General features: G+C 70.6%; 107 protein-coding genes, 2 tRNA genes and 1 pseudogene. 61 read left to right on the top strand and 49 right to left on the bottom strand.

From position 1 onward, the window contains the following. Nucleotides 1-76 precede the first annotated feature (76 nt). The 5 genes and pseudogenes from recQ to FJ657_RS02520 all read left to right on the top strand — a co-directional run. Nucleotides 77-1,912, top strand: a pseudogene (gene recQ / locus FJ657_RS02540) (DNA helicase RecQ); the annotation flags it as partial. 484 nt (nt 1,913-2,396) lie between these two features. Then, a complete protein-coding gene (locus FJ657_RS02535) occupies nt 2,397-3,104 on the top strand; it encodes a lysophospholipid acyltransferase family protein (RefSeq protein ID WP_141162098.1) in 708 nt (235 codons plus the stop codon). 524 nt (nt 3,105-3,628) lie between these two features. Further along, nucleotides 3,629-4,570 carry a homocysteine S-methyltransferase family protein gene (locus tag FJ657_RS02530; protein WP_141162686.1) on the top strand — a complete coding sequence of 314 codons (942 nt, stop codon included), beginning with the start codon at nt 3,629-3,631 and terminating at the stop codon, nt 4,568-4,570. 64 nt (nt 4,571-4,634) lie between these two features. Further along, on the top strand, nt 4,635-5,507 hold the full coding sequence (gene ypfJ, locus FJ657_RS02525) for a KPN_02809 family neutral zinc metallopeptidase (protein ID WP_141162097.1): 873 nt from the start codon (nt 4,635-4,637) through the stop codon (nt 5,505-5,507). A 194-nt stretch (nt 5,508-5,701) separates the two neighbouring features. Further along, nucleotides 5,702-7,852, top strand: coding sequence for an acyl-CoA dehydrogenase family protein (locus tag FJ657_RS02520; RefSeq protein WP_141162096.1), 2,151 nt, complete (start codon nt 5,702-5,704; stop codon nt 7,850-7,852). Nucleotides 7,853-7,908: 56 nt separating this feature from the next. Here the strand turns inward: FJ657_RS02520 and FJ657_RS02515 are convergent, their stop codons facing one another. After that, nucleotides 7,909-9,381 carry a phytoene desaturase family protein gene (locus FJ657_RS02515; protein ID WP_141162095.1) on the bottom strand — a complete coding sequence of 491 codons (1,473 nt, stop codon included), beginning with the start codon at nt 9,379-9,381 and terminating at the stop codon, nt 7,909-7,911. A gap of 117 nt (nt 9,382-9,498) precedes the next feature. Further along, nucleotides 9,499-10,224, bottom strand: a complete 726-nt coding sequence (locus FJ657_RS02510; protein ID WP_141162094.1) for an SOS response-associated peptidase — start codon at nt 10,222-10,224, stop codon at nt 9,499-9,501. Between the two features lie 275 nt (nt 10,225-10,499). Here FJ657_RS02510 and FJ657_RS02505 point away from each other — a divergent pair, with 275 nt between their 5' ends. From FJ657_RS02505 to FJ657_RS02485, 4 genes are all read left to right on the top strand, one after another. Beyond that, nucleotides 10,500-11,906 (top strand): flavin monoamine oxidase family protein, encoded by a 1,407-nt coding sequence (locus FJ657_RS02505; RefSeq protein ID WP_141162093.1) that lies wholly within the window; start codon nt 10,500-10,502, stop codon nt 11,904-11,906. 160 nt (nt 11,907-12,066) lie between these two features. After that, the gene (locus FJ657_RS02500; RefSeq protein WP_141162092.1) at nt 12,067-12,939 is read left to right on the top strand and encodes a universal stress protein; all 873 of its coding nucleotides are present in this window, start codon (nt 12,067-12,069) and stop codon (nt 12,937-12,939) included. Between the two features lie 175 nt (nt 12,940-13,114). Next, entirely contained in the window at nt 13,115-14,947 is a 1,833-nt protein-coding gene (locus tag FJ657_RS17160) for a ParB-like protein (RefSeq protein WP_255447166.1), read from the top strand. A 165-nt stretch (nt 14,948-15,112) separates the two neighbouring features. Then, complete coding sequence (locus FJ657_RS02485) at nt 15,113-17,047, top strand: glycoside hydrolase family 13 protein (RefSeq protein ID WP_141162091.1); 1,935 nt, start codon at nt 15,113-15,115, stop codon at nt 17,045-17,047. 46 nt (nt 17,048-17,093) lie between these two features. Here the strand turns inward: FJ657_RS02485 and treZ are convergent, their stop codons facing one another. From treZ to FJ657_RS02465, 4 genes are all read right to left on the bottom strand, one after another. Continuing rightward, nucleotides 17,094-18,998, bottom strand: coding sequence for a malto-oligosyltrehalose trehalohydrolase (gene treZ / locus FJ657_RS02480; protein WP_141162090.1), 1,905 nt, complete (start codon nt 18,996-18,998; stop codon nt 17,094-17,096). Nucleotide 18,999: 1 nt separating this feature from the next. Further along, nucleotides 19,000-21,468, bottom strand: a complete 2,469-nt coding sequence (locus FJ657_RS17275; RefSeq protein WP_255447090.1) for a malto-oligosyltrehalose synthase — start codon at nt 21,466-21,468, stop codon at nt 19,000-19,002. Next, the gene (glgX, locus tag FJ657_RS02470) at nt 21,465-23,711 is read right to left on the bottom strand and encodes a glycogen debranching protein GlgX (RefSeq protein ID WP_141162089.1); all 2,247 of its coding nucleotides are present in this window, start codon (nt 23,709-23,711) and stop codon (nt 21,465-21,467) included. The genes FJ657_RS17275 and glgX overlap by 4 nt, the downstream gene beginning before the upstream one ends. 314 nt (nt 23,712-24,025) lie before the next feature. After that, nucleotides 24,026-24,370, bottom strand: a complete 345-nt coding sequence (locus FJ657_RS02465) for a hypothetical protein (protein ID WP_141162088.1) — start codon at nt 24,368-24,370, stop codon at nt 24,026-24,028. A 284-nt stretch (nt 24,371-24,654) separates the two neighbouring features. Here FJ657_RS02465 and FJ657_RS02460 point away from each other — a divergent pair. Continuing rightward, nucleotides 24,655-24,726: transfer RNA gene (locus tag FJ657_RS02460), tRNA-Thr, on the top strand. A 44-nt stretch (nt 24,727-24,770) separates the two neighbouring features. Beyond that, a tRNA-Met gene (locus tag FJ657_RS02455) sits at nt 24,771-24,844 on the top strand. A 338-nt stretch (nt 24,845-25,182) separates the two neighbouring features. Here FJ657_RS02455 and FJ657_RS02450 read toward each other — a convergent pair. The 9 genes from FJ657_RS02450 to FJ657_RS02410 form a co-directional block, all read right to left on the bottom strand. Then, a complete protein-coding gene (locus FJ657_RS02450) occupies nt 25,183-25,512 on the bottom strand; it encodes a hypothetical protein (protein ID WP_141162087.1) in 330 nt (109 codons plus the stop codon). Nucleotides 25,513-25,906: 394 nt separating this feature from the next. Continuing rightward, entirely contained in the window at nt 25,907-27,076 is a 1,170-nt protein-coding gene (locus FJ657_RS02445) for an acetyl-CoA C-acyltransferase (RefSeq protein WP_141162086.1), read from the bottom strand. Continuing rightward, on the bottom strand, nt 27,073-27,747 hold the full coding sequence (locus tag FJ657_RS02440; protein WP_141162085.1) for a 3-oxoacid CoA-transferase subunit B: 675 nt from the start codon (nt 27,745-27,747) through the stop codon (nt 27,073-27,075). The genes FJ657_RS02445 and FJ657_RS02440 overlap by 4 nt, the downstream gene beginning before the upstream one ends. After that, entirely contained in the window at nt 27,744-28,496 is a 753-nt protein-coding gene (locus FJ657_RS02435; RefSeq protein WP_141162084.1) for a CoA transferase subunit A, read from the bottom strand. Before FJ657_RS02435 ends, FJ657_RS02440 begins: the two co-directional genes overlap by 4 nt. Nucleotides 28,497-28,528: 32 nt before the next feature. Then, the gene (locus FJ657_RS02430; protein WP_141162083.1) at nt 28,529-29,305 is read right to left on the bottom strand and encodes an SDR family NAD(P)-dependent oxidoreductase; all 777 of its coding nucleotides are present in this window, start codon (nt 29,303-29,305) and stop codon (nt 28,529-28,531) included. Beyond that, nucleotides 29,302-30,126, bottom strand: coding sequence for an HpcH/HpaI aldolase family protein (locus FJ657_RS02425; RefSeq protein WP_219995846.1), 825 nt, complete (start codon nt 30,124-30,126; stop codon nt 29,302-29,304). Before FJ657_RS02425 ends, FJ657_RS02430 begins: the two co-directional genes overlap by 4 nt. After that, nucleotides 30,123-31,034: a cupin domain-containing protein gene (locus tag FJ657_RS02420; protein ID WP_219995845.1), complete on the bottom strand. Its 912-nt coding sequence runs from the start codon at nt 31,032-31,034 to the stop codon at nt 30,123-30,125. Before FJ657_RS02420 ends, FJ657_RS02425 begins: the two co-directional genes overlap by 4 nt. 23 nt (nt 31,035-31,057) lie before the next feature. Beyond that, a complete protein-coding gene (gene kce, locus FJ657_RS02415; protein ID WP_141162081.1) occupies nt 31,058-31,990 on the bottom strand; it encodes a 3,5-dioxohexanoate:acetyl-CoA acetone transferase in 933 nt (310 codons plus the stop codon). Continuing rightward, complete coding sequence (locus tag FJ657_RS02410) at nt 31,990-32,907, bottom strand: DUF6282 family protein (protein ID WP_141162080.1); 918 nt, start codon at nt 32,905-32,907, stop codon at nt 31,990-31,992. Before FJ657_RS02410 ends, kce begins: the two co-directional genes overlap by 1 nt. A 175-nt stretch (nt 32,908-33,082) precedes the next feature. Between FJ657_RS02410 and FJ657_RS02405 the strand changes: the two genes are divergently transcribed. The 7 genes from FJ657_RS02405 (at nt 33,083) to FJ657_RS02375 (ending at nt 40,751) form a co-directional block, all read left to right on the top strand. Continuing rightward, nucleotides 33,083-33,877, top strand: coding sequence for an IclR family transcriptional regulator (locus FJ657_RS02405; RefSeq protein WP_141162079.1), 795 nt, complete (start codon nt 33,083-33,085; stop codon nt 33,875-33,877). An 82-nt stretch (nt 33,878-33,959) separates the two neighbouring features. Further along, nucleotides 33,960-34,778: an ABC transporter permease gene (locus FJ657_RS02400; protein ID WP_219995844.1), complete on the top strand. Its 819-nt coding sequence runs from the start codon at nt 33,960-33,962 to the stop codon at nt 34,776-34,778. After that, the gene (locus FJ657_RS02395) at nt 34,775-35,650 is read left to right on the top strand and encodes an ABC transporter permease (protein ID WP_141162077.1); all 876 of its coding nucleotides are present in this window, start codon (nt 34,775-34,777) and stop codon (nt 35,648-35,650) included. The genes FJ657_RS02400 and FJ657_RS02395 overlap by 4 nt, the downstream gene beginning before the upstream one ends. A 12-nt stretch (nt 35,651-35,662) precedes the next feature. Next, nucleotides 35,663-36,802, top strand: a complete 1,140-nt coding sequence (locus FJ657_RS02390) for an ABC transporter ATP-binding protein (RefSeq protein WP_141162076.1) — start codon at nt 35,663-35,665, stop codon at nt 36,800-36,802. A gap of 89 nt (nt 36,803-36,891) precedes the next feature. Further along, nucleotides 36,892-37,974: an extracellular solute-binding protein gene (locus FJ657_RS02385; protein WP_141162075.1), complete on the top strand. Its 1,083-nt coding sequence runs from the start codon at nt 36,892-36,894 to the stop codon at nt 37,972-37,974. A gap of 120 nt (nt 37,975-38,094) precedes the next feature. Then, nucleotides 38,095-39,327, top strand: coding sequence for an iron-containing alcohol dehydrogenase (locus FJ657_RS02380; RefSeq protein ID WP_181408835.1), 1,233 nt, complete (start codon nt 38,095-38,097; stop codon nt 39,325-39,327). Continuing rightward, nucleotides 39,324-40,751 (top strand): NAD-dependent succinate-semialdehyde dehydrogenase, encoded by a 1,428-nt coding sequence (locus FJ657_RS02375; protein WP_141162073.1) that lies wholly within the window; start codon nt 39,324-39,326, stop codon nt 40,749-40,751. The genes FJ657_RS02380 and FJ657_RS02375 overlap by 4 nt, the downstream gene beginning before the upstream one ends. Nucleotides 40,752-40,805: 54 nt before the next feature. Here FJ657_RS02375 and FJ657_RS02370 read toward each other — a convergent pair whose 3' ends face one another. Next, entirely contained in the window at nt 40,806-41,579 is a 774-nt protein-coding gene (locus FJ657_RS02370; RefSeq protein ID WP_141162072.1) for an IclR family transcriptional regulator, read from the bottom strand. Nucleotides 41,580-41,869: 290 nt separating this feature from the next. Here FJ657_RS02370 and FJ657_RS02365 point away from each other — a divergent pair, with 290 nt between their 5' ends. Beyond that, the gene (locus FJ657_RS02365; protein ID WP_141162071.1) at nt 41,870-42,520 is read left to right on the top strand and encodes a hypothetical protein; all 651 of its coding nucleotides are present in this window, start codon (nt 41,870-41,872) and stop codon (nt 42,518-42,520) included. Next, nucleotides 42,517-42,762 (top strand): GNAT family N-acetyltransferase, encoded by a 246-nt coding sequence (locus FJ657_RS02360; RefSeq protein WP_141162070.1) that lies wholly within the window; start codon nt 42,517-42,519, stop codon nt 42,760-42,762. The genes FJ657_RS02365 and FJ657_RS02360 overlap by 4 nt, the downstream gene beginning before the upstream one ends. Nucleotides 42,763-42,875: 113 nt before the next feature. On the opposite strand, the gene FJ657_RS02355 is transcribed toward FJ657_RS02360, so the two are convergent. Both FJ657_RS02355 and FJ657_RS02350 read right to left on the bottom strand, forming a co-directional pair. After that, nucleotides 42,876-46,832, bottom strand: a complete 3,957-nt coding sequence (locus FJ657_RS02355; protein WP_181408834.1) for a carbohydrate-binding protein — start codon at nt 46,830-46,832, stop codon at nt 42,876-42,878. A gap of 117 nt (nt 46,833-46,949) precedes the next feature. Continuing rightward, the gene (locus FJ657_RS02350) at nt 46,950-47,591 is read right to left on the bottom strand and encodes a TetR/AcrR family transcriptional regulator (protein WP_141162068.1); all 642 of its coding nucleotides are present in this window, start codon (nt 47,589-47,591) and stop codon (nt 46,950-46,952) included. A 101-nt stretch (nt 47,592-47,692) separates the two neighbouring features. On the opposite strand from FJ657_RS02350, the gene FJ657_RS02345 reads away from it, so the two are divergent. The 5 genes from FJ657_RS02345 (at nt 47,693) to FJ657_RS02325 (ending at nt 53,893) form a co-directional block, all read left to right on the top strand. After that, entirely contained in the window at nt 47,693-49,069 is a 1,377-nt protein-coding gene (locus tag FJ657_RS02345; RefSeq protein ID WP_141162067.1) for a GH1 family beta-glucosidase, read from the top strand. A 34-nt stretch (nt 49,070-49,103) separates the two neighbouring features. Continuing rightward, entirely contained in the window at nt 49,104-50,333 is a 1,230-nt protein-coding gene (locus FJ657_RS02340) for a sugar ABC transporter substrate-binding protein (protein ID WP_141162066.1), read from the top strand. Beyond that, on the top strand, nt 50,326-51,258 hold the full coding sequence (locus FJ657_RS02335; RefSeq protein ID WP_141162065.1) for a carbohydrate ABC transporter permease: 933 nt from the start codon (nt 50,326-50,328) through the stop codon (nt 51,256-51,258). Before FJ657_RS02340 ends, FJ657_RS02335 begins: the two co-directional genes overlap by 8 nt. 128 nt (nt 51,259-51,386) lie before the next feature. Further along, complete coding sequence (locus FJ657_RS02330; RefSeq protein WP_181408833.1) at nt 51,387-52,172, top strand: carbohydrate ABC transporter permease; 786 nt, start codon at nt 51,387-51,389, stop codon at nt 52,170-52,172. Next, the gene (locus tag FJ657_RS02325) at nt 52,169-53,893 is read left to right on the top strand and encodes a beta-galactosidase (RefSeq protein ID WP_141162063.1); all 1,725 of its coding nucleotides are present in this window, start codon (nt 52,169-52,171) and stop codon (nt 53,891-53,893) included. The genes FJ657_RS02330 and FJ657_RS02325 overlap by 4 nt, the downstream gene beginning before the upstream one ends. Before the next feature lie 96 nt (nt 53,894-53,989). Here the strand turns inward: FJ657_RS02325 and FJ657_RS17270 are convergent, their stop codons facing one another. Further along, on the bottom strand, nt 53,990-54,574 hold the full coding sequence (locus FJ657_RS17270) for a glycoside hydrolase family 76 protein (protein ID WP_255447165.1): 585 nt from the start codon (nt 54,572-54,574) through the stop codon (nt 53,990-53,992). Between the two features lie 881 nt (nt 54,575-55,455). Here FJ657_RS17270 and FJ657_RS02315 point away from each other — a divergent pair. Continuing rightward, nucleotides 55,456-56,343, top strand: a complete 888-nt coding sequence (locus FJ657_RS02315; RefSeq protein WP_141162061.1) for an ROK family protein — start codon at nt 55,456-55,458, stop codon at nt 56,341-56,343. Between the two features lie 16 nt (nt 56,344-56,359). On the opposite strand, the gene FJ657_RS02310 is transcribed toward FJ657_RS02315, so the two are convergent. Together FJ657_RS02310 and FJ657_RS02305 are read right to left on the bottom strand one after the other, a co-directional pair. After that, nucleotides 56,360-58,141 (bottom strand): class I mannose-6-phosphate isomerase, encoded by a 1,782-nt coding sequence (locus FJ657_RS02310; RefSeq protein WP_255447089.1) that lies wholly within the window; start codon nt 58,139-58,141, stop codon nt 56,360-56,362. A gap of 163 nt (nt 58,142-58,304) precedes the next feature. Beyond that, nucleotides 58,305-59,363 (bottom strand): LacI family DNA-binding transcriptional regulator, encoded by a 1,059-nt coding sequence (locus tag FJ657_RS02305; RefSeq protein WP_141162060.1) that lies wholly within the window; start codon nt 59,361-59,363, stop codon nt 58,305-58,307. Between the two features lie 107 nt (nt 59,364-59,470). Here FJ657_RS02305 and FJ657_RS02300 point away from each other — a divergent pair, with 107 nt between their 5' ends. Genes FJ657_RS02300 through FJ657_RS02290 form a run of 3 tightly spaced genes read left to right on the top strand, consistent with a single transcriptional unit; the run spans nt 59,471 to nt 62,441 of the window. Then, nucleotides 59,471-60,709, top strand: coding sequence for an ABC transporter substrate-binding protein (locus tag FJ657_RS02300; RefSeq protein WP_141162059.1), 1,239 nt, complete (start codon nt 59,471-59,473; stop codon nt 60,707-60,709). Further along, nucleotides 60,709-61,623, top strand: coding sequence for a carbohydrate ABC transporter permease (locus FJ657_RS02295; RefSeq protein ID WP_141162058.1), 915 nt, complete (start codon nt 60,709-60,711; stop codon nt 61,621-61,623). The genes FJ657_RS02300 and FJ657_RS02295 overlap by 1 nt, the downstream gene beginning before the upstream one ends. After that, nucleotides 61,620-62,441 carry a carbohydrate ABC transporter permease gene (locus FJ657_RS02290; protein ID WP_255447088.1) on the top strand — a complete coding sequence of 274 codons (822 nt, stop codon included), beginning with the start codon at nt 61,620-61,622 and terminating at the stop codon, nt 62,439-62,441. Before FJ657_RS02295 ends, FJ657_RS02290 begins: the two co-directional genes overlap by 4 nt. 72 nt (nt 62,442-62,513) lie before the next feature. Here FJ657_RS02290 and FJ657_RS02285 read toward each other — a convergent pair whose 3' ends face one another. The 3 genes from FJ657_RS02285 to FJ657_RS02275 all read right to left on the bottom strand — a co-directional run bounded on the left by FJ657_RS02285 (nt 62,514) and on the right by FJ657_RS02275 (nt 69,232). Beyond that, nucleotides 62,514-65,591, bottom strand: coding sequence for a glycoside hydrolase family 38 N-terminal domain-containing protein (locus FJ657_RS02285; protein WP_181408832.1), 3,078 nt, complete (start codon nt 65,589-65,591; stop codon nt 62,514-62,516). A gap of 139 nt (nt 65,592-65,730) precedes the next feature. Next, nucleotides 65,731-66,735, bottom strand: coding sequence for a Gfo/Idh/MocA family protein (locus tag FJ657_RS02280; RefSeq protein WP_141162056.1), 1,005 nt, complete (start codon nt 66,733-66,735; stop codon nt 65,731-65,733). Between the two features lie 64 nt (nt 66,736-66,799). Beyond that, complete coding sequence (locus tag FJ657_RS02275; protein ID WP_141162055.1) at nt 66,800-69,232, bottom strand: MMPL family transporter; 2,433 nt, start codon at nt 69,230-69,232, stop codon at nt 66,800-66,802. A gap of 132 nt (nt 69,233-69,364) precedes the next feature. Between FJ657_RS02275 and FJ657_RS02270 the strand changes: the two genes are divergently transcribed. The 10 genes from FJ657_RS02270 to FJ657_RS02225 all read left to right on the top strand — a co-directional run bounded on the left by FJ657_RS02270 (nt 69,365) and on the right by FJ657_RS02225 (nt 75,137). Next, entirely contained in the window at nt 69,365-69,964 is a 600-nt protein-coding gene (locus FJ657_RS02270) for a TetR/AcrR family transcriptional regulator (protein ID WP_255447087.1), read from the top strand. Nucleotides 69,965-70,012: 48 nt separating this feature from the next. Continuing rightward, nucleotides 70,013-71,092 (top strand): spore photoproduct lyase family protein, encoded by a 1,080-nt coding sequence (locus FJ657_RS02265; RefSeq protein WP_141162053.1) that lies wholly within the window; start codon nt 70,013-70,015, stop codon nt 71,090-71,092. 68 nt (nt 71,093-71,160) lie between these two features. Beyond that, nucleotides 71,161-71,724 (top strand): MarR family winged helix-turn-helix transcriptional regulator, encoded by a 564-nt coding sequence (locus FJ657_RS02260; protein WP_255447086.1) that lies wholly within the window; start codon nt 71,161-71,163, stop codon nt 71,722-71,724. 107 nt (nt 71,725-71,831) lie between these two features. Then, on the top strand, nt 71,832-72,344 hold the full coding sequence (locus tag FJ657_RS02255; protein ID WP_181408831.1) for a MarR family winged helix-turn-helix transcriptional regulator: 513 nt from the start codon (nt 71,832-71,834) through the stop codon (nt 72,342-72,344). Between the two features lie 67 nt (nt 72,345-72,411). Beyond that, nucleotides 72,412-72,606 carry a hypothetical protein gene (locus FJ657_RS02250; protein WP_141162051.1) on the top strand — a complete coding sequence of 65 codons (195 nt, stop codon included), beginning with the start codon at nt 72,412-72,414 and terminating at the stop codon, nt 72,604-72,606. Beyond that, complete coding sequence (locus FJ657_RS02245) at nt 72,603-72,851, top strand: hypothetical protein (protein ID WP_141162050.1); 249 nt, start codon at nt 72,603-72,605, stop codon at nt 72,849-72,851. The genes FJ657_RS02250 and FJ657_RS02245 overlap by 4 nt, the downstream gene beginning before the upstream one ends. Continuing rightward, nucleotides 72,848-73,255: a hypothetical protein gene (locus FJ657_RS02240; RefSeq protein WP_141162049.1), complete on the top strand. Its 408-nt coding sequence runs from the start codon at nt 72,848-72,850 to the stop codon at nt 73,253-73,255. Before FJ657_RS02245 ends, FJ657_RS02240 begins: the two co-directional genes overlap by 4 nt. Before the next feature lie 31 nt (nt 73,256-73,286). Further along, a complete protein-coding gene (locus tag FJ657_RS02235) occupies nt 73,287-73,556 on the top strand; it encodes a GlsB/YeaQ/YmgE family stress response membrane protein (protein ID WP_141162048.1) in 270 nt (89 codons plus the stop codon). Nucleotides 73,557-73,950: 394 nt separating this feature from the next. Then, nucleotides 73,951-74,916 (top strand): LLM class F420-dependent oxidoreductase, encoded by a 966-nt coding sequence (locus FJ657_RS02230; RefSeq protein WP_141162047.1) that lies wholly within the window; start codon nt 73,951-73,953, stop codon nt 74,914-74,916. Next, entirely contained in the window at nt 74,916-75,137 is a 222-nt protein-coding gene (locus FJ657_RS02225; RefSeq protein ID WP_141162046.1) for a hypothetical protein, read from the top strand. Before FJ657_RS02230 ends, FJ657_RS02225 begins: the two co-directional genes overlap by 1 nt. A 44-nt stretch (nt 75,138-75,181) precedes the next feature. Here FJ657_RS02225 and FJ657_RS02220 read toward each other — a convergent pair whose 3' ends face one another. From FJ657_RS02220 to FJ657_RS02200, 5 genes are all read right to left on the bottom strand, one after another. Beyond that, the gene (locus FJ657_RS02220; RefSeq protein WP_141162045.1) at nt 75,182-75,655 is read right to left on the bottom strand and encodes a hypothetical protein; all 474 of its coding nucleotides are present in this window, start codon (nt 75,653-75,655) and stop codon (nt 75,182-75,184) included. 80 nt (nt 75,656-75,735) lie between these two features. Next, nucleotides 75,736-77,118 carry a bifunctional PIG-L family deacetylase/class I SAM-dependent methyltransferase gene (locus FJ657_RS02215; protein ID WP_141162044.1) on the bottom strand — a complete coding sequence of 461 codons (1,383 nt, stop codon included), beginning with the start codon at nt 77,116-77,118 and terminating at the stop codon, nt 75,736-75,738. Next, nucleotides 77,115-78,194, bottom strand: a complete 1,080-nt coding sequence (locus FJ657_RS02210; protein WP_255447085.1) for an acyl-CoA dehydrogenase family protein — start codon at nt 78,192-78,194, stop codon at nt 77,115-77,117. The genes FJ657_RS02215 and FJ657_RS02210 overlap by 4 nt, the downstream gene beginning before the upstream one ends. Then, nucleotides 78,191-78,940, bottom strand: coding sequence for a glycosyltransferase family 2 protein (locus tag FJ657_RS02205; RefSeq protein WP_255447084.1), 750 nt, complete (start codon nt 78,938-78,940; stop codon nt 78,191-78,193). Before FJ657_RS02205 ends, FJ657_RS02210 begins: the two co-directional genes overlap by 4 nt. Nucleotides 78,941-79,078: 138 nt before the next feature. Then, nucleotides 79,079-79,960 carry a manganese catalase gene (locus FJ657_RS02200; RefSeq protein WP_141162043.1) on the bottom strand — a complete coding sequence of 294 codons (882 nt, stop codon included), beginning with the start codon at nt 79,958-79,960 and terminating at the stop codon, nt 79,079-79,081. A gap of 237 nt (nt 79,961-80,197) precedes the next feature. Between FJ657_RS02200 and FJ657_RS02195 the strand changes: the two genes are divergently transcribed. Both FJ657_RS02195 and FJ657_RS02190 read left to right on the top strand, forming a co-directional pair. Beyond that, nucleotides 80,198-80,401, top strand: coding sequence for a hypothetical protein (locus tag FJ657_RS02195; protein WP_141162042.1), 204 nt, complete (start codon nt 80,198-80,200; stop codon nt 80,399-80,401). Between the two features lie 10 nt (nt 80,402-80,411). Continuing rightward, nucleotides 80,412-81,491 carry a carboxylate-amine ligase gene (locus FJ657_RS02190; protein ID WP_141162041.1) on the top strand — a complete coding sequence of 360 codons (1,080 nt, stop codon included), beginning with the start codon at nt 80,412-80,414 and terminating at the stop codon, nt 81,489-81,491. Nucleotides 81,492-81,614: 123 nt separating this feature from the next. On the opposite strand, the gene FJ657_RS02185 is transcribed toward FJ657_RS02190, so the two are convergent. Then, on the bottom strand, nt 81,615-82,553 hold the full coding sequence (locus FJ657_RS02185) for a helix-turn-helix domain-containing protein (protein ID WP_181408830.1): 939 nt from the start codon (nt 82,551-82,553) through the stop codon (nt 81,615-81,617). A gap of 208 nt (nt 82,554-82,761) precedes the next feature. Here FJ657_RS02185 and FJ657_RS02180 point away from each other — a divergent pair, with 208 nt between their 5' ends. The 5 genes from FJ657_RS02180 to FJ657_RS02160 all read left to right on the top strand — a co-directional run bounded on the left by FJ657_RS02180 (nt 82,762) and on the right by FJ657_RS02160 (nt 86,327). Then, a complete protein-coding gene (locus FJ657_RS02180) occupies nt 82,762-83,238 on the top strand; it encodes a hypothetical protein (protein WP_141162039.1) in 477 nt (158 codons plus the stop codon). Then, nucleotides 83,235-84,404, top strand: coding sequence for a zinc-dependent alcohol dehydrogenase (locus tag FJ657_RS02175; protein ID WP_141162038.1), 1,170 nt, complete (start codon nt 83,235-83,237; stop codon nt 84,402-84,404). Before FJ657_RS02180 ends, FJ657_RS02175 begins: the two co-directional genes overlap by 4 nt. Beyond that, nucleotides 84,401-85,201, top strand: a complete 801-nt coding sequence (locus tag FJ657_RS02170; RefSeq protein WP_369407392.1) for an MBL fold metallo-hydrolase — start codon at nt 84,401-84,403, stop codon at nt 85,199-85,201. The genes FJ657_RS02175 and FJ657_RS02170 overlap by 4 nt, the downstream gene beginning before the upstream one ends. 59 nt (nt 85,202-85,260) lie before the next feature. Continuing rightward, nucleotides 85,261-85,737, top strand: coding sequence for a hypothetical protein (locus FJ657_RS02165; protein WP_141162037.1), 477 nt, complete (start codon nt 85,261-85,263; stop codon nt 85,735-85,737). A 263-nt stretch (nt 85,738-86,000) separates the two neighbouring features. Continuing rightward, nucleotides 86,001-86,327: a DUF7882 family protein gene (locus FJ657_RS02160; protein ID WP_369407391.1), complete on the top strand. Its 327-nt coding sequence runs from the start codon at nt 86,001-86,003 to the stop codon at nt 86,325-86,327. Between the two features lie 47 nt (nt 86,328-86,374). On the opposite strand, the gene FJ657_RS02155 is transcribed toward FJ657_RS02160, so the two are convergent. Beyond that, on the bottom strand, nt 86,375-86,599 hold the full coding sequence (locus FJ657_RS02155; protein ID WP_141162035.1) for a hypothetical protein: 225 nt from the start codon (nt 86,597-86,599) through the stop codon (nt 86,375-86,377). A 211-nt stretch (nt 86,600-86,810) separates the two neighbouring features. Here FJ657_RS02155 and FJ657_RS02150 point away from each other — a divergent pair, with 211 nt between their 5' ends. From FJ657_RS02150 to FJ657_RS02140, 3 genes are all read left to right on the top strand, one after another. Then, nucleotides 86,811-87,122 (top strand): DUF7882 family protein, encoded by a 312-nt coding sequence (locus FJ657_RS02150; RefSeq protein ID WP_141162034.1) that lies wholly within the window; start codon nt 86,811-86,813, stop codon nt 87,120-87,122. Between the two features lie 105 nt (nt 87,123-87,227). Next, nucleotides 87,228-88,589, top strand: a complete 1,362-nt coding sequence (locus FJ657_RS02145; RefSeq protein WP_141162033.1) for an ABC transporter substrate-binding protein — start codon at nt 87,228-87,230, stop codon at nt 88,587-88,589. A gap of 138 nt (nt 88,590-88,727) precedes the next feature. Further along, complete coding sequence (locus FJ657_RS02140; protein ID WP_141162032.1) at nt 88,728-89,684, top strand: helix-turn-helix transcriptional regulator; 957 nt, start codon at nt 88,728-88,730, stop codon at nt 89,682-89,684. Nucleotides 89,685-89,703: 19 nt separating this feature from the next. On the opposite strand, the gene FJ657_RS02135 is transcribed toward FJ657_RS02140, so the two are convergent. Continuing rightward, nucleotides 89,704-89,910: a hypothetical protein gene (locus FJ657_RS02135; protein WP_141162031.1), complete on the bottom strand. Its 207-nt coding sequence runs from the start codon at nt 89,908-89,910 to the stop codon at nt 89,704-89,706. A gap of 260 nt (nt 89,911-90,170) precedes the next feature. Between FJ657_RS02135 and ctaD the strand changes: the two genes are divergently transcribed. The 3 genes from ctaD (at nt 90,171) to FJ657_RS02120 (ending at nt 92,799) form a co-directional block, all read left to right on the top strand. Continuing rightward, on the top strand, nt 90,171-91,880 hold the full coding sequence (ctaD, locus tag FJ657_RS02130; protein WP_141162030.1) for an aa3-type cytochrome oxidase subunit I: 1,710 nt from the start codon (nt 90,171-90,173) through the stop codon (nt 91,878-91,880). Beyond that, nucleotides 91,880-92,170 carry a hypothetical protein gene (locus FJ657_RS02125; RefSeq protein WP_141162029.1) on the top strand — a complete coding sequence of 97 codons (291 nt, stop codon included), beginning with the start codon at nt 91,880-91,882 and terminating at the stop codon, nt 92,168-92,170. Before ctaD ends, FJ657_RS02125 begins: the two co-directional genes overlap by 1 nt. A 167-nt stretch (nt 92,171-92,337) precedes the next feature. After that, on the top strand, nt 92,338-92,799 hold the full coding sequence (locus FJ657_RS02120; RefSeq protein WP_141162028.1) for a hypothetical protein: 462 nt from the start codon (nt 92,338-92,340) through the stop codon (nt 92,797-92,799). Nucleotides 92,800-92,806: 7 nt separating this feature from the next. Here the strand turns inward: FJ657_RS02120 and FJ657_RS02115 are convergent, their stop codons facing one another. The 7 genes from FJ657_RS02115 to FJ657_RS02085 all read right to left on the bottom strand — a co-directional run bounded on the left by FJ657_RS02115 (nt 92,807) and on the right by FJ657_RS02085 (nt 101,487). Then, complete coding sequence (locus FJ657_RS02115; protein WP_141162027.1) at nt 92,807-93,691, bottom strand: carbohydrate ABC transporter permease; 885 nt, start codon at nt 93,689-93,691, stop codon at nt 92,807-92,809. Continuing rightward, a complete protein-coding gene (locus tag FJ657_RS02110; protein WP_141162678.1) occupies nt 93,688-94,611 on the bottom strand; it encodes a carbohydrate ABC transporter permease in 924 nt (307 codons plus the stop codon). Before FJ657_RS02110 ends, FJ657_RS02115 begins: the two co-directional genes overlap by 4 nt. Before the next feature lie 190 nt (nt 94,612-94,801). Beyond that, a complete protein-coding gene (locus tag FJ657_RS02105) occupies nt 94,802-95,899 on the bottom strand; it encodes an FUSC family protein (RefSeq protein ID WP_141162026.1) in 1,098 nt (365 codons plus the stop codon). Then, nucleotides 95,896-98,379: a phosphoketolase family protein gene (locus tag FJ657_RS02100; protein ID WP_141162025.1), complete on the bottom strand. Its 2,484-nt coding sequence runs from the start codon at nt 98,377-98,379 to the stop codon at nt 95,896-95,898. The genes FJ657_RS02105 and FJ657_RS02100 overlap by 4 nt, the downstream gene beginning before the upstream one ends. 14 nt (nt 98,380-98,393) lie before the next feature. Further along, the gene (locus tag FJ657_RS02095) at nt 98,394-99,569 is read right to left on the bottom strand and encodes an alcohol dehydrogenase catalytic domain-containing protein (RefSeq protein ID WP_141162024.1); all 1,176 of its coding nucleotides are present in this window, start codon (nt 99,567-99,569) and stop codon (nt 98,394-98,396) included. Nucleotides 99,570-99,608: 39 nt separating this feature from the next. Beyond that, on the bottom strand, nt 99,609-100,970 hold the full coding sequence (locus tag FJ657_RS02090; RefSeq protein ID WP_141162023.1) for a hypothetical protein: 1,362 nt from the start codon (nt 100,968-100,970) through the stop codon (nt 99,609-99,611). Nucleotides 100,971-101,031: 61 nt separating this feature from the next. Further along, complete coding sequence (locus FJ657_RS02085) at nt 101,032-101,487, bottom strand: SRPBCC family protein (RefSeq protein ID WP_141162022.1); 456 nt, start codon at nt 101,485-101,487, stop codon at nt 101,032-101,034. Between the two features lie 232 nt (nt 101,488-101,719). Between FJ657_RS02085 and FJ657_RS02080 the strand changes: the two genes are divergently transcribed. Continuing rightward, complete coding sequence (locus tag FJ657_RS02080) at nt 101,720-102,553, top strand: glucose 1-dehydrogenase (RefSeq protein ID WP_141162021.1); 834 nt, start codon at nt 101,720-101,722, stop codon at nt 102,551-102,553. A 10-nt stretch (nt 102,554-102,563) separates the two neighbouring features. Here FJ657_RS02080 and FJ657_RS02075 read toward each other — a convergent pair whose 3' ends face one another. From FJ657_RS02075 to FJ657_RS02055, 5 genes are all read right to left on the bottom strand, one after another. Then, nucleotides 102,564-102,740: a multidrug transporter gene (locus tag FJ657_RS02075; protein ID WP_141162020.1), complete on the bottom strand. Its 177-nt coding sequence runs from the start codon at nt 102,738-102,740 to the stop codon at nt 102,564-102,566. 110 nt (nt 102,741-102,850) lie between these two features. After that, a complete protein-coding gene (locus FJ657_RS02070; protein ID WP_141162019.1) occupies nt 102,851-103,168 on the bottom strand; it encodes a PRC-barrel domain-containing protein in 318 nt (105 codons plus the stop codon). Then, a complete protein-coding gene (locus tag FJ657_RS02065; protein ID WP_141162018.1) occupies nt 103,155-103,550 on the bottom strand; it encodes a hypothetical protein in 396 nt (131 codons plus the stop codon). The genes FJ657_RS02070 and FJ657_RS02065 overlap by 14 nt, the downstream gene beginning before the upstream one ends. Then, nucleotides 103,547-104,773, bottom strand: a complete 1,227-nt coding sequence (locus tag FJ657_RS02060) for an NRAMP family divalent metal transporter (RefSeq protein WP_141162017.1) — start codon at nt 104,771-104,773, stop codon at nt 103,547-103,549. Before FJ657_RS02060 ends, FJ657_RS02065 begins: the two co-directional genes overlap by 4 nt. A gap of 16 nt (nt 104,774-104,789) precedes the next feature. After that, the gene (locus tag FJ657_RS02055) at nt 104,790-105,206 is read right to left on the bottom strand and encodes a hypothetical protein (protein ID WP_141162016.1); all 417 of its coding nucleotides are present in this window, start codon (nt 105,204-105,206) and stop codon (nt 104,790-104,792) included. 203 nt (nt 105,207-105,409) lie between these two features. Here FJ657_RS02055 and FJ657_RS02050 point away from each other — a divergent pair, with 203 nt between their 5' ends. Beyond that, complete coding sequence (locus tag FJ657_RS02050; RefSeq protein ID WP_141162015.1) at nt 105,410-105,694, top strand: hypothetical protein; 285 nt, start codon at nt 105,410-105,412, stop codon at nt 105,692-105,694. Between the two features lie 13 nt (nt 105,695-105,707). Here FJ657_RS02050 and FJ657_RS02045 read toward each other — a convergent pair whose 3' ends face one another. Beyond that, nucleotides 105,708-106,325 carry a DUF2231 domain-containing protein gene (locus FJ657_RS02045; RefSeq protein WP_141162014.1) on the bottom strand — a complete coding sequence of 206 codons (618 nt, stop codon included), beginning with the start codon at nt 106,323-106,325 and terminating at the stop codon, nt 105,708-105,710. 118 nt (nt 106,326-106,443) lie between these two features. Here FJ657_RS02045 and FJ657_RS02040 point away from each other — a divergent pair, with 118 nt between their 5' ends. From FJ657_RS02040 to FJ657_RS02025, 4 genes are all read left to right on the top strand, one after another. Beyond that, nucleotides 106,444-106,875, top strand: coding sequence for a DUF6098 family protein (locus tag FJ657_RS02040; protein ID WP_141162013.1), 432 nt, complete (start codon nt 106,444-106,446; stop codon nt 106,873-106,875). A gap of 51 nt (nt 106,876-106,926) precedes the next feature. Continuing rightward, a complete protein-coding gene (locus tag FJ657_RS02035; protein ID WP_141162012.1) occupies nt 106,927-107,253 on the top strand; it encodes a hypothetical protein in 327 nt (108 codons plus the stop codon). Next, nucleotides 107,250-108,053 carry an alpha/beta fold hydrolase gene (locus FJ657_RS02030; RefSeq protein WP_141162011.1) on the top strand — a complete coding sequence of 268 codons (804 nt, stop codon included), beginning with the start codon at nt 107,250-107,252 and terminating at the stop codon, nt 108,051-108,053. Before FJ657_RS02035 ends, FJ657_RS02030 begins: the two co-directional genes overlap by 4 nt. Before the next feature lie 72 nt (nt 108,054-108,125). After that, nucleotides 108,126-108,437: a hypothetical protein gene (locus FJ657_RS02025; RefSeq protein ID WP_141162010.1), complete on the top strand. Its 312-nt coding sequence runs from the start codon at nt 108,126-108,128 to the stop codon at nt 108,435-108,437. Between the two features lie 195 nt (nt 108,438-108,632). Here the strand turns inward: FJ657_RS02025 and FJ657_RS02020 are convergent, their stop codons facing one another. Beyond that, entirely contained in the window at nt 108,633-108,842 is a 210-nt protein-coding gene (locus FJ657_RS02020) for a hypothetical protein (RefSeq protein ID WP_141162009.1), read from the bottom strand. A 177-nt stretch (nt 108,843-109,019) separates the two neighbouring features. Between FJ657_RS02020 and FJ657_RS02015 the strand changes: the two genes are divergently transcribed. From FJ657_RS02015 to FJ657_RS02005, 3 genes are all read left to right on the top strand, one after another. After that, nucleotides 109,020-110,072 (top strand): NAD-dependent epimerase/dehydratase family protein, encoded by a 1,053-nt coding sequence (locus FJ657_RS02015; protein WP_141162008.1) that lies wholly within the window; start codon nt 109,020-109,022, stop codon nt 110,070-110,072. A gap of 67 nt (nt 110,073-110,139) precedes the next feature. Continuing rightward, complete coding sequence (locus FJ657_RS02010; protein ID WP_141162007.1) at nt 110,140-110,478, top strand: DUF3140 domain-containing protein; 339 nt, start codon at nt 110,140-110,142, stop codon at nt 110,476-110,478. 443 nt (nt 110,479-110,921) lie between these two features. Continuing rightward, on the top strand, nt 110,922-111,377 hold the full coding sequence (locus FJ657_RS02005; protein ID WP_141162006.1) for a hypothetical protein: 456 nt from the start codon (nt 110,922-110,924) through the stop codon (nt 111,375-111,377). 81 nt (nt 111,378-111,458) lie between these two features. Here the strand turns inward: FJ657_RS02005 and FJ657_RS02000 are convergent, their stop codons facing one another. From FJ657_RS02000 to FJ657_RS01990, 3 genes are read right to left on the bottom strand one after another with little or no spacing between them, the layout of a single operon-like run. Next, nucleotides 111,459-111,887 (bottom strand): GNAT family N-acetyltransferase, encoded by a 429-nt coding sequence (locus FJ657_RS02000; protein WP_141162005.1) that lies wholly within the window; start codon nt 111,885-111,887, stop codon nt 111,459-111,461. Continuing rightward, nucleotides 111,884-112,069: a hypothetical protein gene (locus FJ657_RS01995; RefSeq protein ID WP_141162004.1), complete on the bottom strand. Its 186-nt coding sequence runs from the start codon at nt 112,067-112,069 to the stop codon at nt 111,884-111,886. Before FJ657_RS01995 ends, FJ657_RS02000 begins: the two co-directional genes overlap by 4 nt. Before the next feature lie 20 nt (nt 112,070-112,089). Beyond that, nucleotides 112,090-112,536 (bottom strand): phage holin family protein, encoded by a 447-nt coding sequence (locus FJ657_RS01990; RefSeq protein ID WP_141162003.1) that lies wholly within the window; start codon nt 112,534-112,536, stop codon nt 112,090-112,092. Nucleotides 112,537-112,608: the final 72 nt, after the last annotated feature.

Raw genomic sequence — 112,608 nt, 5'->3', positions numbered from 1 at the left:
GGCGCGCGGGCGCACCCCTCCCCATCGCCGGGGTCCGCGGCGGCGCACGTCGGTGCGGCTCCGTAGAGTGGATGCCATGACGATCGCCGCCGGAACCGCCCCTCTCGAGGTGCTCGAGCGGGTCTTCGGATACGACGAGTTCCGCGGGCAGCAGGCCGCGATCATCGACCGGCTCGTGAGCGGCGGCGACGCCCTCGTGCTCATGCCCACGGGCGGCGGCAAGTCGCTCTGCTACCAGATCCCCTCGCTCGTCCGGCAGGGCACCGGCGTCGTCATCTCGCCGCTCATCGCCCTCATGCAAGACCAGGTGGATGCGCTCTCCGCCGTCGGCGTGCGCGCCGAGTTCCTCAACTCGACCCAGCTGCCGGATGAGCGTCGCCGCGTCGAACAGGCGCTGCTCGACGGCGAGGTCGACCTGCTCTACCTCGCGCCCGAGCGGCTGCGCATGGAGTCGATGCTGGGGCTGCTCGACCGCCTCGACATCGCCCTCTTCGCGATCGACGAGGCGCACTGCGTCTCGCAGTGGGGCCACGACTTCCGGCCCGACTACCTGCAGCTCTCGGTGCTGCACGAGCGCTGGCCCGCGGTGCCGCGCATCGCGCTCACGGCGACCGCGACCGAGCAGACCCGCCACGAGATCGCGCAGCGACTCGACCTCGGCGAGGCCGAGTGGTTCGTCTCGAGCTTCGACCGGCCCAACATCCAGTACCGCATCGAGGCGAAAGACCGTCCGGTGCAGCAGCTGCTCAAGCTGATCCGCTCCGAGCACCCCGGCGACGCCGGCATCGTCTACTGCCTCTCGCGCAAGTCGGTCGAGTCGACCGCCGCCGCGCTCGTGGCCGAGGGGATCCCGGCCCTGCCGTACCACGCGGGTCTCGACGCGAGCGTGCGCCAGCGCAACCAGGCGCGGTTCCTGCGCGAAGACGGCCTGGTCATGGTCGCGACGATCGCCTTCGGCATGGGCATCGACAAGCCGGACGTGCGCTTCGTCGCCCACCTCGACCTGCCCAAGAGCGTCGAGGGCTACTACCAGGAGACCGGTCGCGCGGGCCGCGACGGTCTCAAGTCGACCGCCTGGCTCGCCTACGGCCTGCAGGACGTCATGCAGCAGCGCCGCATGATCGACGACAGCGAGGGCGACCGCGCGCATCGCCGCCGCATGCAGGCGCACCTGGATGCGATGCTCGCCCTCTGCGAGACGATCGACTGCCGTCGCGTGCAGCTGCTCGACTACTTCGACGAGAAGACCCAGCCCTGCGGCAACTGCGACACCTGCCTCGCCCCGCCGGAGTCGTGGGACGGCACGGTCGCCGCGCAGAAGCTGCTCTCGACCGTCGTGCGGCTCGATCGCGAGCGCGGGCAGAAGTTCGGCGCCGGGCAGATCATCGACATCCTGCTCGGCAAGAGCACCGACCGCGTGCGTCAGCAGCGGCACGACGAGCTGAAGACCTTCGGCATCGGCACCGAGCTGAGCGACACCGAGTGGCGCGGGGTCGTGCGCCAGCTGCTCGCCCGCGACATCCTCGTCGTGCAGGGCGAATACGGAACCCTCGCGATCGGCGACAGCGCCCGCGGCGTGCTCGACGGCTCGGAGACCGTGCGCCTGCGCCGCGAGGCGCCGAAGGCCGCGCGCGGTCGCGGCGGTTCGGGAGCCGGTGGCTCCGGTGCGCGGCGCGGTCAGGTGCAGGAGCTGCCCGAGGGCGCCCGCGACCTCTTCGAGACGCTGCGCGAGTGGCGCGCCGCGACCGCCCGCGCCCAGGGCGTTCCCGCCTATGTCGTCTTCAACGACGCCACGCTGCGCGGCATCGCGCTCATCAAGCCGACCTCGCGCGACGAGCTCGGCGAGATCAGCGGCGTCGGCGAGAAGAAGCTCGACACCTACGCGGAGGCGGTGCTCGCCGTCGTCGCCGGCGACCCGGTGCCCGAGGGCGCCGGGGCAGAGCCGGCTGAGACGTCGGTCGCAGCCGCGGCCGGATCGGCCGCTTCGGCGCCGGCCGGCTCGGCCGCTGCTGGGACCGGCTCCGCGGCCGCCTCTGCTGCCTCTGGGGCCTCGGCTGCTCGCGGCGCATCGCCGGTCGCGACGACCACCCGGCGCTCCGGTCCCGCATCCCGCTCGACCTCGCGCCCGAGCAGCGGCGGCCGCGGTCCGACCCGCCCGAACTCGGCCGCCCCGGCCTTCGCCGACCAGGAGCCGCCGCCCTTCTTCGACGAACCGCCCTACGACCCCGAGTTCGACGAGCCGCCCTTCCCCGACGACGGCCGCTGACGTCGAGCCCGGCTGAGCAGGCGCTCGAGTCGGAGGATCGCGACGATCCCGGCCGCGCATCCGCCACGCCATATTCCGTTATCCGTATGTGTCATCGACCGAACCGGTCCGGCTGTGACAGGCTGAGGCGATGCTCGCCTCCGCCGCCCGCCGCATCGCCGGCCCACTCGCCAAGGCGGGCTTCCGCCCGAAGGTCGAAGGCAAGCGCAACGTGCCGAAGCGCGGCGCCGTCATCCTCGCCAGCAACCACCTCTCGTTCATCGACAGCGTCGTGATCACCCTCGTCGCGCCGCGCATGGTCTCGTTCCTCGCGAAGTCCGACTACTTTACCGGCACCGGCGTCAAGGGCTGGTTGAGCAAGGTCTTCTTCAGCGGCGTCGGCGCCGTCCCCGTCGAGCGCGGCGCCGGAGCGGCCGCGCAGCAGGCGCTGGATGCCGGACTCGCGATCCTCGAGAAGGGCGACGCCTTCGCGATCTACCCCGAGGGCACCCGCTCGCTCGACGGCAAGCTCTACAAGGGGCGCACCGGCGTCGCCTGGCTCGCGCTCACCGCCGGGGTGCCGGTCGTGCCCGTCGGCATCGTCGGAACCGACGAGCTGCAGCCGGTCGGATCCAACCGCATCCACCGCGCCAAGGTGACCGTGCGCTTCGGCAAGCCGCTCGACCTCGCGCACTTCGGGCCGGCCACCTCGGGACGCGCCCGCCGTCAGGCGACCGACGCGATCATGGCCGAGATCCAGAAGCTCAGCGGCCAGGAGCTCGCCGGCCGCTACAACGAGAGCCCCGCCGCGAACGTCGTCGAGCGCGTCAAGCGCGCCCTCCACCCCGAGCGCCTCTAGCTGGCCCGTTGCCCCCAGCCCGCCGTCGCTCGTCGCTCGTCAATACTGTCTCCCGGCGCCCCGAGCCCGCCGCCGTTTCGCGGATACTGGCGCCTCTCAATGCGGATACTGGCGAGGCGATAGGCCAGGTCTCCCCGCGGCCCCGCCACCGCGCCCGGACAGTATCCGCGTGACCCGGGCTGCGCGGGATCGTGGCCGCGCTCGCCTCCGCGCCAGCCCGCAGCTCTTGGCTCCGCCCCGCGAACCCCGCGCAGCGGATACTGGTGTCCAGCGAGCCGATACTGGCGAGGCGACGGGGGGACGCGCTCTGCGGCCGCGCCGAGACGCCCCAGCAGTATCCGAGGCCCCCGGCATCCGCCGCGCGCCCTCGCGTTCACCGGGCTGCCCCAGCATCCTCCCGAGTCGCTGTCGACAGGCACTCAGGTCTTGTGGCGCGTGCACCGACAGGTCTACGTTCTGCGCTGATGGGCACATCCGCCTTACCCGTGTGACGGACGCCCGAACCCGTTCCCGTGGAGGCGGCCGTGCCGTTCCGTATTCCGCGCACCGATCCCGGTGCCGTCACGCTGACCGACGGCGGGCTCGAGACCGACCTCATCTACAACGCCGGACTCGACCTGCCCGACTTCGCCGCATTCCCGCTGCTCGACGACGAGCACGGACGCGACGCCCTCGCCGCCTACTTCCGTCTCGCGATCGAGACGGCCCAGGATGCGCACACCCCCTTCAGCCTCGACACCGTCACCTGGCGGGCGAACCCCGACTGGGCCGCTCGCCGCGGCTACGCCGGTGCGGAGTTCGAGCGGATCGTGCGCGATGCGGTCGAGTTCGCGCGCGACCTGCGCGACCAGGCCATCGACGACGGGGCGCGGCATCCGATCCTCGTCTGCGGCGTCGTCGGGCCGCGCGACGATGGTTACGCGCCCGCCACCCTCATGACCTCCGCCGAAGCGCGCGACTACCACCGGCGGCAGATCGCCGTCTTCGCGGATGCGGGGGTCGACTACGCCGCCGCCATGACGATGGCCTACCCCGCTGAAGCGATCGGCATCGTCGAGGCGGCGCAGGCCGAGGGGCTTCCCATCGCGATCTCGTTCACCGTCGAAACCGACGGCCGACTGCCCGCCGGCCAGACGCTGCGCGACGCGCTCGCCGAGGTGGATGCCGCCACCGACGGCGGTCCCGCGTACTTCGGGGTCAACTGCGCGCATCCCGACCACCTGCCCGACGGCCTCGACGAGGAGTGGGGCGGGCGCCTCGCCGTGTACCGCGCGAACGCCTCGCGACGCAGGCACGCCGAGCTCGACGCCCTCGACGAGCTGGATGCCGGCGACCCGGCCGAGCTCGGACGTCTCGTCGGCGCGCTGCATCGCCGCCTTCCCGGCCTCACCGTGCTCGGCGGATGCTGCGGAACCGACGACCGCCACATCCGCGCGATCGCCGAGGCGGTGCTGCGCCGCGACTGAGCCCAGAGCTGAGCGTCGCCGGATCGCAACCCCGCGCATCCGCGCTCGGCGCTAGCCTCAGCGCATGACCTTCGATCCGAACTCGGATATCAGCAAGGGCCGCGTGAGCAAGCGCGGGCGCAACGCCGGGATCGGCGTCGGCGCGGGCGCTGGCGGTCTGGTCATCATCGCCCTCCTCATCCAGGCGTTCACCGGCGTCGACCTGACCGGTCTGCTCGCCGGCGGAACCGGCACGAGCGGCGGCGGCGCGACCTCCGACGAGAGCGCCCTGAGCTGCACCGCCCAGCAGGCCAACGATGACACCGAGTGCCGGGTGCAGGGCGCGGCGGCGTCGCTGCGCGAGTACTGGCCGCAGCACGTGAAGAACGCGACCGATCCGAAGATCATCATCTTCGAGGGCCAGACGAACACCGGATGCGGTGGTGCGACCTCCGCGGTCGGCCCCTTCTACTGCCCGGCCGATCAGCAGATCTACCTCGACACCTCCTTCTACGACCAGCTGAAGTCGCAGTTCGGCTCGACCACCGGGCCGCTCGCGCAGCTGTACGTGATCGGGCACGAGTGGGGTCACCACATCCAGCACATCACCGGCATCACCGATGGCAAGGATCTGCGCGCGACCGGCCCGTCGAGCGACAGCGTGCGCCTCGAGCTGCAGGCCGACTGCTTCGCCGGGGCCTGGCTGGGCGCGGCGGCGCAGGGCGACGACCGCGTGCTCGAGCCGCCGACGCGCCAGCAGATCGACGATGCGCTGAACGCGGCGGCGACGGTCGGCGACGACAACATCCAGGAGAAGACGCAGGGTCAGGCGACGCCGGAGAGCTGGACGCACGGCTCGAGCGCCGCGCGCCAGAAGTGGTTCCTGACCGGGTACAACGGCGACCCGCAGTCGTGCAACACCTTCGACGTCAGCGCGGCGCAGCTCGGCGACAGCTGACCCGTCTCGCGTCATCCTCTAAGGGCTTTCGCCCAGCTTTGTGGATCTCGCACAACCGTGCCGCGACCGTCCGACGGCGCGTTCGTGAGGTCCGACGACGATTCGCGCCACGGCCGCGACCCCGGCCTACCGTGGCGCAGACAAGGTGAGCGGAGCTGCTGGGAGCCTCCGCGCCCGATCCCGGAGGAACCAGCATGAGCGTCATCGACGAGCCCGCGACCGAAGCCCTTCCCGCCGGCGGAGCAGCCGACACGAAGTCCGCGAGCGACAAGGCCGCGGCCGAGAAGGCCAAGCACGACAAGGCCGACAAGCACGGCAAGACCGGCACGGTGGATGCGGGCCGCATCGACACGGTCTGGCTCGGCGAGTACCTGCTCGGCAAGTGGGCCGATGACCGCCGCACGAGCCGCGAGCAGCTCAAGGACGAGCGCTATCACCGCATCGACGGCCTGACGATGGCCGACCACCGCGAGCGCACCCTCGGCCAGCTGCATCAGCTCGTCGCCGACAAGGCCGTGCACCGTGCCTTCCCGAAGCACCTCGGCGGCGAGGACAACCACGGTGGCAACATCGCCGCCTTCGAGGAGCTGCTGCTCGCCGATCCCTCGCTGCAGATCAAGTCGGGCGTGCAGTGGGGACTGTTCGGCGCCGCGATCCTGCACCTCGGAACCGAACGCCACCACGACGCCTACCTGCCGAGCGCGATGTCGCTCGAGATCCCGGGCGCCTTCGCGATGACCGAGACCGGACACGGCTCGGATGTCGCCTCGATCGGCACGACGGCGACCTACGACCCGGAGACGCAGGAGTTCGTCATCCACACCCCGTTCCGCGCGGCGTGGAAGGACTACCTCGGCAATGCGGCGAAGGACGGCCGGGCGGCGGTCGTCTTCGCGAAGCTCATCACGCAGGGCGTCGACCACGGCGTGCACGCCTTCTACGTGCCGATCCGCGATGCCGACGGCGCGTTCCTGCCGGGTGTCGGCGGCGAGGACGACGGACTCAAGGGCGGACTCAACGGCATCGACAACGGCCGCCTGCACTTCGACCACGTGCGCATCCCGCGCCTCGACCTGCTCGACCGCTACGGCCAGGTCGCCGAGGACGGCTCCTACACCTCGCCCATCGCGAGCCCCGGCCGCCGCTTCTTCACGATGCTCGGCACGCTCGTGCAGGGTCGCGTCTCGCTCGACGGCTCGTCGACGCTCGCCTCGAAGGTCGGTCTGACGATCGCGCTGCGCTACGCGAGCGAGCGTCGTCAGTTCGCGGGCGCGGATGCCGAGAACGAGGTCGTGCTGCTCGACTACCAGCGCCACCAGCGCCGCCTGCTGCCGCGTCTCGCCGAGACCTACGCGATGTCGTTCGCGCACGAGCGTCTGCTCGAGAAGTTCGACTCCGTGTTCTCGGGCAAGGGCGACACCGACGAGGACCGGCAGGATCTCGAGACCCTCGCCGCCGCCCTCAAGCCGCTGAGCACCTGGGCCGGCCTCGACATCCTGCAGGAGTGCCGCGAGGCCTGCGGCGGCGCCGGCTTCCTCGCCGAGAACCGCTTCACCCAGCTGCGCGCCGACCTCGACGTCTACGTGACCTTCGAGGGCGACAACAACGTGCTGCTGCAGCTCGTCGCGAAGCGCCTGCTCGGCGACTACGCCGCGAAGCTGTCGAAGGCGGACGCGGGCGACATCGCCGGCTTCGTCGCCGGCCAGGTCGGGGATGCTGCGCTCAACCGCTCGGGTCTGCGCAAGGTCGCGCAGGCGGTCGCCGACTTCGGCTCGACCGCCCGCTCGGTCGGCATGGTTCGCGACGAGGCCTCGCAGCGTCAGCTGCTCACCGATCGCGTGCACACCATGGTCGGCGAGGTGGCGCTGCGACTGCGTGGCGCATCCAAGCTGTCGGCGGAGGCCGCGGCCGAGCTGTTCAACGCGAACCAGGACGAGCTGATCCAGGCGGCCCGTGCGCACGCGGAGCTGCTGCAGTGGGAGTCGTTCACGGATGCGCTGGGCTGGGTCGAGCACCCCGGCACGAAGCAGAAGCTCACCTGGCTGCGCGACCTCTTCGGCTTCACGCTGATCGAGAAGCACCTGGCCTGGTACCTGATGCACGGGCGCCTGTCGGCGTTCCGCGCGCAAGCGATCACCGATTACATCGACGACCGTCTGCTGCCGCGCCTGCGCCCGCACGCGCTCGACCTGGTGGAGGCGTTCCAGCTCGCGCCGGAGCACCTGCGGGCGCCGATCGCGACGGGCGCCGAGGCCGCGCGGCAGGACGAGGCGCGCGATTACTACGCCGCGCTGCGCGCCTCGGGTGAGGCGCCGACGCCGGAGAAGTCGCCGAAGAAGCGCTGATCACAGGGACGACGCGACGGCCGCCGAGCGTGCGGGCCGTGGATCGGCCCGCGGGCTCAGCGCGAGAACGGCGCCGTGCGGATGCCGAAGTGGTCGCGCAGGGCGGTCGCGGCGGCGTACCAGCCGTTCATGCCGTGCGTCGACGGCCCGGGCGGGGTCGCCGCCGAACCGAGGTAGAGGCCGGCGACGGGCGTGCGCCACGGTGCGCGCGACAGCACGGGGCGGGCGATCAGCTGCGGAACGGTCACGGCGCCGCCCATCATCTCGCCGCCCGGGTCGTTCGGGTTCTCGACCGCGAGCTGTGCGGCCGAGCGGTGCGCGCTCGCGAGGATCGTGTCGCGGAAACCCGGGGCGAAGCGCTCGATCTGCGCCGTGATCGTCTCCGTGAGGTCGGCATCCGATCCGGCCGGAACGTGCGTGTACGCCCAGACCGTGTGCTGGCCCTCGGGTGCGCGCGAGGGGTCGATCACGGTCGGCTGGGTCAGCAGCACGTAGGGGTTCGAGGGGATGCGGCCGGCCGCCACCTCGGCCTCGGCCGCCCCGATCTCGGCGCGGGTCCCGCCGAGGTGCACGGTCGGGGCGGCGCCGACCCGCGCATCCGACCAGGGGATCGGCGCACTCGTGGCGAAGTCGACCTTCGCGACCCCGTCGCCGCGGCGGTAGCGGCCGAGCGCGCGGCGGTAGCCCGCGGGCAGCTTCTCGCCGACATACGAGGCGAGGAACTCGGGGCTCGTGTCGAGGATCGTCACTCGGCTCGGCTCGACGTCGGAGGGGCTCGCGACGTGCTCGCCGAGGCGGATGGTGCCGCCGCGCCCCGTGAAGTCGGCGGCGAGGGCGTCGGCGATCGCCTGCGAGCCGCCGATCGGAACCGGGTAGCCGACCGTGTGACCGAAGGCCGCGAGCAGCAGGCCGGCGCCGGCCGCGCCGAGCGTGTTCAGGCGGGCGACCGTGTGGGCCGCGGTGCCGGCCGAGAGCGCGGCGCCGGCCTCGGTCGCGAAGCCCAGGCGACCGGGAGTCGCGCCGCGGCCCTGCGCATCGACGCCGCCGAAGGCCGCGAGACGCAGCGAGCGGATGCCGAACAGCGTCGCTGCGGTCGGGTCGCTCGGCCAGCGCAGCAGCGGGCCCCCGGTGAGCGTCTGCACGCCGGCGAAGTGCTCGACGAGCGGGCCGACGAAGCGCCGCCATCCGGGTCCGTCAGCGCCGAGTTCGTCGACCGTGCGGTCGAGATCGAGGTAGGCGAGCGCGGCGTCGCGGCCGTCGAGCGGATGCGCGTACGACACGTCGGGGATCGCGAGCGGCACGCGCTGCTCGAGTCCCCAGGCCCGGAAGAACGGCGACGCCAGCGCGCCCGGGTGCACGGCCGAGCAGACGTCGTGCACGAACCCCGGCAGGGTCAGCTCGGCCGACGACATGCCGCCGCCGACGCGGTCGGCGCGCTCGATCAGCTGCACCTCGAGGCCCGCCGCGGCGAGCGTGACGGCGGCGGCGAGGCCGTTCGGTCCGGCGCCGACCACAGTCGCGTCGATCATGCCTGTGCTGCTCCCCGGGTCGTGCGCGACGCTGCGTGATCGCGTCGCGCTTCCAGAGTAGACGTCACGTCCTGCCGGGCGGATGCGGGCGGCGGCGGGCGGCGACCGGTGGCCGCGTCAGGCGGGGTCGATCAGCGTGCGGTCGGCCGGGTCGACGGCGCGGGAGTTGTTGACGCGGCGGTCGACCTCGTGGGTGCGCACCGTGCCGGCGACCTGCTCGCTCGAGGCGAGCAGGGCATCCACCAGGGCGTCGGTCTCGGCGCCCGGCGTCAGCTTGGCGGGGCTCAGCCACTCGTCGCGCAGCTCGGGCGTGACGAAGGCGGGCATGCGGTCGTGCACCTCGCCGCTCGCATCGCGGGCCTCGCGGGTGATGATCGCGGCCGAGAGCTGCCACTCGCCGTCGACCTTGCGCACCGTGCACAGGCCGGCCGCGGCGAGCAGCGGCGCGCCGGCATCCGTGCCCGGCTCGGCTCCGGCGTGGATGAACCAGGGCGTCTTCGCGTTCTTCTCACCGGTCCACTCGTAGTAGCCGCGCATCGGAACGATCACACGGTGCGCGGCGAAGGCGCCCTTCCACATGCCGTTCGTCGCGACGGTCTCGATGCGGGCGTTGAACTGGGGGCGCGTGTGGCTCGTGATGAACGAGGGATGGAAGTCCCACGCCGCCGCCTCGACCGTGCGGGTGATCTGCCCGTCGCGGTGCGCGCGCTCGCGCACCACCGGGATCGCCTCGGTCGGCGCGATCGAGTACGACACCGACCAGTCGCGGAAATCGTTGCCGTCGAGCACGAACTCCTCGATGAGGTCGTTCGTCTCCTTGTCCATCGCGAAGCGCCCGCACATGCGGGCAGGCTACGCCGGGCCGCCGACATCGGGCCGTCGGCGCGGGATGTCGGCGGCGGTCGATAGGGTGGAGTCGCCGGACACTGATTCCGCATCGATTGTCGATCAATCGATACTCATTTCGCAGTCAAACTTGGAAATCACGACGGAATGCGTCATAATCGACGCTGAGCGCGGCCGTGTCCCCGTCCGGTCACGCCGCCCCAACTGCTCGCTCCGACCGCCCCGTGCGATCGGGCCGGCGGCCGCATCCACCCCGTCCGGAGGAACCCCACATGGCCAGCGCGAACCGCATCGAGCGCGACGTCGTGATCATCGGCGCCGGAGCATCCGGCCTCACCGCCGCGAACGCCCTGCGCGACGCCGGCCACAGCGTGGTCGTTCTCGAGGCCCGCGACCGCGTCGGCGGCCGCCTCTGGACCCGCGAGATCGACGGCGCGACCCTCGAGATCGGCGGCCAGTGGGTCTCGCCCGACCAGGACGCGCTCATCGACACCCTCGCCGAGCTCGGCCTCGAGACCTACTCGCGCTACCGCGAAGGCGACAGCGTCTACGTCGCCGCCGACGGCACCCGCACCCGCTTCACCGGCGAGATCTTCCCCGTCGCCCCCGAGACCGCCGCCGAGATCGAGCGCCTCATCGCGCTGCTCGACGGCCTCGTGGCCGAGGTCGACCCGGCCGCCCCGTGGGATCACCCGCGCGCCGCCGAGTACGACCAGGTGTCGTGGAAGCAGTGGCTCAGCGAGCAGACCGATGACGTCGAGGCGCGTGACAACATCGCGCTCTACATCGCCGAGGCGATGCTGACGAAGCCCTCGCACGCCTTCTCGCTGCTGCAGGCGCTGCTCATGGCGGCCTCGGCCGGCAGCTTCAGCCACCTCGTGGATGCCGACTTCATCCTCGACAAGCGCGTCGTCGGCGGTCTGCAGCAGGTTCCGCTCAAGCTCGCGGAGCGCCTCGGCGACGATGTCATCCTCAATGCGGCCGTGCGTCGACTCGAGTGGACGGGTGGAGCGGATGCCTCGGGTGCCGACGGCACGCCGATCCAGGGCGTCGTGGCCTACGCCGACGGCGGGATCGAGGTCGCCGCGAAGCGCGCGATCGTCGCGCTGCCGCCGAACCTGTTCGAGCGCATCGACTTCCAGCCCGCGCTGCCGCGCCTCGTGCAGCAGGCGCACCAGCACCTCTCGCTCGGCCTCGTCATCAAGGTGCACGCCGTCTACGCGACGCCGTTCTGGCGCGAGCAGGGCCTCTCGGGCACGGCATTCAGCCCCTATCGGATCGTTCACGAGGCCTACGACAACAGCTACGACGGCGACCCGCGCGGCACCCTCGTCGGTTTCGTGAGCGACCAGAAGGCCGACGACGTGTTCTCGCTGCCGGCCGAGGAGCGCAAGGCGCGCATCCTCGCCTCGCTCGCCGACTACTACGGCCCCGAGGCGCTCAGCCCCGAGGTCTACTTCGAGTCGGACTGGGCGGCCGAGGAGTGGACGCGTGGCGCTTACGCCGCGAGCTACGACCTGGGCGGACTCAGCCGCTACGGCGCCCACCAGACGACACCGGTCGGCCCCATCCACTGGTCGTGCAGCGACTTCGCGCCCGAGGGCTACCAGCACGTCGACGGCGCGATCCGCCTCGGGCGCACCACGGCGGCGGCGATCGCGGAGCAGCTGCGCGGCTGACGCGCGCGCGGCGCCGTTGCGCGGCGCGAGATCACGGGCGCGGGCGGGTCTGACGACTCCGCCCGCGCCTCTCGCATGACCGGCTGTGGACGACGGTCGGCACGTCCGCGCGTTTCGCGGGAAGATCGTCCTGACAACGCGGAGCAGGGAGCGATCACGGATGCGGTTCATCGTCGGGTACACGAGCACGCCGACCGGGCGGGACGCCCTGGCGCTCGGCATCCGGCTGGCCCGCGCCGCGCGCGCCCAGCTCGACCTCGTGCTCGTCGTCAATCTGCCCGAGCGCGAGGCCGGCGACGGGCCGGCCGATGACGAATACAGCCGCAAGCTGCGCGCGACGGCGCAGCAGTGGCTCGACGACGCGGCCCGCAGCATCCCCGCCGGCGTCGAGTTCGCGACGCACCTCGTCGACGCCGAGTCCTTCGCCGAGGGGCTGCTCGACGCGGCCCGCGACCTCGGCGCCCGCTTCCTCGTTATCGGCGCCGCGCACGGCGGACTGCTCGGGCGCATCGCCGCCGGCAGCGTCGCGGGCGCTCTGCTGCACTCGGCCGAGGTGCCGGTCGTGCTCGCCCCGGCCGGATGGGCCACCCGCCCCAGCGCCGTCGACGAGCCGATCAGCCGCATCAGCTGCGCGATCGGCGCCCGCGTCGGCGCCGCCCACCTGCTCGACGAGGCGCTCGGCGTCGCGCGCCGCGTCGGAGCCCCGCTGCGGCTCGTCTCGCTCGTCGGCCTCGACCAGGAGGACGGCACGGCCCGCCCCGACGCGCTCGAGGCGGGCCGCCGCCACGCCGAGACGCTGCTGCAGGCCGCGACCGAGCAGCTGCCCTCCGACATCGAGGTCAGTACGGATGTCGCGGTCGCCGGCGGCGTCGAGGCCGCGGTCGCCGCGATCGACTGGGATCCGGCCGAGGTCGTGCTGCTCGGCTCGAGCCGTCTCGCCTCGCCGCGTCGGCTCTTCCTCGGCTCCACCGCCGCGCAGATGCTGCGCGAGCTGCCGGTGCCGGTCGTCGTGGTGCCCAGCGCGGCGCGCTGAGGCGCACCACTCGCGCCGCACGCAATCCGCCGAGCCCGCCCGCCCGAGCGTTCCCCGCGCCCCGCGCGTTCACCTTCGCGACACCTCCCGTCCGCACGGCCTCGGCACAGTGGCTGACATCCCCAGCCCAGAGGTGCGCCCGCGCACCCGGACCGAGAGAGAGCCCGTGCTGCGCATGCTCATCCGCGCCGGCGGAGCCGCCGCGATCGCGACCGCCGTCGGCGGCGCCGCCCTGATCGCCCCGGCGCCCGCCCTCGCCGCCCCGACCACCGATGTCCCCGCCGCATCCTGCGCGGCCGGCGGCGTCACCGACCCGTACCTCTGCTCACCCGTCGGCAGCCTGCTCGATGTGCGCATCGGCGACGTGCACCCGACGCAGCCGTCGCTCGGCACCGACGAGGTGTACTACAAGCTCGGCCGCTACGAGAAGGGCAAGACGAGCCAGGACACCTACGGCAAGCGCTTCGGCGACTGGTGCGAGGCCAACGGCCAGACCGACGTCGCGACCGCGCAGCCGACCGCGACCCTGCGCGACGCCTCGACCTTCACCTGCGAGACCCCGCTCGGCTCCGAGACGGCCGACTCGAAGGCCGCGATGAAGACCGTCGTGATCGGCCCCGGCGGCATCCCGTATCTCACCGACGGACACCACACGCTGACCTCCTTCGCCGAGACGCTCGACGGCGGCCTCGACCTGCACGTGCGCCTGCGTGTGCTCGGCAACCTCAGCGGCCTCAGCGACGATCAGTTCTGGTCGACGATGAAGGAGAACAAGTGGGTGTGGCTGAAGGATGTGAACGGCGACGACATCCAGCCGGTCGACCTGCCCTCGAGCGTCGGGCTCGCGAACTTCGACGACGACCCGTACCGCAGCATCCTCTACTTCGGTCGTGACATCGGCTACAGCGCCAACGGCGAGATCCCCTTCCAGGAGTTCTACTGGGGCGAGTGGCTGCGCGGCCGCACCGACATCGATGTGAAGGCCTGGAACCAGGACGACCCGGCGGCGACGCTCGCCCTCGTGAAGCAGATCACGAAGGCGCAGACCGCGCTCGCCGACGACGCGGTCGTCGCGGGCGGCTTCACCGCCAAGCAGCTCGGCAAGCTCGCCGCCTGGAACGACGGCAAGAAGGAGACCGGCGGCGAGTTCGCGAAGCTCTCGAAGCCGATCACCGACGACAAGCCCGGCAAGGTCGCCCACATGGCGAACTACCGCGCCGATCGCCGGCCGCTGACGGCTCCCGCCGTGCCGGCGGCGCCGAGCCTGACGCCGGGCGAGACCCGACGCGACGCGCTGGTCGGATGGACGGCGCCGACCTCGGGCCGACCGCTCGAGTACACGGTCACGCTCACCGGCGGCGCCACGCCGCAGACCGTGACGGTCGACGGGGATGCCACGGCTCACGTCTTCAGCTCGCTCAAGCCCGGCAGCTACACGGCGACCATCACCGCGACGAACAAGGTCGGCACCTCGGCCTCGTCGAGCGCGTCGCCGCCGCTCGTGGTCGCTGACGAGACGGACCCGACCGACCCGGCGACCGGCGACGAGAAGCTCGTCGTGACCGGGTCGCTCACCGCCAGCGGACGCGTGACGATCGACGGCACCGGCTTCCGCGCCGACGCCGTCGTGACGCTCGAGCTGCACTCCGACCCGGTCGTGCTCGGCACGGCGACGGCGGACGCGCAGGGCGCGCTGAGCCTCGCCGCGACCATCCCGGCGTCGACCCCCGCGGGATCGCACACGGTCGTCGCGCTGATCGACGGCACCCAGGTCGCCGGCCAGGCCGTGCAGATCGCCGCGGCCCCGGCCGCCGGAGCGGGCGCCGGTTCGGCGGGAGCCGCCGCGGGCGACCCGGCCGCGCTCGCCTCGACCGGCGTCGACAGCCTGCCGGCCGCGGCGCTCGCCGCGCTCGCCCTGGCCACGGGCGTCGTGCTCATGCTGCTGCGTCAGATCCGCCGCACCGGACGCCGCCCCGGCGCCGCCGGTACCGCCGACACCGAGTCCTGAGCCCTGCTCTCAACGCCCGGCTGAACCCCGAGAAGCACCACCTCACCGCAGGGATGCGCGGCTCGACCTCCTCGTGAGGCTCGGGCCGCGCATCCCTGTCGCGTTCCCCCATGGTCCGCGCCCGGGCGTCACGGGCGCGAAACCTGAGCGGGCTAGCCTCGGGGCATGCTCCAGCCCGCGCTCGAACCGCACCACGACGGATCCCCGCTCTACGTCTCGAGCGGGCATCCCGAGCTCGGCGAGGTCGTGCGGGTGAGGGTGCGCATCCCGCGGGCGTGGGGGGATGCGCGGCGCGTGCTGACCCGCTCGAACCCCGACCACGAGCCGCGGTTCACCGAGGCCGAGATCGTCGCCCGCGACGACGACGCCGTCTGGTGGGAGGCCGACCTCACGGTCGAGAACCCCATCCACGGCTACCGCTTCCTGATCGAGCGCGCCGACGGCACCGCCTGGTGGCTGAGCGCCCGCGGGCTCTCGCGCACCGAGGCGCGCGACATGAACGACTTCCGGCTCGTGAGCTACCCCGAGCCACCGGAGTGGGGTCAGAGCACCGTGCTCTACCAGGTGTTCCCCGACCGCTTCGCGCGCAGCGAGCTCGCCGACCGCCGCGACCTGCCCGACTGGGCCGAGCCGGCCGCGTGGGGCGACGAGGTCATCCATGTCGGCCCGTCGACGGCGACGCAGTTCTTCGGCGGCGACCTCGACGGCGTGCGCGAGAAGCTCGACCACCTCGTCGGCCTCGGCGTGACGATGATCTACCTCACCCCCGTCTTCCCGGCGCGGTCGAACCACCGCTACGACGCCTGGTCGTTCGAGGAGGTCGACCCGCTGCTCGGCGGCGACGAGGCGCTCATCCGCCTGGTCGAGGCCGCGCACGAACGCGGACTCAAGGTCATCGGCGACCTGACGAGCAACCACTCGGGGGATGCGCACGAGTGGTTCCGCGCCGCGCACGGCCAGCCGGGTGCCGCCGAGAGCGACTTCTACTACTGGCTCGACCCCGAGCAGCAGGGCTACGTGTCGTGGCTGGGCGTGCCGAGCCTGCCGAAGCTGAACTGGCACTCGCGCGAGCTGCGGCGGCGCTTCATCGAGGGGCCGCGCTCGATCGTCGGCCGCTGGCTCGCGGAGCCGTACAGCCTCGACGGCTGGCGCATCGACGTCGCCAACATGACCGGGCGCTACCTGGATGACGACCTCAACCAGGAGGTGCGCCGCATCATCCGCCAGACGATGATCGACGTGAACCCCGACACCCTGCTGCTCGGCGAGTCGACGAACGACGCCGCGAGCGACTTCACCGGCGATGCCTGGCACGGCGCGATGACCTACGCGAACTTCACGCGTCCGCTCTGGAACTGGCTGCGCGAACCCGGCTCGCCGGCGCCCGGCGGCATCAATGTGACCCTCGGACGCACCGAGGATTTCAGCGGCCTCGAGTTCTGGGACCAGCACCGCCGCTTCACCGCCGAGCTTGCCTGGCGGGTGCGTCTGCACACCATGAACGCGCTCGACACGCACGACACCCCGCGCTTCCTCACGCACGCGCGGCCCGGCGCCGTGCCCGTCGCGTTCGGTCTCGCGGTGACGCTGCCGGGCATCCCGGTGGTGTTCGCGGGGGATGAGTTCGGCCTCGTCGGCGACGACGGCGAGCACTCGCGCACGCCGCTGCCGTGGGATCGTCTCGCCGAGGCGGCGGGCTCGATCGACCTGTACTCGGCGCTGATCGGACTCAAGCGCGCGCATCCGGCCCTCAACGGCGGCGGGCTGCGCTGGCTGCACATCGGCGACGACGTGCTCGTCTTCGCGCGCGAGACCGCCGACGAGACGGCGCTCGTCGCAGCGGCCCGGGCGGATGTCGTGGTCGAGCTGGCGGCGGGGTCGCTCGGGGCGGCGGTCGGTGACGTCGAGCGTCTCATCGGCGAAGCCGCCCTCGACATCGGAGCGGACGGCGCCGCCCGCATCCACTCGACCGGCATGTCGTTCACGGCCTGGCGCCTGCCCGGTGTCGCGCTGCCCGCGTTCCGCCGCCCCGGCGACGACGCCGAGACGCTCGCCGGCTCCGGCGACGTGACCCCCGAGCTCGCGCCCGAGGTGTTCTGAGTCGACACCTCGGGGCTGACCTGCCTGGGCCGGTGTCGGCTGGGGGCTACTCCGCCAGACGGATGAGCGCCGCCGAATCCGGGGGCAGCGCGAGCACGCCCTCGGCGGTCGCGACGACGTCGTCGGAGGTGCGGAACAGCAGCTCGTCGGCCGGCAGCGTGAACTCGCCGAGTCCCAGGTTGACCGCGACCACGAGCGAGCGGATGCGGATCGCGAGCGTGCGCGCCTCCTCGTCCACCGTCGCCGAGAGGTCGGCGAAGGTCGTCGTGCCGAACTCCGGCAGCTCGTGCCGCAGCCGGATCAGCTCCCGATGCGCCGCCAGCAACTCGCGATGGCCGGGCCGGTCGAGCTCGGTCCAGTCGAGGTTCGAGCGCTCGAAGGTCTGCGGATCCTGCGGGTCGGGCACGGCATCCGGATCCCATCCCATCTTCGCGAACTCGGCGATGCGGCCCTCCGCGGTCGCCCGGCCGAGCTCGGGCTCGGGGTGCGCGGTGAAGAACTGCCAGGGGGTGGATGCGCCCCACTCCTCGCCCATGAACAGCATCGGCGTGAACGGCGACAGCAGGTTCAGCACGGCCGCGACCGCGAGCCGCCGCGGCGAGAGCGTCGCCGTCAAGCGGTCACCCTCCGCCCGGTTGCCGATCTGGTCGTGATCCTGCGCGAAGGTCACGAGGGATGCGGTGGGCAGCTGCGCGGGGATCGGCCGGCCGTGCTCGCGCTCCCGGAACGACGAGAACGTTCCGTCGTGGAAGAAGCCCCGCGTCGCGGCCTTCGCGAGCGCGCCGAGCGGAGCGAAGTCGGCGTAGTAGCCGGTCGTCTCGCCGGTCAGCGCGACGTGCACGGCGTGGTGGTAGTCGTCGGACCACTGGGCGGTGAGGCCGTAGCCGGTGGCGCTGGTCGCGCCGGAGCCCGCGTCGTCGCCCGAGCCACCGCCGGAGCCGCCTCCCGCATCCGCCCGCGCCTCGAACATGACCGGGTCGTTGAGGTCCGACTCGGCGATCAGCGTGACCGGGCGCCCGAGCGCGTCGCTCAGCGCATCCGCCTGCGCGCCCAGCTCGGCCAGGATGTGCGGCGTCTGCTGATCGACGAGGGCGTGCACGGCATCCAGCCGGAGTCCGTCGACGCCGTAGTCGTCGAGCCAGAGCCGCGCGTTGTCGAGGATGTAGTCGCGCACCTCGACCTCGTCGAGATCCACCGAGTCGCCCCAGGTGTTGCGCGCGCCGTCGCGCAGGTACGGGCCGAAGCGCGGCAGGTAGTTGCCGCTCGGGCCGAGGTGGTTGTAGACGACGTCCTGGATGACGCCGAGACCGCGCTCATGCGCCGCGGCGACGAAGCGGCGGTAGGCCTCGGGGCCTCCGTAGCTGTCGTCGACCGCGAACCAGGCGACGCCGTCGTAGCCCCAGTTGTGCACGCCGTTGAAGCCGTTGACCGGAAGCAGCTCGACGAAGTCGATACCCAGCTCGACCAGGTGGTCGAGGCGCGCGATCGCGGAGTCGAGGGTGCCCTCGGGCGTGTAGGTGCCGATGTGCAGCTCGTAGATGACGGCGCCGGCGAGGGGGCGTCCGGGCCAGCGCTCGCCGCGGTGGCGGCCGGTGGGCGTGTGCTCGTGCTCGCGGGCGAGCTCGAAGGCGGTCGGATGCGCGGCCACGACCTCGCTGAGCGCGTGCACGCCGTCGGGCAGGCTGCGTCCGCGCGGGTCGGGGAGCGGGGTCTCGTCGTCATCGAGCAGGAAGCCGTAGCGGGATCCCTCCGGCAGCCCGGCGCCATCCCACACCCACCAGCCGGCGGCGCTGCCGGAGCGGATGCCGAGGGCGGCGGCCTCGGCCGCATCCAGTCGCCGCATCGGCTCGACCGCCCCGTCGAGGTGCAGCCGCACGCGGTCGGCTCTCGGAGCCCAGACCCGCGGCCGGAACCCGGCCACGCCGATCGCGGGCTCGATCGCTTCACTCATGTCAGTCCTCCTCGAGGCGGGCGAGCAGCGCGACCGGGTAGGTCGCGAGCAGGTCGGCGAGCGGGATCGAGCCGCCGGGGTACTCGCGGCCCGTCAGCAGGTCGACGAAGGGCGAGCTCTCGACGATCACGGTCGTGTCGCCCCAGCCGCCCGCCGCCGCCAGACCCAGCGGCAGGCGCGTCGCGACCGTCACGGCACCGCCGCGGTCGAAGGCGACCACGTGATCGGCGGCCGAGCCGAGCGCCGGAACCGCCACGTAACGGTCGAACAGCTCGGGCCGGTCGCGCCGCAGCCGCAGCGCACGCGAGGTGACGAGCAGCTTGGCGGCGCCGCTCTCATCCACCTCCGGCAGCAGCCCGGCGTCGAGCTCGGCGAGCATGGCGCGGCGCGAGGCGAAGTCGACCGGACGGCGGTTGTCCGGATCCACGAGCGACCGCTCCCAGCCCTCGCTGCCCTGGTAGACGTCGGGAACACCGGGTGCGGTCAGCTGGATGAGCTTCGCGGCGAGCCCGTTCGCGTAGCCGGCGACACGCATCCGCTCGACGATCTGCTCGACATCCGCCGCGACCTCCGCGTCGTCGAACACGTCGTCGACGAGGGCGTGCAGTCGGTCCTCCCAGCGCTCGTCGGGGTCGTTCCAGCTGGTCGAGACACCGGCCTCGCGGGCCGCCTTCTCGGCGTAGCCGTGCAGCGCTTCGCGCTCACGCGGCCAGGCGCCGACGATCGACTCCCAGAGCAGGCCCTCGAGGGCGCCGTCGTCGAGGTTCCGGTGCGCGCGCCGGCGCTCGATGAACGCCGTCCACTCCTCGGGGATCTCGCTGATCACGGTGATGCGCGCGCGGGTGTCCTCGCCGCGCTTCGTGTCGTGCGTCGAGAGGGTCGTCATGGATGCCGGGAACGCCGCCAGCCGGGTCTGCTGCCGCTGGTGGAACTCGTCCGCATCCAGCGAGAACTCGCTCGGATCGGCGCCGACCTCGGTCAGCGAGGCGAGCCGCGAGGTGCGGTAGAACGCCGTGTCTTCGACGCCCTTCGCCATGACCATGCCCGAGGTCTGCTGGAAGCGGATGGCGACCGCGCGCTCGGGGTCGGCGAGCGCGGACTGCAGCTCGGCGATCGGCGCGGCGAGGTCGGGGCGGCGCTGCAGTGCGGTCGCGACGGCGTGCTCGAGGTGCTCGGCGCCGAAGGGCAGGTAGCTGCGGTAGACGGGGAAGCAGGCGAGCAGCTCGGCCATCGCGTCGACGAGCTGCTCGGGCGTGGAGCCAGTTCCGTGGCCGCGTCGCGGATACTGCTCAGCAGTCGCATCAGCCGCCAGGGTGGGCTGCGTCGCGCTCTCGCCAGTATCGGCGTCGCTCGCGCCAGTATCCGCGCCGCGCGCGCCCTCGCGCTCCGCGAGGTGCTCGCGCACGAGGCGCCGCACCTCCGAGCCGAGGATGCCGTCGGCGATCGAGCGCTTCGTCGCGTGGATGAGGTCCGTCCAGCGGATGCGACCGCCGCGGCGGATCGCCGCATCGAGCCGGTCGAGGGCCGGCCGCCCGGCCGGGTCGACGAGCACCCGATCGATCTCGGCGAGCGCGTCGTAGCCGGTCGTGCCGGCCGCCTTCCAGAACGGCGGCAGGCTCTCGCCGTGCTCGAGGATCTTCTCGACCAGCACGTAGGCGTCGCCCGTCGCGGCGGCCAGCGCATCCAGGTAGCCGCCCGGATCGCGCAGCCCGTCGGGGTGATCGACGCGGATGCCGTCGACGAGTCCGTCGCGCACCCAGCGCACGATCTCGACGTGCGAGTCGTCGAACACCCGCTGGTCTTCGACGCGGATCGCGGCGAGCTCGTTGACGGCGAAGAACCGTCGGTAGTTCAGCTCGTGGTCGGCGCGGCGCCAGTCGATCAGCTCGTAGCTCTGGCGGTCGTGCACGCTGACCGGATCGGCGCCGTCGTCGGCGGTGCCGGGCGCGATCGGGAAGCGGTGGTCCCAGTAGCGCAGCTCGGGCTCGCCCGAACCCGAGCCGCTCGCGCTCTCGACGCGCAGCGCGCCCGACGCCGCCGCCTCGGCCAGCGTCTCGCCGAGCACCGGGATGCGCAGCTTCCCGTCGCCGTAGTCCCAGTCGATGTCGAAGGCGTCGGCGTGCGCCGAGGCGCGGCCGAGCCGCAGCACGTCCCACCACCACACGCTCTCGACCGGCTTCGACACCCCGACGTGATTCGGCACGATGTCGACGAGCACCCCGAGTCCGCGCTCGCGGGCGGCCGCGGCCAGCGCATCCAGCCCCGCCGATCCGCCGCGCGGCGCGTCGACGCGGGAGTGGTCGACCACGTCGTAGCCGTGCATCGACCCCGAGGTCGAGGCCAGCAGCGGCGACAGGTAGAACCAGTCCGCGCCGAGCTCGTTCAGATAGTCGGCGAGCTCCGCCGCATCCGCCAGCGTGAGCTCCGACGAGATCTGGAGTCGGTAGGTGGATGCGGGGATCCGGCTCATTTCTGCGGCGCCTCCTCGGCGGAATCGGGTGCGGTGCTGGCGGCGGCGGTCACGGCGTTCTCGCGCGCCGCGTTCTCGCGCTGCGCCGAGCGCGCCGACAGCGAGGCGCTGACGGAGTCGTCGCTCACCGGCTCCTCCTCGTGCTCCTGCAGCACGACGAGGGCGTGGGCGCCGAGGTCGAAGGTGTCGCCCGAGCGCAGCACGCCCCGGTCGACCCAGCCCTCGTGTCCGGCCGTGTCGACCACGACATCCCAGCCGCCGGCCTCGTCGCCGGGAACCGTGATCGTGACCGGCTCGGTGTGCGCCGAGAAGTAGACGAGGAAGCTGTCGTCGACGATGCGCTGGCCGCGCTGGTCGACGCCGCGGATGCCCTGCCCGTTGAGGAACATGCCGATCGTGCGGCCGAAACCGGCCGACCAGTCCTCGGGCAGCATCGCGGTGCCGTCGGGCTTCAGCCACTCGACGTCGGGCAGCGGCTCGCCCTCGCCGCGGCGCACCGGGCGTCCGTCGAAGAAGCGGCTGCGCCGGAAGGTCGGATGCTCGCGGCGCAGTCGGGCGAGTGCGGCGGTGAACTCGATGAGCGGCTCATCCGCGTCGTCCCAGTGCACCCAGCTCAGCTCGCTGTCCTGCGCGTAGACGTTGTTGTTGCCGTCTTGCGTGCGGCCGAGCTCGTCGCCGTGGGCGATCATCGGCACGCCCTGCGCGAGCAGCAGCGTCGCGAGGAAGTTGCGCTGCTGCCGGGCCCGCAGCCCGAGCACGGCCGGGTCGTCGGTGGGTCCCTCGACGCCGCTGTTCCACGAGCGGTTGCTGCTCTCGCCGTCGCGCCCGTCTTCGCCGTTGGCGTCGTTGTGCTTCTCGTTGTAGCTGACGAGGTCGCGCAGGGTGAAGCCGTCGTGCGCGGTGTGGAAGTTGATGCTCGCGACCGGGCGGCGCCCGTCGTCCTGGTAGAGGTCGGCCGAGCCGGTGATGCGCGACGCGAACTCGCCGAGCGTCGAGGGCTCGCCGCGCCAGAAGTCGCGCACGGTGTCGCGGTACTTGCCGTTCCACTCGGTCCACTGCGGCGGGAAGTTGCCGACCTGGTAGCCGCCGGGCCCGACATCCCAGGGCTCGGCGATGAGCTTCACCTGCGACACGATCGGGTCCTGCTGCACGAGCTCGAAGAAGGTCGACAGCTTGTCGACCTCGTAGAACTCGCGGGCGAGGGTGGAGGCGAGGTCGAAGCGGAAGCCGTCGACGTGCATGTCGGTCACCCAGTAGCGCAGCGAGTCCATGATCAGCTGCAGCGTGTGCGGGTTGCCGACGTTGAGGCTGTTCCCGGTGCCGGTGTAGTCCATGTAGAACTTCTTGTCGTCGTCGACGAGCCGGTAGTAGGCGGGGTTGTCGATGCCGCGCATCGAGATCGTGGGGCCCTGGTGGTTGCCCTCGGCCGTGTGGTTGTAGACCACATCCAGGATCACCTCGATGCCCGCCTCGTGCAGCGTGCGCACCATCTCCTTGAACTCCTGCACCTGCTGCCCGAGCTCGCCCGAGCCGCTGTAGCCGGCGTGCGGCGCGAGGAAGGCGATCGTGTTATAGCCCCAGTAGTTGCTGAGGCCCTTCTGCTGCAGGGTGTCGTCGTTGACGAACTGGTGCACGGGCATGAGCTCGATCGCGGTGGCGCCGATGCGCTTGAGGTGGTCGATGACGGCGGGATGCGCGATGCCGCCGTAGGTGCCGCGCTGCTCCTCAGGCACCGACGGGTGCAGGGCGGTGAGCCCCTTGACGTGCGCCTCGTAGATGACGCTCTCGGCGTAGGGGCGCTTCGGCTGGCGGTCGCCGCGCCAGTCGAAGAAGGGGTTGATGACGACGCCGAGCATCATGTTGCCGGCCGAGTCGTCGTCGTTGCGCTCGTCTTCGTCGCCGAAGGTGTACGAGAACATCGGCTGGCCCCACGCGATGTCGCCGCAGGTGGCCTTGGCGTAGGGGTCGAGCAGCAGCTTGTTCGGGTTGAAGCGCAGGCCCTGCTCGGGATCCCATTCGCCGTGCACGCGGTAGCCGTAGCGCTGGCCCGGCTGCACGGTGGGCAGGTAGGCGTGCCAGACGTAGGCGTCGACCTCGCGCAGCCGGATGCGCTCCTCCTCGCCGTTCTCGTCGATGAGGCAGAGCTCGACCTTCTCGGCGGCTTCGCTGTAGATCGCGAAGTTCGTTCCGCTGCCGTCGAAGGTCGCACCCAGGGGGTAGGGGGTGCCGGGCCAGACCTGCATGAGGGCCTTCCGCTGTGGTGGTGGATGCGGCGCGCTGCGGTGGTGCGGTGCTGTCGTACGGTGCAGGCGACGCCGTCGGGGCGTGAAGTGCTGGTGGTGCGGTGTCGTGCGTCGTTCACGCTACCGGCGGGCTCGCCGGTTCGGGAGGGCGCGGGGTACGACGCCGAGGGCGGCCGACGCGCGGCCGTTCCGGGTCGGGGTGCGCTGGCGCTCGACCTCGGGACGGTCGCGCGTCGGTGCGCTGGGTGGTGCGGGTGGTGCTGGTGCTTCGGCCGGTGCGCTGCGCGGGTGCGGCTCTCGCCGCATCCGCCTCGTCAGCCGGCTCGGCGCTCGCTGAAGTCGTCGGGGATCTCGTCGATCGCCTCGCCGAGTTCGCGCAGAGCCGGCCCGAGAGCGTGGAACTGCCCGACCTCGACGGCCCAACCGTACGACGAGCCGCGCAGGGCGACCCAGAGGGTGCCGGCGGCCTCGATGAAGCCGAGGATGCGGTCGCCGCGCGAGACCTGGTACACCGTCGCGGTCAGCGGGGTGACGACGGTACGTCCGGCGGAGCCGAGCGAGGGGTGGTCGGGGATGTCGATCTGCTCAGGGGCGGTCTTCGCGGTGGCGCTGGCCTGCGCGCCGCTCGTGGCTGGTTCCTGCGTCTGGGCGATGGTCACGATGAGCCTCCCGATTTGCTCGCTATCGAATTACTAGCTTGTCTAACTACTTAGGCCGGTCGCGGCAAGGGATTGACGCACACCTCTAGCCAGTGCTCAGACTCGCGACATCGGGGCGTCATCCGGGTTCATCGGGGCGTCACCTGGCGACGTCGGGCGTCACCTCGACGCGGCCTCGCGCGTCGGGCATCCACCCGTGATCGGGGGCGCGAGGAGTGGTTCGAAAGGACCGCCGGGCGATGCTAGAGTTCTCGGGTGCCCGCGGCCGATGGCTTCGAGCGCGCGCCCCGATAGCTCAGTGGTAGAGCACTTCCATGGTAAGGAAGGGGTCGTCAGTTCAATCCTGACTCGGGGCTCCGTCTTCCGGCGCAGCACTTCCACTGCAGTGCTGGAGGACCCCGGCGGGGTAGCTCAGGTGGTTAGAGCACACGGCTCATAATCGTGGTGTCGCGGGTTCGAGTCCCGCCCTCGCTACCGCAAGGCCCTCGGTTCCGGTTCCCGGACGAGGGCCTTTCTGCTATTCGCGGGAACGCAGCCCCCGGATGACTCGTCCGACGGGTAACTAGCCGAGCGAGGCCCTCAGCGTGGGATGCGACCGCGTGTCGCGCCGCGCGCGCCGTACGGAACTGGCCGAGGTCGAGCTCATCGGGAGCCCAGACCCGGTAGTGCTGACCGTGGCGCTCGACCCTGCCGGCGGAGACGGGTCCTACTCGCGCCTCCCACGCTGAATCCTCGATCTCCGACCACTGGAGCGCGGCGAGGGCTGGAGTGCTCTGGCGGTGCGCGCGGCCCGTTCGGGGTATGGATTCCTCTCAGCGGTTGCGTCTGCTGTGCGACGCGTCGACGGCGGAGACGACGGTCGTGAGATCCTTCTCATCCGTCACTGAGTGGGAGAGCTGGCGCGGCCCCGTGGAGCCGGTCGCGCTCGCGACGAGGTTCGACTGCCAGTACGCACCGGCCGGGATCCAGCGGATCGTGCCGCGGTGGAGGAAGCGGAACGAGTTCATCAGCGGTCGTTCCAGCTCCGCGCGCGGGCCGAACTCGGTCACCACGTCAGCGAGCAGGTCGACGCGGCTGCATCGGCCCAGCTCGTGGACGCGGTCGACCATCCATTGGGCGATGGGATCTTCGGATCGTGCCATGACCGCATCGTGCGCCTGATCGGGCCCTCGTGCGGGTAGATGAGAGAGCTCCCATCCGCCGGCGGTCAGGTCCTGACGGTCAGATTCCCGACTTGGTCAGCCCTTCGGCGAGCAGTTCCTGCATGTTGATCGGCTGCGTCGCGAGCGGGTCGATCGGCAGGTCGATCTCGTGGTTCCTGGTCATGATTCTGCGCCTCCAGTCCGGGCGTGCGGAGCAGCCCCGAGGCGGATGTCTTCCGCCCGCACAGAAGCTAGCCCCGCACCGCGACAGATGGCCCGCGCTATCAGCGAGTCAGAAACTGGCCCCCGCAGCGGCGCTCCGAGAGCGTCATCCGCGACGGAATCCGGCACACGGGACCCGCTCGACCGGGAGCCGCGGCGAATGCCCTGGCCTCTACAGCGAGCGCAGGAGCATCGCGGAACCCTGGCCGCCGCCTCCGCAGATCCCGGTCGCGCCGAATCGCCCGGTGCCGATGTCGTGCAGTGTGCGCGCCAGGTGTCCGATGATGCGTGCGCCGGAAGCGCCGATCGGGTGCCCGAGCGCGATCGCACCGCCGTGCGGATTCACGAGCCCGGGGTCGATGCCGAGCTCGCGTACCGAGTGGACCGCCACGGCGGCGAACGCCTCATTGATCTCGAGGCCGACGAGATCGTCGGCGCGGAGGTCCGTCCGATCGAGAACGGCTCTGATCGCGGCCGAGGGCTGCGCGTGCAGTCCGACATCGGGCCCGGCCACGATGGCGTGCGAGATGATCTCCGCCAGTGCTGGGACGCCCCGGGATGCTGCGACGCGGCCGTCCATGAGCACGAGCGCGGCCGCCCCATCGCTGATCTGCGACGAGGTTCCGGCCGTGATCGACCCGCCGTCGCCGAAGGCGGGACGCAGCTCAGCGAGCGACTCAATCGTCGTCTCCGCGCGCAGGCCGTCGTCCGCCGTCACGGTCACCGGGCGGCGGCCCCCGGTCTTCACGGGGACGATCTCGCCAGCGACCATCTCCTGAGCCGCGGCCAGCAGCCGATGCGAGCGTTCGGCCCACGCGTCCTGCTCCGCGCGGCCGATGTTCAGAGCGGCGTTGCGCGCTTCGGTCGATGCCCCCATCGAGCGATGCTCGCTCGCATCGGTCAGCCCGTCCAGCTCGAGGGTGTCGACGAGTTCGATGGAGCCGTACCGCATCCCGGCGCGCGATCGGCGATGCGCGTGCGGCGCCATCGACATCGACTCCTGCCCGACGGCGAGCACGATCTCGGCTTCTCCCGCGCGGATGAGCCGTGCCCCGTCGGCGACCGCCTCCGCGCCCGAGAGGCATACGGCGTTCAGGGTCGATGCGGGCACCGTGAGGGGAACCCCGGCGGCTACGGCGGTCTGCCGCGCCGGATTCTGACCGGCTGCCGCCTGCAGCACCTGGCCTGCGATGACCCGGTCGAGCTCGTCCGGTCGCACCCCGGCCCGGCGGAGGGCCTCGATGGCGGCCGCGGCGCCGAGTCGAGTGGCGGGTACCTCGCCGAAGACGCCCGTGAACCGCACGAACGGTGTGCGCGCGTAGCTCGCGATGACCACGCTCACGGTGTGATGTCGCTTCCGGCCGGTGCACCTGCGGTCTCGTTCGCGGTCGTGAACGGCGCGCCCGTGCGCTGACGTACCTCGTCGACGTCGTGCCCCGGCGCGACGTCGACGAGCACGAGTGCGCGATCGACGATGTCGAACACCGCGAGGTCGGTGATGATGCGCTGCACGACTCCGGACCCGGTCAGCGGCAGGTCGCACTGCTCGACGATCTTGGGTGTTCCATCTTTCGCGTTGTGGTCGGTGATCACGATCACCTCCGGGGTTCCCGCGACCAGGTCCATCGCTCCGCCCATCCCCTTCACGAGCTTGCCGGGGATGGTCCAGTTCGCCAGATCGCCGCAGGACGACACCTGCAGGGCGCCGAGAATGGCGGTGCGCACGTGCCCGCCGCGGATCATCGCGAAGGAACTCGCGGAGTCGAAGATGCTGGCGCCCGGCGCCAGTGTGACGGTCTGCTTCCCGGCGTTGATGAGGTCGGCGTCCTCGTCACCGTCGTAGGGGAAGGGGCCCATGCCGAGCAGGCCGTTCTCGCTCTGCAGCACCACCCTCACCCCGTCGGGCAGGTGATTGGCCACCATCGTCGGGATGCCGATACCGAGATTGACGTACTGTCCGTCGCGCAGTTCGCGGGCGGCGAGCGCCGCCATCTCATCGCGAGTCCAGGTCATGCCGCCGGCTCCTCTTCTGCGGCCGCGGCCGCGGCGGGTGCGTCCGGGCTCTCCGGTCGCGGGCGCACGGTGCGCTGCTCGATGTCCTTCTCTCGCGGGGTCGCGAGCACGACGCGGTCGACGAAGATGCCGGGCGTGTGGATCTGGTCGGGGTCGAGGTGCGCGCCCTGCAGCACTTCCGCCTCGATGAGGCTCACGCGTCCGGCAGTCGCGACAAGAGGGTTGAAGTTGCGTGCGGTGAACCGGTACACGAGGTTGCCGGCTGGATCGGCGCGGTGCGCTTTCACGAGGGCCAGGTCGGCGACGATGCCGCGCTCCTGCACGTAGGTGCGGCCATCGAATTCGGCGTGCGGCTTGCCCTCGGCGACCTGCGTTCCCACCCCGGTCGGGGTGTAGAAGGCGGGGATGCCGGCGCCACCGGCGCGCAATCGCTCGGCGAGGGTGCCCTGGGGTACGAATTCGACCTCGAGCACTCCGTCGAGGAACTGCTGGGCGAACAGCTTGTTCTCGCCCACGTACGACGCGACGACCTTGCGCACCTGCTGGTTCTCGAGCAGCAGCCCGAGCCCTTTGCCGTCGACGCCCATGTTGTTCGAGACGATCACCAGATCCTTCGCGCCGCTGTCGCGCACGGCTTCGATGAGGTCGCTCGGGTTCCCGCTGAGGCCGAAGCCGCCGACCGCGATGGTCATGCCGTCGCGGATGACGTCGGCGACGGCGGTCGCGGCATCGGGCATTCGCTTCACCATGTCGTTCCTCTTCTCTCGTGCGCGGGTCGGCCTCAGGCCGTGAAGCCGCCGTCGACGGGCACGATGACACCGCTGATCTGGCTCGCGCGGTCGCTGAGCAACCAGGCGGCGGTCTCGCCCACCTCCGAGGGGGTGGCCGGTTTACGCAGGGGGATGGCCGCGATGCGCCGCTCGACGGCCTCCGGGTCGTCGAGCCGCCACTTCTCGAGCATCGGCGTGGCCGTCGCGCCCGGCGCGACCGCGTTGACGCGGATGCCCACGGGGCCGTTGTCGTGCGCCGCGACGCGGGTCAGCCCCACGACGGCATGCTTCGCCGCGGGGTACACGCCGAGACCGGTGCTGCCGCGCAGGCCGCCGATGCTCGCCGTGTTGACGATCGACCCGCCGCCGCCCTGACGTCGCATCGCACGCACCTGCTCACGCAGGCACAGCCACACTCCTTTGACATTGACCGTCATCACGCGGTCGAAGTCTTCTTCGGCGATCTCATCGAGGCGTCCGATCTGGTTGACGCCGGCATTGTTGAACGCCCCGTCGATCCGACCCCACCGAGCGACGGTCTCGGCAACGAAACGCTCGACATCGGCCGCGACGCCGACGTCACCTGCGACGATCTCGGCCTCCCCGCCCGTCTGCCGCACCTCGTCGGCCAGGCGTTCCAGCGCGTCGCGCGACCGCGCCGCGAGCATGACCCTCGCCCCCTCCCGCGCGAAGACGCGCGCGGAGTCGGCGCCGATGCCGGCGCTGGCGCCCACGATGAGCACGCTCTTGCCGGCCAGGAGTCCGGGGCGGGATGCGGTGTCGGTCATGTCGTGCTCCTCGAGTCGGTCGATCGGTCGTCGTCACTCTGCTGTACCGAGCGTGCGGCCAGCACGGCGGCCCGCGCCGCGCCGCCGAGCAGACTGGCGTCATTGCTGGCGAGCGAGAACCGATATCCGCCCGCGACGGCGTCGCGCGCCGCCTCCGCCGTCGCGCCGCCGGCGTTGCCCACCGGCACGCCCGCCGCGGTGCCGGCTGCTACGGCGTCGGCGATGAGGGCGACGACGCCGGGGTCGCCTTCGGTCGTGCCTTCGCTCGTGGCGAGGTCGGCGGCGCCCATCAGCAGCGCATCCACGCCGGCGACGGCCGCGATCGCGCCGGCCGAGCGGGCCGCCTCGGCGCTCTCGATCTGCGCGACGAGCACGACCTCCTCCTGGCCGTAGCGGAGGTACTCGCTGCGGCGCATCGCGCCCCAGGCGCCGGCTCGGCTGGTCGACCCGACGCCGCGCCTGCCGATGGGCGGGAAGCGGACGGCGGCGGCCGCCGCCTCGGCCTGCTCGACGGTGTCGACGTGGGGCACCATGATGCCCTCCGCGCCGGCATCGAGCAGGCGCTGCACGACGCCCGCATCGAGCGCGGGGATGCGCACGAGCGGCGAGACACCCGACAGCAGCGCGACGCCGATCTGCCGGTAGGCCGTCTCGATGCTCATGGCCGAATGCTCGAGATCGATCACGACGAAATCGAATCCGGCGAGGGCGACGAGCTCGACGCTCTCCATCGCGGGCAGTTTGATCCAGGTGCCGAGCGCCGGACCGGTCGAGCGCTCGAGTGCGGCGCGGAACAGGCTCCGCCGTGCTCCGCCGCTCACGGCGCCGGGTACTCGTCGGCGTTGAGCACCCATCCCGACTCCGAGAAGTCGACCCGCGGCGGCGAGAAGATGTCGATGAGCTGCTGGTGCTCGCCGACGCCCTGCGTGGTGTGCACCGTCGGCGGCGGGATGACGCAGATCGACGGCGAGCCGAGCTCGCCGTGCTCATCATCACGCCACTGGTGGGAGTCGGGTCCCCAGGGGTAGCGGATGTGGTGCACGAACCGCCCGATGACCGCGAGCGAGATCTGCTCGAAGTCGTCGTGGTGGTGCGGGGAGAGCTTCCGCGCATTGCGCGGTGTGGGCTCCTCCGCGAGGAAGTTCACCATGATCGTGGTCGTGCGGAAGATACGGCCGAAGCGCCCCTCGGCGATCGGCGTGTCGGCGAGTCGATACACGCGAAGGCGGAAGCCGCCGACCGGGTCGGGCCACGGCACGAGCGGTGCGCAACGCGGGTCGGGTTCGGCGTAGGCGTCGGCATTGAGCGCCGTCGCGGCGAGGTCGCTGCTGAGGGTGGAGAAGAGTCGGATGACCGGCCCGTCGCCGAGCACCTCGATGCTCGATCCGCCCGGGGGCACGACGATCAGCGCCTCTTCGTCGACCGTCTCCGTGGCCTCGTCCGCGGTGACGCGCAGAGCGGCGCTGTCGCGGTTCATCAGCACGACATACTCGTCGGCCTGGTCGACTCGGGTGAGCACGTCGCCGGCGCGGGCGTCGGTGTAGGCGATGATCAGATTCGCCGCGCGGGCGATCCAGGTGCGACCGCCGCTCGCGAGCGTCTCGGTCGGCGGCTTCTCGAGGAACTCGATCCACTGCGCCGGTCGGATCGGCTTGCTCGGGTCGACCGTCGTTGTGGGGGCGGCTGCGGTCAGCTTCGACCGGATGTCGTCGGTGGCATACATGGACATGGGGGCTCCGTTCTGGTGCCGGGTCAGGCGGTCACGCCGGCGCGGCCCTTGAGGCCGAGCATGCGGCGGGCGTCGTCGGGCGTGGCGATGGTCTTGCCGAGGTCGTCGACCGCGGTGCGGATCTTCTCGACCTGCTGGGCGTTGCTCTCGGCGAGCCGACCTCGCCCGATCCAGAGGCTGTCCTCCAGGCCGACGCGCACGTGCCCGCCGAGCCAGGCGCTGTGCGTGGCGAACGACATCTGATCGCGCCCCGCGGCGAATGCCGAGAACTGGTAGTCGTCGCCGAAGAGCTTGTCGGCGATGGACACCATGTGCTCGAGATTGGCGTGGTCGGCGCCGATTCCGCCCAGGATGCCGAAGACGCCCTGGATCATGATCGGCCCGGTCACGAGGCCGCGGTCGACGAAGTGGGCGAGCGTGTACAGGTGGCCGATGTCGTAGCACTCGAACTCGAAACGGGTGCCCTTCTCATCGCCGAGCTCGCGCAGCGTGCGCTCGATCTGGGCGAAGGAGTTGATGAAGGGATGCGCGTAGGTGCCCAGCACATACGGCTTCTCCCACTCGTGCTTCCACTGCTGCACCCGATCGGCGATGCCCGAGTAGACGAAGTTCATCGAGCCCATGTTGAGGCTGGCCAGCTCCGGGCTGAATCGGTTGGCGCCGGCCAGTCGCTGCTCCATCGTCATCTGCGATGATCCGCCCGTCGAGAGGTTGAGCACCGCGTCGGTGGCCTCGAGGATGGGCGGCACGATGCGCTCCCAGACTTCGGGCTCCCACGCCGGGCGGCCGTCGTCGTGACGGGCGTGCAGGTGGATGATCGCGGAGCCGGCCTCGGCGGCGCCGATCGCGGCCGCGACGATCTCGTCGGCAGAGACGGGGAGGTGATCGCTCTGCGACGGCACGTTGACCGATCCCGTGACGGCCGTGCTGATGATGACCTGTTCTGCGGCGCGCATCAGGCGGCATCCTCGAGACCGAGCAGGAACGCGGTGTTACGGCAGATCATCTGCCGCACGTCCTTCTCGCTGACGCCGTGGTCGAGCAGCTGCTGCACGACGTGGATGTACCCGTCGACGGGCAGCGGGTTCTGCTTCTGGCCGAGGTCGGAGTCGATGACGGTGCGCTCCGGTCCGATCTTCTGGATCCAGTCGACGAGACGGCTGATGGGCCAGCCGGGCGCTTCGACGCCGGGATGGTACATCGACATCTCGTGCTCGACGTAGGCGCCGTAGGAGAGCAGCGACTCGACGTCGTCCTCGTCGGCGCCGACGATGAAGTCGGGGTGGTGGACGAGCATGCGCCGCACGCCGTTGTCGCGCGCGGCGGCGAAGAGGTCGCGCTGCGAGTCCACGTCGAGGTGCCCGCCGGTGAGCAGGATGTCGGCCTCGCCGATCAGCTGCGTGACGCGGACGGTCGCGGCGGACACGGCGCCCGTCTCGTCATAGATCGACACCTCCTCCTCTTCGAGCTCCGAGTCGTTGTTGGGGAACCCGTCGTCGTGCTTGTGCGCGTCGATGTGGCGCGCCGACGATACGGTCGGTCCCCAGACCGCGCGCCCGCCCATCTTGATCGCGAGCGCGACCGCCGACGGGTTGACGCCGCCCACCTCGCTGTTGAGGGCGACGCCGCCGTAGACGGGCGTGGGTGCGACGGCGAGCAGGTCGCGCATGGCGAGCAGGTCCATGACGGTGTTGTGGTGGTGCGACTTGATCAGCAGCGCTCGCAGGTTGATGCGCGCGGCGTCGTACGAGGCCTCGACGTGGTTGATCCGGCGGGGGAACGGGCTCGGGCCGGAGTGCACATGGAGATCGACGGCGCCGTCGAGCACCTTGAGCAGGGCCGGCGAGACGGCGGGTGACGAGGAATCGGTCATGTGAGAACTCCAAGTTCAGGATGCGACATTGCGGGTTCACTATATGAATCGCAATCCGGTCTGTCCACCGAGAAAACACGATCTTCATGGCGCTTGACCACCGATGGCACATCACCTACTGTTCGTAATCTGAAACGTATGTCCCAGAATCCGAACTCAAAGATGAGGAGGCAGAGTGGCCCGCGAGCTGATCGGCGACCCGCTCGGCGCCCCCGCGCATCCGGTCGGCACGCCGTCTCTCGAGATCGAGAAAGGGGCGATCCAGTCGATCGAGCGGGCCGGCCTGGTGCTCTCGCTCTTCGACCGCGACGTGCACGTGCTCAGCGCCGCCTTCGTCGCGGAGCGGCTCGGCATGAACAGGACGACCGCGCACCGCTACCTCCAGTCGCTGCAGACCTCGGGCTTCCTCGACGCCGACAACCGTCCTGGCCCGCTCCTGGAACAGCTGGGCGCCTACATCTCATCGCGGCAGGACGTGCTCTCGGTGGCGCCGCCCGTGATGCGTCGCCTCTCCGACGACACCGGTCTCACCGCGGTCATGAGCTTCCTCGGCCGCTCCGGCGCCATCGTCACCCTCGTCGAGGAAGCCGCCGCCGGCGCGGTGATGCTGACCGTGCGCATCGGCACCCTGCTCGAGGCCAAGTCGGCCCAGTCGCGCGTACTGCTCGCCTTCCAGTCCGATCCGGCGACGGTCGGTCGCCTTCACGCTGCGCTCGAGCCCGATGCGGCGCGCCACGAGCGCGAGGTGCTCGCCCGGGTGCGGCGCGATCGCATCGCGTGGGCCGACCTCGGTCGCATCGGACTGGCGTCGGTCGCGGCACCCGTCTTCGGCCCGCACAATGTGCAGGCCGCCATCGCGCTCATCGGCACCACGGCGCTTCTGCGACCCGGCGACGAGCCCGAGATCCGCGATCGCGTCGCCGCGCTGCGCGCCTCAGCCGAACTGCTCAGCGATCTCGCGAGCAGCTGAACCGACCGACCTGCGAAAGACGACGATGTCATCCACCTCACCCCGCCGCCGGTTCCGGCTCGACAGGAACTGGCTTCTGCTGATGCCCGCCCTGGCGCTCCTGTCGGTCATCCTGCTCGTCCCGCTGTTCTCCAGTCTCGTCCGCAGCCTGTCGAGCCCGACGTGGACCCTCGACAACTACGCCCACCTGTTCACCGATGGCGTGACCCTGACGGTGCTCGGCCGCACGGCCACGACCGCGCTCATTGTCACGGCGGTCGCGCTGCTGCTCGGGTATCCCTACGCCTATCTGCTCACCCGGGTCGGCCCGCGTGCGCGCGCCGTCCTGCTGGTCGTGGTGCTCGTGCCGTTCTGGACCTCGGTCATGGCCCGCAACTTCGCCTGGCTCGTGCTGCTGCAGCGCGGCGGCCCGGTCAGCGAGGCGTTCGCCTTCCTCGGGATGCCCGACGTGGTGCTCTCGGGCACCACCTCGGGCGTCACGATCGCGATGAGCCAGGTGCTGCTGCCGTTCATGGTGCTGCCGCTCTACAGTTCGCTCGGCGGCATCGACCGACGCCTGCTGCTCGCCGCGCGCGGGCTCGGATCGTCGCCGATCGTCGCATTCTGGAAGATCTACTGGCCGCTGTCGCGCGGCGGGGTCGTGGCGGGAGTGATCCTCGTCTTCACCCTCAGCCTCGGCTTCTACGTCACGCCGGCGCTGATCGGATCGCCTCAGCAGTCGCTCGTCGCGCAGCTGCTGAACCAGCGCACCACCCAGCTGCTCGACTTCGCCGGCGCGAGTGCCCTGGGCATCGTCGTACTCGTGGTCACGCTGCTGCTCGTGGCCTGGGCCAATCGCTTCGGCGGCACCATCTCGGCCATCGGGGTAGTGGCGACGAGCGGTGAGGGGACGAAGCGATGACCGCCACGACCACCCGCCCGGCGTCGAGCGACTCGGTTGCCGACGCGACGGCCGCGCCCTCCCGCCCCCCGCATCGCCGCCGCCGCTCCGCGGATCCCGTGCCCTGGTGGCTCATCGCGATCGGCGTGGTCGTCGCCGGCTACTTCGTGCTGCCGACCGTCATCGTCATCCCGATGAGCTTCGGCGGCAGTTCGAGCTTCCAGTTCCCGCCGAAGGAGTTCTCGCTGGCGCTCTATGAGCGCTTCTTCACCGATCCGAAGTGGATCGGGTCGCTCGGCAACTCGCTGCTGGTGGCGGTGCTCGCCGCGCTCATCGCGACCGTCTTCGGGACGGCGGCGGCCGTGGGCCTGAACGCGCTGACCGGCCGCTTGGCGCGGGCCATGCGCACGCTGTTGATGATCTCGATGGTGACGCCGGCGATCGTGCTCGCCGTCGCGGTCTACATCTCGTTCCTGCAGTGGCGCATCACGGGCACCCTCGGCGGCTACGTGCTGGCCCACGCCACGATCGGCCTCCCGTTCGTGCTGGTCGCGGTCACCAGCGCGCTCGGAGGCTTCGACCGACGGCTGCTGCGCGCCTCGGCGTCGTTGGGTGCCACACCGCTGCACACCTTCCTGCGCGTGACGATGCCGCTCATCGGCCGTGGCGTCGTCACCGGCGCACTGTTCGCCTTCGTCACGTCGCTCGACGAGGTGGTGATCGCCCTCTTCCTGCGATCCCCGACCTTCCAGACACTGCCCGTGCAGATGTACACCGCCGTGACCGTCGAAGTGGACCCGACGATCGCCGCCGCGTCGAGCCTCGTCGTCGTCTCCGTCACCATCCTCCTGCTCATCCCGCAGCTCGTACGGCGCAAGACCCCTCGTTCATAAGGAGCGACCTCGATGACCACCACCGCACCCTCCGAGACCGGCGACGCGACCACGACGTCCGCGTCGCCGCGCGGAACCCAGATCCGGCTCGACGGCGTCACGAAGGACTACGGGCTGAGCATCCCCGCCGTCGATCGAGTGACGCTCTCGATCGAGCCCGGCGAGTTCATGACCTTTCTCGGCCCCTCGGGGTCGGGCAAGACGACCACACTCAACCTCATCGCCGGCTTCGAGACGCTCAGCGCGGGATCGATCGCCTTCGACCGTCGCGACGTGGGCGGTCTGCCGCCGCATCGCCGCAACCTCGGCATGCTGTTCCAGAACTACGCGCTGTTCCCGCACATGACGGTCGCGCAGAACGTCGCCTATCCGCTGCGTGAGCGGCGGGTGTCGAAGTCGGAGATCACGCGACGCGTCGGCGACGTGCTCGAGCTGGTGCAGCTGACGGGGCGCGACAACCACTATCCGTCGCAGCTCTCCGGCGGTCAGCAGCAGCGTGTCGCGCTGGCGAGGGCGATCGTGTTCGACCCGAGCGCGCTTCTGCTCGATGAGCCGCTCGGCGCCCTGGATCGCAACCTGCGGGCGGCTCTGCAGGCGGAGATCCGCCGCATCCATCGGGAGGTGGGGTCGACGTTCGTGTTCGTCACGCACGATCAGGAGGAGGCCATGAACCTCTCCGATCGCATCGCTCTGTTCCGCGACGGCCGCATCGAGCAGGTCGGCACCCCCGAGCAGCTCTACCGCCACCCCGACACCCTGTTCGCGGCTCGATTCCTGGGCGACTCGAACGTCTTCGAGCTCGACGAGCGCGTCGTCGGCGATCGCGTCGGATGGGACGGCCGTGCCTGGTCAGTGGCGCCATCGACCACGTCGACGGCCGTCTCGGGCGAGTCCGCCACGGCGATCGTCGTGCGGCCCGAGGATCTCACCATCGCGGCGTCCGATGCCGATGTGCCCACGGGGGCCAACGCGGTGTCGGCCGTCGTGCGAGACGTCGAGTTCATGGGCGCGTATCGCGCCGTCACGCTCGGGCTGGGCGCCGCCGACGTCACCGGCACCGCACGACTCGACGCGCTCGATGCTCGCCTCGGCCCCGGTGACCGCGTCGTCGCCTGGTGGTCGCCCGCACGGCAGCGTCTCGTCGCCGCCTGACATCCCGTTCCGATTCTCTCTTCCGCGGGCCCGCCCCGCATCCCACAGCACGGCTGACCAGCCGACACCCAACCCGGAGGAATACGACGATGAAGTCCCATTCTCGATTCGCACTCACCACCGTCGCGGCTGCCGCGGCCCTCGGCCTGCTCGCCGGCTGCGGCACGAGCGACCCGGCACCGGCCGACAGCGGCAGCGCTGACGCCGATGCGCCCGCGCAGCTCACCTTCGTCGGCTACGGCGGCGAGGGACAGGACGCCATGATCAAGGCGTGGCAGGAGCCCTACACGAAGGCGCACCCCGAGGTCACCTTCGTCAACACGTCCCCGCCCGATGTCGCCCAGGTCAAGGCCCAGGTCGAGAGCGGAGCCGTGCAGTGGGATGTCGTCGCGACGGCACCGTATGCCGCCGAGCAGAACTGCGGAACGCTGTTCGAGAAGCTCGACACCTCGGCGATCAAGACCGACGACCTCGTCGAGGGCGGCGTCGGCAAGTGCTACGTCGGCAACTGGGTGCTGTCGTCGCCGCTGGCGTACCGCACCGACGCTTTCCCGAAGGGCAAGGGGCCGAAGACGGTCGAGGACTTCTTCGACGTCAAGAAGTTCCCCGGCCAGCGCGGGTTCGTGACCAACCTGCAGAACGGCATCCTCGAGTACCCGCTGCTCGCCGATGGCGTGAAGCCCGACGACCTCTATCCGCTCGACGTCGATCGCGCGCTCGACAAGCTCGACACGATCCGCAGCTCGACCACCTTCTCGCCCAATGTCGGTGCGCTGCAGCAGGCCGTGGCAGCCAAGCAGGTGGACATGTTCTTCTTGCCCGACTCGCGTCTCGTGCCGCTGCTGCGCGACGGCAACGACATCACCGTGGTCTGGGATCAGACGGTGGCCGGCGTCAACGTCTTCGCCGTGCCGAAGGGCTCGACCAAGAAGGAGGCCGCCGAGAAGTTCCTGGTCTCGGTGACCGAGCCCAAACAGGCCGCCAGGATCGCGGAGCTGCTGGGAGTCGCTCCGATCAACAACACCGCCAAGCCGAAGCTCGATGAATACACCGAGCAGGTCGCCCTCTACGGATCTGCGAACACCGGCGAGACGGTGCTTCAGGACGTCGACTGGTACACGAAGAACTTCAATGACGCCTCGACCAAGCTGACCACCTGGCTGGCCGGCTGACCGACCCGGGTGCGTGCGGGGTCGATGATGTCGCGCGCACCCGGCTCCACGACCGGGCCGTCGATCGCGGACGGCCTTTCCGGCGGTGGAACGTCCGCCGCCCGACATCTCAGGAGAACCATGTCAGCCTCTCCCACCGGCACGCTGCGACTGCCGGGGCGCATCCACTTCGGCGGCGGCGTGCGCGCACAGCTCCCCGAGCTGGTGCAGCAGCACGGGCGTCGCGCTCTCGTCGTCGTCGACGCGGCACTCGCGACGACGACCATCGTCACCGATCTCATCGACGCCGTGCGTGAACGCGGCATCACGGTGCAGATCGAGACCGGGGTGCAGCCCGAGCTGCCCGTTCCGTCGCTCGACGAGCTCGGGGTCTCGGCGCGCCGGTTCGGGCCCGATGTGGTCGTCGGGATCGGCGGCGGCAGTGCGCTCGACGCGACGAAGATCATCGCCCTGCTCGTCGCGCACGGCGGACCGCTCGCGAACTTCTACGGCGAGAACGCGGTCCCCGGTCCGGTCGCGCCCATCATCGCGCTGCCGACGACGGCCGGCACCGGATCGGAGGCGACCCCCGTCGCGGTCGTGAGCGACCCCGACCGGGAGCTGAAGGTCGGCATCTCGAGCCCGCACCTCGTGCCGGTCGCCGCCCTCGTCGACCCGGAACTCACCTACGGCGCGCCGGCCTCGGTCACCGCGCACTCCGGCATCGACGCGCTCGTGCACGCGGTCGAGTCGTACACGGCGACACCTTTCGACCTCGACTGGAGCTCGGCCCAGCCCGTCTTCACCGGACGCAACCTGTTCTCCGACCTGCTCGCACTCGAGGGCGTGCGCCGGCTCGGGCGCTGGCTCCCCGCTGCCGTGCACAGCCCCTCCGATCGCGACGCTCGGCGTGAGGTCGCCTACGGCAGCCTGCTCGGCGGCATGACCTTCGGCTCGACCGGAACCCACTTATCGCACGCGCTGCAGTACCCCGTCGGCGGGCTCACCCATACTCCCCACGGTCTGGGCACCGGCCTGCTGCTGCCCTATGTGCTCGAGGCGCTGCGCGGGGACGACGAGGTGGATGCGCGCATCGCCGACATCGGCCGCGCGCTCGGGTCGACGGCCGACGATGTCGACTCTCTCGCCGATGACGCCGTGCGGATCACCGCCGACCTGGGTGCCCGAATCGGGTTGCCGCCGTCACTGGCCGAGATCGGCGTCGCCGCCGACCAGCTTCCCCGGATCGCGGAACTCGGTCTCGCCTCCGGGCGTCTCGTGGCCATCTCGCCGCGACCGGCCACCGCTGAGCTGCTGCTCGGCATCCTTCAGCGCGCTCATGTCGGCGCCCTTCGAACCCGGAGCACATCATGAATCTCAAGACCGACCTCTTCATCGACGGCCAGTGGCGACCGGGGTCGAACGGCGAGCGGTTCGACGTGATCGATCCCGCCGATCTGTCGGTCGTCGCAAGCTTCGCCATCGCGTCGGAGCAGGACTGCCTCGACGCGGTCGACGCGGCGGCCGCAGCGCAGGAATCGTGGGCAGCGACCGCGCCGCGGGAACGGGGCGAGCTGTTGCGGGCGACCTACGAGCTGCTGCGCGCGGAGACCGAGCAGTTCGCGGAGATCATGGTGCGCGAGAACGGCAAGTCGTGGGGTGACGCTCTCGCCGAGGCCGGCTACGCGACCGAGTTCTTCCGCTGGTTCGCTGAGGAGGCGGTGCGTATTCCCGGCGACTACCGCCTCTCGCCCGCCGGCGACAAGCGCATCATCGTCGAGCGGCAGCCGATCGGGGTGTCGTTGCTCATCACCCCGTGGAACTTCCCCGCGGCGATGGCCACACGCAAACTCGGCCCGGCCCTCGCTGCCGGGTGCACAACCGTTCTGAAGCCAGCGCGCGAAACGCCCCTGACGGCGGCGTACATCGTCGATGCGCTGACGAGGGCCGGAGTGCCGCGCGGTGTCGTGAACCTGGTGACGCCGGTGCCGACCGGGCCGATCGTGGCCGCGATGCTCGATCGCCCCGAGGTGCGCAAGCTGTCGTTCACCGGGTCGACCGAGGTCGGGCGCACGCTGCTGCACGCCTGTGCCGGCAGCGTGGTCAGCGCCTCGATGGAGCTCGGCGGCAATGCACCGGTCATCGTGCTGGAGGGCGCCGATCTCGACACGGCCGTCGACGGGGCGATGCTGGCGAAGATGCGCAACGGCGGCTCGGCGTGCACGGCCGCGAATCGCTTCTATGTGCACGAGTCCGTCCACGACGCCTTCGTCGACCGGATGGCTGCACGACTGGCTGCGCTGCGGGTCGGCTCGGGTCTCGACCGGAACAACGATCTGGGGGCGATGGTCTCGGTGGCCGAGCGCGACAAGGTCGCCGAGTTGGTCGACGCGGCCCGAGACGACGGCGCGCGCGTTATCGTCGGCGGCAACGCCTCCACCGAGGGGGCCTTCTACGACGCCACGCTGATCACCGGTGTCTCCCACGGCTCGCGCATCACCACGACAGAGATCTTCGGACCGGTCACCTCGGTGGTGACGTTCTCCGACATCGACGACGCGGTGCGGATGGCGAACGACACCGAGTTCGGCCTGATGGCCTACGTCTTCGGTGAGGAGCGGGCGGCGATGGCCGTCGCCCACCGTCTGGAGTCGGGCATGGTCGCCATCAATCGCGGTGTGGTCAGCGATCCCGCCGCGCCCTTCGGCGGCGTCAAGCAGAGCGGTCTCGGCCGCGAGGGCAGCTCGGAGGGCATCCTCGAGTACCTCGAGGAGAAGTACATCGCCGTGACTCCGTGACCGCGCGCTCCGGCGCGGCTTCGCCGCGGTCCCGCCGCCGTGCGGCCGTCTGCGTCAGATCGTCGCCGGGGCGTCGGCTCGCGCGCCCAGTGCATCGCTCAGCGACGACGCTGTCGCACGCAACGCGGCGACGATGCGATCGCGCGATGTCGGGTCGATGAGGTCATCGCCGGCGAGCACCGCCATGCTGGCGCTCAGACCCTGTCCGTCGAACACGGGGGCGGCGGCCACCGTGAACCCGTCGGGCAGGGTCGCGATGCACCAGCCGGTACGGCGCAGGTCATAGGCGTCGGCCTCGAGGCGGCGACGCAGAGCGGGATCGACGTCCTCCAGCACTCGCCGCACAGCCGACTCATCCGTGTGGAATGCGAGGAAGATCCGCATCTGGGCCGAATCCGGGTCCAGCTGAGTGCCCGGCCGAACCGAGACGACGACGGCCCGAGATCGATCCTCTTCTTCGAGCGCGACCACGGGTCCGCGAGAGCCCCAGACGCTGAGAACCGACGTGACGCCGGTCTCGGTGCTCAACTCGCGCAGGAACGGCGGAGCCACCGTGACGACGCGGCGCCGGGCGACGGCCTCGATGCCGAGCTGCAGGAGCAGCCCGCCGAGCACGAAGGAGCCGCGTTCCTCGCCGCGCTCGAGAATGCCCGCGGCGACGAGCGAAGCGCAGTAGCGATAGGCGGTGGTGCGATTGAGACCCAGGCGCTCGGCGACGACACCGGCGGTCAACGACGTGGTCTCCGGACCGAACAGGCCCAGGATCTGACCGACGCGCGAGACCGCCTGGATGTCGAGACCCGCTCCGTCGACAGCTCTACTCGCCACGCGCGAATGCTATTGCAGCCATCTTTACGTCGCTTCATCCCACTCCGAGCGGGTCTGGGCGCGACCGTGCCCTCGGCACAGTTCGCCCAGATGCGAATGTACGGGCATATCGGCAGTGGCCGGTACTGATCGAAGAGCGCCCGAGGCAGGCTGTGTCGCGCTGAGAGCGCGCTGACGGGGTCACGCCAACGCTGCAGGTGATGGATAGCGTCCCGGATGGGGGTCCGACAGCACAGATCGATGCATAGCAGGGCACCCGTGCCCGTAGTACTCGAACCGTCAGGATCTCCATGAAGCGTCGCTCCATCGCTGCCGTCCCCGCCATCGCCATCGCCCTCGGCCTGCTGCTCACGGGTTGCAGCTCACCGACTGGGGGAGGGGCGGCCGGCACGAAGAAGAGCGTTAGCGCGGCGCCGTCGAAAGCCGCGAAAGCAGCCGAGGGAACGCAGCCGAAGTGGGCACTTAAGGCGACTGCGTCGGGGACGAAGCTCACCAGCTTCGACGTCGGTGGCGCTCGCGTCGACGTCTACCAGGCCGGAACGTTCACCGCCTCGAACGACGTCCCCGGCGCCGGCAAGACCGGTGTGAATGAAGGTGACGAGCTCGTGCTGCTCAACGTCGTCGTCACCAATACCGGCGAACCCGTCGAGCTCGACGGCAACGTCGCCGAGGTCACCGCCACCTACACGGACCACCCGGACCAAGACATGTCCGGCCTGCTCGACGACGACGCCTTCACCCGTCTCGGCGTCAACCGCGAGATCGTCGACCACGACAAGCACCCCGCCCGCCCCTACCTCCTCGCAACCGGCGACGTCGTCTCACGCGGAGTCCCGTTCAAGTACCTCAAGGGCGAGCCGATCGAACTGACCGGATTCCTCACCCTCGCCGACTATGACGCCACCATGCCCGAGGGGCACGGCACGGCCACGCTCAAGTGACCAGCGACTTTCCCCAGGGTGATCTGCTCTCGCTGGTCGGGATTGCGCACAGCGTCGACCTCGTGCTGAGCCGACAGGGCCTCGCCGAATGTGCTGCGGTTGCGCTCGCGGAGCTCGGCTGCGCGAAGGTTCAACTGCGGGTGCAGCCCGACAACGAGAGGGTTCTCGAGTTCTACCAGCGGCTCGGCTACGGCCCCGATGCGGCCATCGACCTCGGTGAGCGCCTCATCGAAGATTCCTGATCGTCGGTGAGGCTCTCTCCGGACGGTCGAGCAGCGGCACTGCGCCCCACACGGCACGAGACGCGGGCGCCGGACTGCGAAAATCCGGCGCCCGCGTCGATGGCCACCCGGTGTCAAGGAAGCGTCGCTGCCACCTTCACTGCCTCGACGGCGTGCATCGCGAGGTTCGGGTGCAGCGCGGCGGCCGATTCACCGTCCGGTGTCGGACTGGCTGACGTCGTTCCGACGACCTGCCCGAGCGGTCCGTTCTGCGGATGTGCGACCCAGCGTGCGTTCAGCGGCGCGCACATGCTGTGCGCGGCTGTCTCGGTGCGGATGTCGACGAACTGCAGCTGCGCCGAGCTCAAGCCCTTGGCGGCGCGGATCTGAGCGATGACCGTGCTCTCGACATCGTTGTGCGCGTTGATGATCCCCTGCAGATAGCTCGTCTCTGCGCTGCTGAAGCCCCACTGGGGCGTCGACGACGGATCCTGGCACGACACGGTTCCCGAGCCCAGTGCGGCGTGGTAGCCGATGAACCGGATCTGCGCGTTCGGCGCGGCGAGCAGGATCTGATCCACGATCGGACGCAGGTTCCTCGACATCGCAGCGGCGGTGATGTCACCCGCTCGGACGGTCTTCTTCCCGTTGACCACCGCGGTCGGCTGTCCGCTCCCGTCCACGCAGACCGTGGTCTTGCTGCACGCGTCGATGGCCTGGTAGATCGAGCTGCCGAAGGTGCCGTCCGTCGACGTGTAGACGTCGTTCGCGCCGATCGCGATCGTCACCGCGGTCGTTCCTGATCCGAGCGCGCCGCTCCCCGGGCGGTCGGTCGCGTAGCCCGCGGAGGCTTCCGCGATCTGATCTCCGACCGAACTGGTCGTTCCGTCGGAGTTCGTGGCATTCGCGATGCTCCCGCTGATGTCGCCAGAGCAGGATGCGTCGTAGAACTGATCGCGCAGTCCCTGCCGGTCGGCGAGGTCGTTGATCTGGTTCCAGCGCGAGCGACCGCAGGCGATGGACGCGCCCGCGTAGCCGTTCTTGATGAAGCCGCGCGAGTTCGGTGAGGTCAGCGGATCGATCCCGGGGCCGGCTGCCGACGACGATCCGAATCCGACCGTCTTCGCCCAGCCTTGCCCGGAGGGCGAGATCACGAACCGGTCGAGGTTGAATCCGCCCTGCGTCACCAGGAAGTACAGCTGGTGCGGTCCGCTCGGGATCGTCAACTTCTGCGTCTCGCTGATCCAGGTCTGGAAACCTCCCGTGTTGGGCACATTGAGGATGGCAGGGCTGATGACGTTCGATGTCGAGTCCAGCGCGAACTGGAAGCGGCCGGAGTTGAAGCCGCTGGCGACGCGTGTCGTGATGTCATATGCGGTCGTGGTCGGCGAATACACGTCATAGCGCAGCCACTCGCCGTCCGCCGTGCTGCCCACGTCGTAGTTGTCCAGCTGCGAGGTCTGGAACGATGCGGGCTCGAGATCCACATCGCCGCCGCGGTAGTAGCCGCGCAACTGCGCACCCGCATATGTCGTGTTGCCGTTGCCCGCATTGCTGTCGTGGTAGCCGACCCCCTCGCCGCCGGGTCCGAAGTCCTCGGCCTCGATGACGCTCGTCGTGGCGAGCGAATTGACACGTGCGCTCGTGAGGTAGCGCAGGTCGAATCCGCCGGCGACGACCACGAAGGTCAGGGTGTGCTGGCCTGCGGGGACGGTGACTCCGTAATCCGGGGCTGTCACCCAGGCGCCGGAGGCGTTGGCGACATTGATGACGCCGCCGATGTCGACGCCGTCGAGCTGCAGCCGGTACTTTCCCGTGCCTGTCGTCGACTTGACGCGAGCGTGGATGTCGTAGTTGCCGCCCGCGACGACGTCGACCGTGTAGTTGAGCTTGTCGCCGGCTGAGAGGCCGGTGATGTTCTGCCCTCCGCCGTACGTCGTGTCGGAGGTGGCGACCAGGTTGGTCTCATCGGTGCGGTAGCCGGTCGACGACGCGAGGGGTGCGGCGATGGAATACCCCACTCCGGATCCGCCGTCGTTGTAGTCCTGCGCGAAGATCGTGCCAGGCAGCACGCCGGTGTCGGTCGTGTAGCCGGCAGGTACTCCGCCCTGCACGGTCGAGGAGTGCTGCGTGCCTGACGTGGGGATCGGCGTGACGCGAACCGCGGCGATCGTGGGCGTTCCTGTGCCCGCGACGGTGGCGAGGTTCAGGACGCCATCGGATACCGCGAGGTCGAAGGAGGTCGAGGTCGCCTTCTTGCCACCACCCGCCTTCGCGAAGACGTCGAGCCCGCTCACCTTGGTGACGCCTTCGCCCTTGACGCTGAAAACGCGCTGCCCGGCGGCGGTCGAGGTGTTGTCACTGAGCAGGAGCTGCACCCGGTACCGTCCGCCGGGCACGGGCAGCGCATAGGAGAACGTGCCGTCGCGGGTGGAACGGTAGAGAGCATCGTCTGCGGTGTTGTCGATGTCGACGCTGGCAGCGACCGTGGAGACGGTTCCGCCGGTCACCGAGGCGTCCGGGCCGAAGTGCTCGCCGGCGACGTCGGTCCACGATCCGGTCGAGCCGGCGTCGATCGAGTAGCTGTCGACGGCACCGCTCCAGGTGAAGGTCGTCGTGGAGTGCGCCTGCAGTGCGGCGCTGAATCCGTTCGCGCCCTCGCCCACGGTGATGTTGGTCGCGGGGCCGCTGTTGACGATCACGAGCGCGCGGCTGCCGTCCGGGTTCTCGAACGCCGTCTGGGCGAGGTCGCTGCCCGTGACGCCGCCCTCGGAGCCGATTCGGTGAGCGCCGGGCCGGACGAACTTGGAGAACTGGGCGAGCGCGTAGAACTTCGGCATGTAGGAGACCGTCGCGGGGGACACGCTGGTGTCGACCTCGACGAGGGGCTCCTGCGGCGCCGACGGATACTCGACGGGTCCGCCGTTCTGGTTGAGGACCATGTTCCAGTAGATGTACCCGCCCTGACCGTGCTGGAGCTGCTTGACGATCTCGCGGCTCCATTTCTCGTCGCGGATGTAGTTGCTCGGCTCGGCCTGGCCGAGGTCGGTGTGCTCGCTCATCCAGGTCGAATAGCCCGGTGCGGCCTGGTTGAAGAGGTCGAGGTTGGCGTCGAGGCAGTAGTTGATGCCGAAGTCGCACTCGTAGGGGTGGAAGTTGGCGCCCGCGGCGTACTTCTTCACCGCCGGATCGTTGAGCATGTTGGCCGGGTAGTACCAATGGTCCTGGTTGTGCTCGTAGACGCGGATGCGGGCTGCGGTCCCCTGGGCGGCGAACGTCGGTCCGAGGTTGCCGCCGACGAAGGCGGCCATCGTCGCGTCGCTCCACAGGGTGGCTTCGAAGTTCGCCGGATTCTCCGGCTCGTTCTGCACCGAGACATCGGTGATCGGGATGCCCTGGGCTGCGTAGGCGGCCACGTACTTGGCGAAATATGAGGCGTAAGCCGAGTAGTTCGACGCCGGCACCGAAGCGTCGCCGGTCGACGTCGGCGTGCCGAAGTACGACTTGTTGTTCTTCATCCAGGCCGGCGCCGTCCACGGTGAGGCCATGATCCGGAAGTTCCCTCCGGCGGCGGTCTGCGCCGCCTTGATGTAGGGCACGAGACCGGAGGTCGCGTTGAGATCGTGAGCGATCGAGAAGCTCGCCAGCGACGGGTCCGCCGCGTTGCCGGACGTGTCGTCGTAGGTATACCGGGTCATCGCGAAGTCGTCGGAACCCATCGGGGTCCGGGTGAGGCTGAAGCCGGCGCCCGAGGGGGCGAAGAGCTGGTTGAGAACGGCGGTGCGCTGCGTCGCACTGACGTTCGGCTGGTTGAGCGTATTCCAGCCGGCCTCGTTGAAGGTGCCGCCGAAGCCGTCGATCGCCTGGAACTGCCGGCTGGAGTCGACCCGGATGTCGGGCGCACCGCTGAGGGCCGAGAAAGTCAGTGCGGCCTTGGAAGTGAGTCGGTCGCCACCGAGGCTGGTGGCGGTGACATTGACGGTGGCCCCCGAGGGCGCCGCTTCGGCGCTGGGCGGCGGCGCGACGGCGGCGAGTGCTCCGCCGGCGAGTGCAGCGATCGCCGTGATGGCGAGCGCGATCCGATGTCTCATGATGCTCCTCATTGAGTGGACGCTCCCGTAGCGTCGAGCCACAACGTAGATTACTTACAAGCCAGTAACCTAGTAACGAAACGGTAACGAGGTAACGGGCGGTCTACCGAGCGCGGTTCAGGCCTGCCGCAGTCGCGCGACCAGCGCTTCGACGGTGAGCCGCACCGCCTCGCGCATATCGACCGAGCTCGGATCGAGCAGCCATTGGGTCTGTAGTCCGTCCATCGTGGCGATGACGACCGACGCAGCGCTGCTCACGAGCGGGTCGTCAGCGGAGCGCCCTGTCGCATCGGCGATCGCGCTGGTGACCATGTCGCGCAAACCCGTGTACCGATCGGTGAAGAACTGCCGCGCGGGGTGCTCCTCGGTGACCGACTCGCCCAGGAGGGCGGTGTATCCCTGTACGATCCCGCGCCGTTCCGCGTTGTTCTGCGCGGTTTCGACGAGGTGGTCGAGCAGCGCGGCGCCCCGGGGTGCGTGATGCCCCTCGAGCTCGGCGACATCGGCGTCGTCGCGATACTCGAGCACCGCGATGAGCAGCTGCTCTTTCGATCCGAAGTGGTGCAGCACGCCGGCGTGGGTCATGCCGACGCGCTCCGCGATTTCGTTGAGCGAACCGTTCGCGTATCCACGCTCGCCGAACACGGCGGTGGCGGCGCGCAGGATCTCGGCTCGTCGCTGACCGCTGCGGCGGGATGGGCGCTGTGCTCTGGCTGCGCCCGACGATGCGGGGGCTGGCCAGTACTCCGGAATGCTCATCCGACCTCCCCCGCAATCCTAGGTGTAAGAAATGACTTACTGATCAGTAAGTAAATGTGGCATGCTGTGCCGACCGACCGAGTTCGACCCGAAGGACGACGATGACGTCACCCGATCTGCACCACCTGCGCCCCGACTTCGTCTGGGGTGTCGCGACCTCCGCTTACCAGATCGAGGGCGCCGTCGAAGAGGGCACGCGCACCCCGAGCATCTGGGACGTGTTCTCCCACACGCCCGGACGAACACACCATGGCGACACGGGCGATGTCGCTTGCGACCACTGGCATCGGTGGGCGGACGACCTCGACCTGCTCGTCGATCTCGGCATTCCGGCCTACCGGCTCTCGCTCTCCTGGCCGCGCCTGCAGCCGAGCGGCGAAGGTGAACTCGACGCTCGAGCTGTGCGTGAGTACCGGCAGCTGCTGAGCGGAATGCGTGACAGGGGGATTCGCCCCTTCGTGACCCTCTACCACTGGGATCTGCCGCAGGAGCTCGAGGACGCCGGCGGCTGGCCGGTGCGGCGGACCGCTCGTGCCTTCGCTGTCTATGCGGGTCTCGTCGCCGACGCTCTCGGCGATCTGGTCGAGGACTGGATCACCATCAACGAGCCGTGGTGCGCCTCCGTGCTCGGCTACGCGCTCGGTGTCCACGCGCCTGGACGGACCGATTGGCGTGACGCGGTCGCAGCAGCGCACCACCTGAATCTCGCGCACGGGATGGCCGTGGCCGACATCCGCGCCTCGAACCCTGCCGCGCGCATCGGCGTGACCAACATCATCGCGGATCTGCTGGCTGCCGATCCGCAGCGGGATGCCGCTGCCGTCGCTCGCCTCGATGCGCTCAACCACGGTCTCTTCCTCGACCCCGTCTTCCTCGGCGCCTACGGCGTCGAAGTGCACGCGCTCCTCGACCCGTATGGCCTGAGCGAGGTGATCTTGCCGGGCGATGAGGAGACGATCGCCCAGCCGCTCGACTTCGTCGGCGTGAACCACTATCAGCAGGTGATCGTCGCCGGTGCACCCGGCGCCGGGCCGGCCGAGGTGTCGGAGCGTCCTGGCGGCAGCCGGCACACCTCCTTCGGTTGGTCGATCACGCCATCGGCGCTCACCCGAGTGCTCGTCCAGGTGCGGGACCGATACACGAGCCTTCCTATCTACATCACCGAGAACGGCGCCAGTTTCACCGATTACGTCACCCCCGACGGCGAGGTGCATGACCCGGAGCGATCCGAGTACCTCAGCGGCTATGTCGAGGCGATCGACGCCGCAGCGGCCGACGGCGTCGATGTGGCCGGCTACTTCGCCTGGTCGTTCCTCGACAACTACGAGTGGGCCGAGGGCTACGACAAACGCTTCGGGCTGGTCTGGGTCGACTTTCACACCCAGAAACGCATCCCGAAGGATTCGGCTCGCCATTACGGCTCTCTGATCCGCACGCATCAGCAGGCCGCCCTGCCCGCGAGCGGGCTCTCCGCCTGACCTGCCCACCACCCGAACAGAAAGCAGCACTTCAATGAAGAAGATCATCGCCGCGCTCGGCATCGTCGCCGTGGCCGGCCTCAGCCTCGCCGGATGCTCCGGCAGCTCCGGCGACGCGGGAGGGAAGGTCGAGCTGACCTTCCAGAACCAGTTCTCCGACAGCGAGTCGGCCGAGATGAAGACCCTCGCCGCCGAGTACGAGAAGGACAATCCGAACGTCACGATCAAGCTCGTTCGCGACAACGACGCCTCGTACTACGACAAGCTCGTCACCCAGATCAGCGCCGGGAAGGGGCCGGACATCGTCCGGCTCGAGCCGCCGAAGGTGGCCCAGTACGCCGCGAGCGGTTTCCTCGCACCGATCGACGACGCCCTCGACTCGCGGTCCGCGTACTTCGATAACACCCTCGACGCGGCGACACGCGACGGTCACGTCTACGGGCTCCCTCAAGACGTATCCACGCTGGCCCTCTACTACCGCAAGGACATGTTCACGGCCGCGGGCATCGAGGCGCCCCCGACCACCTGGGACGAGCTCAAGGCCGACGCGAAGAAGCTCAGCGGCGATGGAAAGTACGGAATCGGCCTCTTTGGCGGCTGGGGAGCTTACGAGTTCTATCCGTGGCTGTGGCAATCGGGAGCGGACGTGCTGAACTCGAAGGGCGACAAGGCCGCCTTCGCCTCCGACGAGGGCGTCAGCGCGCTGCAGCTGTGGTCCGATCTGCAGAAGACGTCCATGCCTCCGGGAATGGCCTCCGCGACCGAAGACGACGTGCGCGGACCGTTCACGAACGGCACCGTCGCCATGTTCACCTCCGGTCCCTATATGACCTCCACGCTCAAGAGCGCCGGTCTGACGGATGAGCAGTTCGGAGTCGCGCCCCTCCCGGCCGGCAAGAAGAGCGCCTCCGTGCTCGGCGGGATGGATCTCTCCGTGCTGAAGAACAGCAAGCACCAGAGCGAGGCCACCGCATTCCTGAAGTGGTTCGGATCGGATGCGGTGCAGACGAAGTGGGCGCAGAAGCTCGGGTTCGTCCCGGCGAAGAAGTCGCTCTACGACTCGAAGGCCTTCGCCTCCGATCCCACGGTCGCGACCTTCGGCAAGATCATCGACGCATCGAGATCGCGTCCGACAGTCGCCCGGGCCGCGGACGTCGATACCGCTCTGGGCAACGCCGTCACGGCCGGTCTTTCGGGCGAGTCCACCCCGTCCGAGGCGATGAAGCAGGCGGCTCAGAAGGCTGACGAAGCGCTCAATGGCTGACATCGCCTTCCGGGGGGTCGGCGTCCGCGGCACGCGGCGCCGGCCCCTCGCCGACCGTCTCGCCCCCGGGCTGATGCTGACGCCCATCACCCTGGCCTCCGCCGTCGTGATCGGCTTCCCCATCGTCTTCGTCATCGCCGAGAGCTTCTTCGACGTCAACCCGAGCCGCCACGCCGGGTGGCAGTTCACCGGGCTCGACAACTATGCGCAGATCGCCGCCGACAAGGAGCTCGCACCGGTGCTGTTCAACAGCGCGGTCTGGACCTTCGGGTCCGTCGCGCTGCAGTTCGTGCTCGCCTTCATCGCCGCGCTGCTTGTCCGAGAAGCCCTGCAGGGTAAGGCGTGGACCTGGCTGCGGGCGACCTACGTGCTCCCGTGGGCGACGCCGATCATCGTCGGCGCGATGTCGTGGCGGTGGCTCTACCAGCCGCAGTTCGGCCTGCTGAACGACGTGCTCGACAATGTCGGGCTGGGTTCGCTCAAGCACGCCTGGCTCAGCGATCCGTCGACGGCTCTCGGCGCGGTCATGGTCACCAATGTGTGGCGCGGCTTCCCATTCATCATGGTCATGCTGCTCAGCGGCATGGCCGCGATCTCCGACGAGGTCTACGAAGCGGCGGAGATGGACGGCGCGCGGCTGCCGCAGCGCATCCTCTGGATCACGCTCCCGCTGCTGAAGCCGGTGATCCTGCTCAGCACACTCATGTCGCTGATCTGGACATTCAACAACTTCGGCCTGATCTACGTGATGACACAGGGCGGTCCGAACGGCGCCAGCGACATCCTCACCACCTTCGTCTACAAGAACGCCTTCCAGCGCTTCGATTTCGGCTACGCGTCCGCGCTATCCGTATTCCTCTTCGCGATCGTCGCAGCCGGATCGCTCCTCTACGTCCGCGCCCTCGGAAAGAACGCACTCTCATGACCGACACCCTCGCCCGCCCGGCCCCCGGAGCGATCGCGCCGGCACCGAATCGCGAACCTCGGAGACCGCGACGCCGGCGCGCTCACACGCGGCATCGCGCCGGAAAGGTCGTCGCCCGGATCGGCGCCGTGCTCATCGGCGTCTTCGCCGTCGTCCCCGTCGCCTGGACCGTACTCGCCTCCTTCAAGGGCAGCACGGAGATCTTCGAGAGCCCGCCGACGATCCTGCCCGCCGACCCGACCCTCGCCAGCTACGCCTACGTGCTCTCGCGAGGTGCTTTCGGGTCGTGGGTGCTCAATTCGGTCATCGTCGCGATCCTGACCGTCGGCCTGGGCCTGGTCATCGGCATCCTCGGCGGCTACGCGCTGTCGCGATTCGCCATCCGCGGCAAGCGGGCCATCCTCATCGCGCTCGTCATGACGCAGATGTTCCCGAGCGTGCTGCTGATCATCCCCCTGTTCTGGCTGGTCTCGACCACAGGGCTCTACGACTCCGTCGGCGCTCTCGTCGTCGCCGGCGTCTCCTCGTCCGCTCCGCTCGGGGTCTGGCTGATGAAGACGGCGTTCGACGAGATCCCACGCGAATTCGACGAGGCGGCGCGCATCGACGGCGCCGGCTGGTTCAGAGCCCTCTTCACAGTCGTCCTGCCCGCAGCGCGACCCGGTGTCGTCGCCACCGGCATCTTCCTCTTCATCGGAGCGTGGGAGGAGTTCATCTTCGCTCTCACCTTCACCAGCTCGGATGACCGTCGCACCCTGCCCGTCGGGCTCTCGCAGCTGAGCTCGGCATTCGAGGTGCACTGGAACGACGTCTCCGCGATGAGCGTGCTCGTCCTGCTGCCATCGCTGCTGCTTTTCGTGTTCATCCAGCGCTGGCTTCTCGGCGGCGCTATCGCCGGAGGTGTCAAGGGATGACCCCCGTGTTCCCTGACGACGCGCTTCCGATCAGCGGCGAGGTGCAGTTCTGGCGGCTCGATCCCGACAACTGGGACAGTGTGCTCGGCGCCGTGCGCGAGCTCGGCCTCGACACCATCGCCACGTACCTCTCATGGCGCCGACACGAGCCGGATCCGGGCACCTTCGACCTCAGCGGTCGCCACGGCCCCGAACTCGACGTCCACCGCTTCCTCGAGCTCTGTCGGCAGCACGAGCTGCGCGTGATCCTGAAGCCGGGACCGTGGATCTGCGCCGAGGAGCGCAATGGCGGGTTCCCGGACTGGATCGTCGACGACGACGCGATGATCGCGCTGGACTGGCAGCGCCGACCGGTCTCGGGCTACAACCCGCCGTTCAAACACCCCATGCCCAGCTACGCCAGCCGCAGCTTCCGCGACCACGTCGAGAAATGGATCACCGCGGTCTGGCAGGACCTGCTGGACTACACCGGGCCCGACGGGCCGATCGTCGCCACCCAGTACGACAACGAACCGAGTGTCGGTTTCCAAGACAGCATGTACGGCTTCGACTATCACCCGGAGGCCGTCGAGAGCTGGCGCGCGCAACTCGGCGTCCCCGACGCCGAACCTCCGACTCCTCGCGTGCACGGCCGAGCCGAACCGACCGACCTCGAACTCTCCTGGCAGTGGTGGCAGCGCACCTACATCCGCGACTACCTCACATGGCTGGCCGACGTGACGAGCAAGTCAGCCCCGGGGCTCGCGGGATCCGTCAACCTGAACACCCATCCGGTGCGCGGGTGGCCACAAGATGGCGGCGTCCTCGTCACCGGGCTTCCGGGCACCGTGGTCGGAGAAGACCACTACTTCGTCCCGCCGCTCGACGGCGACGACCTCACAGGCATGGCGATCGCCGCGGGGCAAGCGCGCCTCAGCGGATCGCCCCTGATCTGGGCCCCGGAGATGCAGGCGGGAATCTGGCGGTCCCCGGGGGAGTCCGTCGATTACCCCGATCCCACTCCTCACGAGCTCGAGGCCTGGTGGGGTGCGTCGCTCGCTCTCGGGTATCAGGGCTTCAACTGGTACATGCTCGCGGATCGTGACAACTGGGAGTTGGCCCCCATCGACCCTCAGGGCCGAATCACCCCTGTCGGGGAAGCAGCTCGTCGTCTCATCCGGCAGCTGCGGGCAGTCGGTCACCTCCGGAGCTATCGGCCAGAGGCGTCGCGCACCATAGCGTGGACCGACGCCGCGCGCGCCAGCGCCTACCGAGTGCGAGGGACCCAGGCGCATCCCGTTGCCCCTTGGGATGACGCACGGGCGCGGGAGGACTACGGACACGCCGAGACGCAAGCGCATCTCGCCTTCGAGAGCGGACACCAGTTCGACCTCGCGCCCCAGGGCTCCGAGCTCTCGCCCCCATCCGTTCGCACGACGGCACCGGGATGCCTGGTGCGAGTCCACCGCGCTCCAGGCGGTGCAGCGCTGATCTGGGTCGTCCGCTGGACTCCAGCGGCTCTTATCGCGACCATCACCGTCGAACTCGACGACGCCGGGCATCGCCTCGAACCGGCGGATGGCGGCGAAGCCATCGCGGTCGACCGCTCCGCTGACGGCGTCTTCTGCATTCCGCCGTCGGGATCAGCCGTGCAGCTCTTCGTCTCACTATCGACGCGGGCGGCGGTGATCCCCGAATCCGCCCGAAACCGCTCTCGGTCACGAGGCGACGAAAGCGACTAGCCGGATGCGCTCGGGGCCGCCTGCTCGAGCTCGGCGACCGCGCGATGCGATCGCACCCTCATCGACCGGTCGTCGGTCGACAGAGGCAGCCGCCGCTCAGGCGATGCGGTGGTAGAGGGTGCGGTCCCAGGCGAGGGAGGCCATGATCTGCACGACGGCCGCCTGCTCGAGGGTGCTGATGCGGGTCGCGGGGTCTGGCGCGCCTCCGCCCGATGGTCCGAATCGGTACAGCCCGGTCGTCGCGTCGCGGTTCGCCCGCCAGATCTGAGCCGCGTACGTCGCGACGGTGGCGCGGTACCGCGGATCGTGCTGAACGGAGTCGAGCAGCAGCAGGTCGTCGAAGTACATCTCGTTGAACACGGCCGGCTGGGCGTAGAGGCGGTTCTCGGCCGTCCAATAGTCGAGCGAACCCTGGGCGGCGGCGGTCGCCCGCTGCAGCCAGGTCGCATCCGACGTCGCCCGATAGAGGATCGTGGCCGTGCCGATCATCGCTCCGGAGTTGTAGGTCCAGAGCGTCGGGTTGAGCGATCCGTCGTCGTCGCGGCTGTTCCAGTAGAGGCCGTCGGACTGCTTGAGGCAGCGCTCGTTCCAGTCGTAGAGCTGGGTGGCCCACGCCAGGTAGCCGGGGTCGCGGGTCTGCTCGTAGAGGTGCGCCGCGAGCTGCGCACCGAGGCCCGTGATGTTCGCGCTGGCGGGTGGTGTTGGCGGGCGACGCGATCCAGTTCAGACCTCCGGGGCACGTGGCCGAGGGATCGGTGTCCCAGCCTCGCAGCACGACGGAGAGCTGCGACCGCGCGTGCGCGAGGTCGGCGGGGTCGTGCGATCGCTGGAAGCGCTGGAAGTAGGAGAGCCCGATGATCGCGTTGTCGTCGTAGAACACGTCGCCGCCCCCGCCGAGCGGCGGCGCCACGGCGGACTCGTAACCCGGGTAGCCCTCGGCGTCGAATCCGGCATACGACTGCAGGCTCGTGAAGCGCGCGGCGGCATCCGCGGTGTAGCGACGTCCGACGCCGGGGACGTCGGCGACATCCATCGCGGCCTCCGTCGCCTCGCGGAAGGTCCACAGATACGAGTACGGGTTCTCGCCGGGGAGGACCGGCGCGTTCTCGACGAACAGGCCGTGTCCGGACGAACCGAGGAAGAGGTTCGACTGGAGGGCGTCGTAGGCGCCGGCCGCGCGATTCGCCCAGTCGGCGGCCGCTGCGCGCGTTCCGGGTGGGGTGTCGTCGGGTGCGGCGCCCTGCCTCGGCGCACCGTAGGCGGCGGGGGAGGAGAGCGTCGCGAAGGCGAGGACTCCGATGGTCGCGGCGGCGGTTGCAGCCCGGGCGGCGAATGTGACAGACGGACGCATCTGTGCTCCTCGGATCGTGCCCGCGTCGCTCGTCACGACGCCGGCGTCGGATTGCTGTTGTTAACGTTAACAACCGTTCGATGATCGCGCTAGTGTCAAGGCGCGGCGCGAGCCCGCCGAGCGACGCGATCGTCCCCGCGTCTCAGGTCGTGCCGTCCGATGCCCGAGCTCGGACGGCGCGGCGGAGATCCCGACGACTGAAGGAGCCAGAGTGACCGACCGTCCCGCCGCCGGAGTCATGGACATCGGGGGGTCGCACGCGACCGCCGCCCTGGTCGGAGGGGATCCCGTGGCGCCGGACATCCTGGCGCGAGCAGAAGGGCACGTGGATGCGGCCGCCGGGCGCGACGACCTGCTGCGCGCCATGGTCGCGCCGGCCGTCGCCCTCGACACGCCCGATCTGCCCTGGATGATCGCCCTGCCGGGGCCGTTCGCCTACGCGCGCGGCGTCGGGGACTTCGCCGGGGTCGGCAAGTTCGAGGCGATCGCCGGCGTGCCGCTGGCGTCGCCCTTCGCGGCGCTGCTGCGTACAGACGCGCGGCGCATCCGGTTCATCAACGATGCCGCCGCCTTCGCCATCGGTGAGTGGTCTGCCGCGGACCGGCGAGCCGCCCGATTCGTCGGGATCACGCTCGGAACCGGCGTCGGCTCGGCGTTCCTGCGCGACGGCCGCCCGGTCGAGTCGGGCCCGGGCGTGCCGCCCTCGGGATGGGTGCACCTGCTCCAGGTGGACGGCGAGCCGCTCGAGACCCGGGTATCGACCGCCGCGATCATCGCCGACCACCTCGAGCGCACCGGGCGCCGCCGCACGGTGGCCGAGGTCGCCGACGCCGCGCGCGCGGGCGATCCCGTCGCGCGCGCCGTCTGGCATCGCGCCATGACCACGCTCGGCGAGGTGCTCGCCCCGTCGCTGGCGGCGTTCGGCGCCGACGAGCTCGTGATCGGCGGCGGGATGTCGCGCTCGTGGGATCTCATCGACGCGCCGCTGCGCGCGGCGCTCACCGCGGCGCCGGAGCTCGCCGACCTGATCCTGCGACCCGCGGAGCGCCGGGATGACGCGGCCCTGCTCGGGGCGGCGATCGCCGCGGCCCGCGACTGATCGCCGCCCCGCGGGCTCAGGCGCGCACCGCGGTCGTCGTCTTCGTCGCGGTCGTCTCCGTCGCGCGCACGGACGCCTTCAGCGTCGCGAGCCGCTGCCCCTCCCCGGCCCCGTGGGGGCGGATCGTGTAGCGGCCGACCGCGGCCGGCACGATGAACGTCTCGGCGTAGTGCACCACGAAGGGCTCGAAGGCGGCATCGGGACTCTCGACGATCGCCTCCGCGCCCTCGACCAGGTTGAGCACGTTGACGGTGCCGCGCGTGTCGTGCGGCACGACGTCGGTGAACCAGTGCCGGCGGGTCTCGATGAACTCGAGCTCGTGCAGGCCCGTGCGCTCCTCGACCCAGCCGTCGCCGCGGGCGACCTCCGTGGTCTGCGCGACGAGGTTGTCGCGCGTCCACTGCGTGTCGCGATCCCACTGGATGTTGTTCAGCGCGTGCTCGAGGTGCACGGGGCGGGGAATGCCGTCGAGACCGACACGGCCCCAGTCCCACATCTTGAAGGTGAAGATGTACGGCGTCGCCGAGATCTCCAGCACCATCGAATCCGCGCCCGAGCAGTGCACGGTGCCGGCCGGGATGGCGAAGTGATCGTGCTTGTGCGCCGGGAAGGTGTTGACGAAGTCGGTCGCCGCGAACTCGGGGCCGCCGGCCGCCGCCGTGCGCAGTGCAACGGCCATCTGCTCGGGCTCGACGTCGTCGCGCAAGCCGAGATACACCTCGGCTCCCTCGCCGGCATCCATCAGGTAGTAGCTCTCGTCTTGCGTGTAGGTCATGCCGAAGACATCGGAGATGTAGTCGGTCAGGGGGTGCACCTGCAGCGAGAGGTTGCCGCCGGCCATCGTGTCGAGGAAGTCGAAGCGGATGGGGAACTCGGCGCCGAAGCGGGCGAAGGTCAGCTCGCCCAGCAGCTCGCGCGGATGCGCGAACACGAGGTCGAGCGCGGGGAGCTCGATCGTCGTCTCGCCGACGCGCAGCAGCAGGCTGTTCTCCTCGGGCACGCAGTCGAAGCACCAGGCCAGGTTGCCGTCGGCCGGCAGGTCGAAGACCTCCTGCATCCAGTGGCCGCCCCAGACTCCGGGGTCGAAGAAGGGGACGACCCGGAACGGCCGCGACGCCGCCGTGCTCAGCCCGAGGCGGAACGTGTCGGCCGTGATCAGCTTCGCGTGGTCGAGGTCGATCGTCGTGTCGAGCACGTAGTCGAGGCGAGGGAACAGTGCGCGCTTGTGCCGGTCGGCGACGCGCCACTCGACGAAGAAGCCGCGCTTGACCTTGCGCAGCGCATCCTCGCCGCCGTTGTCGCAGCGCCAGTTCGGCGCACCGGCACGCTGCCGGGTCTGGATCTCCCAGCGCGGCATGTCGGCCAGCACGACGGTGCGGAAGTCGTGGGGGACGAGAGCGGCGCCCCAGCCGATGACGACGACCCGGCGGTCGGCGTCGCGGATGCGGTCGGCGACCGCGGCGAGACGCTCGGGATCGTAGAAGTCGGGGAGGCGCTGGTGGCCCATGACCCCGAAGACCCGGTCGTCGGTCAGATTCGCGCCGATCAGCTCGTCGATGCGCTCGGTCGGCAGAGCGGCGGCGTCTTCGACGTCGATGACGAGGGCGTCGGGCAGCGCGGCGCGGGCCGCGGCGATGATGGCGGGGATGTCGGCGCCCGGGTAGGCGTCGATGGCGAGCGCCGCGCCGGGGCCCTCGAAACTCGCACCGAGTTCGGCCCAGACGTCGGCGCCGCTCCAGACCGGCTCGGTCGGCGGCAGGTCGATGGCCGGCTGCGTGTCGTACGACCCCTTCGGCACGCCTCGAGGCAGATATCTCGTCACTGGCGGCACTCCGTTCGCTCGGTGGCGGCGGTGTTCGAGCCGGATGGCGTCCGCGCCGGTTGATAACGTTATCTTGGATCGGAGGCGGCGCAAGCCACCCATCCGGGCGCGTGTCCCAGGCCGCGTCGGGACGACCGGCTCAGGGAGCCGGGACCTCCTGCAGCCGCGCGGGCAGCTCGATCACCCGACCGGCGACGGCCGGATCGAGCCCGTCGATGCGCTCGAGCAGCATCGTGGCCGCGCGGCGACCGAGCTCGCGCGCGTCGTGCGCGACCACCGAAAGCGGCACGGGGGAGAGATCGGCGAACTCGAACGAGTCGAATCCGATCAGCCGGATGCGCAGCGGCGCGGCCGAGCGGCGTCGGCGGCGATCGAGCTCGATGGCGCGGATCGCGCCGATGGTGTTGCGGTTGTTGGCGGTGAAGACGGCCGTCGGCGGGTCGGCGAGCTGCAGCAGCGCCTGCATCGCCGCCTCGGCCGACTGCACATCGCGCTGGCCGGCGAGCACGAGATCCTCGTCGATCGCGATGCCGCGCACGGCGTGGGCGTCCCGGAATCCCTGCAGTCGTCGCCGCCCGGTGAAGACCGAGGCCTGAGTGCCGAGGAATCCGACACGGGTGTGCCCTTCGGCGAGGATGCGGTCGGTCGCGGCGAAGGCGCCGCCGATGTCGTCGACCAGCACCGTGTCGACGTCGAGATCGTCGAGGGCCCGCGAGGCGAGGGCGATGGGCACTCCGCCCTGCGCGGCGTCGCGCAGGTGCGTGCTGTCGGCGGCTGACCCCGATGGCACCACGATGAGGCCCTCGACCTGTCGGCCGAGGAAATCGGCGACCAGGCGCGACTCGAGCTCCGCATCCTCGTTCGAGTTGCCGATCAGGATGCGGCGCGAGTGCTCGGCCGCGACCTCCTCGATTCCCCGCTGCATCTCGGCGTAGTAGGGGTTGGCGATGTTCGTGATCGTCACGCCGATGAGCCCCGAGCGATGGCCCGGCCGCAGGCTGCGGGCGTTCTCGTTGCGGCGATAGCCGAGGGTGGCGGCCGCCGACCGCACGCGCTCCTGCACTTCGGGGCGCACATTGAGGTTGCCCGAGAAGACCCGCGACACCGTCATCGGGCTGACGCCGGCGAGGATCGCGACGTCGCGTAGCGTCGGCGGGCGGGCCGCCGGCGAGGCCACCGGATCGGGTGTCGCGCTCATGGGGTCACGGTATCGGAGGCCGCGGATCGTTGTGCTCCGTCGCGAGGCGGTGTTACGCTCCCGCCGATTGGTAACGATATCAATCGCCCCCGAACGAAGGAGTTCCCGTGCGGTTCCCGAAACCCCTCCTGCTGGCGGCGGCCGCCGTCGCGGCGGTCAGCATGCTGGCCGGCTGCTCCGCGTCGGGGGGATCTCCCGACAAGCTGAAGTTCGTCAACGACAAGTCCTGGGATTTCAAGGCCTTCTCGAAGGTGTCCCAGGACCAGATCGACATGGGGCTCGACGCGAGCACCTACGCCGACCAGGACGCCTTCGTCGCATTCGTCAAGCAGTCGCTGCGCACCGGCAAGGCGCCCGCCCTCTTCACCTGGCACACGGGCGGGCAGCTCGAGGAGCTGGTCGACCAGGGTCTGGTCGCCGAGACCAGCAGCATCTGGAAAGAGGAGATCGCCAAGGGCGACGTCGCCGAATCGGTGAAGGACCTCTACACGATCGACGGCAAGCAGTACTGCACCCCGATCAGCGTCGACAACTGGGTCATGTACTACGACAAGGCCGCCTACGCCGAGTACGGACTGCAGGTGCCCACCACCTGGCAGCAGCTCATGGACAACGCCGAGGTGCTCAAGTCGCACGGCATCGCCCCGTTCTGGAGCTCTGGCGGCAACCCGTGGGCGTTCGTCTGGTTCCAGATCATCCTCGCCGGCAGCGACCTGCAGCTCTACAAGGACCTCGCCGCGGGCAAGGCGTCGTACACCGACCCCGGTGTCGTCGACGCGATGAACGTCTGGCTCGACATGGAGAAGAAGGGCTTCTTCAGCGACCCGGGATCGAAGACCGCTCCCGAGACGCAGATGAAAGACGGCAAGCTCGCCATGATCCCCTTCGGCACCTGGTACGCCTCCACGATCTCCCAGGTGCTCAAGGAGGGTGACGACTGGGGCGCGTTCCCCATCCCCTCGATCACCGACCAGGGCAGCACGCCGGTCGCGATCGAGACGGCGCCGGTGTGCGCCACCGTCAAGTCGTCGCAGAAGGCCGACGCCCTGAAGTACTCGCAGTGGTGGATGAGCGCGAAAGCGCAGACCGCGTGGTCGAAGCAGCAGGGCAACCTGCCGTTCAACCCCAAGTCGACCGCATCGACGCAGACCTTCCGTGACATCGGCAAGGAGTTCGCCGAGCCCGACAAGTACGACTTCTACCTGCGCTACTACGAGGCGACGCCGACGCCGATCCTCACCGCCGCGCTCGACCAGTTCACCGGCTTCATGACGAACCCCGGCGACCCGGAGCCCTACCTCAAGGGCATCGAGCAGGTGGCGAAGAAGTACTGGGCCGACCACTGATGACCTCGAAGTCGTCGACCGACTACCAGCGCGGCGCCTGGGCCTTTCTCGGCCCGGGCGCCGCCCTGGTGGTCATCGTGCTCTACCTGCCGGTGATCTACACCCTCGTGCTGAGCTTCACCCGCTACGGCGGGCTGGCCGATCCCGTCTTCGTGGGCGGCGCGAACTACGTGGAGATGTTCGCGGATCCCGCGTTCCTGGGTTCGCTCGTCAACACGGCGATCTGGGTGGTGGGCACGCTGATCATCCCCGTCGGGATCGGCCTGCTGATCGCCTACCTGTCGTTCGGGCTGCGCTGGGCGGGCATCCTGCGCATCCCCTTCCTCATCCCCTATGCGCTCTCGGGCGTCGCGGTCGGCGTGCTCTTCGGCTTCGTGCTGCAGAACGGGGGAGCGCTGTCGCAGGCGCTCGCCTTCTTCGGGCTGCCGGGCTCCGACACGCGCTGGCTGCAGGAGTCGCCGCTCAACACCGTCGTCATGATCCTGGCGGCGTCGTGGCAGGGCATCGGCGTCAACGCGCTGCTGTTCACGGTCGGGCTGCAGTCCATCCCGAAGGAGCCCCTCGAGGCGGCGCGCATCGACGGGGCGAGCGGCTTCACCCTCTTCCGCACCATGGTCTGGCCGCTGCTGCGCCCCTCCACGACGATCGTCGTCGGGCTCTCGATCGTCAACAGCCTGAAGACCTTCGACATCGTGCAGGCGATGACCCAGGGCGGACCCAACCGCGTCTCGGAGACCCTCGGCGTGACCATGTATAAGGACACCTTCGTGAACAGCGACTACGGGCTCGGCTCGGCTGTCGCGATCTTCCTCAGCGTCATCACCGTGGCCGCGTCGGTGATCTACCTGCGCCGTCAGCTGAGCATCGGCAACGGCTCGGATGCGGGACGCATCACCGCGGAGGTGAGCTCGTGATCTCACGTGTCGTGCGCACGGTGATCCTCGCCGTGCTCGGGCTGATCTGGCTCGTGCCGATCTACCTGCTGCTCGCCAACGCCGGCAAGTCGGTCGCCGACTACTCCGGCGACGCGCTGTGGGAGCCCGGCTCGATCGGCGCGCTCTTCGCCAACGTCGGCGAGGTCTTCACCGGAACCGACGTGCCCTCGGGCCTCGCGGCCACCGCGCTCTACGCGCTGGTCGCGCCGGCGATCGCCGTCGTGCTCGGCGCCGCGATCGGCTTCGCGGTGATCGTGCTGCGCGTGAAGCACGGCTTCTTCTGGTTCTTCGTGATCTTCTGCGGCACGGTGTTCCCGCTGCAGATGATGGTGCTGCCCTGGTTCGACGTCTACGCCCGCATCGGGCTGTTCGACACCCAGGGCGGGATGCTGCTGATCTACTCGGTCGTGGCGACGCCGTTCTCGGCGTTCGTCATGCGCAACTTCTTCAGCGGCATCTCGGAGTCGGTCTTCGAGGCGGCCGTCGTCGACGGCGCCGGGGTCTGGCGGATCTTCACCCGCATCTACCTGCCGATGTCGGCGAGTGCGCTCGCGGTCGTCTTCATCCTGCAGGCGACCTGGGTCTGGAACGACCTGCTGCTCTCGCTCATCCTCACCCAGAGCCCGGAGACGCGGCCGGTCATGCCGCTGCTCAACGCGCTGCAGTCGGTCGAGGGAGGCGGGCCCGGATACACCGTGATCCTCACGGCGGCGCTCATCGTGTCGATCCCCACGGCGCTGCTGTTCCTGTTCACGCAGCGCTTCTTCCAGCGCGGACTGGCGCTCGGACAGTACTGACCGAGGAGCTCGTCGGCGCATCGAAAGGGGCCCGGGTCGCGATCGCGACCCGGGCCCCTTTCTCTGTTCGGGTCAGAACCGGAGGTGCACCGCCGTCGCCTCGAACCGCGACAGCTCCACGGTGACCGTGTCGCCGTCGTCGCCCACGACGAGGTCGGCGATCGTGTCGCCGAGGAACGTGCTGCGCGTCGCCGACACGGCGGAGCGCCCGAGCGTCAGCGTCAGTCGCACCGGCTCATCGGCGAACGACTGCAGGCGCACGATCGATCCGGTGCCCTCGTCGTCGGCGACGACCGCGATCAGCTTGACGCGGGCGTCGCTGAGACCGAGGCCGGAGTGCGTGCCCAGATGCGCGTCCTGCCCGCCGCGGGCGCGGGCGGCGCGCAGCGGATGCACGAGCTCGGCCGCCGTGGCGATCGCCACCTCCTCGACCGACTGCTGCCGAGTCGCCCGCACGCCGACCGCGTAGCGGAACGTCGAGTCGAAGCCCTGCTCGATCGGGAAGTTGGTGTCCCAGAGGTTGTTGTGCAGCCAGGAGTACACCGTGCCGGGCTCGGAGGGGGAGGTGCTCGGCGGGAACGGCGAGTACGGCACGGCGATCGTGTGCGGCTGCACGAGCGGCACATCCGGGGTCGCCCACACCGCCACGTCGTCGCCGCTCGTGACGGTGACCCAGTCGCGCATCGCGCGCATGTGCTGCGGGGCCCCGGGGATGTTCGGGAGTCCGGCGCCGGTGACGCTGCCCGACACCTCGAAGCGCAGCTGCGCGTCGTCGCCGGCGAAGGGGAAGCCGAAGTAGGCGCTCTCCTTGATCAGCACCGAGGGCTTGGCCACGCTGTTCTCGATCAGCAGCCGGGCGTCGCCGTGCCGCAGTCGCAGGGTCACGCGCACCCGCTCGGCGCCGGCGGCGCGGAACTCGTACACGAGCCGCTGCTCAATCGCGTCGTCGCGTCGCTCGACGAGTCGTGCCGGCAGCCCCATCTGCCGGGTCGCCAGCATCTCGAGCCGGTCGCTCGTGGCGAGCTTGTTCGCGAGGTGATTGAACCCGGCACCCGAGCTCGCGTACTCGTCATAGACGTAGCCGTTGAACGGCACGAGCGCGTCCGCGCGCACCAGCTCGCGGCCGGTCGCGCGTTCGACGATCGAGGAGATCCCCGAGCGCTGCAGATCGACGACGACCGTCAGGTGGTCGTTCTCGAGCCGGAGCAGCTGGGCCATCGGGACCTCAGACGGGTAGCCGGGCTCGGCGAGCGACGGGTCGTCGATCGCGCGGGGCGAGTCGTCGCCGACGCGCTCCCGGGCATCCAGGCGCACCGTTCCGAACGCGGGCACGTCGTCGACCCGCACGGTCAGCCAGCGGCCCGACTCGCGATGCGGGTGGTTGCTCTGCGCCTCGACGGCGAGGGGGAGAGCGTCCCCGGAGCGGCTGTCGACGACATCGACCTGCGCGTCGAGCGATGCCACGGTCTCGGGCAGCAGCAGGCGGACCACTCCGCTGCGCACGAGCCCCGTCGGGTTCACGATCACGAAGCTGGCGAGCGCGTCGTCGGCCGCCGCGACGGCGGCGCCGAGGTACGACAGCGACTCGTCGACCGAGGCGCGCGAGCGCTGCTCGCCGACGAGGGCCTGCGCCACCTTCCAGCGCCACTGCAGCTCGCCCGAGTCGAAGCCGTGGTCGCTGTGCAGCCACGAGTTGCCGGCGCCCCAGGTGTGCTCGTTGAACATCGAGATCGCGTCGTAGGTGCCGTGCGCCTCGGCGCTCTCGCGGGGCGACGACTCGCCGCCGAGCCATCCCGCCAGCTGCGAGATCGACCGGGCGTCGGTGACCTGCGCTTGCGCTCGCCGCATCAGCGCCATCGGCACCGCGGCCGAACCGACGCCCTCGACCCACCAGTCGCCCCAGTCGCCTTCGACCGTCATGAGGTCGTCGCCCACGCGGCGCTCCGCATCCTCGAAGAAGTCCTGGTTCGTCGACACGCGCAGCTTCGGCGCATCCCAGGTGTCGTTCCACTCGCGCACGATCTCCGACAGCAGGCGACGGGCCGGGCCGTTGTCGCCCATGAAGCCCTGCGTGCGGATGTGCACGACATCCCACGGGTAGGGGTCGCGGCCCTCGATCGTCTCGCCGTGCGCGCCGAACACCCCGATCGGGAACGGGTAGCCGCGCTCGCTCATCGCGGTCAGGTAGGCGGGGAGGTATTTCTGCACCTGCGCGAAGTCCTCGGTGAAGCCCAGCATCGGGCCCTCCATGTAGGCGAGGCCGTGCGGGCTGTCCGTCATCCAGACCAGCACCTCCCCGCCGGCGAGCGTGCGCCAGCGGAACAGGCGCGGGTGGTTGATCGCGCCGTGCGTGTGCGGCTCCGAGCGCCCGGCCCAGTTGTGCGCCACCGACAGGTAGCGCACGCCCATCTCGTTGAGCGCGTCGGGCAGCCCTGCGACCTGACCGGGCACGTCGGTCTGCATCGCCGAGGTGAACTCGATGCCGTAGCGGTCGCGCAGGCGACGGGCCTCGCGCATCAGCTCGCGCAGCTCATCCGTGGAGCACACGTCGGTGTGCAGGTTGTACGGCATCGCGCTGAGGCCGATCGAGCCCTGCTTGACGAGCTGCATGAAGCGGTCGACCACGGCCTGCGGCCGGTGCGACTCCCAGTCGGAGACGGCCCAGAGCGCCTCGGAGTTCCAGCGGAAGCGGGATGCCTCGGGCCAGTCGGCGGTCTGCTCGATCAGGTCGATCGCCGAGTCGAGGTACGAGCGCTGAGCGGCCATCACCTCGGCCTGCGGGTCGGTGTAGCCGAAGTCGTAGTGCGAGTGGTGCACCATGTGCACCGTCCACTCGCGCTGCGGCGCGATGACCACCTCGATCTCGTCGTCGCCCCACGAGGGCACGGCCAATCGGGCTGCGGTCTGCGACGCGACGGTGTCGACCAGTACGCGGATGCTGCCGGGCTCGGCCGCCCGGGTTGCGCGGTCGACACGCTCGCCGTCGACGGTGACGACGATCTGGGGAGGGGCGGTGCTGGCGTCGTCCGGCCCGTCGCCGGCGCCGAACAGCACACGGAGGCTCTGCACACGGCGGCCGTCGACGGTCGCGAGGAGGGGCTCGCCGATGATCTGGAGAGCGCGGCCGCCGACGGTCCCGGTGGATGTCACCGCCCGCTGGATCAGTCCCGCTCGCGCGTCTTCGTGGTCCCAGGGTCGTGCTGCGATGAGCGACGGCTTCGTCACGGTGCCTCCCGGCGTTGGTATCGTTACCAGAATCCTGTCATCGCGCTCGATCGCGCACAACATCTCATCCTGCGTGGATTCCGGCGGCGTTCAGGATCGCCTCGATCGCCGCCGCGTTCGCCACGATGTCCGACCCCTCCGTGCGCACCGCCTCGCCGCTCGCGATCGCGTGGACCACCGCATCCAGCTGATGGGAGTACGAAGTGGCCCCGGCGATCGCGACCTCGCGTCGTCGCCCGTCCGCGGTCACGACGGCGAGCGACGCCCCGAGGTGCGGGGCGATGAAGTTCTCGACTTCGAGCCGGCCGCGCGTGCCGATCGCGACGAGCCGGTTGCCTACCCGCCCGTCGTCGCCGAACGATGCCACGAAGGTCGCCGCGACGTCGCCGAACGACAGCTCGGCCGTGGTGGCGGTGTCGGTGCCCGTCGGGTTGAGTGTGCTCGTCGCCGACCGCACCGCCGGCTCGGCGCCGGCGAGCTGGCGCATCGCATGCAGCGGATAGCAGCCGGCGTGCCGCAGGGCGCCCCCGCCGAGTCCCAGCTCGTGCAGCACCGAGCCCGTGGCGAACGGCCGGGGATCATGCACCTCGGCGCGCAGCTCGACGAGCTCGCCGAGATCTCCGCCGTGCACGGCGTCGAGCATCGCCCGGAACATCGGATGGTGCGCGTAGTGGAACGCCTCGATGAGGCGGCGACCCGCTCGCCGCGCCGTCGCCGTCATCCGCGCGGCCTCCTCGCCCGTCATCGCGGCCGGTTTCTCGACGAGCACGTGGTGCCCGGCCTCCAGCGCCGCGCACGTCAGCTCGCCGTGCGAGGCCGCCGCCGTGGCGATGTAGATCAGGTCGATGTCGTCGCGGCTGAGCAGGCTGTCGTAGTCCGCGTGGGATGCGGCCACTCCGTGCGTCCGAGCGAACGCCTGCGCCGCACCGGGCCGCGCCGCGGCGACCGCCGCGACGATGACGTCGTCGCGCTCGCGGGCTGGAGTGATGATCGCGGTCGGGGCGATGGCCGCGGCCCCGAGGATCCCGATCCGGAGCGGCGGCGCGACGGGGACGGCGGTCTCGATCACGCGATATCGATATCACGGCTCGTGCGGGCAGTCACGCTCGCACGAGCCGGATCTCGGTAGCGGGTCAGCCGGCGGCGTGGGCGGTCGGCATCGCCTCGGCCTCCACGTGGTGACGTCGTTCGAGGGCGGCGCCCTCGACATCGACATCGGGCACGATGCGGTCGAGCCAGCGCGGGAACCACCACGCCGCCCGGCCGAGCAGGTGCATGAGCGCCGGCATGAGCAGCAGGCGCACGACGAAGGCGTCGAGCAGCACGCCGAAGGCGAGTCCGAATCCGAGTGAGCGGATGATGGTCGACTCCGAGCCGATGAAGCCCGAGAACACGGCGACCATGATGATGCCGGCCGCGATCACGACGCTGCGGCCGGCGCGGAAGCCCTGGGCGACCGCGAGCCGGGCCGGGCTGCCGTGCACGTAGGCCTCGCGCATCCCCGACGACAGGAAGAGCTGGTAGTCCATCGCCAGGCCGAAGAGGATGCCGACCAGGATCACCGGCAGGAAGCTGAGGATCGGGCCGGGCGTCACGTGGAACAGGTCGCTCAGCCAGCCCCACTGGAACACGGCGACGATCGCGCCGTAGTTCGCGAGCAGCGACAGCACGAAGCCGCCGGTGGCGATGATCGGCACGAGCAGCGAGCGGAACACGCCGATCATGATGATCAGCGACAGCCCGATGACGACCACGAGATAGATCGGCAGCACCGCGCCGAGGCTCTCGGAGATGTCGATGTTGCTCGCAGCCTGCCCGGCCACCCCGAGGTCGCCGGTGCCGATCGGGTCGAGCCCGCGCAGCTCGCGCACGAGCTTCTCGGTCGAGACGGCGTTCGGTCCGTGGTCGGGCAGCACCTGGAAGGCGCCGAGCCGGCCGTCGTCGGAGACCGCGATGGGCGCGACCGCGGCGACATCGTCGACCTTCGCCAGTGCCTCGGCGATCTGCAGCTGCGAGTCGAGCTGCTCGCTGTCGTCCTGGTCGGCGGGCAGGTCGGCGGTCACCAGCAGGGCGCTGTTCGCGCCGGCGCCGAACTGCTTCGCCTGCGTGTCGAAGGCGACGCGCGCGGCCGATCCGGCGGGCTCCGATCCGCCGTCGGGCAGTCCGAGGCGCATCGAGAACGAGGGGATGGCGATCACGAGCAGCGCGGCGACGGCCAGCACCGCGGTCACCACCGCGCGCAGGGTCGACATCGGCTTCACGCCGGCATCGGCGCGACGACGCTCGCTCGAGGCGGCGAGCTGACGGCGGCCGCGTCGGCCGAGCACGCGGGTTCCGGCGAGGCCGAGCAGCGCCGGGGTGAGTGAGATCGCGATGAGCACGGCGATGACGACGGCGATCGCGCCGGCGGTGCCCATCAGTCCGAGGAACGGGATGCCCGTGATGTTGAGAGCGAGCAGTGCGACGACGACCGTGGAGCCGGCGAAGACGACCGCGTTGCCGGCGGTGCCGTTCGCGAGTCCGATCGACTCGCGCACCTCGGCGCCCTCGAGCAGCTGGCGACGGTGCCGGTTGATGATGAACAGGGCGTAGTCGATGCCGACCGCGAGCCCGAGCATGACGCCGAGCACCGGCGTGACCGAAGCCATCTGCACCACGCCCGAGAAGGCGAGCGTGCCCAGGGAGGCGATCGCGACGCCCGCGATCGCGGTCACGATCGGGAAGCTCGCGGCCAGCAGCGACCCGAGCATCACGATGAGCACAATCGCGGCGATCACGACGCCGATCGCCTCACCGAGGCCGAGGATCTGCGGCACGCCCTGAGAGATCTCGGTCGAGTACGAGACGGTGACGCCGTCGATCTTCTTCGCATCGAAGTGCTTCACCACGGCCTGCTTGGCGGTCTCGGGCAGCTCGAGTCGGGGCAGCGTGAACGACACGGTGGCGACGGCGGCCGACCCGTCGGACGCGACCTGGCGGATGCCGTCGGCCAGCTCGAGCAGGTGGGCGCCGTCGTCGAGCTGCTTCTGCTGCGCCGTCAGCTCGGCCGCGCCCTCGTCGAGCTCCTTCTGCTTCGCGTCGAGCGCCGTCGTGGGCAGTCCGGCCGCGGTGAGCTGCGCCTTCGCGGCGTCGAGCTGGGCCTGGCCCTGCTCGAGCTGGGTGCGCGCCGCATCCAGCTGCGCTGACCCGTCGTCGACCTGCTTCTGGCGGTCGGCGCGCTGGGCTTCGGTCGCGAAGGGGTCGACGACCGAGTTGACGTCGGGGAGGCCGTCGGCGTCGGCGATGCGCGCGGAGATCTGCTTCTGCTGCTCGGCCGTGAGCGCAGAGCCGTCGTCGGTGGCGAACACCACCGATCCGGAGGCGCCGCTGAAGTCGGGCAGCTTCTTCTGCAGCTGCTCGAGCACGGCGCCGGAGCGCGTGCCGGGGATGTCGAAGCTCGAGCTGAGGCCGCGGAAGCCGAGGGCGAAGCCGCCGCCGACGATCGCGACGATGACGATCCAGGCCAGGATCACGGTCTTCGCGCGGCGGGCGCTGAAGACGCCCAGCCGGTAGAGCAGTTCGGCCAACGTCGGTCCTCTCGGGTGCGGACGCGAGGCGTCCGGGTGCTGCGGTGGGGGATGCGCGGGGCATCGGTCGGCGACGGTGGCGACGCGTCAACAATACGCAACGTCTCGATTCGTGCGCACTACCCTGTGCGGGTGACCGCCGAGCCCGTCGAGACCCGCCGCGGCGGTCGGGTGCGCAGCGAGAACGCCCGGCTCGCCATCCTGGATGCCACCGCGAGCGAGTTCGCGCGGCGCGGCTACGAGCACCTCACGATCGAGGGGATCGCGGCCGCCGCGGGCGTGGGCAAGCAGACCATCTACCGGTGGTGGCGCTCGAAGGGCGATCTCGTCGCCGAGGCCGTGCTCGAAGACCGGCTGCTCGGCGAGCGCTTCCACATCCCCGACACCGGCGATCTGCGCGCCGACCTCGCCACCTGGCTCGGCGAGGTGTTCGGCATGCTCGCCGGGCCCGAGGGCGAAGGACTGCTGCGCTCCCTCATCGCGGCGGCGGCCGACAACGCCGACATCGGGCGACGGCTGCGCGAGCGCATCGCCGGGGAGGGTGCGGGCTCCGGGGAGGCGTCGGTCACCGACCGGCTGCGTTCCGCCGTGGCGGCGGGGGAGCTCGCGACCTCGGCGCCGGTCGCCGAGATCGCCGAACTGCTCGTCGGAGCGGTCATCCTGCGCGCGCTCAGCCGCACCGGAGGCGACCGCGAGGCGGTCTCGAGGCTGGTCGCCGCGATCGTCGGCTGACTCGAGCGCCGCCGCGCCGATGTCGCAGGTCGATGCGACGATCGACCGGTGGGGGACGAGCAGCGGCCGCGGCGTCCGCTTCTGCAGATCTCGCGGATCTATGCCGAGGAGGCGGCGGCGAATTCGCCGCGCGGTCGCGAGATCATCGATCGCTGGCCCGACGCCGACCTGGTGGGTGTCGACAGCCACTGGCGCATCCCCGAGCTGCATGGCGACGAGCGCAACGTGCGCCGCTGGGTGCGGATCAAATCGGAGGCGCTCGTGCTGGGCGAGAAGAAGTCGCTCACGGTGCGGCCGAACGGGCGCTCGGCCGATTTCATCGCCCCTTCGCACTCGAACGGGTGCGCGATGGCCTGCGCCTACTGCTACGTGCCGCGCCGCAAGGGATATTCGAACCCGATCACCGTCTTCACGAACATCGAGCGCATCCAGGCCGCGATCGCACGGCACGCGGCGAAGCTCGGACCGAAGACCGAACCGAACCAGTGCGACCCCGATCGCTGGGTCTATGACCTCGGCGAGAACGGCGACTGCAGTGCGGATGCGCTGATCAGCGACAACGTGCGCGATCTGGTCGAGCAGTTCCGCACACTGCCGAATGCGAAGGCGTCGTTCGCGACGAAGTTCGTCAACCGCGACCTGCTCGACTGGGATCCCGCGGGGTCGACGCGCATCCGCTTCTCGCTCATGCCGGCCGAGACCGCCAAGCTCGTCGACATCCGCACCTCGCCGATCCCCGAGCGCATCGCGGCCATCGCCGACTTCGCGGATGCCGGTTACGAGGTGCATCTGAACTTCAGCCCGGTCATCGTCGAGCCCGGCTGGCTCGAACGCTGGGCTGAGCTGCTGGATCAGATCGCGGAGGCGGTGCCGGCCCGGGTGCGCGACCGCCTCGCCGGCGAAGTCATCTTCCTGACCCACAACGAGCCGCTGCACGAGGTCAATCTCGGCTGGCACCCCCGCGCCGAGGAGCTGCTCTGGCGACCGGAGCTGCAGGAGCCGAAGATCTCGCAGAACGGTCAGACGAACGTGCGCTATCGCTGGCGCGACAAGCGGGTCTACGTCGCGGACTTCCTCGATCTGCTCGCTCGGAGGGCGCCCTGGCTCCGCGTGCGCTACGCCTTCTGACGTCCGCTAGACCGACGGGTAACTAGCCGAGCGAGGCAGTGTGCTCAGCCGTCCCTAGGATCGGCACCGTGTCTGATGATCGCGCGAGCTCCGGCTACTGGTACGGAGCGGATCGACGGCCGAGCAGCGTCGATGTGCTGAATCTGATGCGCCAGTACCGTCAGGCCGAGGCCGAGATGCGCCGCCGCACACGTGACTCGATGGGCATGGGCGAGACCGACCTCCTCGCGCTGCGCTACCTGCTGCGGGCCGAGCGCGAGGGGCGGTCGATGACGGCACGGGATCTCGGGCGCCTGCTCAGCATCAGCTCCGCGTCGACGACCGCACTCGTCGACCGGCTGGAGCGCGGCAATCACATCGCCCGCGCGCCGCATCCCACCGATCGGCGCATGCAGATCATCGTGCCGACCGTGGAGACCGACGCCGAGGTGCGGCAGACCTTGGGGCGCATGCACCAGCGGATGGTGCAGATCACCGATGAACTCGGCGACGGCGACCTGGAGGTCGTCGCACGCTTCCTCAGTGGCATGATCCACGCCGTCGCCGACACCGATGACCTGGATCGAGAGCTGCGCGACGTGGTACGGCAGATGAACGACGAGGACAGCGCTGGGAGCTCAGCTTCCGACTGACCCGGGCCTGGGCGTCATCCGACTCGCCCCTGGGCGCGGGATGGATGAGTTGTCGAGGTATCTGTCGGTACCCGATAATCCATTCATCCGGAGCGAGCGGAGAGGGTATGAGCGACACACTTCGAGACCCGCAGTCGGGCGACGAGACGTCGATCGACGTCGTCCGCGCGGCGGCGACAGCTGCCGTCGCCGTGGACGCCAATGCTCTGCTCCGTGCCTATGGGCAGTACCTGCGTCGCAACATCGCCGCCCCCGGACTCGGCGTCACCGATCAGGCCGCGCTCTCGTTCCTCTACGAACGGCGCCGGCAGGGGATTCCCGCGACCAGCACCGATGTGACGAACTACCTCGGCGTCTCATCGCCCTCGGGTGTCGCGATCATCGATCGCCTCGAGGCACGCGGCCTCGTCCGTCGCGAGCCGCACCCCGACGATGCTCGCAAGAAGCTCATCGTCCCGAACCAGGACGATGCCGACAGTCCGCTCGAGCATGCCGTCGCGAACGCGGTCAGTCGCATCCCGCTCGAGCACACCGACGCGGTCGCCCTCTTCCTGCGCGCCCTCGTCGATGAGCTGGATGTGATGGACGCCGAGCGAGATTCTTCTTCACCGATCAACTAGTTAGCCGAGCGAGAGACTTGACTAGTTCATCTAGCTAGTTTTAGAGTCGCGGTGTCGAAAGGACACCATGACTCTCACCGTCACCCGTCCCGCCGCCGAACCGGTCGCTCTGGCCGCGCACGTGAACCGGGTCGCTGAAACTCCGTCGCTCATCCCGACGCATCGCCGTCGTGACCGCGCCCTGCTCGCCACCGCGAGCTTCGCCGGCCTCGCTGCATTCGCCGCGTCCGCCGCCGGATTCGCTCTGGTGGTGGGCTGGTGACGCTCCTCGACGCGCCCTCGACCACGAGCGCCGCCACGCTGCGCTGGCACCGCGTCGACCCCACGCTCTGGGTCGCGACCACCGGGGTCGGAGCGACCTCCGCCCACGCCGGCCTCGTCCAGCGCATCGCGCGCGGCTTCGACGCCCGCGATGAGCTCAACCGCCCGCTCGGCGTCTTCATCAGCCACAACGCCGCGACGCAGGCCGTCGCATCCGTCCACTCGAAGAACGAAGCAGCATCATGAACGCCCGCCGCCCCTCCGCCGACCGCACCATGATGTGCGCCTTCGGCAACCTGTCGATCGCCGCTCTCCGGCTCGAAGCCCTCCGCGATCGCGCCGAACTCCTCGCCGGCAACACCGAGAACTTCCACGGCTGGAACCAGAAGGTCGGCCAGGTCATCGAGCTGTTCGAGCGCATCCAGCTGTCGATCATCGACGCCGACCACGTCGGCAACACGATCCCGGTTCAGCTCGGCAACGGCGCCCACGTCCCGGCCGACGCCGCCTACCTCGACCGACTCACCGAACGGCTGCTCAAGCTGCAGCAGATCGGCATCCTCCGCGGTTACGACGACACCGCCCACGCACTCGTCGGCCAGCCCCAGCCGGCGTCGATCAGCGCCGAGCCGCTCGCGGCCGCCAGCTGATCATCACCCCGCACGAAAGGACCCCCTTCCCATGAGCTTCATCGCCTTCCTCATCCTCGGTCTCATCGCCGGAGCCATCGCCAAGCTGATCCTGCCCGGCAAGCAGCCCGGCGGCATCCTGCTCACCCTCGTGCTCGGCGTCATCGGCGCGATGGTCGGCGGCTGGATCGCCGGCTTCTTCGACGCGAACGTCTACACCAGCTTCTTCTCGCTCAGCGCCTGGATCGCCGCGATCGTCGGCGCCATCGTCGTGCTGCTGGTCTACGGCCTCATCACCGGCCGCAAGGGCGCCCGCGCCTGATGACCGGATTCGACGCGGACAGCACGCTGCCGCCCACCGAGCCCATCGAACTCCACGAGCTCCTCGCGGCCGAGGCGGGTGCGACAGCAACCCGCTTCTGAGTGACACCGACGAGTCGACCGGCGTGCCTCTCGAGGGCGCCGGTCGAGTCGTGTCCCGGCGCCGCTGGCCGGCGACACCGGGACGAGCGCTGCATGACGCCCGAGCGGGAACGAGGCACGTGCCGCGCCGCCTGAGCTGGATTCTGGTGCGCGCGCGGGCGGAGTTCCAGGGCTTGACTCGGCGTCTCCACCGCGAGGTGCCCCGGCCCGCGCCTTCGCGCCGCCCGGCCATCCGCTGGGAGGCGACCGCACGCATCCGCTCGCCCCTCCGTGCCGCTCGTAGCGTCGCCCGCATGACGAACTGGGGCTACACGCTGATGACCGAGCAGAGCGGGCCGCGCGAGCTCGTGCGCTACGCGCAGGCCGCCGAGCAGGTGGGGTTCGACTTCGAGGTGTCGAGCGACCACTACTCGCCGTGGCTCACCGAGCAGGGGCACGCGCCCTACGCCTGGACCGTGCTCGGGGCCGTTGCGCAGGCGACCGAGCGCGTCGAGCTGATGACCTACGTCACCTGCCCGACCGTGCGCTACCACCCGGCGGTCGTCGCCCAGAAGTCGGCGACCCTGCAGCTGCTCGCCGAAGGGCGCTTCACGCTGGGACTCGGGTCGGGGGAGAACCTCAACGAGCACGTCGTCGGCGAGGGCTGGCCGGCGGTGGATGCGCGCCACGACATGCTCGAGGAGGCCCTCGAGATCATCCACGAGCTGCACTCCGGCGACCTCGTCACCTATGACGGGCAGTACTTCCGCGTCGACTCGGCGCGCATCTGGGACCTGCCCGACGACGGCGTGCCGATCGCCGTCGCGGTGTCGGGGCAGAAGTCGGTGGATGCCTTCGCCGACTTGGCCGACCACCTCATCCAGGTGCAGCCGGATGCCGACGTCGTGAACGCCTGGAAGAAAGGGCACGGCGACCCTGCCCGCGTGATCGGGCAGATCCCGATCTGCTGGGGCCCCGACAAGCAGAAGGCGATCGAGCAGGCGCACGCGCAGTTCCGCTGGTTCGGCGGCGGCTGGGCCGTCAACGCCGACCTGCCCACTCCGGCCGGCTTCGCCGCCGCATCCCAGTTCGTGCGCGAAGAGGATGTGGCCTCGGCGATCGCCTGCGGCCCCGACCTCGACGAGCTCGCCGAGAGCGTCCGCCCGTTCCTCGAGGCCGGGTTCACCGACCTCGCCTTCGTGCAGGTCGGCGACGAAGGACAGCAGCGCTTCCTCGACGAAGCCGCCGGCCCGCTGCTCGAGAAGCTGCGGAGCCTGTGATGGGGAAGCACGTCGCCGACGGCCGCCCTTCGAATGCTCCGGTCGAGCCGGCCGTGACCGACGATGGCGCGCTGGCCCCGACGAGCGACGCCGGCGGTGCGGGCACCGCGGCGGACGTCGAGGTGCCCGAGGATGAGCGGCCGCCGCAGACCCCCTCAGAGCGGCGCCCCGAATCGCTAGTGGACGGAAACCGGGTGGCGACCGCCGACGACATGGACTGACGCTGCGGTGGACGCGGGCGCGGGTCGCGCGCGCTCGCCGGGCGTCAGTCGGCGCCGGCCGTGCCTGCCTCGCGGGGTCGCGCCTCATGGTGTCGAGCCCCGTGCGTGCGGCGCTGCTCCTTCATCTCGGCCTCCGCGAGATGACGTCGACCGCCGACCAGCTGGTCGCGCGCGATCTGCTCCCACTGGCGGAACGCAGCCCGATAGCCGTCGTCGTAGTCCTCGACGATCTGGAACGTCCAGCGACCCTCGATGACGTTGCGGCCGACGAGTTCACGCTCGATCCCCTCGGCGAGCTCGACGTGGCCCGCCGCGCGCAGCTGCTCGACCGCGTCGCCCAGCGAGAGATCCGCCCGCCCGGTCAGCCGGTGGAAGGCGTAGAGCTGGCCCCGCGCCTGCTCGACGACCTCGAGAGCCTCGGAGAGCTTGCCGAGCGCGGCGATGGTCGCGTCATCCACACCGCTCGGCCGGAGGTGGGCTGCGTCGGGGCCGTCGTCGGCAGGGTTCTCGATGCTCATGAGTCGACGCTAGGCGCGCCCGTTCGGCACCGGCACCCCCTCGTGGTCGGCGGAAGCCGCGCGTAGCATCCGCCCATCACTCAGTCGCGCAGACCCTCCCGCTGGGCGACCGAGAGCGGATCACGGCGCAGCACCTCGATGAGGGCATCCGGATCATCGACCCGGCTCACGCTGCTCAGCCCCGATGCCGTTCGGACGATGTCGTGCACGTCGTCGCCGCCGAGCCGGTGCTCGCCGACGTCCGCGCGCCAGTGGCAGAGGAGGAGTTCGCCGTCGTCTGACAGCGCGTCGGACAGCTGCACGGCGACGCTCGTGAGTGAAGCCGCATCGAGGTAGTAGCCGATCTCGCTCAGCACGATGAGATCGAAGCGCCCGGCGGGCAGTCCCTCGGCCAGGTCGTGCTCGATCACCTCGACGTGCGGATGCCCGGCGACTGTCTCTAGCGCCCGCGCGACCGCCTCGGGAGCGATGTCGGTGGCGAGCACGGCATCCGCGCGTTCGGCGAGCTCGCGGGTGAGGGTTCCGAGAGCGCAGCCGAGCTCGAGCACGCGGCCGTAGCGGGGAGCCGTCAGCATCGCGAGCGTCAATGCCCGCTTGCGGCGTTCGTACCAGCGCGTCTCGAACCCCCACGGGTCGCGCTTGCGGTGGTACTTGTCGTCGAAGTACTCGCGGGCGACCGCTTCGCGCGGTGCCCCTGCCTTGTCGACCGTACTTTCGACCTCGATGAACACCTCGGCGCCGCGGTCGAAGTGCTCGAGCACGTGCGGTTCGAGCACGGCGCGGTCGGCGGGATCCGCCGACAGCGGGTCAGTCTGGGATCGGTGCTGAGTGATGGCGAGCCGCTTCGCCGCGCGGGTCTCGGGTGTCAGCTCGAGCGACCGCAGCGCCGCCGTCAGAAGAGCGTCGCCGGCCGGGTCCGCCCAGTGCCACGCCCAGATCGGGAACGCGAGGTGACGCGCGCCGTGACGCTGCGCGATCTGCTCGACGAGGTCGCCGACGACCCGGTGGTCGTGATGCCGGTCGCCCGACCAGACCGAGGCGACGAGCGGCAGCGCCGCCGCATCCAGCAGCCGGTCCAGCGCGGCGGTCAGCTCCGCCGTGCCGTTCTCCGCGGCCCCATCGGGAGCGCCGATCCACTCGACGCGCGAGCCGGGGGCGAGGATCGACAGCGCCGCCGCCGACTCCTCGCGGCGGCGAGCGCGGAGCTCGTCGCGCGTGGTGCTCGAGGATCCGGGATGACTGCTCTCGCCGTCGGTGACGATCACCACGTGCACGGGCATCGCCCGGTGCGCCGCCTCGAAGATGAGGCCGGCGCATCCCAGCGTCTCGTCGTCGGGATGCGCCGCGACGACGATGAGCTCGGTCGCGTCGTGCCAGGCGAGCGGCCGCGGCGGCGCTTCTCGGAACCGCTGCTCCCACTCCTCCGACGATGTTCCCGGCGCATGGATATCGAACCCGGTCATCGCGCCTCCGGTCCGCGCAGGATGCGACGCCCGAGTGAGGCCTGGTCGTTCTCGGCGTGATGCTGGCGCACGTAGAGCTGCAGGTCGGCGACGCGGCGGCTGTGCTCGTCGTCGAGAGCGAGCGGCGCGGGGCCGAGGGCGTGGCCGGCGCGCAGCAGCACCTCATCGACCGCGCGGGCGACGACGCCGCGGGCGCGGGCGGCGATCAGCGCGCCGCGCTCGCCGACGGCGCGACCGGCATCCACCTGCCGCGCGGCGTCGAGCAGCACCGCTCGCGCGGATTCGAGCGCCTCGTCGACCGCGCCGACCTGCATCTCGCGGATCGCGCCGGGATCGGGATGGCGGCGCGCAGCATCCGCGACCGACCGACCCAGTGCCACGGCGCCGCCGAACCAGCAGGCCGCGACACCGATCCCGCCCCAGCGGAAGCCGTCGCGGCGCAGGTACCAGCCCGGCTCGCCGACGGGCTCGGCCGGAGCATCGGTCAGCGTGAGCGGGCCGCTCGGGATGCCGGCGAGACCGCGTGCCCGCCAGCCGGAGTGGTCGGCGAGCGCGTGGTCGGGATCCAGCCGCACCGCGAACAGACGGCGCTCGCCGTCGTTGTCGGGGGCGGTGATCAGCGCGGCGTCGACCGTGCCGGCGAGGGAGCACCACGGCTTGACGCCGTCGAGCGTCCACGAGCCGTCGGCCGATCGGCTCGCCGCGACGGTGGCCCCCGGAGCTTCGGACGCGTAGACGCCCCAGGTGCGGCCGATCCCCTCGATACGGTCGAGATCCCAGCCGGCATCGCGCAGGATGCCGACGGCGTCGAGGTGCGGTTCGACTGCGCGCGCTGCCTCCAGATCCCGGGCGGCGAGCGTCGCGAGGGCGGACCAGAGCTCGGCCGTGCGGCCGGTGCCAGCTCGCGTGTCCTCGGCGGCGAGGCGGCGTGCGGTGTCGAGCGCGGTATCGACCGTCGACACGTCGGCGACCGCGGCCGCGCTCACGAGCGGCGGCGCTGGGGCTATCGCCTCCTCGGCCCCCTCGCCGATGTCGCCGGCGAGCAGTTCGACGTCGTCGAGCAGCACCGGCCTCATCCCGCTGCCTCCTCGAGATCGGGGTCATCGAGATGCGGTGACACCAGGGTCAGGTTCTCGAGTCCGGCCAGGTAGGCGGAATAACCGCGGGGCGCCCGCGCATCCCGGCGCCCCGAGGTCAGCACCTCGGCGTCCGCGGTCGCGACCACGCGAGCTCCGCGGCGCCGCGCCGCCTCGACCAGCTCCACATCCTCGCCGACGAGCAGGGGGTCGAAACCGCCGGTCGCCAGATAGGTCGACGCCCGCACTCCGAGATTCGCGCCGTGCACGTGACCGTTGGCGACGCCGGGCGTGTGCGTGGCGAGCCAGGCCGACCGCTGCCGCGGCGACAGCTCGTCGAACTCGGGCCGGACGGTGCCGACCACCACATCGGCCCCGGCGTCGGCGAGATCGAGCTGCGCGTCGAGCCAGCCGAACGGCACGACGCTGTCGGCGTCGGTCATCGCGATCCAGGTGGTGTGGCGCGGAGTCGGATCCCCGGTGAGGAGCAGACGCTCCACCCCGACGCGGCGTGCGAATCCGACGTTGCCGACCGCCACCTCGAGCACGTCCGCGCCGAGACCGCGGGCGAGCTCGGCGGTGTCGTCGCGGCAGAGATCGGCGACCAGCAGCAGGCGTGCATCCAGCCCCGGCCTGCGCGCCGACGCGAACGCGATCGCCGCGCGCACCGACCCCAGACAGCGCTCGACGCGGGCGGCTTCGTCACGCGCGGGGATGACGACGAGCGCAGTCCCCACCTCACTCACGAACAGGGTGTATGGAGGTCGGGAACGGCGAGCGCATCTTCCGACGCTAGAGCGAAGGCGACGGCGCGCCGAGGGGGTTGCGCACGGCGCCCGCCTGCGACAGTGCGGTCGAGGGGGCGTCGTGCGCTCGCGCTCGGATCACTCGATGTCGAGCGCGTCCTGTGCGGCTCCCGCCGCCTTCTCGACGATGTTCGGCAGCTCGGTCGTGCCGTAGAACCGGGAGTCCGGATGCGTCGGCGGCGGAGCCGGAACACCCGGCTCCGGCTCGGGCACGTAGCTGAACTCGCCCTTGCCGTCGGGCGTCGGCCCGGAGGCCCAGCGGCCGTCGCCCGCCTGCTGCCCGTCGGAGAAGTTGATGTACTGGTAGGCCACGTCGCGGTCCTCCTTGCCGAGCGGGAAGTTGCTCGGCACGGGGAGATCCTCGGCGCCCTCCTCGCGCAGCTCGGCGGCGGCGGCGATCCACTGGTTCTGGTGCATCGTGTCTCGGGCCAGCAGGAACGACAGCAGATCGCGCACGCCCGCGTCATCCGTCATGTGGTAGGGCCGGGCGACCTGCAGCCGTCCCTGCATCTCGGCGTTCGCGTTGGCGGTGAAGTCGGCGAGCAGGTTGCCCGACGCCGTCACGTAGGCGCCCGACCACGGGTTGCCGTTGCTGTCGACCGGGCGCGCACCGGCGCCCGCGACGATCGCCTGCTGAACGTCGGTGCCGCCCACGATCGCGGCGACGGTCGGATCGTTCTGCACCGCGTCGTCGCTCACGCCGAGCGGCGCCTTCTCGAGCAGCTGCGCGATCATCGTCGCCAGCATCTCGATGTGCCCGAACTCCTCGGCGCCGATGCCGTAGAGCAGGTCGCGGTACTTGCCGGGGATGTGGGCGTTCCAGGCCTGGAAGCCGTACTGCATCGCCACGGTGATCTCGCCGTACTGGCCGCCGAGCACCTCCTGCAGCTTGCGGGCGTAGACGGCGTCGGGCTTGTCGGGCTGCGCGCGATGCTGCAGCTCCTGTCGATGGAAGAACACGGGGACTCCTCTGCGGTCGGCCGCGCCGCCGGAGGTGACCACGCGGATGCGGCCCAGTGTCAGAAGCGATCGCGGTCCTGCCGAGGGGGTTGCGGTGACGGTCGCGACGAGCGGACAATCGCCGCGCGCGGGCACCGAACGGATGATCAGTCCTCGAACTCCGTGAGGACCGTCGCAAACTGGGCGTGCCCCGTCAACCCCTCGCCTCATCCGCTCGTCGGCTCGTACCGTGCTGGCATGACCGGAACGCTGAACCGACTGCGCGACGTGCTCCGCGATCGACAGATCGAGGTGTCGGCGGATCAGCTGCGCGCTCTGGACGAGGTCGACGGCCTCTTCGATCTGGTGAGCGACCCCGATGCCGAGCCGCATCTGGTCGTCGTGCCCGGCGGCACCTCGCTGATCGACGGTCAGGCGACGCCCGATTCGCTGACCGAGTGACGCGCGAGGCGTGAGCGCGAGGTCCGGCCCGCGTTTCGGGATCGAGGAGGAGTTCTTCCTGCTCGACCGCGACACCGGACGCGTCGTCGATGCCGGCGACATCGGGCACGGGGTCCTGACTCGCGGGGAGGCTCACGGGGAGTTCCTGCGCAGCCAGATCGAGTTCTCGACGTCGATCTGCAGCTCGCTCGACGACGCTCGCGTCCAGCTCGCGCAGCACCGGCGAGCCATCGCCGCCCGGGCGCGCGAGCGCGGACTCGTGCTCGCCTCCACCGGCACGCCGTTCCTCGCGAGCTCGACGGCCGAGGTCACCGCCGACCCGCGCTACGCCGGCATCGCCGCGGCGCACGCCACACTGCTCGACGACCATCAGGTCGCCGCGCTGCACGTGCACGTCGAGGTGCCCGACCTCGAGCAGCGCGTGCGGGTCGCGAACGCGCTGCGCGATTGGCTTCCCCTCCTCCGCGCGGCGACGGCGAACTCGCCGCTCTGGCGCGGCGCCGACAGCGGCTTCGCGAGCTGGCGGGCGATCCTGCTGCGGCGCTGGACCACGAGCGGATGCCCGCCCGTCTTCGCGGATGCCGACGATCAGCGCAATCGCACGGCGGCGCTCGTCGGGCTCGGCGGCTCGCGCGATGCCGCGACGCTCGCGTGGGATGTGCGGCTGTCGCCGCGCTATCCGACGGTCGAGCTCCGGGTCGCCGACGCCCAGCTCGCGCCCGCGGACTCGGTCGCACTCGCGGCTCTGACACGCGCGCTCGTGGCAGCTGCGGATGCGGGCGCCGACGCGGCTCGTGACGTCGCCGGGCATCCGACCGAGCTGCTCGAGGCCGGGTCGTGGCACTCAGCGCGCTTCGGGGTGCGCGGCGGCGTGGTGAGCGCGGTCTCCGGATCGCTGATCCCGTGGGAGGCGGCGGTCGAGCACCTGCGCGACCTGCTCGAGCTCGACTCTCAGCCGGGCGACCTCATCGCCGGGTGGCTCTCCGGCATCCGACTGCACGGCACCGGCGCCGATCGTCAGCGCGCCGCGTTCGCCGAGGGCGGCTGGCCTGCGGTCCGCGATCTGCTGGAGAGCAGCGTGGCTGGATAAGCGACCCGACCGATGCCGCGGAGCACATCGAGCGAGCGAAGCGGGCGCTGCACATCCCGAACGAGATCGTTCCGAAGCCGCCGCAGTGAACGGCGGTCACCAGCCCGGAGCGTTGATCGTGGCTCAGTGCCGGCGCGCGTCCCACGGCGTCTCGCCGGTCACGGCGTGGAACTCGCGCACGAAGGTGCGCATCGACGCGAAGCCCCAGCGTGTGGCCACAGAGCCGACCGCCTCCTGGCGCGGGCCGTCGAACTCCACGAGGTCCCGGCGCGCCGCCGAGACGCGAGCGCGACGCAGGTACTGCTGCGGTGTGCGCTCCGCGGGGGAGAACGCGACGAACAGCTCCGCCAGCTCGGCCGAGGCGACGCCCGCGGCCTGCGCCGCGTCGTCGATCGTGATCGGCAGCGAGACGTGGTCGTCGAGGAACGCCGCGGCGCGCTGGTAGCGGGTGCGGCGATCCGCCGCGGTTCGCGCTCGCCGCCGCGTCTCCTCCCGGGGACCGAAGGTCTCGAGCAGCGACACGCACAGCAGCCGGTGCAGGTCGGCCCGCACGAGGTCCGATTCGAAGGCGCGGGTGCGCGCCAGCGAGCTCGCGTAGCGGAGGGTCGTGCGGAAGTAGTCCTCCAGCTGCGGCGTCGCCGGGGTCAGTCGATCGAAGCGGACGCGGAATGCCGGATCGCCGAACATCGCGCGTCCCAGGCGCTCGAAGGGAGCGACGGGCAGGGCGATCGCCTGCTCGGCGGCGGTCGACACCCGCGAGGTCGCCCGCGTGCCGGGTGCCTGCAACCAGGGGGTCGCGCCGCCGCCGCGCGTCTCTCCCACCGACCAGTCGATCGCGCCGCGGGTCGTCACCGCGGCCACGATGTGCTCGGTGTCGGCGACCGTCGTCAGGTCTCCCACGAAGGCGAGCGACATGACGCGAAGGCGGTGGTCGCTGTGCGACTCGACCGAGTGACGCAGCCGGCCCGGGGAATCCAGACGCAGATCCTGCGAGAACTCGCGGATCATCGCCTCGGCGTCATGCGACGACGTCGACCGGTGCTTCAGATGGACAGTCGTCATCCATCCCATCGTGTCGGTCGAGGCCCGCCGCGCCCAGCGGGTAGCGAGAAGCGATCGCGTCGTGCTAGCGCGCTGTCAACCCCCGGGTCAGGGGACAGGATCGCGCCTAGCGTCGCCGGATGGATCAGCACGAGACGCCCATCCTCGACGCCGTGCGCGAGCACGCCGCGACCGGATGACGTCGCCTCAAAGGAACGAGGAGAGGGACATGGGACGAGCAGGAAGAGCGGCGCTCGCCGTCGCCGTCATCGGGGCGGCCGGCGCGGCGACGGCGTCTCTCGTCGTCCGGCGCGCCGGCGGCGATGACCGCGACGACGACGGGCGGACGCGCTGGAACCGGGTGACGATCCTCGGCGCCGAGGGGCTGTTCGAGGCGACGCAGCCGCCGTCGCCGCTCGACGAGCTCGGCGACGCCATCGAGTGGCGCGTCGACGTGGCTCCGGGCGACCGCGGCGTCGAGCTGGCGGCGCGCCCGAGCGCGGCGACGGCGACGGGCGACGACCGACGGCAATCGGGACCGTCGCGCGATGATGTGCATCGCGCTCTGCGCGAGGCCAAGCAGCTCATCGAGATCGGCGAGGTCACCCGGCGTGACCCCGCCCCCGAAGGGCATCGGCGGGCGACGCCCGCAGGAGCGGTCGTCGACGAGCTGAGTCGTCGCTCCGGAGGAAAGGGAGTGCTGTGAAAGCGATCACCTGGCAGGGCATCAACCGACTCGGCGTCGAGCGCGTCGACGACCCGAGCATCCTCAATGCCGGCGACGCGATCGTGCGGGTCACGGCGACCGTCACCTGCGGCTCCGATCTGCACCTCATCGGCGGATACGTTCCGGGCATGCGCGCCGGCGACGTGCTGGGCCACGAGTTCGCCGGCGAGATCGTCGAGGTCGGGCCGGGGGTGACGCGGCGCCGTGTCGGCGAGCGCGTCGTCGTGACCTCTTTCCTCGGCTGCGGGCGCTGCTGGTACTGCCGCACCGAGCAGTACTCGCTCTGCGACAACTCGAATCCGCATCCCGGCCTGGGCGAGGGGCTGTGGGGAGCGTCGACGGGCGGATGCTTCGGGTACAGCCAGATCACCGGCGGCTATGCGGGCAGTCACGCCGAGTACGTGCGCGTGCCCTTCGCCGACGTCGGGGCCTTCCCGATCCCCGATGAACTCAGCGACGAGGCCGCCGTCTTCGCCTCCGACGCCGTGCCGACCGGGTGGATGGGCGCCGACCAGGGCGGGGTGCAGCCGGGCGACGTCGTCGCCGTCTGGGGTGCTGGCGGCGTGGGGCAGATGGCGGCGCGGGCGAGTCTGCTGCTGGGCGCCGCGCGCGTGATCGTGATCGACCGCCTGCCGGAGCGCCTGCAGCAGGTGCGCGAGGTGATCGGCGCCGAGACGATCGACTACGGCACGACCGAGGTGCTCGCCGAGCTGCGCGAGCGGACCGGCGGGCGCGGGCCCGACGTGTCGATCGAGGCGGTGGGCATGGAGGCGCACAGCTTCCGGCCCGACTACCTCTACGACCAGGTGAAGGTGCAGCTGCGCCTGCAGACCGACCGGCCGACGGCGGTGCGCGAGGCGGTGCTCGCGACCCGCAAGGGCGGCACCGTCTTCGTGCTCGGCGTGTTCGGCGGCGTCGTCGACAAGTTCCCGCTCGGCGCGGTCATGAACAAGGCGCTCACGATCCGCTCCGGTCAGGTGATGGGGCAGCGGTACATCCCGATGCTGCTCGACCGCATGGCCGCGGGTGAGATCCCGACCGAGCACCTGGTGACCCACCGTCTCTCGCTCGATGACGGACCTCGCGGCTACGAGCTGTTCAAGACGAAGGGCGAGGGCTGCGTGCGCGCGGTGTTCCGGCCGTGAGCGCGCCCGTCGCCACCGCCCAGATCATTCTGCGCTCCCGGGCGGGCGTTGCGCGCATCGACCTCGACGTGGTCCCCGGCGTGCATCGCGTCGAGCTGGCGCATGTCAACTGCTACCTGCTGGTCGACGCCGACGGCGTGACGGTGGTGGATGCCGGCCTGCCGGCTGTCTGGCATCCGCTGCGCCGCGCTCTCGACGCGATCGGAGCGCGGACGGCTGACGTGCGCGCCCTGGTGCTGACCCATGCGCACTTCGACCACGTCGGAGCAGCCGAGCGGCTGGCGCGCAGCTTCGGAGTGCCGGTGCTCGCCCATCCCGGTGACCATGCGCTCGCCCGGTCGCCGTACCGTTACGCCCACGAGCGCCCGCGGTCGGCGTATCCGCTGCGCAGTCCGCGGGCGGTGCCGATCCTTGTCGACATGGTGCGCGCGGGCGCCCTGCACGTGCCGGGCGTGCGGCAGCTGCAGCCCATCGCGGACGGTCTCGAACTCGATCTGCCGGGCGGCCCGCGCGTGATCGCGACGCCGGGTCACACCTTCGGGCACTGCGCGCTGCACCTGCCGCAGGCGGATGCCGTGTTGACGGGCGATGCGCTCGTGACCCTCGATCCGTACACCGCGGGTGTCGGGCCGCGCATCGTCGCCGGGACGGCGACCGCGGATTCGGCGCTCGCGCTGCGCAGCCTGTCGGCGATCGCCGCGACGCGGGCGACGACGCTGCTGCCGGGGCACGGCGAGCCGTGGCGGGGCCGGGCCGAGGATGCGGTCGCGATCGCGCGTCGTGTCGGGCCGAGCTGATCTGCCGGGGTCGGAAGCAAGAAGCTGGGATGCCGGGGGCTGAGATGCCGGGAGACACGATGAGACTGCTCGCGCGCGGCGCCGTCGCCGGAGCGGCGGCGACGCTGCCGATGACGGCCGTGCTGCTCGTGGCGCAGCGCCGCGGGGCGCTCGAGGAGCCGCCGCCGTTCACGATCCTGCGCCGCGCTGACCGCTGTCAGCGCCGACGCCGGACCGGCACGGTGTCGGGGTCGATCGCGCGGCGCCGGCGCCGCGAGCGCGCCGGCCGCGCCGCGCGCCTGCACCTCGCCATCGGCGCCATCTCGGGGGCCGTGTACGGGCTGCTCGGCGGCACGACGCGCCCGAACCCGGCCAGCGCCGTCGCCCACGGCGTCGCCCACGGGCTCGGCGTCTGGCTGGCCGGCTATGCGGTGACCCTGCCCCTTGCAGGTCTGTACGCGCCGGCGTGGGCCGATCGTCCGCGCCGAGTGCGGTCCATCGTGGCGGCGCACCTCGTCTACGGCGCGGTGCTGGGGCTCGTCGCCCGGCGAAAGTGAGTCGCCCGCTGCCCCGAAGGTAGCCGTCCGCGATCCGCCCACCGGTCGCGAGGCTGACGGCTGCGGACAGCCGCGGGTCCGGCAACCCTGAGAAGCGATCTGTCATCCGAAGAGGGGCTTGACGACCGTGCGCTTGATGGCGCAAGTGTGCGCTTTCTGCAAGCCCTTGTCGACTCCGCCGGGGAACGGAATCGTGGTGACCAGCCCCGGGAGGCCGCGCACCGGGCGGCGTCCCTACTGGGAAGGGAGAAACCGTGGGCCGCATGAACTACAACAATCAGGTCATCGTCGACTTCGATGACCGCCTGCTCGCGCATATCCAACTCGCCATCGGCACGAAGGTGCGTCGGGGTGAGTCGTTCCACTTCACCTGGCGGGATGACGACAGCGTCGGCGACGGGCGCACGATCCTCTGGATCACGCCGAACGCCCCGGTCAGCTACAAGTTCTTCGGCGGCCGGGCGCCGACCATCAACGTCGAGTGGGTCGCCGCACTGCTGCGCTCGGCGAACTCGCCCGGCGGCATGCAGATCGTGCCTGAACCGGTGGCGGAGCACCAGGTCCACGCCGAGGAGCTGGCGCACCACTGAGCCGCTCTGCGTGGCTCCCGTGAGCTCGAGCGCGCCTCTCCTCGAGTTCAGAGCTCGTGGTCGACGAAGTACGCGATGTCCGGATCGAGGAGCGAACCGACGTCGAACGCCGCGCCAGCGGCGGGTGCCGCGTGAAGCTCGAGCCGCTCGAGCAGTGATTCGAGAGTCTGCTCGAGCTTCGCCACCTCGCCGTCGAGATGGTCGGAGTGCGCGAGCCGGGCGGCTCGAACCGCCTCGAGGCGCGCGCGCAGCTCGGTGACGTCGACATCCATGCCACCACGGTATGCGCCCGACCCCTCGGCGCACGAGGGGGTTGCGCGCGAGTCGAGGCCCGGGGCAGTCGGCGAGCCGCAACGAGGCGGCGCCGGGCGCAACCCCCTTGCGCCGATTCGCATCGCGTGCGCATTCTGGATTCCCACCGCGCATTCCGGCTCGAACGAGCGTGCGCACATCTCCACCAATGCGCACCGACTGGGAGGTCGCATGGGTTCGCTCAACTTCGAGGATGTCGAGATACCTGTCGACGACCGCGCGCTCGCCCATCTTCAGGTCGTCATCCTGTCGCGCCTGCGACGCGGGGAGGCCTTCGCCTTCTCGTGGAGGGGCGCCGACGACGAGGCGGCCGGCCGCGCCACCGTCTGGCTGCACCCGCACGCCAAGATCGTGTTCAGCTACATCGACGGCGATGCGCAGGGCATCAACCGGCACTGGGTGGATGCGCTGACCGAGGCGTCGTTCTCGAGTGGCGGGCTCCACCTGGTCCCCGAGCCGGAGGCGCCGGCGCGGCGCCGCTGAGCGGGGTCCGTCATCGGGCCATCACGTCGAAGCGCTTCCGCGCAACCCCCTGGGCAGAACGCACTGTCCACGATGTGCTGAGGGGAACGAAGGGACCCCCGACCCATGCGCATCACCCGAGCCGCCGTCGTCGGCGCCGCATCACTGACCGCGATCCTCCTTCTGGCCGGGTGCGGCTCCGGCGGCGGTGCATCGGCCTCGTTCGAGAAGAAGGTCTCGGGCACGCTCAACGCCTGGGCTTTCGACAGCGCCGACGACGTCGGCAAAGCTCGTCTCGATTATGCGAATGAGCAGCTCGAATCCGCCGGCGCGAAGGTCGAGCTCGACGCGACGACCTTCGACGCGCAGAAGTTCGCCACTCGCACCGCGAGCGGCAAGGTGCCCGACGTCGTGCAGATGAGCAGCCAGTCGGTCACGACCTACGCCGCGCAGGGGCTGATCATGCCGCTGAGCAAGTGCTACGACCTCTACGGCGTCGATCCGAGCGAGTACTTCTACAAGCAGGTCGCCGCGGATGTGTCGTGGGACGACGACGTCTGGGGCGTGCCGCAGTTCTACCAGCCGCCCGCCATCCTCGTCGATCGCACGGTGGCCGATGCCGCCGGCGTGAGCCTTGACGACCTCGACGTGTCGAAGGGCGACGACTTCATCGCCGCCGTCGCGAAGCTGACGCAGAAGCAGGGTGACGACCCCACGGTCATCGGCTTCGACCCGCAGGGCGTCGACAAGGCCGGCCTGTGGATGCTCGGTTTCGGCGGTCGGCTCGTCGACGATGACGGCAAGCCCGCGCTCGATGACGCGAAGAACGTGGAGGCGGTCGAGTTCCTGCAGAAGGTCTACGACGCCCAGGGCGGCTACGCGAAGGTGAAGAGCCTCATCGACAGCTTCGATCTGTTCGGCGACGGCAACCAGTTCGTGAAGCACCAGGTGGGTGCCGAGGTCTTCGACCAGTGGTACGTGAACGTGCTCTCGGGCTACCGCGACCAGATCTCGCTCGCGGCCGTGCCGTTCCGCGACCAGCAGGGCGAGCCCTTCGCCGTGGCGAGCGGCCAGGCCTTCGTGATCCCGGCGAAGGCGAAGAACCCCTCTGCGGCGTGCAAGTGGGTTCTCGACGTGACCAGCGCGAAGTCGTGGGATGCGGCGGCCGCCGCCCGTCAGAAGACGCTCGACGGCAAGCCCGGGGCGATCAACACCGGACTGTTCACCGGCGTGAAGTCGGTGGACGAGGCCATCCGCGAGAAGTACGTCGGCCAGAGTGGTGACGAGGCCTTCGAGCAGGTCATCTCGACCTACTACGACGTCGCCGCGAAGGGACGCTCCTTCGGGTCGTCGCCAGCGGGCGAGCGCATCCAGTCCGAGCTGAAGAGCGCCGTGACCTCGGCCCTCACCGGCGAGAAGAGCCCGAAGCAGGCGCTCGCGGACGCGCAGAAGGCGGCGCTCAGCGCCTACAACCGGGTCGCCGGCTGAGCAGGCTCGCGCGCCAGGGGCCTTGCCTCGCCCGCTCGAGGCGAGGCAAGGTGATTCGGCGACGCTGACAGCGGAGCCGCGCACCCGCGGGATCAGGCGTCGACCAGATCGGCTCCGGGTGGTCCGAGGAGGTGCAGCATGACCCTGATGCGCAGCGCGCTGACGACCTCGGACGTCGCCGAGGCCGATCGCCTGCTCGGCGCCGCCTACGCCGAGGGACTCGTCGTGGAGAACTCCGGCGGCTCGCCCTTCCGCTTCGAGCAGGTGGTCGCAGCCGACGAGAACCTGACCGTCTCCTCTTTCCGATTCGATGGTCACGTGGTCGCCTCGATGGATGCGGCCCGCAGTGTGCTGTTCACCGACATCCGCCGCGGCAGCTACGCCTGGGCGAGTCGGGGTTCTCGCGGCGATCAGAGGCGCCCCCTGCTGGTGCCGGCCGGTCACGAGCTGAGCGTCGACTTCGACACCGTGCGCTCCGTGATGGTGAGCGTCGATGCTCGGCTGGTCGCTCGCTGGATGTCGCGGTACGGAGGTCTTCCACCCTCGCCCGCGCTGCTGCATCGCGCGGTGGCGGGCTCCGACGCCGTGCGGCAGGCCATCCGGTTCTCCGGTGCTGTGATGCCCACGGAGAGCTTCGAGAGCGAACTGGTGCGGATGAACCTGATCGATCTGCTGCTCAGCATGACGGCGCACCATCTGCTGCCTGACGCTCCGACCGCTCAGCGGCGACCGGTGCCCGCCGCGCTCGAGCGAGCCGAGGAGTACCTGCGCTCGCATGCCGCGCAGCCGGTCTCTATCGCCGACGCAGCAGAAGCAGCTCGCCTGTCGGTGCGCGCCCTCCAGCAGCAGTTCCAGCGGTGGCTCGACATGTCTCCGGCGCAGTATCTGCGCAATGTCCGACTCGACGCGGCGCGGGCCGATCTCATCGCGGCGCGCAACGACGGGATCGACGCGCGCGTCGCGGAGATCGCTCGCCGGTGGGGATTCGCCCACGTCGGCCGTTTCGCCGGATACTACGGCGACGCCTACGGAGAGACGCCCGCCCAGACGCTCCGCGCTCGCGCGGCCCCGCTCGAGAGCGGGGCCGCGGACTGACGAGATGCCGTCGCGACGGTCAGGCTTCGGGACGCTCGGCGACCGCGATCGGGGTGCTCTGGCCCACGTACAGCAGCGCCGGGACGCGGCTGCCGTCGCCGTAGTTCACGGTCAGCCACCCGCCGCCGTCGGCGACCGCCTCCTCGATCTCGTCGGTGAGCTGATCGATCGTGCGGTCGGCGACGCTGTAGTGCTGGTTGCCGTAGAAGACATCGATGCGCTTCACGGTTCCTCCGATTCCCGGGGTTGGGAGGCTCACACGGTGCGCCTCGGACGCGATTTCGTCAACCCCCTGCAGATCGGCGTGCGCGACGACGTACCGTGTCGCCCCTCGCTCGGGCCGCCCTCGCTCACCTCGCGAGCAGTCACCCGCTGCACGACGGCGAGGGGAGAGAGCGATCCGGCTCGGTGAGCGCCAGCGCAAGCCCCTCGGCGGAATCGTCTGCGAGAAATACGTTCCTCGCAGACGCACGACGGGAGCAGCGCATGACGAGCACGATCGGAGCCGTTCAGCGGGTCGAGTCACGTCGCACGCGCAGCCGCATCGTGTCGTGGGTCACGACCACCGACCACAAGACGATCGGGTACCTGTACCTGATGACCTCGTTCGCGTTCTTCTGTCTCGGCGGCGTGATGGCGCTGGTGATCCGCGCCGAGCTGTTCGCGCCGGGGCTCGATCTGCTGTCGACGCGCGAGCAGTACAACCAGCTGTTCACGATGCACGGCACGATCATGCTGCTGATGTTCGCGACGCCTCTCTTCGCCGGCTTCGCGAACGTCGTGATGCCGTTGCAGATCGGCGCGCCGGATGTCGCGTTTCCGCGCCTGAACGCCTTCGCCTACTGGCTGTTCCTCTTCGGATCGATCATCGCGGTCAGCGGGTTCTTCTCGCCCTATGGCTCGGCGAGCTTCGGCTGGACGGCCTACACGCCGCTGTCGACCGACACGTTCTCGCCCGGCGTCGGCGGCAGCCTGTGGGTCTTCGGCCTCGCGATGACCGGCTTCGGCACGATCCTCGGATCCGTCAACTTCATCACGACGATCATCACGATGCGCGCGCCCGGCATGACCATGTTCCGCATGCCGGTCTTCACCTGGAACGTGCTGATCACCTCGATCCTGGTGCTGCTCGCCTTCCCGGTGCTCGCGGCGGCGCTCTTCGCGCTCGGCGCCGACCGCTCCTTCGGAGCGCACCTCCTCGATCCCTCGAACGGCGGCACGCTGCTCTGGCAGCACCTGTTCTGGTTCTTCGGCCATCCCGAGGTCTACGTGATCGCGCTGCCGTTCTTCGGCATCATCTCCGAGGTGCTCCCGGTGTTCAGCCGCAAGCCGATCTTCGGCTATCGCACGCTCGTCTACGCCACGATCGCGATCGCGGCCCTCTCGGTCACCGTGTGGGCGCACCACATGTACGTCACCGGTTCGGTGCTGCTGCCGTTCTTCGCGCTGCTGACGATGCTCATCGCCGTGCCGACCGGGGTGAAGATCTTCAACTGGATCGGCACGATGTGGCGCGGCTCGGTCACCTTCGAGACGCCCATCGTCTGGGCGATCGGCTTCCTCGTGACCTTCACCTTCGGCGGCCTGACCGGCGTCATCCTCGCGTCGCCGCCGCTCGACTTCCAGGTCTCGGACACGTACTTCGTCGTGGCGCACTTCCACTACGTGGTCTTCGGCACGGTGGTCTTCGCCATGTTCAGCGGGTTCTACTTCTGGTGGCCGAAATGGACCGGCAGGATGCTGAACGAGCGGCTCGGCAAGATCCACTTCTGGCTGCTGTTCATCGGCTTCCATATGACCTTCCTCATCCAGCACTGGCTCGGCGTGATGGGCATGCCGCGGCGCTACGCGCAGTACCGGCTGGAGGACGGCTTCACCTGGATGAACCAGCTGTCGACGGTCGGTGCGATGATCCTCGGCGCCTCGCTGCTGCCGTTCTTCTACAACGTCTGGATCACCGCGCGCCGCGCCCCCGTGGTCGAGGTCGATGACCCGTGGGGCTTCGCGCGCTCGCTCGAGTGGGCGACGTCGTGCCCGCCGCCGCGCCACAACTTCACGTCGATCCCGCGCATCCGCTCGGAGTCGCCGGCTTTCGACCTGCACCATCCCGAGGCGGGACTGCCGGTCGGCATCGGTCCGGCGAAAGACGCGCCCGAGGCGCCGACGCTCGATGCCGGCAGCGGCGAGGTGAAGTGATGGCGCGGTGGTCCGACGCGGAGGTGCCGCTGACGCTGGCGGAGGCTCGTGCCATCGCGCGACGTGCGGCCGCCGGGGAGCTCAATACACGCGACGTCGAGATCCGCCGCATCGTCGATGCCGCGAACCGGATGCAGACCCGTGCCCTGCTCGCCGGGCGGGACGACGACGTGACGCGCCAGCCGACGGATCGGCGGGCGGTCGTGGCCGGCTGTCTGGCCGTCGTGGTCGTCGGCATCGCCGGGATCCTGGTGCCGATCGTCGCCGCGATCGCGGCCCTCGGTCGATGATGCGGCCCCGCACTCGCACCCGCACCCGCACTCGCACCGGCGTCGGCTACCTCGTCGCACTGCGCTCTGACCCGGGTAGCTGAGCACGCGCCGCCAGCGCCGGCCGCTCCGCTTCGTGCTCGCTGGGATCGCGACATTCGGCCTCGGTTGCGCCGCAGACTGAGCGCATGACCCCGAAGTCGACCGGCGAGCTGCCGGTGCTGCGCGACGAGACGATCGATCAGGCGGCCACGCTGAGTGATCTGCCCCCGATCGTCGACGCGACCGCCGCGATCGGAGCGCACGCGCTCGTCGTCACCTGGAACCTCGCAGCGGCGCTGTCCTCCACGGGCGAGCGCACGCACCTCAACATCTGGTTCCCGCGCAACGGCGGCGGGCCGCTGCAGCTGGGGCTCGAGGTCACGCCGCCGACCGCGCTGGCCTTCGCCGTCGACTTCGAGCACCGCGTCATCCGCCGTCGCCGCAGCGTGCGGGTGCGCATGAGCGAGCGGCGCATCGTCGCGCTGTTCCCGCTCGAGTGGGTGCATGACCTCGAGCCGATCGAGATCAGCCACACGAGCGCGCTGCTCGAGAGCCCCGGCGTCTTCGACCCGGCGCTGCAGCTGCGGTTCGACATCGTGTCGGAGTGATCGGCCCTCAGCCCTTGCGCGCCTGCGTCGCGATGCCCTGCACGAAGTAGCGCTGCCCGACGGCGAACAGCAGCATCATCGGCAGCGTCACGAGCAGCGCTGCCACCATGACGTACTGATAATCGCCGTGTCCGCCGTTCGTGGGGCTGTACTTCGTCATCGCGCTGGCGATGCCGAGCGGCACCGTATAGCCCGAGGCGGCGCCGCCGTTGAGGTAGATGAGCGAGGCCTGCAGGTTGTTCCAGCTGGCCTGGAACTCGAACAGCAGCACGATCACGAACGACGGGATCGACAGCGGCAGCGCGATGCGGCGGAACAGGCCCCAGGGGCCGAGCCCATCCATCCTCCCCGCTTCGAAGAGGTCGCGCGGCAGGCCGAGGTAGAACTGCCGCTGCAGGAAGATGTAGAAGGCCGAGCCGAAGAGGTTGATGCCCCACAGCGGCACCGAGGTGCCGACGAGACCGAGCTGGTTCCAGATCAGGTACTGCGGCACCAGCGTCACCGCGCCGGGCAGCATCATGGTCGCGAGCACGAGGCCGAAGAGGATGCCGCGGCCGGGGAAGCGGAAGTAGGCGAAGCCGAAGGCGACGAGCGAGCTGCTGAGCGCCACCAGCACGGCCGCGAGGATCGCGATGTAGAGGCTGTTGCCGACCCAGCTGAACAGGGGCAGCTCGCTCCACACGGTGACGTAGTTCTCGGGGGTGGGCGTCGCCGGAATGAGCGCGTTGTCGAACACCTCGCCGCGCGGCTTGAGGCTCGCCGACAGCAGCCAGGCGAAGGGGTAGAGGAACAGTGCGGCGATCGCGAGCAGCACGGTCCAGTGCACGGCCGTGCCCACGACGCCGCGCAGCCGGTAGCGCGGACCACGGTCGGTCGGCACCGCGGCGCTCATGCCCGCTCCTCGCTCTCGTAGTAGACGAAGCGGTTACCCACCTTCACCTGCACGACCGAGATCGCCAGGATGATCACGAAGATCAGCCAGGCCAGCGCCGACGCGAAGCCGAAGTCGAACTGCCGGAACGCCTGCTGGAAGAGGTAGACCGCGTAGAACAGCGAGGCATCGGGCGCGGTGCCGCCCTGGTCGCGGTAGAAGAGCAGGTAGGCCTGGTCGAAGACCTGCAGCGCGGCGATGGTCAGCACGATCACGTTGAAGAACAGCGCCCCCGAGATCATCGGCAGCGTGATCGAGAAGAAGCGCCGCACCGCTCCGGCGCCGTCGAGCATCGCCGCCTCGACGAGGTCGGTCGGCACGTTCTTCAGCGCCGCGAGCAGGATGACCATCGTCCCGCTGACGCCCCACAGCGTCATGATCACGAGCGACGGCTTGACCCAGGTCGGGTCGACCAGCCACTGCGGGCCGTCGACGCCCAGCAGCGCGAGCCCCTTGTTGATCGCGCCCTGATTGCCGTTGAGCAGCAGCAGGAAGACGGACGCGGTCGCGACCGCCGGGGTCATCTTCGGCAGGTAGTAGATGGTGCGGAACAGGCCAGACCCGGCCCGCACGCGGTTGAGCAGCAGGGCCAGGCCGAGCGCGACGAGGATCTCGAGCGGCACCGCGAGCACGGCGTAGAACAGGGTGTTGCCCAGCGCGAGCGGTACCTTCGGATCCTGGAACAGCGCAGCGTAGTTCGCGCCGCCGGCCGGGCGGATGGTGCCTGCCGCGATGTTGTAGTGGCTGAACGAGATGACCAGGCTGAAGACCATGGCGCCGACCGTGAAGATCAGGAAGCCGAGGATCCACGGCGAGATGAAGAGGTAGGCGGCGACGACCTCCCGCCGGTTGTAGCGGTCGCGCGGCGGTCGGCGCAGCATCCGCCGCAGCCGCGACGGCGGCGGTGCGGAGAAGCGCTTCTCGGGCGCGCTGGAGGGAGTCGTCGGGTCGATCGCCGTCACAGCCATATGAAGCGCAGTCTCTCGGTCGAGAAGCGCTTCGCCCAGGGGGTTGCGCTTCTCGGCGCCGCGTGAGAACCGCTTGTCGGCGGCGGACGCTGCTGCTGCTCGGCTAGCCGGCCGAGCCGGCGGTCGATCGGGTCGCGCCGATCGCGATGCGTCCGAGCAGCGTCGCCACCGCTCCGCCGACCAGAGCGCCGTGCTCGCCGGGCTGCAGCCGGCCGCGCAGACGCTCGAGCTGCTCGTCGATGCGTCCGTGCGCGAGATCGGCATCGGGCCCGGTTTCGGGCCACTGCTCGACCGCGTCGGCGGTCAGGCGGATGGCGGCGGCCGCCTCGGCGCGGGCGTCGTCGGGCAGGTCGCGCAGGCTCGCGTCGCCGGACTGCGCCGGCTCGAGCAGATCGATGAGCTCCTCCGTGCGCCGGGCGATCCGCCGCAGTGCACCGTGCTGGCGGGTCTCCGAGGCGATCGCCTCGCGCTGACGCCAGGCCCGGGCGTTGCCGCGGCGGCTCTCCTGCGCCTGGTCGAGCGACTCCTCGGCGCTCGCGAGTGCGCGTCGCAGGCGGGGGATGGATGCGGTCGCCGCCGTCCCGTCGGCGTCCGGCTCCTCGACCGTGGTCGCGACATCCCGCAGCACCTCGGCGATCTCGGCGCGCAGCCGTCGTGCCGAGTCGGCCGCATCCGTCAGCCCCACTGGCGGGGGGATGAGCACGGTCACGATCACGGCGATCCCCATGCCGAGTGCGACCTGCAGCAGGTAGCCCATCGAGTAGTCGCCCGCGTCCGCGCCGCCGACGGTCAACACGAAGAGCGCTGCGACGGGCACGTAATCGCGCGCGGGACCGGGAGTGAAGAGCCCCGCGACGATCACACCCACCGCAGCGGCGATCGGCACGGCCAGCCAGCCCGGGGCGTGCAGCAGGAAGAGCAGCCAGGCCAGGCCGATGCCGACCGCCGTGCCGGCGACCGTGTGCAGCGTCGACCGGGCCGAGCTGACGAGGGTGGGGGTCATCGCGATGACCGCGCCGAAGGGTGCGTAGTAGGCGTAGTCGCCCAGGTCTCCCGGCAGCTGATGGCCCAGCAGCCACGCCAGCGCAGCTGCACCCGCGGTCTTGGCGGCGAGCAGGGCGCGCTCGCCGCTGAGCGCCCGGCGCAGGGAACCTCGGGCGCGCACCCAGGTCCGGGCGCGCGCGTCGGAGAGCCGGCTCACGGCTCGCGCACGCAGAAGCGCCAGCGCTCGATCTCGGGCAGGTCCACACCCTCACGGTAGGCGTGATCGCGGTTCGCCCGGCGGCGGTGCATCCACTCGGCGATCGCCGCGTCGCCGGCGCGCGGCTCGCGCGGGCGGATGCCGGCGCCGTCCTCCGGCGTGCCGGCGCGATCGGCGAGGTCAGCGGCGATGTCGGTGCTGACCTCGACCGCAGACTCAGCGTCGAACCGATCGACGTCGCCGACCCCGCGCCGCACGGCATCGGCCGCGAGCGTGAAGCGATCGAGGTCGTTGAGCATGAGCATGTCGAACGGCGTCGTGGTCGTGCCCTTCTCCTGGAAGCCGTGCACGTGGAAGCGCTCGGTCTGCGGCCGACCATGCAGCAGGCGGTGCACGAGAGCGGGGTAGCCGTGGAAGGCGAAGACGACCGGCACATCGAGCGGGAACAGCCGCTGCCAGTCGTGCTCGGGCATCCCGTGCGGGTGACGCCCTGACGGCACGAGACGCATGAGGTCGACGACGTTGACCACGCGCACCGAGAGCCACGGCGTCTGCTCGCGGATGAGCTGCGCGGCGGCGACCGCCTCGATGGTCGGAACGTCGCCGGCGCAGGCGAGCACGACATCCGGGTCGTCGTCATCCGCGTCTCCGCCGTCGGCACCGGCCCACGACCACGCGCTCGCGCCGCGTTCGAGGTGGCGTCGAGCCTCGCCGAGGCCGAGCCAGGCTGGCTCGTCGTGTTTGCCGGCGACGACGAGATTCACCACGTCGCGGTCGGGCAGCGCGCGCTCGAGCACGGCGAGCAGGGTGTTGGCGTCGGCCGGCAGGTAGATGCGGGTCAGCTCGGCGCGCTTGTCGGCGACGACGTCGAGGAAGCCCGGATCCTGGTGCGAGAAGCCGTTGTGGTCCTGTCGCCAGACGTGTGAGCTCAGCAGGTAGGTGAACGCGGGCAGGGGCTCACGCCAGGGCACATCGCGGGCGGACTCGATCCACTTCGCGTACTGGTTGAACATCGAGTCGACGATGTGGATGAACGCCTCGTACGAGGTGAAGAGGGGATGCCGTCCCGTGAGCGCGTAGCCCTCGGCCAGCCCCTGCAGCAGGTTCTCGCTGAGCAGCTCGATCACCCGGCCGTGGTGCGCGAGGTTCTCGTCAATCGGCGCGATCTCGGCGCCCCACTGCCGGGGTGACGCCTCGAGCACGGCTTCGAGCTTGTTCGACTCGACCTCGTCGGCCCCGAAAAGTCGGAAGGTCTGCGGGTTGCGCGTGATCAGCTCGGCGAGCCAGCGCCCCGCGGTCGCCGTCGCGCTCGCCCGCGCGTCGCGGCGGCGGCTGACGCGCACGGCCGCGAAGTGCGGATCGGGCACGGCGAGCGGGCGGCGCACGCCGCCGTTCGCGCGTGGCGAGCCGCTCATCCGGCGACCCGGGCGCGGCTGCCCGGCGTCGACGAGCGGCGTCGGGGCGCCGTGGTCGTCGAACAGCTCCTCCGGCCGGTACGAGCGGAGCCACGCTTCGAGCTGATCGCGGCGTCCCGGGTCGTCGTGCAGGTCGTCGAGGGGGATCTGGTGCGCGCGCCAGGTGCCTTCGACCGGATCTCCGTCGACCGTCTTCGGCCCCGTCCAGCCCTTCGGCGTGCGCAGTACGATCATCGGGCGGCGCTCACCGCGGACGGGTCGGTGCGCCACGGCGGCGTCCATCGCGGCGGCCAGGTGAGGATGCACGGCGCTCGGCGGTTCGTCGGCGGTCGCGTCCACGAACACCGGCTCCCAGCCTCCGCCGATGAGCAGTGCCCGCAGCTCCTCCTCGGGGATGCGCGACAGCAGGGTCGGGTTCGCGATCTTCCAGCCGTTGAGGTTGAGCACCGGCAGCACGCGTCCGTCGCGCTGCGGGTCGAGCAGCCGCGGCAGCTGCCAGCTCGCCGCGAGCGTCGCCGTCTCGGCCTCGCCGTCGCCGATCGCACAGATCGCCAGCAGGTCGGGATCATCGAGCACGGCGCCGACCGCGTGCGCGAGCGAGTAGCCGAGCTCACCGCCCTCGTTGATCGACCCCGGCGTCGACGGGGCCGCATGCGAGGCGACACCGCCTGGGAACGAGAAGCGGCGGCAGAGGCGGCGGATGCCGTCCGCATCCCGCCCGATCTCCGGCTCGAGCTCGCTCAGGGTGCCGTCGAGCCAGCCGTTCGAGATCATCGCCTGGCCGCCGTGACCGGGGCCGCAGACGAAGATCGCCTCGAGATCCTGCTCGATGACCACGCGGTTGGCGTGGGCGTAGATCAGGTTGAGCGCGGGCACCGTGCCCCAGTGCCCGAGCAGGCGGCGCTTGACGTCGCCCTGTTCGAGGGGCCGCTCGAGCAGGACGTCGTCCACCAGGTAGAGCTGCGCGGCCGAGAGGTAATCGGCCGCGCGCCACCAGGCGTCGACGCTGTCGAGCGGGACGGCGTGGTCGGCGGATGCCGTTCGATCGGCGGAGGCGTTGCTCATGGCGCGCGCCCCGCTCAGGGGTGCAGCACCACCTTCACGCAGCCGTCGACCTTCTGCTTGAACACCTCGTACATCTCCGGGCCCTCCTCCAGCGAGGCTTCGTGGGTGACGAGGTCGTCGATGCCGAGCGGATCGTCGTCGCGCTCGACGAGCGGCATGAGCTCGTCGCGCCAGCGGTGCACGTTGCACTGGCCCATGCGCAGGGTGAGGCCCTTGTCGAACATGCGCAGCATGGGCAGGGCGTCCTTCGCGCCGGCGTAGACGCCGCTGAGCGAGACGGTGCCGCCGCGCTGCACGGCGTCGACCGCGAGCTCGAGCGCGGCGAGCCGGTCGACCCCCGCGGCCTGCGCGACCGCGCGACCGACCGGCGACGGCAGCACCGTCGAGGCGTTCTGCACGAAGGCGGCGACGCCGCTGCCGTGCGCCTCCATGCCGACGGCGTCGAGCACCGCATCCGGCCCGCGCCCGTTCGTGACCTTGCGCAGTTCGGCGGCGACCTCGCCCTCGCTGTCGTGCACCTCGGCGCCGTGCTTCTCGGCCATCGCCCGCCGCTCCGGCACCGGGTCGACGCCGAGCACGCGGTAGCCGAGGTGCTGGCCGATGCGCACGGCGAACTGGCCGACCGGGCCGAGCCCGACGACGGCGAGGGTTCCGCCCTCGGGCACGTTCGCGTACTGCACGCCCTGCCAGGCGGTGGGCAGGATGTCACTGAGGAAGAGGTAACGCTCGTCGGGCAGGTCGCCGCCCACCTTGATGAGATTGAAGTCGGCGCGGTGCACGCGCAGCGCCTCCGCCTGGCCGCCGGGGATCGAGCCGTACAGACGGGTGTAGCCGTAGAGCGCCGCGCCGGAGTCGGTGTCGCGCTGCTGCGTCGTCTCGCATTGCGAGCTGCGGCCGTGACGGCACATGAAGCACTCGCCGCAAGCGATCACGAAGGGCACGACGACACGGTCGCCGGGCTTGATGCGGGTCACCGAGGCGCCGACCTCCTCGACGACGCCCATCGGCTCGTGGCCCAGCACATCCCCCTTGTCGAGGAAGGGGCCGAGCACGTCGTAGAGGTGCAGGTCGCTGCCGCAGATCGCGGTCGAGGTGATGCGCACGATCGCGTCGGTCGGCTCGACGATGCGCGGGTCGTCGACGGTCTCGACGCTGAGCTGGCGGTCGCTCTGCCAGGTGAGGGCTCTCATGGGGTGTCCTTCCGGTGGTGGTCGGTGAATCGGTCGGGATCAGCGAGGGCTGCGAGCCGCGAAGGGGAGGGTGAGCTGGTGGAGCGCTCGGATGCCTGCCTCGACCTCGAGCGGAGCCCAGGGCAGAGGGCGCGCGTCGGGGGCGTCGAGCTCGGCGCCGAGGGCGTCGCTGAAACGGGCGAGCGCGCCGAGGTCGTGGGGATCCGCGTCGGCGCGCAGTCCGACGAAACGGGGCTCGGCGCCATGTCGGCGCACCAGCTCGGCGAGGTCGTGCGGCGTGCTGTGGCCGGGGGAGTCGGCGCCGTGCTGGAACAGCGTCAGGTCGACGGAGCGGTAGCGCGCGACCTCCAGGTGCGCCTCGAGCGCGTCCGCCGCCTCACGCACCGGGAAGAAGCTCCAGAACGGCACCCGGCCGAGTTGGAAGGTGCGCCACGGATCGCCGAGCACGAAGGAGGTCACGAGCAGGCGGTCGGCGAGGCCGCCGCGCTCGCGGGTCCACTCGCGTAGGGCGAGGGCGACGGGATGCGCCGCCTCTTGTGGTCCGTCGAGCCGCAGGTGCACGACCGGGTGTCCGGTCTCGCGCGCGGCCCGCTCGACGGCGGCGGCGAAATGCGGGTGCGTGCCCCACTCCGCCTCGGCGGCGTCGGAGTCGGGCTGTGGTGTGTGCGGCATCGCGAAGTAGTCGTCGGGCCGGAGCCCCCCGCGTCCGCCGGCCTGGAACACGTGGCGCTCCGCGACGCGGGTGACGGGCCAGGTCGAGCCGTCGTCGATGAGGATGACGGGCGCTCCGGGAGCGAGACGCTCGGTCAGGAACGCGACGTAGGCCTCGGGCAGCTCCATCCACTTCGTGCGGAAGTAGGCCATGCGGGCGACCATGAGCTCGTCTTGCGCAGAGTCGTGCATCTGGTGCACGGCGACGTCGGGGTTGCGCTCGGTCAGCGCCGGGGCGACGCGACGCCCGAACTCGAGCGCGAGGTCGGGGCGCTGTGGGTCGCCGACATTCGCGACCGGCACGAGCACGGTCTGGGGCAGCCAGGGGATCTGCATCGCGGCGGCGAGATGGGTGAGTGCGCCGTTGCTGGCGCCGATCATGACAGCCGGGTACGGCTGGTCGGGTCGGTCGGGGTAGGCGTCGGCGAAGCTGTGCGCGACCGGGCCGAGATCGACTCGGCCCAGCTGCTCGGGCTCGATGCCCTCCGAGCCGCCGATGCGTGCGTAGATGCCGCGCAGAATCGACCACGGCACGCGACTGGCAGCACGGACGATCGGGCCCATCGGCGCCGGATTGCCTAGCCGAGGGAACGGCTTGTGCTCGAGCGCCGCGACGGTCGCCGCGTGCAGCACGCTGGCGGAGTCGAAGGCGGCGACGACCTTCTCGGGCTTGAGCGGGCGTTCGGTCATGCGGCGGGGTCCTCTCGGGCCGGCGGCGGCGTCGGAATCGACGTCGCCGCCGGAATGGCGGTCAGGCGTCGATGTCGCCGCGCCAGGCGCCGTCGGCCGATCCCTTCGACTGCAGGTAGTCGCGGTAGTTCTCGAGCTCCTTCTTCACGGCGCGGCCGTCGAAGCCGAGCGCCGAACCGAGGTGCTCGGCGACGCCCTCCGGGTCCCAGTCGATCTGGACGGTGACACGCGTCTCGCTCTCGGTCAGCTGGTGGAAGGTGACGACGCCGGCGTGGTCCACCTGACCGCCGGTCGAGGTCCAGGCCACCCGCTCGTCGGGGTGCTGCTCGGTGATCTCGGTGACGAACTCGCGGGTCTGCCCGCCGATGCTCACCTTCCAGGTCGAGCGGGTGTCGCTCTCCTGCGTGATGGATTCGACGCGCTTGAGGAATTTGGGGAACTCCTCGAACTGCGTCCACTGGTTGTAGGCCGTGCTCACGGGCACGGACACGTCGATGGTCTCGATGATCTGCGTCATGCGCGGCACGCTAGGCAGATCGGATGGGTCCGAGCGGGCCGGATCAGGTGCCGCTCAGGCGGCGCGGAGGTCGCATCCACGCTGGCCCTCATCAGGTGCGATGACGGCTGCGCAGGCCGGATTATGTGCGTCGTCTCTGACGCGATCAACCCCCTGTGACGACCGCGCGAGAGGTGCATAGCGTGCCGGCCACGAGGCGCCGACGGTGCGTCTCGCAGAACAGGAGAACACCATGCCGGAACCGCTGATCGACCCGCCCGGAGCCGAAGCCCAGCTCGAGCCGCGCGCTGATCACGGCGAAGAGAGCTATCGCGGATCCGGTCGGCTGCAGGGCAAGGTCGCGGTCATCACCGGGGCCGACAGCGGCATCGGCAAGGCCGTCGCGATCGCCTACGCCCGCGAAGGTGCCGACGTCGTGATCAGCTATCTCGACGAGCACACCGACGCCGAGGACACGGCGCACTGGGTGCGCGCGGCGGAGCGCGAAGCGGTGCTCGTGCACGGGGACCTGGCTGATCCGGCGCACTGCCGACAGCTCGTGCGCACGGCCGTGCAGCGCTTCGGACGCGTCGATGTGCTGGTCAGCAACGCGGCCTTCCAGATGAGCCACGAGACGCTCGCCGAGATCAAGGACGAGGAGTGGGACCACACCCTCGCGGTCAACCTCAGCGCCTACTTCCACCTGGTCAAGGCGGCGGTGCCGCACATGGCGGCCGGATCGGCGATCATCGGCAGCTCGTCGGTGAACTCCGACAACCCGTCCCCACAGCTGCTGCCGTACGCCGCGACGAAGGCGGCGATCGCGAACATGACCGCCTCGCTCGCTCAGCTGCTGGGGCCCAAGGGCATCCGCGCCAACAGCGTCGCGCCCGGACCCGTCTGGACCCCGCTCATCCCCTCGACGATGCCGCCGGAGGCGGTCGAGAGCTTCGGCGAGAACACCCCGCTCGGGCGACCCGCGCAGCCCGCCGAGCTCGCACCCGTCTACGTGATGCTGGCGAGCGACGAGGCGAGCTACGTCTCGGGAGCGCGGGTCGCCGTGACCGGCGGCAAGCCCATCCTCTGACCGGCGGCGGTCACTGCTTCTCGGGATTGCCCGGACGCACCGCCGCGGTGTCGGCGACGTCGATGCGGGTGCGACCGTCGTCTCCCTCGCTCGTCTCGATGCGGGGCGCCGCATCCGACTCGTCGGACTTCGGGGCACGGGTCAGCTGGTCGTGACGCTTCTCGGCGTCGCTCATCTCGTCGGTCATGCGGCCAGCGTCGCGCCCGCGGCGACCGAGCGGGTCGTGCTCTCAGCCAGCGTCCGGCGAGGCCGCGACCGGTATCGCGACCGGGGTCGCGGAACCGTATCGTCCGGGCGTCACGGCAACGTGGACGGCCGCCGCTCGTAGCCCTCGCGCAGGTGCAGTCCGTCGTCATCGAGGCGGCGCACATCCGGCCAGTCGACGAGGAAGGACCCGCGATGAAGCCAGCGCAGGAAGCGATCCAGCACGAGCGGCTCGTCGAGGGCCGCGCGCTCGTAGCCGAGGAACGGCGCCCGGGTGTGCGGGCTGACGATCAAGCCGACCAGCCGCGCGCCGCCCTGAGCGTCGATGCGGAAGCGCGCATCCACCACACGCCCCACCTCGGTGCCGTCGACCTCGACGACCCGCATCCGCAGCAGCTCAGTCAGGAGCATGGCGACCTCCCGGGATGCGGCCGATCAGGTGGTTCCGCACCCACCGCTCCGTCCAGCTCGCGTCGAGACGGTCGGCGGTCGTGTTCAGCTCGACCGCGGTGCCGATCTCGGTCACGTGCGACCAGCGGATGCGCTGCCAGCGCGACTCGGGAGGGCGGCCGCCGAACAGTCGGGTGCCGAGCACCGCTGATCCGCTCAGCAGGTTCTCGATGACGGGCGCGTCGGCGTCGGGGTCGAGCTCGACGCCGCGGGGGATGTCGGTGATCTCGACATCGTCGACCGTGACGACCGGCTCGCCGTTCCGGTCGAGCACCTGCCGGTCGAGCACCTGGAACTCGGCGTCGACGAGGCGCCCGGGCTCGGGATGCGGGCGGGGGATCACTGCCCCGCTCCCGTGATGATCATGAGCGGGATCGCCGCGACCGAGGCGGCGACGATGACGACGAGGAACACGAGTCCGAGCGCATTGACGAGCTTCCCGTTGACGTGCCGGCCCATGTACTGCCGGTCGTTGGCGACGATGAGAATGGGGATGTAAGTCAGCGGCAGCGCGATCGCCGAGAACACGACCGAGAACTCGGTGACCGCGATCGGATCGACGCCGGTGAGCAGGACGAGCACGGCGATGACGAGCCCGATCAGCATGATCAGGTGGAAGCGGGCGGCGCGCGCCGGGCGGCGGAACTTGCCCCACGACCAGCCGAAGTACTGGGCGAGCGTGTAGCCCGACGAGAGCGTCGTCTCGAGCGCGGCGCCGAAGGTCGCGGCCGCGATGCCGACGACGACGAAGCCGAAGGCGATCGTGCCGCCGGCCTGCACGACCGGCAGCACGACCTGCGACAGTGAGGTCACGTCGATCGCCTGCGGCAGCAGCACGAGGGTCGCACAGGCGGCGATCGCGATCGAGAGGATGCCGCCGAGCGGGAATCCCACGAGCACATTCGCGCGCGTCTGCCCGAGATCCTTGACCGTCCAGCCTTCTTCGATGCCGCCGGAGGAGAAGAAGAACACCTCGTAGGGCGTCATCGCGGCGCCGAACAGGGCGATCGCGTAGTACCAGTAGGTGCTGCCGCTCTCGGACTCCGGGATGCGCGGGATCAGCTGCATCCCGAGGTGACCCCAGTCGGGCTGCAGCAGGAAGACGGCGACCGCGAACACGATGAGACTCAGGCCGAGCAGTCCGGTCGCGTTCTCCAAGGCGGAGAACTTCGCGCGCCAGACCACGATCCAGACGCCGAAGGCGGCGAGCGGCACCCACAGCAGCGGGTCGATACCCGTCACGAGCTGGAAGACGAGCGCGACCCCGCCGATCTCCGCCGTCATCGTCATGAGGTTGATGAGGAACGACGCGGCCAGGTTGGCCATGCCGGCGCGGGCGCCGAGCCGCTCGCGGATGATCTCGAAGGTCGCGCGCCCGCTGACGGCCGCGACGCGCCCCGACATGTTCGCGTAGAGGCAGATGCCGACCACGCCGAGCACGGTGACCCACGCCAGTCCGAGTCCGAAGCGCGAGCCGACGACGGCGTTGGTGACCAGGTCCCCGATGTCGACGAAGCCGCCGATCGCGGTGAGGATGCCGAGGGCGACGGCGAAGAGGCGCTTCACCGTCCCCGCCCCCGCCTCACGATGTCGCGGCCTTGCGGAGCTCGGATGCCGTGTCATCGAGGTCGGCGGCGGCGTGCCTCGACACCGTGCCGGGGTCGTCGAGCTCGCGCCGCGCGGCCAGGGCGGCGTCGGTCGCATCGCGGATGTCGTCGAGGGCGGCGATCTGATCGATGCGCCGCCCGGTCGGCGATTCGCCGAGCGACTGCTCGGCGGACGCCAGCTCACGCAGCGCGTCGTCGACCGTGGTCCGCGTCGCCGGGAGCGTCGCCTTGCCCTCGCCCAGCAGATCGACCGCGAGCACGATGGACGACTGGGCGGCGGCGGCCTGCTTCAGCGAGGAGTCGACGGGGTCGCCCGTCGCGCATCCGGCCAGGCACAGCAGCCCCGCCAGTGCCGGGCCGGCGAGGATCGGCAGGGCACGGCGGGACGGCATTCTCCCTGGGTACTCCGTGTCTGCGCCGGACGGCACCCCCTTGTGCTGTGCCGCCGATCGGAGGATGCTCTGCGCTTCGGCTGCGCGGGCCGTGCTGCCCGCATGTCAGGTCGGTGTCGACTGGACGTCAGCCGTGCCACCGCGGTCATCGCGAAGCGGCAGGCATGCACTGGAGCTTCCATCCCGCGAACGGAGGCCTCACCATGAGCGACCCGAACAGCAACGACCCCGGCATCGACAGCCAGGGCGGCTTGAACCCCGACGTCGGCGACCCCGACTTCGATGCCGCGCAGGGCGCGGCGCCCGGAGGGACCCCCGGACCCGCCAGCGACTCGGTCGTGCCGCCGGACGGCAACCCGCCCGATGGCAGCCCGGCGGGCGCGCCCGACGAGCCGGTCGAGCCGCCGACTCCCGGCCAGGACCCGACCGACCCCGACGACGGTCCGCATCCCGACGACCCGTTGACGTCGCCGGTCAAGCCGATCTGACCGATCCCGCCGATCACTCAGAGGTGCGGGCGTCGGAGTCGACGCCCGCACCCATGCGGTAGGCGAGGTGGCCCCCGAGATAGCCGGAGACGCCGATCACCGCGAGCACGCCGGCGGAGAGCAGATGAGCGCGCAGCGGCACATGGCGGCGGTGCCCGCGCCGCGCCGACCACGACGCGGTCGCCAGTGCGACGCCGACGGAATTCGCCAGCGCGTGCGCTGCCCCGACTCGGCGCGCCCGGCGCCCCAGGTGCAGCCAGTCAGCCAGGCCCGTCGCCGCGGAGGGAGCTGCGGCGAGAGCGCCGAGACCGGTGAGCACGCGCGCCATCCGCGCACCGCCCGGCAGCCACCCGACGATGCTCGCCGCGACCCAGAAGCCGATCGGCACGACGACGACGAGCGGGTGCGCCGGATGACCGAGCGGCTCGCCGTGCAGCAGGCCGCGCGCCCGCGCCGGGATCCTCCTCCCGACGCCGTCGAGAGCGGCGGCCAGCCTGTCGAGCTCGACGAGGTCGCCCAGATCATCGGCGGCGCGCACGGCGAGCGGCGCGTCGGCACGGACGTGATCGGCATCGCGCGGGGCGCCGGCCTGATCATCGGAGGCGGTGGGAGCCGGCGAGGGGGAGGTCATGTGCGCACGCTAAGCCGCGCTCCACTCGTCGTCACCGCCCTTGACAGCGCCGACGCATGGGCGTACCCGCGACGTCAATCCCCTCGTCGGCGCGGTGCGCCCCGGCCAGAGTGGACAGATGGATCTGCCCCTCGTCGCCACGCTCGCCGACCTCGTCGAGCTCGTCTCGGTCGTGCCGGGCCTGCACCTGCGCTTCTCGGCCGGGCCCGCCGCCGACGCGAGCGGCACGAGCCGCGACGGGGAGAGCGGGCTCGAGCTGCCGGGTCTCTCGGCGAACCCTCTCGACGCCGAGGCCTGGTGGGCGCGGCCCACCGAAGACTGGCTGGCTCGGCAGATCCAGCAGTACGCGCACCTCGGACGCGGCGACGCCTTCGCATGGGTGCTGCGCGGGTCGATCGTCGGCCGCGGCCCCGACTGCGAGCCGCTCCTGCTCGACGTGGAGCCGATCGCCCGACTCTCGGAGCGCGTGCTCGATGAGGCCGCCGAGCTCTACCGAGCGCGCTTCGACGCCGGCGCGTTGCCGGGGAGCGCCGATCGACGTTCCGCCTGAGCGTCGCCGCACAGCGTCCTGCACGACCGGCGCAAGGGGGTTGTCGGCACCGTGGCCTCGGCGTCGACTGAAGGCATGACGCAACGCAGACCGGAGAATGCGGACGTGCCCGACTCGGACATCGGCGATGAGCGCCTCACCGAGAAGGACATGTCCTACAGTCCCGCCAGCGACAGCGAGGTCGAGCAGATGCAGGGCGAGGACGCGTCGAGTGCCAACGACACGGCCGCGTCGACCGGTATCGACGACGACGCGATCGTGACGAGGCCCGGCACCGGAGGCCCTGACGACGCCGGGGATGTCGATGTCGACGATGAAGCCATCCGCGAGCAGATCGCCTCCCGCGATGCGGACCCCGGCGACCGGCCGGTCGGATGACAGCCGCGCGTCGCATCCAGCTCCCCTCCGGCCGCTGGGCGGGCGTCAGCGGGCTCGGCGACCCGATCGCGCGGCGGCTCGTGATCGCCTGCCACCCGCTCGGCACGGCGAGCGGCTTCGACCCCGACCCGATGCTGACGGACCACTGGGGCGTGCACATCCTCTCCTTCGACCGGCCCGGCTACGGGGCGTCCGACCCGTGGCGAGAGGGCGAACAGCCGAGCGTGACCGCCTGGGCCGACGACATCGCCGGCGCAGTGCTGCGCGATCTCGAGGAGGCCGACCGCAACGCCGCTCAGACCGTGACGAATCACATCGGCATCCTCGGCTGGGGCGGAGGCGGCGCCTACGCATTGGCGCTCGCCGCTCGATTCGGAGACCGCGTCGATCGCCTGGCGCTGATCGGCACCCAGCGCCCTCGAGCGCTCAGTCGTCTGGCCGTCAGCGAGGAGCTGGAGCCCGAGGTCGACCTCGTCGAGGAGCCGCTCGCCGCCCGTCGACTGGATCGCATCGTCGACGCCGGAGCGACTCAAGGCGACGCCGGCCGCATCGGCGACGCTCGCGCGCTCGTCTCCCACGACTGGGCGAACGACCTCAGGTCCATTCCGGCGGCGACGCTGCTGGTGCACCGCCGCGACGGCGTCGCCCTTGGCTCGGCCGACGCACGCTGGTACGAGCGCCACCTGCGGCGCGCGGCGTCCGTGCTCTCGAACTCGCCGCAGCCGATCGTCGACCACTGGCACCGGCTGCTCGACCATCTGGCACCCGAGCACGGCGAGGTGCCCGAGGCGCTGCGCTGAACCGCTCGGCTCGTCGGCGTCGTCGAGCGCGGCCGGGTGAACAACCGAAAGCGAAGTGAGAGGAACAGTGCGATGAAGGACTACCCGCCCCGTGAGCAGAACGCGCCGATCATGGATGGGGCCGCCGATGCGACTCCCGCCGAGAAGCGCGCGGGGCTGCACGATCAGACCGAATACGATCACCCGGGCGATCCCCGCGGCGCCGAGCACGATCAGGCGATCCGCGAGCAGCAAGCCGGAATCGAGGAAGAGCCCGACAGCGATGAAGCCGGGACCGAGGAGGAGATCGGCGCCGACGAGGAGATCGGGATCGGCGAGCCGCGCTCCGACGAGAGCGACGCCGCGATCCGAGCCGCCGCTCGCGACGCCGGCCGAGAGGGATAGGCGCTCGCATCCAGAGAGGGCGGCCGAGGTCCCCTGATCCGGATCCGCGGCCGCCCCGCCTTCGCTCCCCAGGTTGGAACCGACGCTCGCGACTGGTCAGGAGGCGAGCGTCGCGGCCCAGAGCGCCGACGTGAGGAAATCGTCATCGCCGTCGGATATCGACGGCAAGGCCTTGAAAATCCCGTCTGCTCTCGTTTATCGAGCTCCGGGCTCCTCTTCCTCGTCGGGCTCGCGATCCGCCCGCGCCACATCCTCACCGCTCTCCGCTGCCGCGGCGTCGTGGCCTTGCATGTCCTGTCCGTAGAGCTGCGGCAGAGGGGGGTTCGGTTCGGTCACCTGCTGCGACGCGCGCTCGTTCTCATCCGATCGCTCTTCGACGTTCTCGTTCTCGACGGGGTCGGTCATGGCCCCTCCTCTCTCGTGGTGGGGACGCTATGACCCGTCGAGTGTGAAGGGCGATGGCTCTGACCGCGTCCCGAGGTCCCGTACTCCCCGCGCTCAGGTGCGCGCGGCATGCGCGTCGGCTGGATGCGCGCGCAACGTCGAAGAAGCGCGCTCGCCGGTCTTCCTACGTTGGACGGCATGCGCATCGTCATCACCGGAGCGTCCGGCAATCTCGGCACCGCCATCCTCCGTCGTCTTGCGGAGGACGGCCATGAGCTGATCGGCGTCTCGCGGCGCGCGCCCGAACCCGTCGGGCCCTACAGCGGCATCGAGTGGCACGAGATCGACCTCGCCGCGCCGGCGGCCGACGGCCTGCTCGCGCCCCTGCTGGTGGGGGCGGATGCGCTGGTGCACCTGGCCTGGAAGCTCCAGCCTCAGCACGACGAGGCGGAGATGCACGCGACCAACGTCGATGGCGCGCGGCGCGTCTTCGCCGCGGCCGCGGCCGCTCGGGTCAGCCAGCTCGTCGTGGTCTCCTCGGTCGGCGCGTACTCGCCCGGCTCGAAGACGCATCCGTCCGGTGAGGACTGGCCGACCGGAGGCATTCCGACCTCGTCGTACTCGCGGCACAAGTCCGCCGTCGAACGCCAGCTCGATTCGGTCGAGCGAGACCATCCCGAGCTCCGCGTCGCGCGTGTGCGCCCCGCGCTGGTCTTCCAACGCGAGGCCGCCTCCGAGATCGCCCGGCTGTTCCTGGGCTCGATCCCGCCGCGGCTCGTAGGTCGACTGCGCTCGCCGATCGTGCCGCTGCCGGCGGCGCTCACGCTGCAGGTGATCCACGCCGACGATCTCGCCGACGGCATCGCGCGGATCGTCGACAAGCGCGCGACGGGCGCCTTCAATCTCGCCGGCGACCCCGGCATCCGACCGCGCGGTCTCGCCCGGCTCCTCGGCGGGCGCTGGCTGCCGGTACCGGCGCGAGCGCTGCGGGCGCTCGTCGACGCGAGCTGGCGGGCGCGCATCCAGCCGACCGAGGCGGGATGGCTCGACCTCGCGCTCGGCGTGCCGTTGATGTCGACCCGGCGAGCGCGCGCCGAGCTCGGGTGGCGCCCGCGCGTCGACTCGCGCGACGCGTTGCGGGAACTGCTCGACGGGATGCGCGACCAGGCTGGCGTGGCGGCATCGGCTTCGCTGCACCCGGCGTCTCCTCCGCCGTCGACGTTCGGCGCCGACCGCACCCCTGAGCGCTGACCGCACGAGCCCTGGGGTGCGGCTCCGTGCGGCGTTCTACTGAGGGCGGTTGGCGCAGGCTCGCCGCATGAGCGATCGCGACGACGAGCTGGCCGAGGTCTGGGACGACTGGAACGACGCGGTGAACCTGGCTCCCGCCGAACTCGAGAAGTGGCTCGACACCGACGAGTCGAAGAGCGTCGGCGACAAGGACGGCGGCGAATCGACCGGGCACCGCTCGGGTCGTCGCATCGTGACGCTGCTGCGCACGAAGAAGGCCGACCTGACTGCCGACGACATCGCCTGGATGCGCAAGGTCGTCGGCTACGTCGCCCGTCACAGCAAGCAGCGGCCCTCCGGCGACGTGACTGAGACCCGCTGGCGGTACTCGCTGATGAACTGGGGCCACGACCCGAAGAAGAAGTAGCCGGAGAGCTTCGCGATGCCGGATCGCCTCGACGAGGTCGCTCGCACGCTCGGTGCCGTGCCGCCCAACCGGTTCGTGACAGAGCGGGCCAACCGCGTCGCCGGGCTCCGCGCCGACGGAGATCGCGAACTCGCAGCCGAGGTCTCGGGCTGGAGGCGGCCGGAAGCAGCAGCTTGGGTGCTCAACGCTCTCGGCGGTTCCGATGAGCGCCCACTGGATGCGATGCTGCGGCTGGGGGAACAGCTGCGCGAGGCGCAGGCCGAGCTGGACGCGGGCCGTCTCCGCGAACTCTCCGGCGAGCGACGACGGCTCGTCGCTGAACTGCTGCGTGCGTCAGTCGCCGTCGCGGACGGCGCCGCTCAGCCTCTCTCGGCGACGGCGCGCGAGCGCGTGGTCGCGACGGTGGATGCGGCGCTCGCCGATCCAGCCGCGGCGGCCGCGCCGTGTCCGGTCGCCTGGCACGCGCTCTCGCTCCCAACGGCTTCGATCCCGTCGACACCGTCGGCGCCCTTCTCGGATCGACTTCGGCTCCGCCGCCCCGCCCGGTCGGAGCCGAGCAGGGCCGCCGAGAGCAGGGCCGGCGCGAGCGCGCCCGGGGCGACGCCGCACGGGCGCTCGCGACGGCCCGCGCCGAAGCGGCAGACGCGGAGGCCGAGCTCGAGCGAGCGGCGGCCGCCCTCGAGGCCGCGGGCGACCGCGCGGTCAAGCTCGCCGACGAGGTGGCCGAGCTCGAGAGCCGGCTGGGCGATGCGCGAGACGATCTGCGCGCCGCCGAAGACGACCGTGGCGCGCGCGCTCGTGACGAGACGCGCGCGCGACAGCGGGCCGTGCGCGCCCGCGCCCGGCTTGAGCGGGCGACGGCGCGAGCGCCTCGCTCCGACCCGCCCGGCTCGGGCTGAGGCGCCCTCCCTCCCGGCAGCACGATCATCTTTCCGGTGACGCGAACGTGACACCGTCGACGCCACGAGCCGCGACGGTGCCTATCTCACACCGAGATGCACCGCGCGGCTCATGCCGAGCGGACCCCGTTCGGTGAACCCGAAGCCGCGATAGAGCTCAACGGCCTCGTCGCTCGCGAACAGCTCGAGCCGCGCCCGGGCGCCGGCCCGCTCCGTCACCAGCTGGATGAGTCGCTCGAGGAGGCGCTCCGCGATCTGCTCGCCCTGACGATCGGGGTGCACGACGACATCGTGAACGCCGAAGTAGTGGATGCCGTCGCCGAGTACGCGCGCCATCCCGACGGTCTGGCCGCGGCTCCGCGCGATCACGCCGACGACGGAAGCGCGCAGCGACACATCGCGCTCATGGTCCGTCATGTGGTCGCCCCAGCCCACGGCATCGAAGAGCTCCCGATGCTCGATCGCCGTCGGCGGTCGGTCGAGCAACTCGAGATCCTCGTCGGCGCTCACCGACGTCGAGTCTCCTGGTCCTTCGCCACGACGCCGCCGATCGCGAGCGCCACGTTCGTCGCCCAGGCGATCCACTGCAGGGCCAGCATCCAGTTCCGCGGTCCGCTTCTCGTGCTGTGGATGACCCCGGTCACGCCGAACAGCGAGGAGATGACGGCGGGGTTGAGGATGAACTTGCGCATGGGGTTCCTTCCGGCTGGTCTCAACGGTCGTCGGCGTCGTCGTCGGCGTGCTCTGCGAGACCCCGTCCGGTCGCGGCGCGCACGTCATCCTTGACGCTTGCGAGCGTCTCCGCCGGAACCGGCGGTACGCCGCGGCGCAGCAGGCGCACGCCGAGCAGCAGCAGGATCGCGGCGACGACCGCGAGCGCGCCGCCCACGATGAGGTCGGCCAGCCACCGCGGCAGCAGTAGGTGGAGCGCCTCGGCGCCCGCGCCGACCAGCTGGCCGATGCCGAACAGCAGCAGCACCGCGCCTGCGGCAGTGAGGCCGAGCCCGACGGCCGCCGCCCGGAGTCTGGCCGCGATCTCCTCCCGCGCCGAGCGGATCTCGTCGTGGATGAGGCGACGCACGAGGTCGGGGATGCCGCGCAGCAGACCGAGAAGTCCGCGCCGGGAGCGCGGCTCGTCGTCGCGCTCGTCGTCAGCCATCGGAGGGTCGCCCCGTGGCGGCGCCGTCGCCGTCGTCGGAACTGTCGTCGCCGCCCGCCCGGTGGGCTGCCT

The sequence above is a fragment of the Schumannella soli genome, assembly GCF_006517435.1.
GTDB classification, from domain to species: Bacteria; Actinomycetota; Actinomycetes; order Actinomycetales; family Microbacteriaceae; genus Schumannella; species Schumannella soli.
Note: the sequence above shows the minus strand (reverse complement) of the source record. Positions and strands in the feature narration are given on the sequence as shown.

What these genes read in the sequence shown, in the direction of transcription:
- treZ (WP_141162090.1), bottom strand. Translation starts at nt 18,998, where the DNA reads ATGAGTGAAGCGATCGAGCCCGCGATCGGCGTGGCCGGGTTCCGGCCG.
- FJ657_RS02355 (WP_181408834.1), bottom strand. Translation starts at nt 46,832, where the DNA reads ATGAGACATCGGATCGCGCTCGCCATCACGGCGATCGCTGCACTCGCC.
- FJ657_RS02510 (WP_141162094.1), bottom strand. Translation starts at nt 10,224, where the DNA reads ATGTGCGGGCGCTTCGCGATGGACAAGGAGACGAACGACCTCATCGAG.
- FJ657_RS02420 (WP_219995845.1), bottom strand. Translation starts at nt 31,034, where the DNA reads ATGTCCATGTATGCCACCGACGACATCCGGTCGAAGCTGACCGCAGCC.
- FJ657_RS02255 (WP_181408831.1), top strand. Translation starts at nt 71,832, where the DNA reads ATGAGCGACACACTTCGAGACCCGCAGTCGGGCGACGAGACGTCGATC.
- FJ657_RS02100 (WP_141162025.1), bottom strand. Translation starts at nt 98,379, where the DNA reads ATGAGCAACGCCTCCGCCGATCGAACGGCATCCGCCGACCACGCCGTC.
- ctaD (WP_141162030.1), top strand. Translation starts at nt 90,171, where the DNA reads ATGACGAGCACGATCGGAGCCGTTCAGCGGGTCGAGTCACGTCGCACG.
- FJ657_RS02045 (WP_141162014.1), bottom strand. Translation starts at nt 106,325, where the DNA reads ATGACCTCCCCCTCGCCGGCTCCCACCGCCTCCGATGATCAGGCCGGC.
- FJ657_RS02050 (WP_141162015.1), top strand. Translation starts at nt 105,410, where the DNA reads ATGAGCGACCCGAACAGCAACGACCCCGGCATCGACAGCCAGGGCGGC.
- FJ657_RS02400 (WP_219995844.1), top strand. Translation starts at nt 33,960, where the DNA reads ATGCCCGCCCTGGCGCTCCTGTCGGTCATCCTGCTCGTCCCGCTGTTC.
- FJ657_RS02385 (WP_141162075.1), top strand. Translation starts at nt 36,892, where the DNA reads ATGAAGTCCCATTCTCGATTCGCACTCACCACCGTCGCGGCTGCCGCG.
- FJ657_RS02500 (WP_141162092.1), top strand. Translation starts at nt 12,067, where the DNA reads ATGCGGTTCATCGTCGGGTACACGAGCACGCCGACCGGGCGGGACGCC.
- FJ657_RS02345 (WP_141162067.1), top strand. Translation starts at nt 47,693, where the DNA reads ATGACGTCACCCGATCTGCACCACCTGCGCCCCGACTTCGTCTGGGGT.
- FJ657_RS02110 (WP_141162678.1), bottom strand. Translation starts at nt 94,611, where the DNA reads ATGCTGCGCCGACCGCCGCGCGACCGCTACAACCGGCGGGAGGTCGTC.
- FJ657_RS02010 (WP_141162007.1), top strand. Translation starts at nt 110,140, where the DNA reads ATGAGCGATCGCGACGACGAGCTGGCCGAGGTCTGGGACGACTGGAAC.
- kce (WP_141162081.1), bottom strand. Translation starts at nt 31,990, where the DNA reads ATGCGCGCCGCAGAACAGGTCATCATCAGCACGGCCGTCACGGGATCG.
- FJ657_RS02020 (WP_141162009.1), bottom strand. Translation starts at nt 108,842, where the DNA reads ATGACCGACCCCGTCGAGAACGAGAACGTCGAAGAGCGATCGGATGAG.
- FJ657_RS17160 (WP_255447166.1), top strand. Translation starts at nt 13,115, where the DNA reads ATGCTCATCCGCGCCGGCGGAGCCGCCGCGATCGCGACCGCCGTCGGC.
- FJ657_RS02085 (WP_141162022.1), bottom strand. Translation starts at nt 101,487, where the DNA reads ATGACGCAGATCATCGAGACCATCGACGTGTCCGTGCCCGTGAGCACG.
- FJ657_RS02080 (WP_141162021.1), top strand. Translation starts at nt 101,720, where the DNA reads ATGCCGGAACCGCTGATCGACCCGCCCGGAGCCGAAGCCCAGCTCGAG.
- FJ657_RS02380 (WP_181408835.1), top strand. Translation starts at nt 38,095, where the DNA reads ATGTCAGCCTCTCCCACCGGCACGCTGCGACTGCCGGGGCGCATCCAC.
- FJ657_RS02340 (WP_141162066.1), top strand. Translation starts at nt 49,104, where the DNA reads ATGAAGAAGATCATCGCCGCGCTCGGCATCGTCGCCGTGGCCGGCCTC.
- FJ657_RS02165 (WP_141162037.1), top strand. Translation starts at nt 85,261, where the DNA reads ATGAGACTGCTCGCGCGCGGCGCCGTCGCCGGAGCGGCGGCGACGCTG.
- FJ657_RS02390 (WP_141162076.1), top strand. Translation starts at nt 35,663, where the DNA reads ATGACCACCACCGCACCCTCCGAGACCGGCGACGCGACCACGACGTCC.
- FJ657_RS02335 (WP_141162065.1), top strand. Translation starts at nt 50,326, where the DNA reads ATGGCTGACATCGCCTTCCGGGGGGTCGGCGTCCGCGGCACGCGGCGC.
- FJ657_RS02435 (WP_141162084.1), bottom strand. Translation starts at nt 28,496, where the DNA reads ATGGTGAAGCGAATGCCCGATGCCGCGACCGCCGTCGCCGACGTCATC.
- FJ657_RS02075 (WP_141162020.1), bottom strand. Translation starts at nt 102,740, where the DNA reads ATGACCGACGAGATGAGCGACGCCGAGAAGCGTCACGACCAGCTGACC.
- FJ657_RS02365 (WP_141162071.1), top strand. Translation starts at nt 41,870, where the DNA reads ATGAAGCGTCGCTCCATCGCTGCCGTCCCCGCCATCGCCATCGCCCTC.
- FJ657_RS02520 (WP_141162096.1), top strand. Translation starts at nt 5,702, where the DNA reads ATGAGCGTCATCGACGAGCCCGCGACCGAAGCCCTTCCCGCCGGCGGA.
- FJ657_RS02055 (WP_141162016.1), bottom strand. Translation starts at nt 105,206, where the DNA reads ATGCCGTCCCGCCGTGCCCTGCCGATCCTCGCCGGCCCGGCACTGGCG.
- FJ657_RS02115 (WP_141162027.1), bottom strand. Translation starts at nt 93,691, where the DNA reads ATGAGCGCCGCGGTGCCGACCGACCGTGGTCCGCGCTACCGGCTGCGC.
- FJ657_RS02210 (WP_255447085.1), bottom strand. Translation starts at nt 78,194, where the DNA reads ATGAGGCCGGTGCTGCTCGACGACGTCGAACTGCTCGCCGGCGACATC.
- FJ657_RS02180 (WP_141162039.1), top strand. Translation starts at nt 82,762, where the DNA reads ATGGGACGAGCAGGAAGAGCGGCGCTCGCCGTCGCCGTCATCGGGGCG.
- FJ657_RS02145 (WP_141162033.1), top strand. Translation starts at nt 87,228, where the DNA reads ATGCGCATCACCCGAGCCGCCGTCGTCGGCGCCGCATCACTGACCGCG.
- FJ657_RS02040 (WP_141162013.1), top strand. Translation starts at nt 106,444, where the DNA reads ATGGATCTGCCCCTCGTCGCCACGCTCGCCGACCTCGTCGAGCTCGTC.
- FJ657_RS02305 (WP_141162060.1), bottom strand. Translation starts at nt 59,363, where the DNA reads ATGAGCGCGACACCCGATCCGGTGGCCTCGCCGGCGGCCCGCCCGCCG.
- FJ657_RS02375 (WP_141162073.1), top strand. Translation starts at nt 39,324, where the DNA reads ATGAATCTCAAGACCGACCTCTTCATCGACGGCCAGTGGCGACCGGGG.
- FJ657_RS02350 (WP_141162068.1), bottom strand. Translation starts at nt 47,591, where the DNA reads ATGAGCATTCCGGAGTACTGGCCAGCCCCCGCATCGTCGGGCGCAGCC.
- glgX (WP_141162089.1), bottom strand. Translation starts at nt 23,711, where the DNA reads ATGCAGGTCTGGCCCGGCACCCCCTACCCCCTGGGTGCGACCTTCGAC.
- FJ657_RS02225 (WP_141162046.1), top strand. Translation starts at nt 74,916, where the DNA reads ATGGGGAAGCACGTCGCCGACGGCCGCCCTTCGAATGCTCCGGTCGAG.
- FJ657_RS02120 (WP_141162028.1), top strand. Translation starts at nt 92,338, where the DNA reads ATGACCCCGAAGTCGACCGGCGAGCTGCCGGTGCTGCGCGACGAGACG.
- FJ657_RS02515 (WP_141162095.1), bottom strand. Translation starts at nt 9,381, where the DNA reads ATGATCGACGCGACTGTGGTCGGCGCCGGACCGAACGGCCTCGCCGCC.
- FJ657_RS02095 (WP_141162024.1), bottom strand. Translation starts at nt 99,569, where the DNA reads ATGAGAGCCCTCACCTGGCAGAGCGACCGCCAGCTCAGCGTCGAGACC.
- FJ657_RS02450 (WP_141162087.1), bottom strand. Translation starts at nt 25,512, where the DNA reads ATGGCACGATCCGAAGATCCCATCGCCCAATGGATGGTCGACCGCGTC.
- FJ657_RS02070 (WP_141162019.1), bottom strand. Translation starts at nt 103,168, where the DNA reads ATGCTCCTGACTGAGCTGCTGCGGATGCGGGTCGTCGAGGTCGACGGC.
- FJ657_RS02325 (WP_141162063.1), top strand. Translation starts at nt 52,169, where the DNA reads ATGACCCCCGTGTTCCCTGACGACGCGCTTCCGATCAGCGGCGAGGTG.
- FJ657_RS02025 (WP_141162010.1), top strand. Translation starts at nt 108,126, where the DNA reads ATGAAGGACTACCCGCCCCGTGAGCAGAACGCGCCGATCATGGATGGG.
- FJ657_RS02295 (WP_141162058.1), top strand. Translation starts at nt 60,709, where the DNA reads ATGACCTCGAAGTCGTCGACCGACTACCAGCGCGGCGCCTGGGCCTTT.
- FJ657_RS02235 (WP_141162048.1), top strand. Translation starts at nt 73,287, where the DNA reads ATGAGCTTCATCGCCTTCCTCATCCTCGGTCTCATCGCCGGAGCCATC.
- FJ657_RS01990 (WP_141162003.1), bottom strand. Translation starts at nt 112,536, where the DNA reads ATGGCTGACGACGAGCGCGACGACGAGCCGCGCTCCCGGCGCGGACTT.
- FJ657_RS02485 (WP_141162091.1), top strand. Translation starts at nt 15,113, where the DNA reads ATGCTCCAGCCCGCGCTCGAACCGCACCACGACGGATCCCCGCTCTAC.
- FJ657_RS02160 (WP_369407391.1), top strand. Translation starts at nt 86,001, where the DNA reads ATGAACTACAACAATCAGGTCATCGTCGACTTCGATGACCGCCTGCTC.
- FJ657_RS02410 (WP_141162080.1), bottom strand. Translation starts at nt 32,907, where the DNA reads ATGACCGATTCCTCGTCACCCGCCGTCTCGCCGGCCCTGCTCAAGGTG.
- FJ657_RS02440 (WP_141162085.1), bottom strand. Translation starts at nt 27,747, where the DNA reads ATGACCTGGACTCGCGATGAGATGGCGGCGCTCGCCGCCCGCGAACTG.
- ypfJ (WP_141162097.1), top strand. Translation starts at nt 4,635, where the DNA reads ATGACCTTCGATCCGAACTCGGATATCAGCAAGGGCCGCGTGAGCAAG.
- FJ657_RS02395 (WP_141162077.1), top strand. Translation starts at nt 34,775, where the DNA reads ATGACCGCCACGACCACCCGCCCGGCGTCGAGCGACTCGGTTGCCGAC.
- FJ657_RS02140 (WP_141162032.1), top strand. Translation starts at nt 88,728, where the DNA reads ATGACCCTGATGCGCAGCGCGCTGACGACCTCGGACGTCGCCGAGGCC.
- FJ657_RS02240 (WP_141162049.1), top strand. Translation starts at nt 72,848, where the DNA reads ATGAACGCCCGCCGCCCCTCCGCCGACCGCACCATGATGTGCGCCTTC.
- FJ657_RS02505 (WP_141162093.1), top strand. Translation starts at nt 10,500, where the DNA reads ATGGCCAGCGCGAACCGCATCGAGCGCGACGTCGTGATCATCGGCGCC.
- FJ657_RS02535 (WP_141162098.1), top strand. Translation starts at nt 2,397, where the DNA reads ATGCTCGCCTCCGCCGCCCGCCGCATCGCCGGCCCACTCGCCAAGGCG.
- FJ657_RS02090 (WP_141162023.1), bottom strand. Translation starts at nt 100,970, where the DNA reads ATGACCGAACGCCCGCTCAAGCCCGAGAAGGTCGTCGCCGCCTTCGAC.
- FJ657_RS02230 (WP_141162047.1), top strand. Translation starts at nt 73,951, where the DNA reads ATGACGAACTGGGGCTACACGCTGATGACCGAGCAGAGCGGGCCGCGC.
- FJ657_RS02215 (WP_141162044.1), bottom strand. Translation starts at nt 77,118, where the DNA reads ATGACCGGGTTCGATATCCATGCGCCGGGAACATCGTCGGAGGAGTGG.
- FJ657_RS02185 (WP_181408830.1), bottom strand. Translation starts at nt 82,553, where the DNA reads ATGACGACTGTCCATCTGAAGCACCGGTCGACGTCGTCGCATGACGCC.
- FJ657_RS02250 (WP_141162051.1), top strand. Translation starts at nt 72,412, where the DNA reads ATGACTCTCACCGTCACCCGTCCCGCCGCCGAACCGGTCGCTCTGGCC.
- FJ657_RS02030 (WP_141162011.1), top strand. Translation starts at nt 107,250, where the DNA reads ATGACAGCCGCGCGTCGCATCCAGCTCCCCTCCGGCCGCTGGGCGGGC.
- FJ657_RS02150 (WP_141162034.1), top strand. Translation starts at nt 86,811, where the DNA reads ATGGGTTCGCTCAACTTCGAGGATGTCGAGATACCTGTCGACGACCGC.
- FJ657_RS02125 (WP_141162029.1), top strand. Translation starts at nt 91,880, where the DNA reads ATGGCGCGGTGGTCCGACGCGGAGGTGCCGCTGACGCTGGCGGAGGCT.
- FJ657_RS02155 (WP_141162035.1), bottom strand. Translation starts at nt 86,599, where the DNA reads ATGGATGTCGACGTCACCGAGCTGCGCGCGCGCCTCGAGGCGGTTCGA.
- FJ657_RS02015 (WP_141162008.1), top strand. Translation starts at nt 109,020, where the DNA reads ATGCGCATCGTCATCACCGGAGCGTCCGGCAATCTCGGCACCGCCATC.
- FJ657_RS02195 (WP_141162042.1), top strand. Translation starts at nt 80,198, where the DNA reads ATGACCGGAACGCTGAACCGACTGCGCGACGTGCTCCGCGATCGACAG.
- FJ657_RS17275 (WP_255447090.1), bottom strand. Translation starts at nt 21,468, where the DNA reads ATGAGCCGGATCCCCGCATCCACCTACCGACTCCAGATCTCGTCGGAG.
- FJ657_RS02430 (WP_141162083.1), bottom strand. Translation starts at nt 29,305, where the DNA reads ATGACCGACACCGCATCCCGCCCCGGACTCCTGGCCGGCAAGAGCGTG.
- FJ657_RS02220 (WP_141162045.1), bottom strand. Translation starts at nt 75,655, where the DNA reads ATGAGCATCGAGAACCCTGCCGACGACGGCCCCGACGCAGCCCACCTC.
- FJ657_RS01995 (WP_141162004.1), bottom strand. Translation starts at nt 112,069, where the DNA reads ATGCGCAAGTTCATCCTCAACCCCGCCGTCATCTCCTCGCTGTTCGGC.